Here is a 115,343-nt window from a genome sequence, read left to right on the forward strand (position 1 = left end):
GATAACGCGGTTGTTCTTTCCGGTGACGAAGTCATGAACGAGGAAGGCCTGCGTTACGAAGACGAATTCGTCCGCCACAAGATCCTTGATGCGCTGGGCGATCTTTATACCGCCGGCAACCAGTTGCAGGGCAAGGTCACCGCGTACAAATCTGGTCACCATGTCAACAATCTGCTGCTGCAGGCGTTGCTGGCCGACGAAGACGCTTATCGTGTTGTTCCGCTGACCAAGGCGGCCTTGCGCGGCGTTTCCGAGCCAATGCTTGCCACCGCCTGAAATCAGGCGTCACTGGTATCCAAATTATGAAAATGGCGGCCCGCGTGGTCGCCTTTTTTGTTTTCGGCGTTGGTTTTCAGTGTTCTGATCCGTGTCACAGCATTTAACATGGAATAAAAGTCGGCATTTGACGACACAACTACTTGCCCAAGCACGCCCTTCGCATGATATAGTCCGGCGGATTTTACGGTGAGTGCGTCAAAAATTTCGAGGATACGTCACAGTGCTAAGTACCGTTCGCGCCAAACACGTCATTGCAACTCTCGGCCTGTCGCTGATGCTTGCGGCATGTTCAAGCAATGATGCGCCGGAATATGTAGAACGTCCGGTTTCCGAACTGTATAACGGCGCGCAGGATCTGCTTGACGCCAAGGAATACCAACAGGCGGCCGAGGCATTTGACGAAGTCGAACGTCAGCACCCCTATTCGGTCTGGGCGACCAAGGCGACCCTGATGTCGGCTTATGCCTATTACCAGGACAACAAATACGATGATGCGATCAACGCACTGGATCGCTTTATCTCGTTGCATCCGGCCAACCCGGATGTGCCATATGCCTATTACCTCAAGGCGCTGTCCTATTACGAACAGATTTCCGACGTCGGCCGCGATCAGCAGATGACCCAGCACGCGATGGATGCGCTTGACGACGTCATTCGCCGCTTCCCTGACAGCAAATATGCTCGCGATGCCAAGCTGAAAAAGGACCTGACGGTCGATCACCTTGCGGGCAAGGAAATGGATGTCGGGCGCTATTATCAGGACCGCAGCGAATATCTGGCGGCAATCAACCGTTTCAAATCGGTGATCGAAAATTATCAGACCACCACCCACGTGCCAGAAGCCCTTGCACGCCTGACCGAATGCTATCTCGCGCTTGGTCTTGAAGGCGAAGCCAAACGGACCGCGGCCGTGCTTGGTCACAACTTCCCGGGCAGTGAATATTACAGCGAGTCCTATAGTCTCATGCTTGGTGAAGACGCACCGGAGCGCGAAGACAGCAGTTGGTGGGATGACACGACCAACGCCATATCCAGCCTGTTCTGATTTCAATCAAGCAAACCCTCGCAAGGCCAAGGGTTTGCTTGACAATCCGCCTTGCGACAAGATAGAACAAAAAAAGAACAACTTGCGGTTAATGTCTGATATCACTGCGTTTTGATCAAACGCCCTTGGGACGACATGATTGAATGTCGTTTCGCCTTCGCAAGGCTTGCAAGGCAGGGCGGGATTGGGCACTCTGCACATTCACAAACAAGTTTGGCTGTACCTGTCTGCTGCTCCGTTAACAACATCAGTACCCAGCAATGCTTCGACGCCTCAGCATTCGGAATGTAGTCCTTATCGACAAACTGGATCTCGATTTTCACGACGGGCTCAGCGTGCTCACAGGTGAAACGGGTGCCGGTAAATCGATCCTGCTTGACTCCCTTGGCCTCGCCCTGGGTGCGCGCGCCGATAGCGGCCTTGTCCGCCATGGCTGCGATAAGTGCAGTGTCACCGCAACCTTCAATCTGCCGCAGGGCCACCCGGTTTTCGGACTGCTGTCAGATCAGGATATTGATCTTGAGGGCGAAGACCTTGTTGTCCGACGGGTGGTAACGTCAGATGGCCGGTCGCGCGCCTATGTGAATGACCAGTCCGTCTCGGTCGGGCTGCTGCGTGATGTTGGTGATTACTGCGTCGAAATTCAGGGCCAGTTTGATCAGCACGGCCTTCTTGATCCCACCACCCACCGCGCGACACTTGATGCCCACGGCAATCTTGGCAACCTTGCCATGACCGTGCGCGACCATTGGCGCGCCTGGCGTGAAACCCAAAAGGAACTCAATGCCGCCCGCGCCCGAATTGACAAGGCGCGCGAGGAAGAGGAATGGCTGCGCCACGCCGTCGATGAGCTTGAAAAGCTCTCCCCCGAAGAAGGCGAAGAAGAACGCCTTGCCGAGGAACGCCAATTCCTGATGCATGGTGAAAAGCTGGTTGCCGCCCTGAATGATGCCGGCACGGAACTTTCGCGTGGCAAGGGTGCCGAAAGTGCCCTTCGCAGTGCACAGCGGTGCCTTGAACGTGAACTTGAAAAGGCCGATGGCCGGTTTGAACCGATTATCGAAGCCCTTGATCGTGCCGCGATCGAGCTTGAAGAAGCCAACAGGGCGATCTCGGCCACCTTGGCTGATCTTAATCTTGATACCGGTCATCAGGAAAATGTCGAGGAACGCCTGTTTGCCCTGCGCGCAGCCGCCCGCAAATACAATGTTCCGGTCGATGGGCTGAATGCGCTGATGAAGGATTTCCGGTCCCAGATCGATCAGCTTGAATTCGGCGAGAAGGAACTGAGCCGTCTGACCGCCGCCGTAAGCGAATATCGCAAAGCCTATATCGAAGCGGGCGAAAAGCTTCATGCGGCGCGCAAGGAAGCGGCCGCCAAGCTTGATGGCGCGATCAATGCCGAATTGCCGCCGCTTCGCATGGAAAAGGCGCGCTTTGTGACCGATATTGCCGAACTTGAAGAACCAGAATGGGGTCAGGACGGCATTGACCGGGTGCAGTTCACGGTCGCGACCAACCCCGGAAGCCCCCCGGGCGCGCTCAACAAAATCGCATCGGGGGGCGAGCTTTCGCGCTTCCTGCTGGCACTCAAGGTCGTGCTTGCGCGTGTCTCTGCCGTACCCAGTCTGGTCTTTGACGAGGTCGACAGTGGTGTCGGTGGCGCGACGGCAGCGGCCATTGGTCAGCGCCTGCATCTTCTGGCTCAGGAACGCCAGATCCTTGTGATCACCCATAGCCCACAGGTCGCCGCCCGTGGTCGCACGCATTTCTATATTGCCAAGCGCGAGGCAGAAGGCACCATGGTGACCCGCGTCGATGCCCTTGTCGATGGTGCGCGGCGCGAAGAAATCGCCCGTATGCTGGCCGGTCATTCCGTGACGGCAGAGGCGCGTGCCGCGGCCGACAGCCTGCTTGAACAACCCAATTGATCCCGGCGCCAACGCGTCGGCCCAACCTTGAATACGGAACAAAAAGAATATGAGCGCCGAACACGCGTCAAACATGTCCGAACTTCCCGAATTGCCGTCTTCGAGCACGGAGGCGCGCAAACAGCATGCCGAAATTTCTGAACGTATCCGGTCTTATAACGAGGCCTATCACGTCAATGACGACCCGCTGGTTTCGGATGCGACATATGATGCGCTGTTCAATCGCCTGATCGAACTGGAATCCCACTATCCGACGCTTAAGAAAAACAGCCCGACACAGGAAGTCGGTGCCGCTCCGGCCGAAGGCTTTGCCAAGGTCAAGCATGCCCGCCCGATGCTGTCACTTGGCAATGCATTTTCGCGCGAAGACATTGTCGATTTTCTTGCCCGTATTCGTCGCTTCCTGAACCTGACGGCGCACAGCCCGGTCGAAGTGGTTGGCGAACCCAAGATCGACGGCCTTTCCCTGTCACTGCGCTACGAAAACCGCCAACTGGTCACGGCTGCCACCCGTGGGGATGGATCGGAGGGCGAAGACGTTACCGCCAATGTCGCCCATATTAACGACATCCCCAAGACGCTTCCCGATGATGCGCCCGATGTCGTCGAAATCCGGGGCGAGGTTTATATGGCACGCTCTGCGTTTCAGAAACTGAACGCGACACAGGCCGAAACCGGCGGCAAGACCTTTGCCAATCCGCGCAACGCAGCGGCAGGATCGCTTCGCCAGCTTGATCCATCGATCAGTGCCAAACGCCCGCTTCGCTTCTTTGCCTATAGCTTTGGCGAACTGTCCGAAAGCCTGGCCCAGAACCAGTGGAATTTCCTGCAGAAGGTTGAAGGATGGGGCTTTGTCACCAATCCGCTGACCCGGTTGCTTCATAATGCCGATGACATCATGGCGTTCTATGACGAACTGGCAACCCAGCGCCCGGATCTTGATTACGACATTGATGGCATTGTTTATAAGGTCAATGACTTTGAACTGCAGCTGCGCCTTGGTTTTGTCAGCCGGTCACCACGCTGGGCGATTGCGCACAAATTCCCGGCCGAAAAAGCCCGCACCCGTGTAAATGCCATCGAAGTACAGGTTGGACGCACCGGCGCACTGACCCCGGTTGCACGATTGGAGCCGGTCACCGTTGGCGGTGTGGTGGTATCCAACGCCACCCTGCATAACCGTGACGAGATCGAACGTCTTGGCGTTCGGGTTGGCGACATGGTGGTCATTCAGCGTGCCGGCGATGTCATCCCGCAGGTGGTTGAAGTCATCCTTGATGAACGCCCGGAAGAGACCAGCGAATATCAGTTCCCTGACACCTGCCCGAAATGCGGCAGCCACGCCATGCGCGAAGAAGGCGAAGCCGTCACCCGGTGCACCGGCGGCTTGATCTGCCCGGCACAGGCGGTTGAACGCCTGAAACATTTCGTATCGCGCACAGCCTTTGATATCGATGGCCTGGGGGCGAAAAATGTCGAGGCGTTCTTTGAACTGGGTTGGCTGAAGTCGCCTGGCGATATTTTCCGCCTTGAAAGCGATCATGGCGATGCCATCCGCAAGCTTGAAGGTTGGGGCGAAAAATCCGCAACCAAGCTGTTCGACGGCATCAATGAACGGCGCACCATCGGGCTCGACAAGTTTATCTATGCACTTGGCATTCGCCAGATTGGACAGGCAACCGCAAAGCTTCTGGCACGCCATTATGGATCGCTTGCCGAATGGCGCAGTGCCATGGTTGCGGCCAATGAAGCCGACAGCGAAGCCCTTCGCGAACTGATCAACATTGATCAGATCGGCCCCGGTGTTGCCAAGGACCTGATCGAATTCATGGCCGAAGATCACAACCGCGAGGTTCTTGATGATCTGCAAGGGCTTTTGACCATCACCGATGTAGAAGCCCCACAAGTTAGCGACAATCCGGTCAATGGCAAAACCGTCGTCTTTACTGGCAAGCTCGAGTTGTTTTCACGCAACGAGGCCAAGGTCAAAGCCGAAAGTCTTGGTGCAAAGGTCGCCGGATCCGTATCGGCAAAAACCGATTATCTGGTTGCAGGACCGGGTGCGGGCTCCAAATTAAAGAAAGCAGAAGAATTAGGTGTTACAGTGCTTGATGAACAGGGATGGCTTGATCTGATTGCCACGGAATAAAAATGATCTAACCGGGGAGTGTGTGCTGATGGAAGACCTTGGAAGTTTTTTTCGCCGTTATGTCGACGCCCATCTGAAGCTTGAAGAAAACGCACTTGATGATTTCTTCCACTTCCCGTGCCTGATCAATGATCTGTCCGGCGTGCAGGCCATTGGCAGTTCAGACGATCTGCACAAATACCATCACTCATTCTTTGATGAACTGAAAAATGCTGATCTTGCCATGGCGAAATCCATGGTGATTGAACAACATTCCGCCCTTCCCGGTGGGGCGCGTGCAATTGTTTCGTTCCGCTTTGGCAATTCAGAAAACAACCTGATCTTTGATTGCGACTATGCGTTCGCGCTGCTCAAGCAGGATGAAAAGTGGAAAGTCATCTTTGCCCAGCTTGATGAAATCAGATACAGCGACCTGTATTGAGGCCCGCATGGTGCCCGCCCTTCCCCACCGCCTGATCACACTTGGTTTTGCCCTGATGCTGGGATGCTTTCCGGCAGTATCAAAGGCCGACCCTGACTTTGACACCCTGTCGGGCACGGCGCGTGCGGTTGATGCTGATACGCTTGAGTTCGGCTTCAAACGTGTTGATCTGTGGGGGGCGGATGCCATGAACCGTTTTCAGGAATGTCTGATCAACGGCCAAAGCACAGCCTGCGGTGCCGAAGCATGGCAGGTGACCACCAACCTTCTGGTCGCGACACCCATCACGTGCGAAGTCCGCGGGAAAAACCGGTACCATCGCAACATGGCCGTTTGCCGAAATGCCAACGGGGTTGATATTGGACAAAGCCTGATTATTCGGGGCATGGCGGTTGCCCGCCCCGATCAGATGCCGGAATACGAAGCCTATGAAAATCAGGCGCGACAGGCACGCACCGGCGTCTGGGCAGGAGAATTTATCGATCCGCTGAAATGGCGGCGCGGTGAACGTTTACCCGAACATGAAATTGAAGTTCGCCGCTGGCAGCGTGACGAATAACGTCAAACCCAATTAGCGTTGCGACGTCCCGCCCGATGCAAACGGCCGTGCCAGCAACCTGCCCAGCCCCGCCAGCGTAAAGCTGTTTTTAAGTGACGCCACACCAAGTGTAACCACCACAAACCCAACCAATTGCGGTACTGTCAGAACTTCGCCAAGGAACAGCCAGGCGGCGAAGAATGTCATGGCTGGCCCCGAAAGCGATATCAACGATGCCTGCGTCGCCCCGATCCTGCGAATGCCCTCGTACAGCAGGAAGAACGGAAGAACGGTGCAAAAGATCGAAATGCCTGCCGTCCACATGATACCGGCCACATTCAGGTTCAGCGGGTTTTGCACGATCAGTTGGTAACTCACCATGCAAATACCGGCCATGGTGTTGATCAGGGCTGCAAAATGCATCGACCCGATAACGGTAATCATCCGCTGTCCGAAATAGAGATAAATCGCATAGGTCACGGCAGAACCGAACGCCCAAGCCGCCCCGTACCAAAGTGCCTGCGACACTTCGCCAAACCCGCCCGGTGCCAGCACCAAAACAAGTCCGACATAGGTTATGACAAAGCAGACAATCTGGCGAAATGGCGGAAAGCGCCGTTTATGGAGCGCTTCAAGGATCATCACGACAGCCGGGAACGTAAACAGCACGATCCTTGAAACGGTGACCTCAATCAACGAAACGGCGGTAAAATCAAACAAGGCCGCAAGAAAAAACAGCCCGCCATAAAGCCCGCCCCATGCAAGATCGACCGGCTTCATCTTGCGGTCGCCCGGCCTGTTTTTACCAAACAAAACCACACCAAGCCAAAAGAGCGGCATCGCGATCAAAAACCGCAACAGCAATAGGCCATCCACTGTCATGCCTGTGGCATAAACAAATTTTGCCAGAAGGCCTTTCATGGCCAAGGCAGCTGTCGCAAGCAACACGATGGTCAGCGCGGAACCCGCAGGCGACACGACAGGCGTAACAACCTGTTGCCCGGGCTCAGAAGGTGACGGTGGTGGCGTCATGAGTTTCTCCGATCCTCTATCGGTTGCCATAGTTACCCGTGAACTGCCATTATTCAATTCGAATTAATTGCTATCAGATATCAGCTTTGGCTATATCTAGCAGGCACATGGATGCGCAAAGCTGCTCAGGATCACGCCCGATGGATATCAAACAACTTCGAAGCTTTGTACATATTGCCGAACTCGGAAGCCTGTCACGCGCGGCAGAGCGACTTAATTTGTCGCAGCCTGCACTCAGTCGGCAGCTGAACCTTCTCGAAGAGGCGCTTGACACCAAACTGTTGGAACGCACCGGACGCGGTGTCAAATTGACCGAAGCAGGCCAGATGCTTGCCGAACGGGCCCGCGTGATCCTGACCGATCTTGCCCGGCTTGAAGCGGATCTTTCGGCCCGCAGCAGTCAGGTGACAGGCCATGTGCATGTCGGCGTTCCGCCCAGCGCCGGGATCGTCATTACCGGGGCTTTGATTGAAACTCTGCGCGATCGGTACCCGGACCTTAACATCACGGTTGCCGAAGACCTGACGGGTGATGTGCAGGAAGGACTACTTTCGGGGCGACTTGATATCGGCATCCTACATGACGGCATGATTTCACGCAGCCTTCATGCCGAACAGCTATGGCGTGAAGACCTGTTTCTGATTTCCCACCCCTCACAGGTCGGCGAACAGGAAACCGAAATCGCCTATGAAGATGTTTTGTCCCTGCCACTCATCATGCCGACCAACAAGCACGGGCTGCGCGCCATGATGCAGGAAGCGGCCTTTCGCGCCGGACGGCCGTTGACCCCGGTGGTCGAGGCCGATGCCCTTCGCGTTTTGGTCGATCTGGTGACGCGCAATGTCGGGCATACCGTCTTGCCGCGCAGTTCGCTGGTTCAGGAACTTTCGACCGGGCGTCTCAAGGCACGGCGCATCACCAACCCTGAACTGTCGCGCAAGGTGATGCTGTCCTGGTTACAGGATCGCCCGCTGAGTGCCGGGGGCAAGGCGGTTGTCGATACATTGCGTGATCTTGCTGGCACTGTTCCGATGGCCAACCCAAAATAGGCCAACAAGGGCTCTGATAAACAAAACCCCGACCAAATCATCCTTCGGTCGGGGTTTTTATCATCGTATCAATCGTTGGGATCAGACGGGTGCCTGACTGTCCGACGATTTTTGCCAAAGATTGATACCGGCATCCCCGGCATATTTATCGATTTCGGCCAACTCGTCTGCGCTGAATTCAAGGTTATTGAGCGCATCAAGGCTGTTATCAAGCTGCTGAACATGACGTGCACCAATCAGGGCAGAGGTCACCTCGGGACGGCGCAGCACCCAGGCAATCGCCATCTGGGCCAAGCTTTGACCACGACGTTTGGCGATCTCGTTCAGTGCGCGAACGCGATTGATGTTTTCGTCGCTCAGCATGCCTTTCTGGAAGGATCCTTCAAGGGCGGCACGTGAATCCTCTGGCACGCCATTCAGGTACTTGTTGGTCAAAAGACCCTGTGCAAGCGGCGAAAAGGCGATGCAGCCCATGCCAAGCTCGGAAAGGGTATCAAGCAGACCATCCTCGACCCAGCGATTGACCATCGAATAGGACGGCTGATGAATGACGCACGGCGTTCCCATGTCCTTGAGGATCGCATGCGCTTCGCGGGTCATTTCCGGGGAATAGGACGAAATCCCGACATAAAGCGCCTTGCCCGAACGCACGATCTGATCAAGTGCGCCCATGGTTTCGGCAAGCGGGGTGTTGGGATCAACCCGGTGGGAATAGAAGATATCGACATAATCCAGCCCCATCCGCTTAAGGCTTTGATCAAGGCTGGAAATCAGGTACTTGCGCGACCCCCATTCCCCAAACGGTCCCGGCCACATGCGATAGCCAGCCTTGGTGGAAATGATCAACTCGTCACGGTGCTTTTTAAGATCCTGCGACAACACCTTGCCAAAGTTTTCTTCGGCCGAACCCGGCGGCGGGCCATAGTTGTTGGCAAGATCAAAGTGGAACACACCGCGATCAAACGCGCGGCGGACCATCGCCCGCTGGGTTTCATAAACATCGACGCCACCGAAATTCTGCCACAGACCAAGCGTGATTTTCGGCAGAAGCAATCCACTGCGCCCGCAACGGTCCCAGTTTTCATCGTTATAGCGATCAGGATTTGCCATCCACTGGGCTTCGACTTCAGCCATATATTCCTCCTGCTTTCAGAAGCGGTTTACCGCTTTTCTTGAATCGATCCAATGCAGTCTTAATAGGGCATTCGACCCTGTTTGTCAGTGCCTAGTACACAGCGAGAAATCAGTCTGATTTCTTTTTGATCGGCGCTGTTGCGTTTTGCAGCCATTCACGATGATCATCATCGAGATCATCGGCATACATCGCATAGACCTGTGCGTGGTAATCGTTAAGCCACTGCAGCTCGTCCCTGGTCATCAATTCCGGATCGATCAGTTTGCGGTCAATCGGCGAGAAAGTCAGCGTTTCAAAGCCAAGCATCTTGCGATCTGCCCCAATCGGCGCATCGATTTCAGTTACCGCAATCAGGTTTTCAATGCGAACGCCGTATTCGCCTTCCTTATAAAAGCCCGGCTCGTTCGAAAGGATCATGCCCGGTTTCAGGGCCACCGTGTTCGGCGCCTTGGAAATACGTTGCGGACCTTCATGCACACCAAGGTAGCTGCCAACGCCGTGGCCTGTGCCATGGTCAAAATCAAGCCCGGCTTCCCATAGCGGCATGCGTGCCAGCGTATCAAGCTGTTGGCCTGTCGTTCCAACCGGGAATACCGCGCGGGCAAGGGCAATATGCCCCTTCAGCACGCGGGTGAAGCGGTCGCGATGTTCCTGCGTCGGATTCCCGATCACGGTCGTGCGCGTGATATCGGTGGTGCCATCAAGATATTGCGCGCCGGAATCAATCAGGAAAATCTCGCCCGGGGTCAGATTGCGGTTGGTTTCCGGAGTATTGCGGTAATGGCAAAGCGCCCCGTTCGGGCCACTGCCCGGAATGGTTTCAAAGCTTGAATCACGGAACAACGGATCTTCGGCACGCATTGATAGCAACATGTCGGCTGCCGCGCGTTCGTCGATATCACCGTTGGCGGCCGTTTCATCAAGCCATTTGAAATAACGAATGATCTTTTCGCCGTCGCGTTTGTGGGCCTTGCGCGAACCTTCAAGTTCGACCTCGTTCTTGCAGGCCTTCGGAATGGCGACCGGATCACGCCCGACACGCACGGTGGCACCGGCGTCGGACAATTTCATGCGCAGCCAGTCGGCTGCAGTGGCTTCATCCAGACGCACAGCCTGATTGCCCATCGCCTTCAGGGCATCCCCGAGTTCGCCCGGTGCCCGCAAGGTTGCCTCACCCGACAGCCATTTGAGCGTTTCTGGCGCGATCTTGCGTTCGTCCATGAAAAGTTCGACCGAGGCATCGCCGTTGATGATCGCATAGCCAAGTGCAAGCGGTGTTTGCGGCACATCGGCACCACGGATATTCAAAAGCCACGCGATGCTGTCAGGTGCCGACAGAATGGCGCTGTCGCACGAAATGCGCGACAGGATTTCGGCAATCTGGGTGCGCTTTTCAAAACTGGATTTACCGGCATATTCCATCGGATGCGGGCGCACCGGGCCAAGCGGCAGGTGCGGCTGGGCATGCCAGATGGCGTCAATCGGGTTGGTATCAATCGCGATCAGTTCAGCTCCCACGGCTTCACAGGCAGACCGCAGATGGGTCGCCTGTTGCACGGTATGCAGCCACGGATCATAAGCCAGCTTCTCGCCCGATTTCAGATGATCATGCAACCAGCCGACAACTGGTTCTTCAACCAGGTGGCGGTATTCGAACAGATCACGGTTAACTTGCTGACGCACCTGAATGGTGTAACGGCCATCGACAAAAACAGCGGCCTTGTTGCGCAAGACAACGGCCGCGCCCGCAGATCCGGTAAAGCCGGTCAGCCACGCCAGACGTTCGGCCCGTGCTGGCACATTTTCACCCTGATGTTCATCCGCACGCGGCACAATAAAGCCGTCAACGCCCTTGGCCGTCAGATAGGTGCGCAAGGCATCCAGTCGATGGGCGGCGTCAAAATCATCCTTGGCCATTTTAAAAAGCGTTTTGCGCTCATCCCGCAGGGCCAGCAATTCTGCCCGCAGGGCATCATCCGGGGATTGGCAAATCAGATCAATCCAGTCTTCTCGCGTGCTGCCCTGGGCTGCGGCCAGAACACCGTCAATCAGGTCGATGACAGCGCTAACATCCTTGTCGACATTGGCAGCTTCAAGCAGTTTGGCAAGTTGAGCATCACCGGAATTGGCCATGAAGATCCTCTTTAAAACATGTGGGGCATTGGGCAGGTGGTAAGACCTATGTAAGGGTTTGTGCCGATGTCGCGCAAGCACCAAAGAACTTTCGGACATACTACGCCCTTTTCCCCGCCCGAAACACCGGTGCATGCATCCCGCGTATGAATGCGTTGCAACCTTCGCAATGCACATTAGCCAAAGGTTAACGTATGACAGTCCCGCGACAAAAAGATGGCCCGTCGGGACGTCAATTTGCTGGAGACCATGAACGGTGATCCGTTTTCCTATTACTGCCTTGAGCGTCATACAATCCCGTCGTCGCCAGACGGCCTATGACGGCCTTGAGCGCCTGGCCATTGGTCAGAAAACTGCGCTCGGTCTTGATACTGGCCCTGCCCATCCGGCAGACGACATTGCGGATCGAACTAAAAACGACCCGCAAGATGCCAAGGATACGGAATAACGGATCAATCCCGCCCGGGTTGGTCTGCATCAAAAGACGAAGCGCAGGATCACGGTTCATGATCCTTGCGGCATTTTTGTCTTTTCCCTCTGAAACGGCCCTGCTTCTCCACAGCAGGGCCGTTTCTTTTTGACCAGTCGCAGGCCAGCACGCCATAGTGCCCCAAACAGTAAATCATCATCACGATGCGGAGTGGAAATGACCAAGACAGTTCTGATCACCGGTGGGTCACGCGGTATCGGACGCGCAACTGCTGTTCTGTTTGCCGCCAAGGGCTGGAACGTTGCGCTAAGCTTTGTTGGCAATCAGGAAAGTGCTGATGAAACATGTGCGATGTGCGAGCGCGCCGGATTTACCGGCAATGTGATTGCCCGCAAATGCGATGTCCGCGATGAAGACAGCGTTATTGCCCTGTTTGAGGCCGCACGTGATCGGTTTGGCGCGATTGACGCCGTGGTCAATAATGCTGGCATTGTCGCCCGGCAAAGCACACTTGCGGATATGGATATTGATCGCATGAAAGCCGTGTTCGATACCAACGTGCTGGGTGCCTATCTGGTTGCACGCGAAGCCGCACGAACCCTTCGTTCCGGTACCGCTATCGTCAATGTTTCGTCCATTGCTGCAAAGCTTGGGTCACCTGGCGAATATATTGATTACGCCGGATCAAAAGCGGCAATCGACACGCTGACTATCGGCCTTGCCAAGGAACTCGGTCCGAAAGGGATTCGTGTCAATGCCGTGCGCCCGGGCATCATTGAAACCGATATTCATGCAAGTGGTGGCCGCCCGGAACGCGCCCATGAACTTGGCCCGAATTGCCCATTGGGACGTGCCGGCGACCCGCAGGAAGTCGCCCAAAGCATCTTTTGGCTTATCTCGGGCGACGCGTCCTATGTCACAGGCAGCATCATTGATGTATCAGGCGGCCGGTAGCGCGACCGATCAAGCCTGATACTCGACAACTTTCCGGATTTGGGTACTCTTAGGGCGTTTCAGGCTTTCCCGGCAAATCGGCAGATGCCATCGCCACGTCCTTTGTTTCGCCAAACACCGCGGCCAAGCCATCGTGCAATTCAATGATATCAAGTGGCTTGGCCAGTATCCGCGCAACCCCCAAAGCATTGAAGGCGTCGGTCACCTCGTCTGAGGCATACCCGGTCATCACGACAACCGGGATTTCATTGCCAGCCTCTCGCAGCTTTTCGATCAATTTCTGGCCGGTCATGCCCGGCATGGTCTGATCAGTCAGAAGCGCGTCAAAGTTTGCATCCGGTGCACTCAGCGCTTCGAGCGCCTTGGCGGCCTCGTTAAACGTATCGACGGAATATCCGATCCGCTCCAACATGCGCGCACAAAGCCTGAGGTTCTTTTCCTCGTCATCCACGACCGCAAGATGCCCGCCCGCACCTGCCGACAGACTGCGGGTTTCGCGCTTTTCATCCGTGGCTTCGCGATCATGTTCCGGCAACAGGATCGCGAACCGGGTTCCCTGCCCCAGACGGCTATAAACCGATATCTCGCCCTTGTGGCCAGTCACGATGCCATGCACCGTAGACAGACCAAGACCAGTACCCTTGCCCGGTTCCTTGGTGGTAAAGAACGGATCAAAGATCCTTTTGGCTGTTTCCGGCTCCATACCGACGCCGTTATCCACAACGCTAATCTGGATATAGCGCCCGACCGTCAATAACGGATGTATTTCCAGACTGTCTTCAGTGACTTCAAAGCGGCTTGCCTTCACGCGAATTTCACCCTGATCGCCAACCGCATGACAGGCATTGGTGATCAGGTTCATCAAACACTGATCAAGCTGTGTTGCGTTGCCCATCACGGTCATGGATTTCGCCCCCAGTTCGACCTTGATCGAGACACTTGATGGCATGGACCCACGGGCAAAACGAACCGTACCCGAAATCATCGACCCGACATCAATCGGAGAACGTTCTGTTTCTGAATTCCGGCTGAATGCCAGGATTTGACGGACAAGATCACGGGCCCGATCTGCGCCCTGGCGAATTTCCATAACATCTTCACGCAGCGGTGAATCTTCGGGCAAATCGGAATAAAGCAGTTCGGCATAACCACTGATTGGCTGCAGGATATTGTTGAAATCGTGTGCGATCCCGCCCGCAAGAACACCGATGGTTTCCATCCGCTGGGAATGACGCAGTTGCTGTTCAAGTTTTTCACGTTTGCGTTCGGACTGAAGCCGCTGAAGTTCGGCAGACGCCCGTGACGCGAACACTTCGACAATGGATTTCGCCAGTTCCGGATCACCAAGTGGTTTGTCCGATATGGTCACCAGAATACCGATCGGGCGTGCCTCACTATCGTAAAGCGCGGCCCCGACATATCCTACGACATCAACGTCAGTGACCTTTTGGACATCCTTCATCAAAACGGAAAAATTGTCTTTGCAGACAAACGTGCCTTCCTTGATAACGCGTTCCGCAGCAGACCCAGCCAAGGCAAAATCAAGGCCGCCGCGACTGCCATCCGGGGAATAGAACGCAACTGATTTCACCCGGTCACCGACAAGTTCGGCGATGTGGCAATAGGTCATATCAAGTGTTTCGCACAGAACCTTTGTCAGGTTTTCAAAGAACCCGGCACCGACCTGATAGCGGATACCACGATAAATGGATTCCAGTGTCTCCTGATGGCGTTCACGCTCCGTCACGTCCAGTGCGAAACTGGCGATACAATCCAGTTCGCCATTGGCATCAAATATCGGGCTTTCATACCATTCGCAGATGATGCGGCTGCCATCACGTTTGACATTCTCGAACCGGTTATTGACGCTGTTTTGCGTTTCCATGATCCGTTCGATCAGAGTGCCAAGACGCGCCCGGTCTTCCTCGGGCACCAGAAGCTCAAGCTTCTTGCCAACCATCTCATCGGCATTGTAGCCAAACAGCTGACAGGCCGTTTCGTTCACCTCGATGATGGTTCTGTCCGGCGTCCAGTAAAACACCCCGATTTTCGCGTTGTTGAAGTGCGCACGCAGGCGGCGCTGGTTGGCCTCCAGATCACTTTTGGCAACCTCAAGATCCTGGCGATAACGGATGCGTTCGGTGATATCGCGGCAACTGATCCTGATGCCGAGGTTCCCACCGTCGCTATCGGCGATCGGTTGCCATGACATGTCGATACCGACCTTACGGCCATCCTTGTGAACACCGGTGAATTCGCGGTCACTGCCTGACAGGCCATCAAGACCTTCGTCAATATAGTGGCGCACACGGTCGCGATCCTCGGGCGCAATAAATGACAGCGGATAATCACCACACGCCATGCATTCATCGACCGTGTAGCCAAGAACGCGTTCAATCCCCGGATTTACCCAGATCAGTTTGCCATCAGGTGCGATCCAGCTTTCCCAGCCGTAGGTGTAGTTGGCAACCGCCTCAAAGCGACGGCGCGAGAAGCTAAGCTCGTCATTGGCCTCCATGACATTTTTCATGCCTGCGGCGGCTGCCAACAACCCACCTGCCATATGGGCGAAAACGATTTCCTCAGGGCGCCATACTCTGGTCCGCCCGACAGACTCAAAACACAATATCCCCATTCGGCCCGCCGCCGAGATCAACGCAACATCAAGGATTGCCTTGATATTCATCGGGATCAGATAAGCGTCTTTAAGCTCGGAAGTACGTGGATCTTCAACGGCGTTGTCCGCATCGATAATCTGCCCGGTTTCCAGCGCGGCAAAATATCGCGGCAATACAACGCGTTTCAAAATCATGCCATCATGTTTTGCCGACGGATCATTGGCATCAAACAGCCCGACGCACTCAACGTCACCATCATCTTTTTCCAACCACAGACTTGCCCGTTCACAATTCATCAGGTTGGCAAAACGCTTCAATGTTGGGCGGAAAGACGCATTTTCGATGCGCTCAAGTGACGAGAAATGGTTGGCGACTTCGGACGCACTTTCGCGGATTTGTTCAAGAAACTTTTTGCCCGACATCAGTTCGTTCTGCGAACGCAACTGGTCCATGCTGGTTTGCAAAAGTGCCTGCCGCATCCAGACGATCCCGACAACAAGTGACGCGGTCATCCAGACATACCCAAACAGTGCCGATCCCCAAACCGGCAACGTATGGGGAACGGTGCCGCTATCGGTAATCAAGCCCCCGTCGAGGTTGAAAACACGCATCACGCCGACGCTTGCAATCGCGACAACGCAGAACACCGCGTATCGAATGGTCACGGAAAATCGCCAGAACAGCGCCACGATCACGGTCGATACAATCATCATCGCCATGCCGCTTGCGGGTGAAAATCTGACGATATAAAGCAACGACATGCTTGTCATTGCGGCGACAATCACAACCGACTTGGTAAAGGTCGATAAGCGCTTACGCAGTACAAGACCGGCAACAACGGCCAGAAAAACCAACAGATGGATGATCTCGACCGTGATCGAACGCTGACTTGCTTCGCGCAACATCGAGGAAACCAGTGCGGGCAAACCGCCAATCGACATCACAAACAGCATAAAGTCTGCGATGCGGTTTCTTGTCCGGTCCAGATTGGCGCTTAATCTTTTTGGCATGAGTTATCGGGCCCCATTCTCAGACCAACTGGTCGGGCATGCTGTTATAGATGCTTTCAAAGCGCAGATGATTGTCGGCAAACAGCCCCAAAAGTTTCGGATCGAACATCTCCGGGGAGGTTCGCTCGTCACCTTTGGTGATGATATTGACGGCTTCCGTGTGGCCATAGGCCGGTTTGTATCGGCGCGCACTGCGAAGGGCGTCATAAACGTCTGCCAATGAGACGATCCGCGCAATCATCGGGATATCCGCGCCCGACAGGCCCACACAATAGCCCGACCCTTCCCAATGTTCGTGATGATAGCGCGCAATGATTGCGGCCTGTCCCAGAACCGGGTTGTCTGATGAATTGAGCATCGCAAAGCCGATCTCGGTGTGGCGCTGCATGACCTTGAATTCGTCGTCGGTCAGCTTTCCGTTTTTCAGAAGCACCTCGTCGGGCACGCCGACTTTTCCGATGTCATGAAGGATGCCCGCCAGACGAATTGTTCTTTGAACATTCTGATCCAGACCGGCCATTTCTGCCAGCAATTGAGAATAAAGACCGACGCGAACACAATGCTCCGCTGTTTCGATGTCCCGATACTGGGAAATCAGGCTGAGCCGGTCGATCATTTCCTGTTCTGCACCGCCAAGTTTGCGGCTGATGTCATCAAGGGTTTTCGACTGACTGATATTTTCCAGTTCGAGTTTACGAACACGTTCGACTTCGCGGTCCCGTTCCTGCAGTCGCGCCTGCGCATCAAGTGCGGCGCGTTCAAGATCGGCGCGTTCAATCGGCTTATCAAGAAATTCCCGCACACCAAGACGCAGTGCCGTTACGGCATCGCTCTTGTCACCATCCCCGGTCAGCAGAATGAATTCGAAATCCCGTTTGTATTCGTTGATTGCCCGTTTGACGAAGTCCAGACCACTGCAATTTGGCATGCGCAAATCAGAAACAACCAGACGCAATGATGCGTCAGATTTTACTGTCTCAAGCGCTTCAAGTCCGTCAGATGCAACCACCACTTCAAAACCGGCACGCTCCAAGATACGTGCCAGCAATTTTCGGATCGGCGGTTCGTCATCTACAACCAAAATGCGACGTTCAAGCTCACTCAATCACTCTGCCCCATGCCAGATACAAAATACTACGAGCGAATAGATAAAACCTATCCGTTGGTATTGTATATTGCAACATACGCAAAAAGTGTGAGATCGGTTCTCAGGCTATTTTTTGCCCTGTTTCCAAGGGATTTCGCGGAAAAAGAATTGAAAACCTTTGATTGAAATTTGATGGAGAAGTTCTGGTATCTCAGGGATTTCTATTCCGAAGGCTCGATTGCAATGCGAATCGGAGAAAATCAGCATACGGAAAATCGATCAAAGCAACCGGATCGTGCACCTGGTCATCATGCAATAGCGACCGACAAGGCGGTTTTGGTGATGGGCGTTTCCGCGTCCCGGTGCGAACCTGTTAGGCATTGCCCGTTATCCGTGGGCACCTAATTGTCAAAAGTCTCGTGGCATTAATGCATAACGGCAATGCCACCCAAAAATCACAACGCAATATCGCATTGCCGCCAACTTGCTACACTTTGCAGCATCGTATCCATGCCTGGAGCTAGCGGCGAAGATGGATGAGTTTTTCTGGTGGATCGTTCTGATTGGATTTATCGCCCAATTGATTGATGGTGCCCTTGGTATGGCCTATGGCCTGACCTCAACTTCCCTTTTGATCACGCTTGGCTTACCACCTGCACAGGCAAGTGCGACTGTCCACGCCGCCGAGATTGCAACCACCGCTGTTTCCGGTACAGCCCACCATTTTGCACGCAATGTCGATTGGCGCATGGTCCGTCAACTGGCACTTGCCGGTGCAATAGGCGGCTGTGCCGGGGCCGCTCTTTTATCATCGGGGATCGGGGACTATTTGGCTCCGTTTGTCGCGCTGTATCTTAGTGCCCTTGGCGTTCTTGTAATTGCAAAGGCGCTTCGCAAAGTTCAGCCGCCTGCGGCAATCCGTGGGCTTACCCCGCTTGGCATGATCGGTGGATTTCTTGATGCAATCGGGGGTGGCGGCTGGGGACCTATTGTATCAAGCACGCTGGTCTATCGCGGCAATGAACCGCACCGCATGCTTGGAACGTCTGCTGCGGCCGAGTTTTTTGTAACCGTGACGATTACCGTTACATTTGCCGGATCATTCGGATTGGAAAGCTTCGGGATGGCGGCACTGGCACTTGTAATCGGCGGTGTGCCGGCCGCCCCATTGGCGGCCGTGCTTGTCAAAATCATCCCGCGAAAGCCGCTTATGATTGCGGTTGGCGTCCTTATCGTCGGCCTTGGTCTTCTGGGGATATATCGCTTTGTCTTCGCCCTTATGGCTTAGCCGACAACAAGTGTTGTCCAGTTTTCGACCTTGAAGCGATTGATCAGGGAAAGCCCGACGTCGCGGTAGGCCGACAGAACAAACTGTTCCTGATGCGCAAGAAGGCCTGAGAGGATGACAACACCGTTTTCCGAGAGCGTACTGGTCAGGTCATGCGCCATGCCACGCAGCGGGCGGGCAAGGATGTTGGCACAGACAATGTCATAATACCCGGCATCACGAATACGGGCATCCTGAAAACCGTTTGAATGAATGGCCGTGACAAGATCGGCGATCTTGTTGGTTTTGGCATTTTCGCGTGCAACCCGAACCGATGCGGCATCAATATCGGCCATCATCACCGGACACCGCCAGGTTTTGGCACAGGCCATGCCCAAAATGCCGGACCCACAGCCCATATCAAGCGCATTCTGACGCGGTCCGCGTTTGGCCAACCAGTCGATTGCAGCAAGACATCCCTTGGTAGTTTGATGTTCACCAGACCCGAATGCCAGACCGGCATCGACCTGAAGCGCTGTTCTGGATACCGGGATTTCCTCGTTCCAGTGCGAACCATGGACAAAGAAACGCCCGACCGAGATCGGCTTGAAGCTGCGCAGGTTTTCGCTGACCCAGTCCTTTGGCTCATAGGTGCCAAAGGTCACGGTTGGCGTATCAATGCCAACTGCGGATGCCATGATCGACAACGCGGTCTCAACCGCACCCTTGTCAAACATCTCACCGGCAAAGCCTTCGATACGCCAAGGTCCGTCAGGGTTGCCATCACGCTCGAAATGCGAAAGCGCATCGCAATAATCAAACAGCGCGTCGGCAAACATCTGCGCATAGGCGCCATCAACTTCGAACTTGAAGTTATAGCAAAGGACGGGTTCGGTCATATCGCTTCTCGCTCGTGTGGGCGGCAAATGTGCTCCGCCCGGTTAAATCGGTCATCCGAAAATGTTGTCCGGGGCTTACCCCGGCAGGATGAAGCTGTCGACCACTTTCTTGGTGCCGACACTTTCGAAATGGATTTCCAGTTTGTTGCCATCGACCGCACGGACGGTTCCCGACCCGAACTTGCGATGGCGCACCGTATCACCCACCTTGTATTTCGATGAGTTGGAACTGGTGGAATAACTGGTTTCACCGTCGGGCTTCACATCAATCACGTTCTTGCGCACGCGATCCTGCCAACCGCTTGAGGCGAATTTACGCTCCCCCGCACCCGATACCGGATTGCGCGACGGCGTGCTGCCACTGTCGCTTGCCCAGCTTGGCATTTTCATCCAGTCATCGGCACCCCACGCACCTGGTGAATGATTGCCACCATGCCCGCCAAGACCGGTATCGCTGCTGCGTTCGATATGTTCGTCCGGCAACTCATCAACAAAGCGCGATGGCAGGGCTGATTGCCACTGGTTATAGATGCGCCGATTGGCCGCATAACAGATGGTCGCACGTTTGCGCGCCCGGGTGATCCCGACATAGGCAAGACGACGCTCTTCCTCGAGGCCCTTGACCCCGCTTTCATCCATCGCGCGTTGATGCGGGAAGACGCCCTCTTCCCAACCGGGCAGGAAGACATAATCGAACTCCAGTCCCTTGGCGGCGTGCAGGGTCATGATGGTGACTTTTTCCTCATGATCGTTCTGCGCATTTTCCATCACCAACGAGACATGTTCGAGGAAGCTGGTCAGGTTCTCGAACTCGCCAATTGCGGATACCAGTTCTTTCAGGTTTTCCAGACGGCCGGGCGCATCAATTTCCTTCGAAGTCCGCCACATATCGGTATAGCCGCTTTCATCAAGAACGGTTTCAACGACTTCGACATGGCTGCTGTTGCCAAGCATTTCGCGCCAGCGTTTGAAATCCCCCAAAAGACCGCCGATGCTTTGGCGCATCTTGGGTTTGAGTTCTTCGGTATCCAACAAATCGCGCGCCGCCGCCGGAAGCGAGATCGCCTGATCACGGGAATATTGATGCAATGTCTGAAGCGTTGCCTTGCCAACCCCGCGCTTGGGTACATTGACGATGCGCTCAAATGCCAGACTGTCATCAGGCTGCGCAACAAGCCGGATATAGGCCAGCGCATCACGGATTTCCTGACGTTCATAGAAGCGCGGACCACCGACAACGCGGTACGGAATACCCAGCGTGATCAGGCGCTCCTCAAACTCGCGGGTCTGGAAACCGGCACGCACCAGAACGGCAATCTGCGATGCGCCAACGCCCTTGCGCTGCAGGGCTTCGATATCCTCACCGATCAGGCGGGCCTCTGCTTCACCGTCCCAGACACCTTTGACAAACACCTTGTCGCCAGTATCAATCTCGGTCCACAGCTCCTTGCCCAGACGGCCATCGTTAAACGTGATCAGTTTGGACGCGGCAGCCAGAATGTGCGGGGTGGAACGATAGTTCTGCTCAAGACGAACCACCTTGGCACCTGGGAAATCAGACTCAAAGCGCAGGATGTTGCCGACCTCGGCCCCGCGCCAGCTATAGATCGCCTGATCATCATCACCAACGCAGCAAATGTTACGATGGACCATCGCCATTGCACGCAGCCACAGATACTGGGCAACGTTGGTATCCTGATACTCGTCAACCAGAATATAGCGGAAGGTGTTCTGATACTGTTTCAGGACTTCCGGGTGCTGCTGGAACAGGGGCAGGCAATGCAGCAACAGGTCGCCGAAGTCACAGGCGTTCAGGACTTTGAGGCGTTCCTGATAAATCTTGTAAAGGTGCTTGGCCCCGCCGTTGGCGAACTCGACACTTTCATTGACCCGTTCAGGCGTCAGACCCTTGTCCTTCCAGCGCTGAATGATCCCCATCAGCTGCTTGGCTGGCCATTTTTTCGGATCGATCTGTTCGGCATCCATGATCTGCTTAAGCAGGCGCACCTGATCATCGCTATCAAGGATGGTGAAGTTTGACTTTAACCCGATCAGATCGGCATGACGGCGCAACAAGCGCGCTGAGAGCGAGTGGAAGGTTCCCAGCCACCAACCTTCAACCGGACGACCAAGCGCCTGTGCGACACGTTCCTGCATTTCCTTTGCCGCACGGTTGGTAAAGGTAACGGCAAGGATCTGCTGCGGATGCAGGCGTTCGGTTTGCGCCTTGGTTTCCAGAAGATGCGCCAGACGCGTGGTCAAAACACGCGTTTTCCCGGTTCCGGCACCTGCCAGAACAAGCAATGGCCCGTCGAGCGTTTCGACAGCATCGCGCTGCTCGGCATTCAGATTGTCGAGATATGCCGGGGTCGGTGTATCGGCCAGACGCATTTCGGGGCTGGCGGCGAATTCATCAATTTCGAAGGGATCATCCATCATGACCGCATATATATCACGCTGTGCGAAGGGGGCCAGTGTCGTTCCATATTGACCCGACGATTTTTACATTCTGCACCACATTGCGGGCGTCAACCAAGCCCTTCGCGGGAACGTTTGTATCAACCGGCTCTGCCCGGCAGAAAGGCTTCGAGTTCCCGAACAACACGCGACGCCGTCATACCATCCCACAGCGGGAGTTTGGCTGGCGTCCGCTTGCAACCGTCGGAAACACTTAGCGCGGACATCACCGCATGGCTCAACTGATCAAGTCCTACAAGCTGATTGGTTCCCTGCGTGATCGTGATTGGACGTTCGGTTGAATTGCGCAGCGTCAGGCATGGCACGCCAAGCAGGCTGGTTTCTTCCTGAACACCACCGGAATCTGTTACGACAACGCCCGCGTCCTGCATCAAACTGGTAAACCCGACATACCCCATCGGCGGCAGCAAGCGAACACCGGCATTATGCAGCGCCGCCATCAAATTTGATGTCCGAAGACGCTTCTCTGTCCGGGGATGAAGAACAAAACAGCTATCGGCTTTGGTGGCGAGCGCCATCAACGCATGGCTTATCTGATGGAGCCGTCCGAGATCATCGACATTGCTTTGCCGATGCAGGGTTACAAGGACATAGCGACCTTTAACGAGATTGAGCTTGCGGGCGCTTTCTTCCTGATCAATCGTTCCTTTCATGATTGCCAACGTATCAGCCATGATATTGCCTACACGCTTGATGCGGTCGGCCGTGATCCCTTCGGCCCGTAAATTTTCATCTGCATCCATCGACGGCGTCAGCAACAGATCTGCCTTGTGATCTATCTCGATACGGTTTTGCTCTTCGGGCATTTCAGGATCAAAGCATCTGAGACCTGCTTCCAGGTGAACAAGGGGCACGTTTATCTCAATTGCAACGATGGCTGCGGCACGGGATGAATTAACATCCCCGACAACCAGAACCATGTCGGGTCGGTCTTCATGACAAAGTGCCTCATATGCCTGCATCATTCCGACAATGGGATCGCCATTTTCGAATGGCTCACAGTTCAGGACATGATCAGGGTCCGGCAATCCAAGCTCTCGCCAGATAGTCGAAGACATCGCGTCGTCGAAATGCTGGGCCGTATGGACAAAAGACGGACGAATGACCGGATGGTTCGCCAATCCGCGCAACAGCGGCGCGATCTTCATGAAGTTGGGTCTGGCACCGGCAACGAGGTGAAGCTTCATCTTATATCGATACATCCTGCTTCTGGAAAAGTTTGGCCGTTTTCACGTAGCCTAATAGATAAGTCCGGCTTCCCATAACCCTCTTTGGTATCGGTATTTTTTGCCGTAGGTTGTCACAGCTGGGGGATCAGAAATACCAAATAACATCATCGGCCTACTTCATGGTCTCTGTATGTGACTTGCTCACCCGCGCTTTCAGCATCCATGGTCTGAAAATTGCTTTGATTTCCGGTGGTAAGCATGTCTGACGCCCCCGGAGGTCTTCTGGGAGTGCCAGCTGTGCTTTGTGCATCCCAGAAGAAAGGTATCTCGAAATGAGTGCTATTTTTGGATTGGGCAACGGGTTGCCGATATCAACCCGGGCCAGTTCTGCGGAACGGTCAGGTGCACACGAAAGTATCGAAAGTTTTAGCGCAGGTAGCGCTGCACCTGTTTCAGGCGTTGCGGCAATCGGATCTGAGGGTGGCTCCTCCAAAAGCCAACTTTCGGACGCGGTTCAAGCCGTCATGCTTGAATTCCAGAATATCGGAAGCGGGTCATCAAGCTTTGCTGCGGCCATGGACGCAGTCAAAGCCAATGACAGCGCAAACGGTATCAAGACCACTGAAGACCCGGTCTCGTCGAATTCCGATCCGGCAAAAGATGATCCTGCACTTGCAGAGCAGGATGCCGAGGAGGAGTTCAAGTCTGCCGCTCGTGACAGTTTCAATCTACCGACAAAAGACAAGGAACGTAACGAACAGGCTAGAATTGAGAAACGCAAAGAACGTCAGGAAATTGACGATGCAGCCGAGCAGGCTGCAACGGATATTCCAGAAAACGTTGCCGGTCTTGATAGCCGGGTTGCAGCCCAAGTCATATCTGGTTCGCCAGCACGACAGCAACCTGCATTGGCCGCCTGATTACATCGGCCTAAAAACCTTGAACGGAGCAGCGCAAAATAGCGCTGCTCTTTTTCATTGCGGATCGGATTAGAACAGCTTCGGCGGTGCATCACCGCGTTCTTCGCTTTGCAGTTCCAGCAAGGCGTTGTTATAGGCCATCATCGCATCCTTTTCATGGACGAAGCCGATGATATGGCGTTCTTCGGCGCTGTTAAGAACCGGCAGATGTTCTTCGCCGGTTTGCTCCATCAGTTTGATGGCCTTTTCGATATTGTCTGTCCGGTAAAGGACCGGCGGTTTTGAACGGGCCACCTCGCCGGCTGTGACTTCATCGCCAAGATTGGGGTCAAAGGCAGCGTGGCGCAAATCGGTCAGTGTGATCGTTCCGTGCAGTTTGCCCTGATCATCAATGACAAAAAGCTCCGAATAGGGTGCGTTGATCAGCTTTTCACGGACAGTTGTCAGCCCCTCGGTCAGCGGGACGGTTTCGTATTCGCGCTTCATGATCTCGTCCACCTTGATCGTGCGCAGCAAATTGACTTCCCTACCCCAGCGCGTCGACAAACCACGACATTTCAATTGCCACTGGAAAAAAGATCCGCCCTGGAACTGATCCATCACCACGGTCGCCAGGACAGATGCCACCATCACCGCAACCGTCAACGCATAGTCACCGGTCAATTCAAAGATGATCAGGGTCGTTGAAATCGGTGCACCAAGGATGGCCGCGGCAACAGCCCCCATGCCAACAAGAGTGTAGGCCGAATAGCCAGATGATAGCTCGGGAAAGGCACTCGTTGCGATCATCCCGAATGCCCCGCCCAGCATTGCACCAAGGAAAAGTGCTGGGCTGAACATGCCGCCCGCAAAACCAAGCCCCATGCAGATCGAAACGGCAAAGCCCTTGGCAAGCAACAAGCCGATCAGGAAAGTCAGGCTGTAGCTTTCATTAAGCGCATCGTTCATCGCCCCATAGCCGACACCGACAATCTGCGGAAAGACCAACGCAATCAGGCCAACAATCAGCCCGGCAACCGCCGGACGCAGCCAAAGCGGTGCATTGGTCCGATTTGCCGTTTTTTGCACGACCGGGATGGCGCGCACGACCAGAACCGCCGCCACACCGGCAATAATCCCCAAAAGCGCAAAAGCCGGGAACTCCCAAAAAGACTGGATTTCATGCCCCGGGATCAGGAAGGCGACCTCATCGCCGTAATAGATGCGCGTTATGACCGTACCGGTAACCGATGCCAGCACAATCGGCGCGAAAGCCGTCAGGGCATAATGACCCAGGGCAACTTCATGGGCAAAAAGGGCGCCCGCGAGCGGCGCGTTGAACGATGCCGCCACCGCTGATGCCACGCCACACCCCAAAAGTGTTCGGGATGCCGAACGGCGCAAATGAAGAATGCGCGCCAGCCACGCGCCAAATGATGCGCCCATATGGACAACCGGTCCTTCACGGCCAAGGGATGCCCCACTGCCAAGCGACACCGCACTGGCAATCGCACTTTTGATCCCGCAGCGGGTCGACATCCGCGCGTCATGGAACGATGCCGCGTCGATCACATCGGCAACCCCGTGCGGTCTTCTTTCCGGCAGGAACTTGTAGATGAAAATCCCGACAATCAGACCGCCCACCGCCGGGGCCAGGATAAGTTGCCAGACGGGAATTTCACTAAGATGCCGGTGAAGGGCTTCTTCGCCAGTCCCGAAAAACAACGACTGGACAAGCAACAAGCCATCTCGGAACAGGATGGCGCCGCCCCCGGCCAGTGCCCCGACAATCATTGCCAAAATCGACAGAACCAGCTGCTCGCTTTTGACGATGCGACGCATGCGGTTCAAAAAGATGTTCGATTTCAAAAGCTTTTCAGCCATGTCAGCAATACCGGGGTTGGCGAATTGATTGTGCGCATGATCTTAGGATCAGCTTTTCCTGCGAATAAAGGGTAAAGACAAGAACCACCATGTTTAATTTCGCATTCCTGACGCCCGTTGATTGATCCGGATAGATATGCCACAACAAGTGACCCGGATTCAGCGCATCCCCAGTGCCGCGATCCCGTTTCAGAAAACCGTCATTGCCAAAATCATACGAAATACAGCATTCTGCCCGTCTCGCGTGAAAGCAGGGCCAGAAACGCCACCAATCGTTCTCAACGGAACCAAAAACAATGAATGACCACCGACCAACGGGTACACAGGCGGCGCGGCCGCTGCCCGGTCTTGTTGAATTTATCTGTCTGATGGCAATCACCATCGGGCTAGTTGCCCTGTCGATTGACAATCTGCTGCCGGCCTTTGGCCCAATCGCGCAAGACTTTGGCATCGAAGACGGCAACCGCATGCAGATGCTGATTTATGTCTTCATGATCGCGTTTGGCCTGATGCAGATCGTTTATGGCCCGCTTGCCGATAGTTTTGGTCGCCGCCCCACCCTGATCGCAGGACTTGGCATTTATTGCATCGGCACCGTGATGGCGATCTTTGCCGACAGCTATGAGCACCTTCTTATTGCACGTTTCGTGCAGGGTCTTGGCGCGGCTGCACCGCGGGTTTTGACCATGGCGATCACGCGCGATTGTTTCGAAGGGCGCGAAATGGCCCGCGTCATGTCGTTTGTCATGATGGTGTTCATCATTCTGCCTGTGTTCGCCCCGGCATCAGGCAGCCTGATTTTAGCCCTGGCCAACTGGCATATGATTTTCGTCAGCACCTTGGTCCTCGCGATTGCGATTGTCTGCTGGTACCTGCTGCGTATGCCTGAAACCCTGCATCCGGAATATCGGCATAAATTGTCGATGCGACGGATCGCACGCGACATCAAAACCACCGTCACCAATCGTCAGACATTCGGCTATGCCACGGCGATGGGCGTCATGTTTGCCTGCCTGATGGCCTATATCGGATCGGCTCAGCAAATCTTTGAAACCGAGGTTTACGGGCTTGGTGTCTGGTTCCCGCTGGCATTTGGCATGATTGCCGCCTGCATGAGTTTCTCGTCATTTATCAATGCGCGCCTGGTACGCAAGATCGGCATGCACAAGATTTCTCATGTCGCGCTGTTCTTCTTGACCGCCAGCAGCCTGATCAATGTTCTCATTGCGCTCTGGTTTGACGGGCATCCGCCCTTGTTCGTCTTTGGCATCGGCCTCACAACAATCCTGTTCTGTTTTTCGCTGACCATGCCGAACTTCAACTCGCTTGCGATGGAGCCGGTCGGGGCGATTGCCGGCACTGCCTCCTCGATCACCGGTGTTTACAGCACGTTGATCGGCGTCATTGCCGGCGGGATTATCGGGCAGCAGTTCAATGGCACTGTCATCCCGCTTCTGGTCGGTTACTTCGTGCTTGGCCTGATTGGCATTGTGATTGTTGGCATCACTGAACGCGGCAAGTTCTGTCGGGCAAGCCACTAGGCACCGACATTCCTGGACACAAAAAAGCCCCGCAGAGTGCAGTCTGCGGGGCTTTTCCTTGCGACCGGACAGGCGTTTATTTCGCCTGACGCGGATCGTAATTCAGGTTCGGTGCCAACCAACGTTCTGCCTCTGCCAGGGTCATGCCCTTGCGCTCGGCATAGCTTTCCACCTGATCGCGTTCGATTTTACCAAGGCCAAAATACTTGGCTTCCGGGTTGGCAAAGTAAAAACCGCTCACTGAAGAGGTTGGTGTCATGGCATAGCTTTCAGTCAGCGACACACCAACATTCTTCTCTGCGTCCAAAAGATCCCAAAGAATGCCCTTTTCAGTGTGTTCCGGGCAGGCCGGATAACCCGGTGCCGGACGGATACCGCGATATTTTTCGGCAATCAGATCATCATTGCCAAGCGCCTCGTCCGGTGCATAGCCCCAAAGCTCCTTACGAACTTTCTCGTGCATATGCTCGGCGAAGGCTTCGGCAAAACGGTCGCCCAGCGCCTTGACCAGGATGGCATTGTAATCATCATGCTCTGCTTCAAGCTTGGCAGAGATTTCTTCGACTTCTGGCCCGGCGGTAACAACGAAGGCACCGATATAGTCGGTCTTGCCGCTGTCTTTTGGCGCGATATAGTCGGCCAACGCGCGGTTCGGACGCTTGTTGTTCTCGCGATACATCTGCTGACGCAGGGTATGGAGCATCACCGCCTCATTCTTCTCTGGCGCCGGGGTAACTTCGATATCATCGCCTATCGAGTTGGCTGGCCACAGACCGACAACCGCCTTGGGTTTGAACCATTTTTCGGCAACGATTTTTTTAAGCATTTCCTGCGCGTCCGCATAAAGGCTCCGCGCCGTTTCGCCGACCTTTTCATCCTTCAGGATGTCGGGGAAACGGCCATGAAGTTCCCAGGTCTCGAAGAACGGCTTCCAGTCAAAGCGCGACACCAGTTCTTCAAGATCAAAATCTTCAAACAGGGTGATACCGGGTTTAAGCGGAACCGGTGCTTCAAAGTTGTCCCAATCGAGCTGAACCTTGTTGGCACGTGCGTCGACAATCGAGAAACGCTTTTTCTGCAGTTGCTGTGCTGCATGCTTTTCAGCCATCGCGATATACTCGTTGCGAATTTCCTCAGCAAAGCGTTCGCCATTGGTTTTTGAAAGCAAATTGCTGGCAACACCAACGGCACGCGATGCGTCGATGACGTACACCACAGACGATTTCAGATAGTTCGGCGCGATTTTAACCGCGGTATGGACCTTCGACGTTGTCGCCCCGCCAATCAGAAGCGGAATATCCAGCCCTTCGCGTTCCATTTCGGCCGCGACATAGGTCATTTCTTCAAGCGACGGGGTAATCAGGCCCGACAAACCGATCATGTCGACCTTTTCGGCCTTGGCGGTTTCAATGATTTTCTGGGTCGGCACCATCACGCCAAGGTCGATGACCTCGAAGTTGTTACATTGCAGCACCACACCAACGATGTTCTTGCCGATGTCATGCACGTCGCCCTTAACGGTCGCTAGCAAGATCTTGCCGTTGGTTTCGTGCTTGCCATCTTTTTCCTCTTCGATGAAGGGAATCAGATAGGCCACCGCCTTTTTCATCACACGCGCGGATTTCACCACCTGCGGCAGGAACATCTTGCCGTCACCGAACAGGTCACCAACGATGTTCATGCCGTCCATCAACGGACCTTCAATCACATGCAGCGGCTTGTCTGCCTGTTGACGGGCTTCCTCGGTGTCTTCTTCGACGAACTCGGCAATACCGTTGATCAGGGCATGCGCCAGACGTTCCTTGACCGGCTTTTTACGCCATTCAAGGTCGGCCTTTTTCTCAGGCCCGCCTGTGCCTTTGTATTTCTCGGCAACTTCGAGCAAACGGTCGGTCGCATCCGAACGACGGTTCAGGATGACGTCTTCGACGCGTTCACGCAGTTCTGCCGGGATTTCTTCATACACAACCAGCTGGCCGGCATTGACGATCCCCATATCCAGTCCCGCCTTGATGGCGTGATACAGGAAGACCGAGTGCATCGCTTCGCGGACCGGGTTGTTGCCCCGGAACGAGAAGGAAACGTTGGAAACACCACCGGAAATCTTGGCGTATGGCAGGTGTTTTTTGATCAGCTTGCAGGCTTCGATGAAGTCGACAGCATAATTGTCGTGCTCTTCGATACCGGTCGCGACGGCAAAGATGTTCGGATCGAAAATGATGTCTTCAGGCGGGAAGCCAACCTTATCGACCAGCACGTCATAGCTGCGTTTGCAGATTTCGAACTTGCGATCAACCGTATCGGCCTGACCTTTTTCATCAAAGGCCATGACGACAACTGCCGCGCCATAGCGGCGCAGTTTTTTGGCCTGTTCGATGAAGGGTTCTTCGCCTTCCTTCAGGCTGATCGAGTTAACAATACCCTTGCCTTGTAAGCATTTCAGACCCGCTTCGATCACGTTCCATTTGGAACTGTCGACCATGATCGGAACGCGGGCAATGTCTGGCTCGGCCGCAATCAGGTTGATGAACTTGACCATCGCCGTTTCGGCGTCAAGCATCGCATCATCCATGTTGATGTCGATTATCTGCGCACCGTTTTCGACCTGCTGACGGGCAATCTCAAGGGCTGCATCGTAATCTTCTTCGACGATCAGCTTCTTGAATTTCAGCGATCCGGCGACGTTGGTCCGCTCACCAATATTGATAAATCTGGAAATGTCGGTCATGGGTCTTTTCGATCTCTTTTCAGCTATCAATATCAGATTTACGCAGCATCAAACGGCTCAAGGCCGGACAGACGCATTCTTGGCTCAAACTTCGGCACAACGCGCGGCTTGGCATTTGCCACTGCATCGGCAATCGCCTTGATGTGCGGCGGTGTCGTACCACAGCAGCCCCCCAGCAGATTGACCATGCCAGTATCGGCCCATTCCTTGACCAGTTCGGCCATTTCAGCATCGGTCTGGTCATATTCACCAAACTCGTTGGGAAGGCCCGCATTGGGGTAAACCGAAACGCGGCATTCGGCAATGCGCGACAGTTCCTGAACATAGGGGCGCAGCTGTGCGGCACCCAATGCGCAGTTCAGACCAATCGAGAACGGCTTGGTATGACGCACGGAGTTATAAAACGCCTCTGTCGTCTGCCCCGAAAGTGTCCGGCCGGATGCATCGGTGATCGTGCCGGAAATCAGCACCGGAACATCTTCACCGCGTTCGTCGAGAACCTCGTCAATGGCAAACAAAGCTGCCTTGGCATTGAGCGTATCAAAGATGGTTTCCACCAGCAGCGTATCCGCCCCGCCATCCAGCAAACCGGTCGTGGCTTCCTTATATGCCTCTTTGAGCTGATCAAAGGTGATGGCGCGGAAGCCGGGATTGTTCACATCCGGCGAAATCGATGCCGTACGGTTGGTCGGGCCGATGGCACCATTTACAAAGCGCACATCCCCCGGATGGGCGGCTTCCCATTCATCACAGGCGGCACGCGCGATCTTGGCACTTTCGAAATTGATCTCATAGGCCAAGTCTTCCATGCCGTAATCGGCCTGGGCAATGGTTGTCGCGCTAAAGGTGTTGGTCCCGTTCAGGTCCGCACCTGCCGCGATGTACTGCAGATGGATGTCCTTGATGATGTCCGGCTGGGTCAGTGACAAAAGGTCGTTGTTACCTTTGACGTCCTGCTTCCAGTCGGCAAAGCGTTCGCCGCGATAGTCTTCCTCGGTCAGCTTGTGCTTCTGGATCATCGTGCCCATTGCGCCATCAAGGATCAGTATCTTTTCCTCGGCCCGTTTGCGCAGCAGGGCAATGCGTTCCTTGCGATCATTCATCTTTTTCATCCAATCAATTCTTCATGCGTCCGGGTTACAGGGCAAAACCAGTTTCAGGCTGCAACCTGTTCGGTTCCGCGAATGCCCAGCGCATGGCAGATGGCATATGTCAGTTCGGCACGGTTAAGCGTATAGAAGTGGAAGTCGGTCACCCCTTCGCTGATCAAACCCTCTACCTGCGAAATGGCTTCGTGGAATGCGACCATGCGACGGGTATCGGGATCTTCATCAAGCCCTTCGAAACGCCAATGCAAACGCTGCGGCACAGAAGCACCACACATATCGGCAAATTTCAAGAGCGACGCAAAGTTTGTCACCGGCAAAATGCCCGGAACGATGGGCGCCTCGATGCCCGCACCCACACATTTGTCACGGAACCGCAGATAGGTCTCGTTATCAAAGAAGAACTGGGTAATTGCCCGGTTGGCGCCCGCATCGATCTTGCGTTTGAGATAATCAATCTCGAAATCTGAACTCGGCGCATCCGGGTGCGTTTCCGGGTAGGCAGAAACCGAAATATCAAAATCGGCAATTTCCTTAAGGCCGGCAACCAGATCAACCGCATAGGCGTAGCCACCCGGGGTCGGTTCATACTTGTCGCCCGCATCCGGCAGATCCCCGCGAAGGGCAACGATGGATCGGATGCCCTCGTTCCAGTAGCTGCGCGCGATCTGATCGATCTCTTCCTTGGTATGACCGACACAGGTCAAATGCGCCGCAGCCGGAATGCCGGTTTCACCCTGAATACGGGTGACACTGCCATGGGTGCGATCACGTGTGGTGCCGCCGGCCCCATAGGTCACCGAAACAAAAGACGGATTGAGCGGCGCAAGCCGATGGATCGACCGCCACATGGTTTCTTCCATCTTCTCGGTTTTCGGCGGGAAGAATTCGAACGAAACCTTGAGGTGTTTGCGTACTGCGTTGATTTCTGGAACCGTCATCATATCGATATCTCAATCCTGTCTTCGCTTTCCCGTAGGCTGAGCCCTTGGGTCGGTCTTTCTATCTGGTTATTTTCGATACATGCTGCGCGTTATTCCGCAGCCTTTTCAGAATTTCTTTGAACTTTGTCCGCGGCATGTGCCGATGTCGGGCGAGCCATCCAGATCCGAACCGTCAGTGGTTTGCCCGGCAAACTGACAACGTTGCCAGGCTCAAGACCGCTGGCGCGGAACCAGTCATTGATGGACGCATCATCAAAACCAAGACGTCGATGCGCATGTTCTTCGCGGAGCTCTTCCTGTTCGTGCTGGGCAAAGTCGACAATGACAAGCTTGCCCCCGGGCGCGAGAACGCGTGCTGCCTCGGCAAGGGCCGCCTCGGGCTTTTCAGCGAAATGCAGCACCTGATGCAGGGTCACCACGTCAAACATGCCGCCGGGATAAGGCAACTGGTACATGTCGGCTTGCCGAACAAGGCAGTTGGACAGGTCTGCGCGCTGCAGGCGTGCACGGGCAACAGCCAACATTTCGCGCGACATATCAACCCCAACGCCCTCTTCGGCGTTGCGCCCGAGAAGCTCAAGAATACGCCCGGTACCTGTTCCGACATCGAGAATCCGGCCACCAGTCAGGTCGCCCACCGCCTCAAGCAATGCTTTTTCAACAACCGCCTCGTCGACGTGGAGTGAGCGAATCCGATCCCAGTCTTCGGCATTGGCGCGGAAATATTCAGTCGCGATCTTTTCGCGTTCTGCCTTCACCTGATCGAGACGGGCACGGTCAAGTGCAAGCGTCTCGTCATCTTTTGGCAGCAGATCCAGCACAGGCTGCACAAGGTCGGCACCCGGCCCGGAATGCGGCGTGCGATAGAAAACCCAAGTCCCTTCGCGGAACCGGACAAGCAGGCCTGCCTCGCACAATAATTTAAGGTGTCGGGAGACGCGCGGCTGGCTCTGGCCGATGATCTGGGTGATCTCGCTGACGGTCAATTCGCACTCGGCACAGATCGCAAGCAAGCGAAGCCGCGTCGCTTCAGCAGCTGCGCGCAATCTTGCCAGAACCTGTTCCATACCAATGCCCTCCACGTTGACAAGAAAGATATAAAGATATGTTTATATTTGTTCAAGCGCTATTTTCGCGTGAAAACTTGTTGCCTAAATGCCACACCTGAAAACTGCTTGATCCTGATCAACTTTTTGTATGCTGGTGTTTAATTTCACCCTATGCTAACCAAATGGATATCTGAGGCGTGCGCGTTACATGATCGCCCTTCGAGCAGGGGATTGATCGGTAACGTTTTTTGGTGTCCCGCATCAAAGGCGTTTCGGGTCGGGGAAGTCTGTGTATCGAACATCGGTTGGCTAAAAATAATGAAGTTTCGAACTTTGCTTTCGCTTTGTGCCGCAGGATCGCTGTCTTTGCTGACCGCGTGCGCATCGACAGAACCCGCTCAGGACACGAGTGATTATGATCCGCTTGAGCCGGTGAACCGCGTGGTTCACGGTGTTAATGGTGCGGTCGATTTCATGGTCCTGTATCCTGCTGCAATGTGGTACCGCGACATTGCCCCGGAACCTGTTAAAACCTCCGTCGCGAGCTTCGTGCGCAACATCAACGAACCGTTGAACTCGTTCAACGCGTTGCTGCAGGGTGACCCGGACCAGGCCGCTGCCTCGTTCCAGCGTTTCATCATGAACTCGACCATCGGCCTTTTGGGCTTCAACGATGTCGCATCTGATTTCGGCATTCCGTACCGCCGTGAAGATTTTGGTCAGACCCTTGCCCATTACGGTATTGGCGGCGGCCCTTACATTGTGCTTCCGCTGCTTGGCCCGTCCAACCTGCGTGATACAGCCGGCATCGGGGTTGACTATTTTGCCAACCCGCTAACATGGGGCGCACAGAACAGTGATACCGTCGAAGCCCTTTATCTTGGCTCGGTCGGTCTTACAGCCCTGCATTATCGTTACGCGACGATCAATCAGCTGAACGAACTGCAAAAGTCATCTATCGACTATTACGCAGCCCTGCGCAGCCTCTATCGTCAGCAACGCAATCAGATGATTCGCAATGGTGGCCCGTCACCAGAATTCGCTGTAGAAGACGAAAGCGCATCTTTTGACTTCGACGATGCTGTCGAAGCGGCAAGCCAGTAAGAGCCGGTCATGGTAAACAGCAAAATCGCCATATCAACCGCCGCGATGATCGCCATCGCAGCCGCTTGGTCTGGTCCGGCGTCGGCAACGGGTTTGTCTTCAAACGTTGTTGCCGAAGTCGCTGTCGAAACCAGCGCAGCAAATGTCATTCAGAGCATGGCTGACCAGGCCATGAATGAACTGACCGATCAAAGCCTTGCTGACGACGTTCGCCGCAAAAAGTTCGTGTCCCTGATGGACCGCTATTTTGCAATGGATGTCGTTTCGCGCTTCGTTCTGGGGCGTTACTGGCGTTCGATTTCCGAAGCGGAGATCGAGGAGTTTTCAGTCCTGCTGCAAAACTACCTGGCGCTCAACTACGCAAACCAGTTCAAGGAATTCAACGGCGAACAGTTTGTCGTTGGTGATGAGACCCAGAAGAACAAGGACACCTTTGTCGATTCGCAGTTCGTCCGCCCGGACGGCCCGCCGGTAAACATTGTTTGGCGGATGCGGGTATTTGATGACAGCTACAAGATCATCGATGTTTCCATCGAAGGTCTGAGCATGGGCATCACCCAACGCGATGAGTTCACATCGGTCATCCAACAGAACAACGACGATGTGGGCGCCCTGACCGCTGCACTCAAGGCAAAAACAGGTCTTTGATCAAAGCCTGCCTTATTAATATCCGAATATAAAAGCCACCATCCTTGCGACGGTGGCTTTTTTGCATCTGGCATCCGAGCATCAAAAAAAAGGCCACCCAAGGGTGGCCTTTAATCTCAAAGCGATTGACCGCCTTAGCGGGTCAGCGGCTTGTATTTGATACGGTGCGGGCGGCTTGCCTCTTCACCATAGCGACGTTTGTAGTCGGCTTCATATTCCTGATAGTTCCCTTCGAACCACTCGACATGCGAGTTGCCCTCATAGGCCAGAATATGGGTGGCAATTCGGTCAAGGAAGAAGCGATCGTGCGAGATGACCACAGCGCAACCGGCAAACTCGAGAAGACCTTCCTCAAGCGCACGCAGGGTATCGACATCAAGATCGTTGGTCGGTTCGTCAAGCAGCAGAACGTTCGCACCAGACTTCAGCATCTTGGCGAGATGAACGCGGTTACGTTCACCACCGGACAACTGACCAACTTTTTTCTGCTGATCTGCGCCCTTGAAGGCGAACTGTGACACATAGGCGCGCGACGACATCGGACGTTTGCCCAGAAGAATCTCGTCGAGGCCGTCGGAGACTTCCTGCCAAACGGTTTTGTTCGGATCAAGCGAGTCACGCGACTGATCGACATAGCCCATCTTGACGGTATCACCGATCTTGAGCGTTCCGGCATCCGGAGTATCAGCACCCGTCAGCATCTTGAACAGAGTGGTTTTACCCGCACCGTTCGGACCGATCACACCAACGATACCACCCGGCGGCAGGCGGAAATCAAGGTTTTCAAACAGAAGCTTGTCACCATAAGCCTTGGTCAGGCCTTCGGCGGTGATGACTTCGTTACCAAGGCGCTCGGCAATCGGAATAACGATCTTGGTGGAATCCGGCACCGCTTTTGCGGCCTCGGCGACAAGATCGTCATAGGCACGGACACGGGCCTTGGATTTTGCCTGACGGCCTTTCGGGTTCTGACGGATCCACTCAAGTTCGGTGGCAAGCTGTTTCTGGCGGCTGCCTTCCTGACGGGATTCCTGTTCCAGACGCTTTTGCTTCTGCTCAAGCCAGGAGGAATAGTTGCCTTCGAACGGAATGCCCTGACCGCGGTCAAGTTCCAGAATCCAGCCCGTAACGTTATCAAGGAAGTAACGATCGTGGGTGACCAGAATGACGGTACCCTGATAATCTTCAAGGTGACGTTCAAGCCACGCAACCGATTCAGCGTCAAGGTGGTTGGTCGGTTCGTCAAGCAGCAGAATGTCAGGCTTTGCAAGCAAAAGGCGGCAAAGGGCGACACGACGGCGCTCACCACCGGAAAGCTTGGTTACATCCGCATCCTTGGGCGGGCAACGCAAGGCGTCCATCGCGATCTCAAGGGTGCGTTCCAAATCCCAGCCATTGGCCGCATCGATGCGTTCCTGAAGTTCACCCTGCTCTGCAAGGAGGTCATTCATTTCGTCATCGGTCATCGGCTCGGCAAACTTGCCGCTGATTTCGTTGAAGCGTGCAAGATCGTCAACAATCGAGCCGCACCCTTCCATGACGTTGCCAAGAACGTCTTTCTCCGGGTTAAGCTGAGGTTCCTGCTCAAGATAGCCGACATTGACACCTTCGGCAGGCCAGGCTTCACCGGCGTAATCCTTTTCGATGCCGGCCATGATTTTCAGCAGGGTCGATTTACCTGCGCCGTTGTTGCCCAGAACACCGATTTTTACGCCTGGCAGGAAGGACAGTGTGATGCCCTTGAAAAGTTCGCGACCGCCCGGAAGGATCTTGGTCAGGTCCTTCATGACGTAAATATACTGGTAGGATGCCATTAAATTCCCCATCCAAAAGTCGTTGGGTCCGCCCTGTTGGGCTGAAACACTTCGGCATACTCATACGCATGCCTGAAATACTGTGCCCGTTTGTAACCGACAGGCAGGCTCTTAACAACTTCAAACCGCAGACAGCTCACATGCTATCAAAACATGCCAAGTGGCGAGCTGAAACAAGGTGCATCAAGTGATCTCGCGTCGGCGACATCATTCCGGTTGGGCAAACGAAATTTGCGTCGATTTCAGTCAAAAAATAGCCGCGTCGGACCGTGATGGGTCCCTTAAGTTATAAAAACGTCACTTTTTAGGCACTTAGACGCAATGTTTTTCAACCTTATAATGCTGCAATGCACACAGTGAAAACCGCCCGGATTCTGTCACTATTTTTATTCGACGTTGGGCCAGAACACCTTCTAACACCCTGTTCTATACGACTAATGATTAGCTTATGGCGACTCTCGAAAACTGATATCGAGCTTTACAGGCAATGAGTGTGTCTTGATGCATTCAACGCCACGCATTCATGCGGCCGACAAACACAGCATAAAAATATGTCGGCAGGGAAAGTTATCATTTCTAGGAAGGAGACGCGCGATGGATGAACAAAGCGCAGCCTACTGGAAGAGAAACGTGAAGCTGGTCTCGGTCCTTATCGCGATCTGGTTCATCGTTTCCTACGGTTTCGGCATCTTGTTTGTCGATGCCCTCAACTCTATCGAAATCGCGGGCTTCCAGCTTGGTTTCTGGTTTGCTCAACAGGGGTCCATTTACGTCTTTGTCGCACTGATTTTCGTCTATGTGGCCAAGATGAACAAACTGGATCGCGAATTCGGCGTTCGTGAAGACGACTGACGCAGGATCAGGGAGACAGACAAGATGGATCTTACCACCCTTACATATATTGCCGTCGGCTTGAGCTTCGCGCTGTATATCGGCATCGCGATCTGGGCCAAGGCAAGCACCACCGGCGAATTCTATGTCGCTGGCAAAGGTGTTAACCCGGTCGTCAACGGCATGGCGACCGCAGCAGACTGGATGTCGGCTGCTTCCTTTATCTCTATGGCCGGCCTCATTGCCTTCCTTGGCTATGGCGGCTCGGTTTACCTCATGGGCTGGACAGGTGGTTACTGCCTGCTGGCGATGCTTCTGGCACCGTACCTTCGCAAGTACGGCAAATTCACCGTGCCGGAATTCATCGGGGATCGTTATTATTCCAGAACTGCCCGTATCGTTGCTGTTATCTGCCTGATCTTTATTTCGTTCACCTATGTGGCAGGTCAGATGCGCGGCGTTGGTATCGTGTTCTCGCGCTTCCTTGAAGTTGAACTCCTCACCGGCCTGATCGTCGGCATGGGCATCGTCTTCATCTATGCTGTTCTTGGCGGCATGAAGGGCATTACCTATACCCAGGTTGCACAATATTGCGTTCTTATAATTGCCTACACCATTCCGGCAATCTTCATTGCCTTCCAGCTGACCGGCAATCCGCTGCCGCAGCTGGCATTTGGCTCGACCGTGAATGGCACCGGCGAATACATGCTTGATCGCCTTAACCAGGTTGTGACGGAACTCGGCTTCCTTGAATACACCACCACCAACAAGTCAACGATTGATATCTTTGCAATCACGCTTGCACTGATGGTTGGTACTGCCGGTCTTCCGCACGTTATCGTTCGCTTCTTCACCGTTCCGAAAGTCCGTGATGCACGTTCTTCGGCCGGTTGGGCGCTGGTCTTCATCGCGCTGCTGTACACCACTGCTCCGGCAGTTGGTGCAATGGCTCGCCTGAACCTGACCGACACCATCCAGACCGGTGAAGTGGGCGCAGAAGACGGTAACCTCGTCTATGAAGAACGTCCGGACTGGATGAAGCGCTGGGAAGCAACCGGCCTTCTGAAGTTCGAAGACAAGAACGGTGACGGCCGCATCCAGTATTACAACGATGCGAACGCAGAGTTTGCGACCAAAGCAGCCGAATATGGCTGGGCTGGTAACGAACTGAGCGTTGACCGTGACATCATGGTTCTTGCCAACCCGGAAATCGCACAGCTTCCGAACTGGGTCATTGCCCTGGTCGCAGCGGGTGGTATCGCCGCAGCACTCTCGACAGCTGCTGGTCTGCTGCTTGTGATTTCGTCGGGTGTTTCACATGACCTTCTCAAAGGCACGTTCACACCGAACATGACAGAAGGACAGGAACTGATGGCCGGGCGTGTTGCGGCTGCGGTCGCGATCGTGATCGCCGGTTATCTGGGCTACAATCCTCCGGGCTTTGTGGCACAGGTGGTGGCCTTCGCCTTCGGTCTTGCCGCATCCTCGCTATTCCCGGTTATCATCATGGGTATCTTCTCCAAGAAGGTTAACCGTGAAGGTGCTATTGCCGGGATGCTGGTCGGTCTGATCTTCACCATGGGTTATATCATGTCCTACAAGGGCATCTTTATCCCGGTATTGATCGAAAACGTCGAAGCAAACTGGCTGTTCGGCATCTCGCCGGAAGGCATTGGCGTCGTTGGTATGCTCCTGAACTTCATCGTTGCTTTCGCTGTGTCGAAAGTTACCGCTGAACCGCCAGAGCATATCCAGCACATGATTGAAGACATCCGCGTTCCGAAAGGAGCCGGTGGCGCAGTTGACCACTAATCGGTCAACTGGTTTGCCAGGAACTGTTGCAGGCCCCCGGATCATTGATCCGGGGGCTTTTCTTTTCGGCCTTAGTCAGGCAACAATGCACTCAGGGCATGCCCTTGCGGAGGAAAACAGTCATGAGCATCGAACTCGAAGAAATTGCCGAGTTTCTAAAACAGCACCACCCGTTCGATCTGTTACCTGACGAAGAAATCAACGCCCTGCCGAAGCGCCTCTCGGCCCGCTATTTCCGCGCAGGGACCAAGGTCCTCTCGCCCGAGGAACAATGCCTTCATCTTTACATCATCCGTACCGGCGGGACCGAAACCCGTGACCCGAACGGGCAGTTGCTTGCCCGCCTGTCAGAGGGTGAATGCTTTGGTGTGCGCGCGATGTATCAGAATGGACGGGCCGCCAACAACATTACAACTCTCGAAGACAGCCTGTGTTATTTGCTGCCCGAAAAGGATTTTCATGCACTGACCGGCAAGTATCCGCAGTTTAGCTATTTCTTCGCCCAGATGGGTGGCGAACGCCTGCGAAGTGGCATGCAGTTGCTCGAAAGTCGCGATGACGATCAGCTCAAACTGATGAGTGTGAAGGTCAGTGACCTGATTGCCCGCGAACTGGTCAGCATCGACAAATCCGCTTCCATCCTCGAAGCTGGCCAGTTGATGAGCAAGGAACGCGTATCCTGTCTGCTGATCACCGAAGGCGGTGACGGCGTTGCCGGGATCATGACCGACCGTGACCTGCGCAATCGTGTCATCGCCAAGGGCCGCAGTTATGATGAGCCAGTGACCGCCATCATGACCGAAAAGCCGATCTCGATTGATCCCGATCAGTACGCCTTTGATGCGCTTCTGACCATGACGCGCAACAATATCCGCCATCTGCCGGTGATGAAGGACGGCAAGGCGGTTGGCATGATCACCACCAACAACTTGCTGGCACGCCAGTCGCTGTCGGCTGTTTACATGGCAGGCCGCATCGGCAAACTGACCGAACCCGAAGAAATGGCAAAGGTCATCGCCCAGGTCCCCGAACTTCTTAGCCACCTGATTGAAGCGGGCGCGACATCGCAAAATGCCGGACATATCGTAACGACCCTGTCGGATGCGGCGACCGCCCGGCTGCTGCAACTGGCAGAGGAAGAATTCGGCCCACCGCCCGTTCCCTATGTCTGGATGGCAGGCGGATCACAAGGCCGTCAGGAACAAACGGCACTTTCGGATCAGGACAATTGCCTGATTATGGATGACGCCTATGACGCGGATCAGCACGGGGACTATTTCAAAAAGCTTGCCGACTTTGTCTGTGATGGCCTGAACAAGGTTGGCTACGTCTATTGCCCCGGTGAAATGATGGCCAGAACAGATGAGTGGCGGCAACCTGTGCGCACTTGGCAGCACTATTTCAACAAATGGATCGAACAACCCGAACCAAAATCTTTGATGCTATGTTCGGTCTGGTTTGACCTGCGCCCGGTCCACGGCACCAAAAGCCTGTTTGAAGACCTGCATCGCATGATCATCTCAAAGGCCAAGGACAACCGTATTTTCCAGGCCTATATGGTGGGCAATGCGCTGAGCCATCACGTCCCGCTTGGTTTCTTCAAGAATTTCGTCATGATCCGTGGTGGCGAACATGACAAGACCCTTGATCTGAAACATAACGGCGTGGTGCCAATCGTTGATGTTGCCCGAATTCACGCCCTTGCCAACGGTGTCGAGGCCGTAAATACCTATGAGCGGCTCAATGCCGTAAAGGCATTCCCATCCATCAGCAATCAGGGGGCGTCGGACCTTCTTGATGCCTTTGAATTCATCAGCATCACCCGCCTGAAACATCAGGTCCGTCAGATCCGGCGCGGCGAAAAACCAGATAACTTCCTGCAACCTGAAAGCCTGTCGGACTTTGAGCGCAGCCATCTCAAAGATGCGTTCTCGGTGATCAAGAACCTTCAGGGCGCGCTTGAGCACGCCTTTGGCAAAAGCGGGACGTAAGCCATATGGGATTGCGCCAGAAAATCCTCGACAGTCGGCTGTATCGTGACTTCATCCAGCGCAAGGCAACCGGGCCTTTGCGGACCTATTACGATGTGCCGCCTGCCGATCCTGAAAGATCCGTGATGGAAACCGAATTCATCGCTCTTGATCTGGAAACCACCGGCCTTGATCCCAAAAAGGACGAAATCGTCAGCCTCGGCTGGGTGATTATCCGTCAGCTTTCGGTCGATTTTTCAAGTTGCGAACATATTCTGGTGCGGCCAACCAAGGAGCTTAGCGAAAGCTCGGTCGTGGTCCACCGGATCTTTGACAGCGATGTCGCCGATGCCCCAAGCATTGAGGCGGCCCTTGAGCATCTTTTGCCCCAGATGGCTGGCCGGGTTCTGTTATCCCACCATGCGCCGATTGAACTGGGCTTCCTTGGCCAGGCCTGCAAACAGTTCTTTGGCGCGCCGCTGCAAATCCCGACGGTGGATACCCTGGTTTTGGCTCTGCGTGACATCCGGCGCAGTGGTGAAACCATGAAATCCGGGGCGCTCCGGCTTGATACATTGCGCCGAAATCATAACCTGCCCCCCTTCCGGGCCCATAACGCATTGTCTGACGCGATTGCTGCGTCGGGCCTGTTTCTGGCCCAGATCGCCAAACGTGATCCGAAAGGCGAACTTGAGCTCGACCGGATACTGCGCTAATCGGTTATCAGGGCTCAAAAAATGCCCCACCAATAATAACAGCAGATCGGGAGCCACCAGCCTATGTACGTCTTTATCTTCTCAACCGTTGTTGTCGGGTTTGCGTCGGCTGGCGTGGTCATGTTGCTGTTCCGGCTTTGGGGCCGCAAGGCACCGAAATATGTCATTCCGCTCGTCGCAGCGATTGCGATGTTTGGCTACATGATCTGGGATGAATACACATGGTTTGATCGCTACGAGGCCCGCCTGCCCCAGACCATCAGCGTCATTCAGACCTTTACTGACGAAAACATTTTCGCGCCCTGGACACTGGTTTCCGCGCCGACCAACCGCTTTACGGCGATTGATCGCGAAAAACTGGTATCCAATCCCCAAAACCCCGATGAAAAGCGCGTCATGACCCTGCTGCTGCGCAAGGGCGGCGAAACCCTTGCCCTGACCCATCTTGTTGATTGTGCGCAAGGACGGCGTAGCTATATCACGCCCGATACATCACTCGACAGCAACGGTTTCCCGACCGCGATGAATGAATGGTTTGATATGGATGCCGACGACCCACTGCGCGCCGCGGTCTGTTCCTGAACGCTGTTTCCATCGCGAAATCGGACACCCTTTGGCCCGCCCTGTGGCGGGCCTTGTCATGTGTGGCAACAAAACTGATTTCGTCTATAGTGATGCAAACGCGCCCTTTTTCTTAAGTTACGGGTCCCTATGCCCCATTTTCGATCCCCATTGCCATCTGCAGTCGCCTTCTTTGTGATCGCGGTCGTATTTGTCGGCAGCATCTCACCAGCGGCCCGTGCGCGCGATATCACTGTCTTTGCCGCTGCGAGCCTGACCAATGCTATTGAAACTGCGGCCGCCACCTATGAAAAGGACACCGGTGATACAATACGCCTGTCACTGGCAAGTTCCTCGATACTGGCGCGACAGATTGCCGCAGGCGCGCCGTCCGACATCTTTATCTCTGCCAACGAAAAATGGATGACGTGGTTAAATGATCAGGGCTTGCTTGTCCCCGGCAGCCGTCATGACCTGCTGACAAACCGTCTGGTTATTGTCGCGCCCAAAGATAGCAATCTTAGCCCGATTAAAATTAGCGATACTTCAGACCTGACAGCATTGATCGGACCCAGTGATCGCATTGCAGTCGGCGACCCGGACCACGTACCTGCCGGGATTTATGCCAAACAGGCACTGACATCTTTGGGGCAATGGGAAACGGTCGCACCAAGGCTTGCGCGTACTGACAATGTTCGTGCGGCCCTGGCGCTGGTTGAACGGGGCGAAGCACCGATTGGCATCGTTTATCAAACTGACGCCGGCATTTCAGATAACGTCAAAATCATCGGCACCTTCCCCGAAAACAGTCACCCGGTCATTACCTATCCTGTTGCCCTGACAGGTGATCCGTCCGAATCCAAAGCCATGAAATTCCTGCTATGGCTTTTGGGGGATGACGCGGGCCGCATTTTTGCCGACTATGGCTTTGAACCCGTTGCAACAACGCAAGCCAACGTGCCCGGAAAATGATCAGTTTGACCCCCGCCGAAATAGAGGCACTTCTGCTAAGCTTGCGCATCTCAGGCGTTGCTGTTGCTTGTGCCCTGCCCTTTGCGATTATTGTCGCAACTGCTCTTGCCCTTGGTCGTTTCCCCGGGCGTTTTATTCTTGACGCGATTGTGCATCTACCGCTGATCCTGCCACCGGTTGTTATGGGCTATTTATTATTGATCGCGATGGGCACCCGGGCCCCCTTGGGTGCTTGGCTTCACGAAACCTTTGAACTGCGTTTTGTCTTTAGCTGGACGGGCGCGGCACTGGCATCGGCGATCGTAAGCTTCCCGTTTCAGGTCCGCGCCATTCGGCTGAGCCTGGAAAACGTCAATCCGGGTCTTTATCAGGCTGCCGAAACCCTTGGCGCCGGGCCGATTGACCGGTTCTTTTCGCTGACATTGCCCTTGGCACTTCCCGGTATCATTGCCGGTGCCATCACGGCCTTTGCCGCAAGCCTTGGCGAATTTGGTGCGATCATCACGTTCGTCTCGAACATCCCCGGTGAAACCCGCACCCTGCCACTGGCGATTTATACGGCGATCCAGACACCGGGCGGCGAACTGGCCGCGGCGCGCTTGGCTGCCCTTTCAATCGGCTTGGCCTTTGCCGGGTTGCTTCTGTCTGAATTGGCGCTCCGTCGTATTCGCAAGAGGGCCGCGTCATGAGCATCGGTGTCAATGTTGAACGCAGTCTCAAGACTTTCAGGCTTTCCGCCGAATTCAATATTCCTGAACCGGGGATAACAGCCCTGTTTGGCCCATCAGGCAGTGGCAAGACGACGCTTGTTAACATGATTGCCGGTTTGGTCCGCCCGGATCGCGGCCATATTCAAATCAACGATCATGTACTGTTTGAACATTCGCGTGGCATCAACCTTGCGGTTCGCAAGCGTCGGGTTGGCTGCGTGTTTCAGGATAATCGCCTGTTCCCGCATAAATCGGTCCGCGACAACCTGTTTTACGGTGCACGCCGCAATCCCCACAAACTGCCACAGGATGAACAACAGGCTATCCTCGAGATGCTTGATATCTGGGATCTGATGGATCGCCGACCCAACCTTCTGTCTGGCGGGGAAAAGCAACGGGTCGCACTGGGGCGTGCACTTTTGTCCAATCCGGATGTATTGCTGCTTGATGAGCCGCTTTCGGCCCTTGATCACGCCCGCAAACAGGAAATCCTGCCGTATCTCGAATGGTTGCGTGACCACAGGAAGATACCGATCCTTTATGTCACCCACGCGATTGACGAGGTCGCGCGCCTTGCTGACCACATGGTAATCATTGATCAGGGCAAAACACTTGCGACCGGGTCGGTTTTTGACATGCTGGGCCGCACGGACTTGGCGCCGCTTGCCGGGCGCTTTGATGCCGGAACGGTTCTGGCCGCCCGGATTGTCAGTCGTGACCCCAAGGCCGAGGTCAGCTTCCTTGAATGTGGCGGTCAAAGACTTGTCGTGCCCTATCTGGGCCGTCCGAAAAGTGATCGTGTCCGACTGCATATTCGTGCCCGTGATGTGATGATTGCCCGCACCCCGCCCCACGATATCAGTGCAAACAACATCATTCCCGTCACCATCACCAAAATCAGTGACGAGCCCGGTGACACCATTGATGTGACCATGTGCTTTGGTCAGGATGCGGACGCCACCCTTCTGGCGGAAACCAGTGGTCGCCCCAAAATTCATGCCCGCATTACGAAATGGTCGGGATCACGCTTAAAACTGCAGCCCCATCAAAAGGTCTTTGCCGTGATCAAATCGGTCACGGTCAATGGGCAGTTGCGCGATCGCTAAAACTGACACATCAAGAAACGACAAAACCCCCGTCGGCATCTTCGACGGGGGTGTGTTTTAAGGCTTAAGGGTGCTGATAGGCACTGGGTGCTGGCCAATCCCATTTGTCCTGCAAGGCTGGATCGGTTTCATAAATCTCGACCTTAAGTGGATAACAGGCGGCCTCATCACTTGAATGGCCGGTGCTGCAATCCCCACCCGGACAGGTCGACAGATTGCCCAGCAAATAAATCTCGGCAAACATTTCAAGATAGTCCCCCGGACGTACCGGACTTGCCTTCATGAAATACTGATGGGTGTCCTTGGTAAAGCCGGTGCACATGAAGACGTTCAACACATCATGCACATAGTGATCGGCTTCCTGCATCGACATGCCGGTCTCATCACTAAAAGCCCGGCACAGATTGGAATGGCAGCAATGATGATAATCATTGCCTGACAACAACCGGTTGGTAAACGGATCGCAGCGAGTGCCAATCACGTCATGCACACTGCCGCCATCCTCATCAAAGCCATACCAATCAAGGGTATCTTCGCTGATCAACGCCATCGAACGCAGATAGGGCATGTTGGACCACAAACGATCGCCTGTGGTCAGGTGGGTCCGATGCAGGGCACGGGTCTTGCCGCTGAAAAACCGTTCCTTCAGGTCATTTGCATTCCAAAGATTTAAATCACCGACCTGCGGCCCATCGACACTGACAATGCGGAAAAAGTATCCCTTGGGCACATGAAACGTGCGCGCATCGCGCGGCGGAACGATAACCTCGTTCACTTTCTTCATTGACGCCTTGAATTCGGCGAGCGTCGCAAAGTCGGGCTCGGGCAAAGTTCCGTTGGGATAAACAACGACCGGCTTTATTGCGCGACGCTCGGCGGCGTCTGTTGGGGTTTTATGCTGGGGCTTGAAAGTCATGGGGTGGCCTCGATAACAGGAAAATAGATGGGCGACAGAATGGCACAGTGACCTGTTGACACAAGCCTGTTTCAACAGGGCTGACTGGCAGATCATACGAACAACTAAACAAGCGGTGTGATCAATTCTTGGCGTTCGTCCCACGCTTCAAGATTATCGACAACCAGTTGGCCCATGGCATCGCGGGTTTCCATTGTCCCACTCGCCAGATGCGGATAGAGCACAACGTTATCAAGATTGGCAAATGCCGGATCGATATCAGGTTCATTTTCAAAAACATCAAGTCCCGCGCCGGCAATCAACCCATGCTGCAACGCCCGGATCAAAGCCGGTTCATCCATCACCGATCCCCGTGCAATATTGATCAAAACACCATCTTTGCCAAGGGCATCAAGCACCGCTTCATTGACGATCCCGTTGGTCGCGGCCCCACCGGGACAGGACAACACCAAAATATCCGACCATGTCGCGAGTGCCATCAGATCATCAAAGAACCGGTACGCGACATCTTTCTTGTTGCGTCCAAAATAGCCGACCTCGACCCCGCTTGGCACTGCGCGTGATGCAATTGCCTTTCCGATCCGGCCCAACCCGACAATGCCAAGCTTCTTGCCGCGCACACTTCTGGTCAGTGCCATCGGGCCGTTTGCGGCCCATTTTCCACTGCGTACCCAGTCATCGCCCAAAACAAGCTGCCGCAAGGTGGCATGCATCAACATGATCGCCGTGTCAGCAACATCATCGGTCAGAACGTCAGGTGTGGTTGTAAGACGAATACCGCGGTCACGCAGTGCCTTAAGATCAAAGACATCATGCCCAACGCCAAAGCTTGTAATCACTTCAAGGTTCGGCAGTTGCGCCAGCAAGTCTTCCGGAACACCAAAGCGCGCGGATGTCACAACTGCTCTGATCTGATCGCCCATTTCATCAAGAAATTTCTGCTTGTTCTCAATCAGGTCATAACGATGCAGATCGTGGCGTTCTGCCAACATGGCCGTATAGACGGGGCGGATATCAAGAAGGGCAAGGACGGAACGTATCATTGGGGCGTCTTTCGGTGGCTGCGTGTGCCCCAAAGACTAGCCGCCTCAATCACCTGAGACAAGTTGATGCGCAGTTTCATACCGCCAGGAAACCACATTCAACCCAATACATTTGCCTGGACACAATAAGGGCGGGAATGGCAATCGCCAAATCCCCGCCCCAATGCAGATTATTCTGCCGCGAACTCCTTGCAGCCGGTGCACAGCAGATCAATGATGTGCAGGGCAAAAGAACGCCAGATATCCATGCGGAAGCTTTGCTCGGCATCCCGCCACAGAACAACCGTCACACCATCAATCACCGTACGGCAGCCACCGCCAACCGGGATGCTGTCGATATCGCGCGGGCAACCGATTGTCAGAAGCTCGGCAGCACGTTCGCCTTCGATGCGGACCGTGACTTCGCGGGCCGACACCTCGGTCAGGCTGTGGGTTGCCGATGCATAGACATCCGCGCACGCCTTGGTCACTGTGTCGGCATCATCCGGCTTGGCAATGATCAGCCATTCATCCGGGCCAAGACAGATGGACTCAGTCGTGCCTTTGGCCGCACGTGCACCAACCGTGGCTGCCAGATCAACACCAATCGCCTTGGATACGGCCGGAATGTTGGCCGCCCGCAAACGTAGCGAGAAACGGGCAACTGGTGCCATCAGGGTCAGTTTAACCGGTCCGGAAGCAACGATCGGACCCGGCGTAAATGCGTGTGTAAGTACCGTCATTTTTCTGTTCCCCGCCTAAAGTTTCAACCGTTCGCCTTCGGGATCGTAAAACACGGTCCCGGTGACGGTCGCCTTGATCACACGATCAGGCATCGGAATGTAAATGGTTTCACCCATACGATTGAAACCGTCTTCAAGCAGCGCCATGGCAATCGGGCGACCTGCCGCATCGCTGTGGTAGCTTGATGTCACATGACCGACCATTCTCATCGGCTTGGGCTGGTTCGGATCAAGAACGATCTGTGCCCCTTCCTCAAGCTTGGTTTTGCCATCTTCGGTCAGAAGACCGATCAACTGCTTGCGGCCCTCGGCAACCAGATCCGGACGCGCCAGACCGCGCTTGCCAACGAAATCAGGTTTCATTTTACCGATTGCCCAGCCGAGCCCCGCATCATGCGGGGTGACCGTGCCATCGGTGTCCTGACCGACAATGATATAGCCCTTCTCGGCACGCAGCACGTGCATGGTTTCAGTCCCATAGGGGCAGATATCGTATTTCTTGCCTGCTTCGAACAGCATTTCCCAAAGTGCCCGACCGGCATGGGCCGGAACGTTGACCTCAAAGCCGACTTCACCGGTAAAGCTGATGCGGAACAGGCGCGCCGGGAAGCCGCCAACGCGGCATTCGGCAACTGACATGTGCGGGAAGACTTCATCAGACATATCAAGACCTTCGACAAACGGCTCAAGCACCTTTCGGGCATTCGGGCCGTTCAGCGCAATGGTCGCCCACTGCTCGGTCGTTGAGGTCAACCAGACATCAAGGTCAGGCCATTCGGTCTGAAGGTAGTCTTCCATCATGTTCAGAACACGTGCCGCACCACCGGTCGTGGTGGTGACATGGAAGCGATCATCGGCCAGACGGCCAATCACGCCGTCATCACGAATAAACCCGTCATCACCCAAAAGCAGGCCATAACGTGCCCGGCCCGGTGCCAGCTTGGTCCAGGGGTTGGTGTACATGCGGTTCATGAATTCCACCGCATCCGGGCCAACCACCTCGATCTTGCCAAGGGTCGATGCATCAAAGATGCCGACACTTGCACGCGTCGCACGGCATTCGCGCGACACGGCGGCATGCATGTCTTCGCCGTCTTTCGGGAAGTACCAGGCACGGCGCCACAGGCTAACCGGCTCATAAACCGCATCGTTTTCTTCGGCCCAGCTGTCAATCGGGGTTTTACGCGTCACTTCGAAGTGACTGCCCTTGTGATAACCACAGAAGGCGCCAAAGGTCGTCGCGGTGTAAGGCGGACGGAAAGTCGTCAGACCAACTTTCGGCTGCGGCACACCCAATGCGTCAGAGGCAATGTTCAGGCCGTTGATGTTCGACATCTTGCCCTGATCGGTTGCCATGCCGTTGGTGGTGTAGCGTTTGACATGTTCGATCGAACGCATGCCTTCGCGTACCGCCAGACGAAGGTCCTTGGCGGTCACGTCGTTCTGGTAATCGACAAAGGCACGTGCCTTGCCAGCATCCAGATCGGTCGGCAGTTCCTTGTGGCTGACACCGGTTCCCGGACGGTCATTGGCAACGCCGTAGCTTGCCGCCTTGGCCTTTTTGCCAAGGCTTTTGGCCACAGCCGCGCCCATTTCAGCCCCGTCATTCAGGACCGCTTCAATGCCCCACAAGCCACGGCCTGCACCGGCGATTTCGCATTCCTCTGCCTTGTGATCGGGCAAGAAGGTCTGGCGTTCGTCGTCCCACTTAAGCGTTCCCTTGGTGTGGGAAAACAGATGCAGCGACGGCGTCCAGCCCCCCGACATCAGAAGGCAATCACAACCGATCATTTCGGCTGCACCAACGGATGATCCGGTCACAGGATTGACCCGAACCGATTTGACACGCAGGCGGCCTTCGGTCCCGGTAACGGTATGACCGGCCATGATGCGAATGCCACGCTTGGTGGCCTCGGCAATCAGATCGGCATTCGGTTCGGAACGGGTATCGACGATGGCAGCAATGGTGGTACCGGCATCGGCCAAATCAAAGGCGGCGTACCACGCGCTGTCATGGCTGGTAACGATGACGGCCTTGTTGCCAACCCGCACGCCATAACGGTTGAGGTACGTCTGGGCCGAGCCAGCCAGCATCACGCCCGGGCGGTCATTGCCATCAAACACCAGTGGCTTTTCCAGCGCGCCTTGCGCCAGAACAACCTGCTTGGCGCGGACACGCCACATGCGTTCACGCGGCGTTTCCGCATCCGGGCTAGCAAGATGGTCGGTCAGTTTTTCACACAGACCAACCATGTTCTGATGGTAATAGCCAATCGCGGTCGTGCGAGTCATGACCTTGACGCCAAGCTCTTTGAGCTCCGCCACAGTTTTGTCAACCCAATCCCATGCCGGCATGTCTTCAATCATCACTGATGGCTCAGACAGAAGCGACCCACCCGCTTCGGGGTTTTCATCAACAAGGGTCACTTGCGATCCGGCACGCGCCGCCGTTAGGGCAGCAGCAAGACCGGCAGGACCGGCACCAATGATCAGAACATCGGTATGCAGATAACGCGATGCATAGTGATCCGGATCCGGTTCGGTCGGCGAAACGCCAAGACCGGCCGCCGCACGAATAAACGGCTCATAAACCTTGTCCCAGAAGGATTTCGGCCACATGAAGGTCTTGTAATAGAACCCGGCCGAAAACAGCATATAGGCCTTGTCGTTGATCGCACCAACGTCGAATGACAGGCTGGGATAGCGGTTCTGGCTGTTGACCTGAAGACCGTCCCAGATTTCCTGAACGGTTGCACGGGTGTTCGGCTCAAACCGGCCCGGACCACGGCGCGTGCCGACCAGTGCGTTCGGTTCTTCGGAACCGGCGGTCACGGCACCACGCGGGCGGTGATATTTAAACGAACGACCCATCAGGTGAATACCATTGGCGAGCAATGCCGATGCAATGGTATCGCCTTTGAAACCTTTGATCTTCTTGCCGTCAAAGGTGAACTGGATGGGTTGGGTGTGATCGATGCGACCACGCCCGGAAACGCGGAAGCTGCTCATTTCGATTTCTCCAACAATTTGGACAGTTCAGGACGAGGATCATCGGTTTTATAGGTGATCAGGAACCGGTCACTAACCGTGTCACGTACAGCGTTGAAATATCGACCGCAGCCATGGAAATGGCGCCAGCGTTCATAATGCGGGCCCTTCACGTTGGTCCGGATGAACAGGAAATCACGCCATTCTTCGTCACTGACCGACGACGGATCGGCCGGGCGTGCAATATGCGCTTCACCGGCATAGGTAAATTCCAGTTCCGGCAGGGTCTGATTGCAATAGGGGCAATGGATCAGAAGCATGTCCGGTCTCCTTAGTGCGCAACAGCGGCAGCAGCGGCTTCGTCAATCAGACGGCCGGTGCTGAAACGTTCAAGGGTGAAGGGCGCGTTGGCCGGATGGGGATCATCCTTGGCGACGGTCCATGCCAGTGTGTGCGCGGCACCCGGGGTCGCCTTGAACCCGCCGGTACCCCAGCCACAGTTGACATAAAGACCCGGTACCGGCGTCTTGCCAAGGATGGCTGAACGGTCCGGGGTCACATCGACGATACCACCCCACTTACGCAGCATGCGCATGCGGTTGAAGATCGGGAAAATCTCGCAGATCGCGGCAACCGTATGTTCGATCAGCGGCAACCCGCCACGCTGGGAATAACTGGTGTACTGGTCGGTTCCCGACCCGATCACGAGCTCGCCCTTGTCAGACTGGCTGATATAGGCATGCACGCTGTTGGACATGACAACACAGGGGAAGATCGGCTTAATCGGCTCGGACACCAGCGCCTGCAGCGGATAGCTTTCAAGCGGCATGCGAACACCGGCCGTATCCATCACGACCGAGGTATGACCGGCAGCCGAAACAGCAACCTTTTTCGCTCCGATAAAGCCCTTGGCAGTCTCAACACCGGTGACACGGCCGTCCGGGCCACGGCGAATGGCGGTTACCGGGCAGTTCTGAATGATATCGACACCACGTGCCGCCGCCCCACGGGCATAACCCCATGCCACCGCATCATGGCGTGCAGTACCCGCGCGACGCTGAAGCGCCGCGCCAACGACGGGATAGCGCGCAGTGGGCGAAATATCGAGCGGCGGGCAGAATTCCTTGGCTTCCTCGGCCGACAGCCAGACGTTATCGACACCGTTAAGGCGGTTGGCATGCACATGGCGCTGGAAGCTTTGAACGTCATGGACATTGTGCGCGAGCATCAGAACGCCGCGCTGCGAATACATGACGTTGTAGTTCAGCTCCTGGCTCAGGCCATCCCACAGATCAAGCGCGTGGTCATAAAGCTTGGCACTTTCGTCATAGAGGTAGTTCGACCGAATAATCGTCGTGTTACGGCCGGTGTTCCCACCGCCAAGCCAGCCCTTGTCGATCACGGCAACATTGGTGATGCCGTGTTCCTTGGCCAGATAATAAGCCGCACCAAGACCATGACCACCCGCGCCGACGATGATGACATCGTATTCGGCCTTCGGCTCACTGTCGGGCCATTGCGGCTCCCAGTTTTTTTGGCCGCTAAGGGCATTTTTGATAAGCGATAGCGCAGAAAAATGGGTCATGATTATACGATCCCCCGATTTACCATTGCCGGAACTCTATCAATGTCCATGCTCTGCGGACTGGATAATTGCGACAATTTCATTGTATATTTTTGCCATGAACTCTTTTTCGAGCCCGGGATCAAACCCCGGCAAACCCAATGCAAAAAAGCGCCTTCGCGTCGCCTTTCTGCTGGCAGACAATTTCACGCTGACAGCGTTTGCCAGTTTTGTCGATGTCTTGCGTCTTTCGGCCGATGAAGCCGACCGTTCGCGGCCCATTCATTGCGACTGGACGGTGCTGTCTGATACCATGAATCCGGTGCGTTCAAGTTGCGGGGTCAAGGTGCAGCCTGACACGCGTCTGCGCAATGCCGGTGACTACGACTATATCGTGGTTGTCGGCGGCCTTATTCAAGAACAAGGCGGGTTTTCATCTGATTGCATTGCCTATCTCAAGGCGGCTGCCGCCAAGGGCAAAAATCTGATCGGGTTGTGTACCGGGGTGTTCGCGCTGTATGAAGCGGGGTTGCTTGAAGGATACCGATGCTGTGTTAGCTGGTTTCACCATGACGAATTTGTCGCAAGGTTCGAAGCCGCCCAACCGGTTTCCGATCAAATCTTTGTCGTGGATCGGGATCGCCTGACCTGTTCGGGTGGGCATGGGGCCGCGCATTTGGCGGCCTGGGTGGTGGAAAAGCACATCGGGCGCACGGCGGCGACCAAGAGTCTCAGCATCATGATCATCAACGAGGCCATGACCGGCGAAAACCCGCAGCCGGGCTTTCAGACCGATCTGGTTGCCAGAGACGCACTGGTCAAAAAGGCGCTTTTGCGCATGCGCCAGAATATTGAATCGCCCGAAACCGTCGCCAAAATGGCCGAAAAACTTGGCGTCACACGCCGTAAGCTCGAACGGGCGTTTAATGCCGACATCGGCATTTCACCATCACGAGCGGCCCTGCGCATCCGGCTTGATGCCGCCAAAAAGCTGCTGGGCGAAACGGGAAAAACAACCACCCAGATCGCGCTAAGCACTGGTTTTTGTGACGCATCGCATTTCATTCACGCCTTCAAGGCCGAAATCGGCATGAACCCGTCAGAATACCGAAACACGGTCCCGACGGCCCAGCCGTAATCAGGCATCAATGGTGACCTGCCCGATCGGGTTCGAGCAGCAGGCAAGGATATAGCCCTCTTCGATATCGTCGTCCGTGATCCCGCCATTATGAACCATATGAACCTGCCCTTCGGTCTTGCGCACCTTGCACGTCCCGCAAATCCCCATCGAACAGCCTGACGGGATCACAAGGCCTGCCGTGCGCGCCGCGGCAAGGACGGTATCGGTTTGGGTGCAATTTGCCGTGATGCCAGATGCGGTGAATGCGATGACAGCCTTGCTGTCCTCATCAGGCACGACATCATCTGGTACGTCTTCTGCTTCCAACGTCGGCGCGTGGAAGCTTTCCTGATGGTAGCGATCCATATCATAACCAAGCCCTACAAGAACTTCGCGCACCGCCTGCATGAACGGTTCCGGACCGCAACAGAACACTTCACGTTCAAGATAATCCTGCGCCATCAGACCCAGCATCAGCTGATTGAATGTCCCCAAATACCCGGTCCACGGCTTGTAGGGATCGGCTTCCTCCACCACCCATTTCAGGGCAATGCCATTGATCCGCGACGCGCTGTGTTCCAAACGTTCGCGAAAGATGATCTCGGACGGGCGTTTCGCACAATTAACGAAGACAATGTCGGGATCACGCCCGGCGTCATAAAGATAGGTCGTCATCGACATCATCGGGGTGATGCCCGAGCCCGCCGAAATGAACAGATATTTATCCGCCGGATGATTAACCAGTGAAAAGCTGCCAGACGGTCCCTTGGCCCGAATGCGCATGCCCGGACGCAAATTATCCAGCATCCAGCGCGTACCGACCGAGCCTGCCTGCGCCTTGACCGTGACGGTCAAGGATGTCGGCCGCGATGGCGAGGACGAGATGGTATAGGTCCGATAAAGCGGCCCACCCGGCACCGGCAGCTCCAGGGTCAAAAACTGCCCCGGGTCATAGCTGAACAACGCGCCCGATACCGACTGGAAGCAAAATGTCATGACATTGGGGGCTTCTGGCAGGAACGAAACACATTCCAGTTCCTCAGCGTCCGACCAGAAGGCAAGCTTTGGTTTTTCAATCACAGACATCGCCCTACTCCGCCGCGATCAATCTGGTTTCGGCCAGCCTGTCAGACAGGGTTTTCGCATACCAGTTGCCAAACTGGGCAACACCGGCTTCGTGGATTTCGGAATACGGACCGACCTTGTAGGCTGGTGTCGCAATGCCACGCTGATTGTTTTCGACCACTTCCTTGTCTTCGGCATTGGTCGCAAGCCAGACTTCGGTCAGACGTTTCAGATCATAGTCACGGCCTTCAACCGCGTCCTTGTGCACAAGCCACTTGGTGACGACTTCCGTTTCCATCGGGCTGATCGGCGTCACACGGAAAACAAGCGCATGGTCCGACAGGAAATGGTTCCAGGTTGACGGATAATGAAACTTCAAAAGCGATCCGGCATTTTTAAACGGGATGTTGGAGTTCGGCAGACTGACAGCCGCCTTGGTATCAAGCGTGTAGCTTTCTGCTTCCCCCAAAAGCGGCACACGCACCAGACGCCATTCACCACTATCGGCCATCTGATAGGCAGATGGCGCGCCGACCGCCTCGCAGCGGGCCACATGATCATCAAGCACACCGGCCACAACACCATCGGACGTGCTGCCAATCGCGCGCGCATCTTCCGGGAAGGTCCGGCACAGCGATGGGTGATTCCCCCCGCAGTGATAGCATTCCCGATTATTCTCCCAGACCAGCTTCCAGTTGGCCTTTTCGATAATCTTGCTTTCAAACGCGACCTTGGAATTTTCCAGATCGTGTGGCGCAAGATAGCGTTCGGCGGCCTTGGCAAACGGTTCGATATCCGGCGCATTTTCAGCCAGGTAGATATAGACCAAGCCGTGGATCACCTGGCAATGAACCGGGCTTAACCCGAATTTTGAGTTATCAAAATCCGGCCCCATGTCACGCGCCCAAAGCAACTTGCCATCAAGGTCATAGGTCCACTGATGATACGGGCAAACCAGCCTTGGATTTCGGCCCTTTTTGGTTTTGCACAGAACCGAGCCGCGATGACGGCATGAATTGTGAAAGGCACGCACCACCTGATCATTGCCGCGCACGATCACGACGGAATAAGCACCGACTTCATAAATAACGTAATCGCCCGCCTTGGGTATTTCACATGCCGGGACCGCAAACAGCCATTCCTTGTAATGAATGTTTTCAAGGTCGAGTTCAAAGATCGACTGATCCGTATAGAACGGCTGTTCCAGGGAATATCCGGGAACACGACGCGCCAAAAGCTCTTGGACTGAATGCGGCATAACGGGCATGGCGGAAATCCGTTTCTTGATGGTTGGAAGCAACCAAAAGTGTGAACCTCACGCCACGATTTACAACGGCATTAATTTTCATCTTGGTTTAGTTGAACTAATCTGAAAAACTCACACAAGTTACCCTGTATTGTTTTCAGGAGAGGCCGTTGGCCCGCCCATATGATCTGTCTTCAATAAACGCCCTGATCTGCTTTGAGGCGGCGGGACGCAATATGAGCTTCAAGGATGCGGCAGCAGAACTTAATGTCACGCCCGCGGCTGTAAGCCACCAGATCAAGGCACTTGAGGCCGATATTGGCAGCGCCCTTTTCATTCGCCGCAACCGCGGGGTGGAGCTGACCGAGAAAGGCGCGTTCCTTCTCGTCGCCCTGCAACGGGGCTTTGAAACCATTTCCGATACGGTCATCCAATTGCGCGATCAACCCGAAACGGTTGATGTCACAATCCGCACGACAACAGCCGTCAGTTCACTTTGGCTTACGCCAAAAATTGCCGCCTTTTGGAAAATTCATCCCAATATCACGGTGTCGCAAATTGTCTCGGATGTGCCCGGCATGACCGGGTATTGTGATCTTAGCATCCATTACAGCAACCCTGATGATGGGGCGGAGGGATACTACAAACTGTTTCAGGATCGCGTGGCCGCCATCGGCACACCGGCGTTTAAGGCAGAACAAAACATCGAAACGATTGATGATCTTTTGCGTGCGCCCCTGATCCACCTGCATAACGAGGAAACCGACTGGACAACATGGACCGACTGGTTCCGTGCATTGGGACGTCCGGCCCCAAAGGGCCGCAGCTTCAAGCTCAACAATTACACGATTGCATTACAGGCCGCACAGGATGACGTCGGTGCGGTGCTTGGCTGGGACGAACTGGTTGGGCCGCTGCTGGAAGACGGGCGCCTGATCAAACTTGTGCCTGACGAAATCCCCTCGCCGATGGGGTTTTATTTACGCGTCCATCCGCGCGCATCCGAAAAGGCCCGCATATTTGTCGACTGGCTGATCGACGCCGCCTGAGATAACGGGAAACGGCAAGCGCAGCACATCGCCACACTTGCCGCACAGATCAGACGTCTTTTAACAGACGCAACGCATCATAGATCGCCGCGTGCGTATTGCGTGCCGATACCGCATCCCCGATCCGGAACAGCTGATAGGCACCGTCGGGGTTGCGCACGACCGATTGCGGTTTTCCGGCCAAAAGGTCGTCATGCGACATTTCACCATGGTTCGATGAGCCCGGCTTGAGATCAAAATAGATGTCATCAAGCGGAATGGTGCCGTGGTTGACCACGATCTGATCAACGATGCGTTGCTTGGCAACCCCGCCATAATCACTGCCAACATACGCGATGAGTTGGTTGCCCTGTTTTTCCACCGCCTCAAGGCGATAGGTCACCGTAAAGGTGGTATCAAGCTTCTGCATGCTGCGCATATAGGGCACAAGATTCATCGCCATGACTTCGGGCGCGAATGACCGATCCGGGGTCATGATTTCGACTTTGGCCCCTGATTTGGCAATCAGTTCGGCTGCCTGTAAACCGGCATGATCCCCGGCATCGTCATAAACCAGAACATTGGTGCCCGGTTTGACGTCACCCGAAATGATATCCCAGGTCGACACGACCAGATCATTGCCCTTTGACAGGACTTCGGTATCGGGCATGCCGCCGGTGGCGATGATCACCACGTCAGGATTTTCGGCCGTAATCGTGTCGGCCTCGGCCCATGTATTGAAATGAAAACTCACGCCAAGTCGGGTGCACTCGGCCATGCGCCATTCAATGATGCTGATCATTTCGCGGCGGCGTTCGTTCTGTGCGGTCAGGCGGATCTGCCCTCCCGGATTTGGGGCGGCTTCATAGACAACAACTTCATGACCACGTTCGCCAGCAACACGGGCGGCCTCCATGCCCGCCGGACCAGATCCGACGATCACGACCTTCTTGCGGGTTTCTGCCGCCTCGATGATTTGGGGCATCGAAAGTTCGCGCCCGGTGGCAGCGTTATGGATGCAATAGGCCGACCCGCCCTGATAAATGCGATCAAGGCAATAGTTCGCCCCGACGCACGGGCGGATTTCGTCTTCGCGCTTTTCAATGATCTTGCGGACAATATGCGGATCGGTGATGTGCGCGCGCGTCATGCCAACCATATCAACCTTGCCCGATGCAATCGCATGGCGTGCGGTTGCAACGTCCGGGATTTTGGCAGCATGGAATGTCGGGAAATCTGTGGCGGCACGAATTTCACCGGCAAAATCCAGATGCGGCGAGTTCGCCATGCCCTGGATCGGGATCACATCGGTCAGACCGGCATCCGTATCGATATGCCCGCGAATGACATTGAGGAAATCGACCATGCCACTGTCTTTTAGACGCTTGGAAATCGACAGGCCGTCTTCCTTGGTCAAGCCACCCTCAAGGTCTTCATCACCGGTATAACGCACACCAACAATAAAGTCGGGCCCAACCCGCTTGCGAATTTCAGTCAGCACATCAAAGGTGAACCGCAGGCGATTATCGATGCTGCCACCATAAGGACCATCAAGTTCGTTGGTCAGCGGCGACCAGAACTGATCCATCAAATGGCCATAGGCCTGAAGCTCTATCCCGTCCATACCGCCCGCCTTCATGCGTTCGGCCGCATCGGCATAATCCTTGATGATGCGTTCGATATCCCAGTCTTCCATCTTTTTCGGGAAGGCCCGGTGGGCGGCTTCACGCTTGTGCGATGGGGATACCACTGGCAACCAGTTTGCCTTGTCCCAACGCGTGCGACGGCCAAGATGGGTCAGCTGGATCATAACCGCGGCACCCTGTTCATGCACCGCGTCGGTCAGGTCCTTCATCCACGGAACGACTTCATCCTTCCAGACCAGAAGGTTGTTGAAAACCGGCGGGCTGTCCTTTGATACCGCAGCCGACCCCGCCGTCATCGTCATGGCAACACCGCCCTTGGCGCGTTCGACATGATAGGCGCGATAACGGTCCTTTGGCATGCCGTCCTCGGGATAGGCCGGTTCGTGCGACGTCATCATGATGCGGTTACGCAGCGTCAGATGTTTAAGCTGATAAGGCTGAAGAAGCGGGTCGTTGGACATGTGCGGGGCTCCGGGTTTGGACTCTCTGCCCATGACGATATTCAGAAATGTACAGTTATGTCAATTTTAAGTTCACTGATGTATATTTTGAATTCATTCATGTACACTCTGCTTGTCGCGATCCGGGCAGTTTGCTAAGGAAACGTCCATGGAAGAACAGATTGAAGATATCGCCGAGCAAAACAGCGTCGGACAAAATAGCGGCTGGCGCGGGTCGGCCGAGATTTGGCTGAACGCGGCCTATGACGCCCTGCTAGAAACCGGTGTCGATGGCGTCAAGATCCAGCCACTGGCAAAACGCCTGAACCTGTCACGCACCAGCTTCTATTGGTTTTTCAAGGACCGGAAGGAGTTGCTGGGTGCCCTGCTTGATCTGTGGCGCGAAAAGAACACCGGCAATCTGATCAAACAGACAGAGGCCTATGCCGAAACCGTCTCGGAGGCGATGCTGAACATCATCGATTGCTGGCTGATGCCCGACCTGTTTGACTCGCGCCTTGAATTTGCCGTGCGCAGTTGGTCAATGCAGTCCGACGATGTCAGGGCCGAAATTGAAAAGGCCGATCAGCAACGCCTTGATGCGCTTGCCAAACTGTTCATCCATTTCGGACAGGATGAACGCATGGCCGATGTCCGTGCCCGTGCGATCTATCTGGTACAGATCGGCTATATCTCGATGAAAGCAAACGAAGATCTGGCCGTGCGCATGGCACGCATTCCGGGCTATGTCGAAACATTCTGCGGCCAGGCCCCGACGCAAAGCGAACTCAACCGGTTCTACGCACGGCACAATTTTGCACCCTGAACAGATCAGCGGCATTCATAAGATTTTCAGGGCAAACAAACCCACCTTTGGACTCAGAACTCTGCCTTGAAAATCGTATCATCAAGGAATTGATCCATACCGACAAGTGATCGATCCGGTGCATCTGCGGCACCTTCGACGCGCCAATCATCCTGCGGAACCAGAACATCCAACCCGGCAACCGCAATTCGATAAAGGTCCGGTCGGAAAACATCGGGAATGACGGCTTTAAGATCCGTGTCTTGGGGAATTTGTCGCCAACGCTTCATTTGTTCACCAATCCAGCAGCCCTGCGACAACCACGGGAAAGTTGCGGTGTAGCGGTAAAAAACGTGACGGTCAGGAAGATCAATGGGTGGTTCCCCCGGACGTAATACCGGTTTACCGCTCAGCGATGCCTTCAGCACTTCGAATGGCGCGCCGACATTGGCCTCCTCAGACAGTATGTGGGCCAGCTCCACACGGTTCCCCGGCTGGTCTGCCCATTCAGCAGCCCGGACAAGTGCACGCACAAGCGCAGAAACAAGTTCCGGATTGCTTTGCGCCCAGTCTTCCCGCAGACCAAGAACCTTCTCCGGGCTTCGTGACCAGATATCGTCCTTAAGCGCAACAATTACACCATCACCGTGAAACACCGCGCGCTGATTCCATGGTTCGCCAACGCAATAACCATCCACCCAGCCATTACGCAGACTGTCAAACATCCGCGGCGGCGCGATCACGCCGATATTCACATCCATATCCGGATCAATCCCGGCTGCCGCCATCCAGTAGCGAAGCTCATAGTTATGGCTTGAGAACGGAAACACGGTGGCAAAAGACAGGATCGGCCGCCCTTCGGCCTTGTCTTCATCAATGACCTTTTTAAGCGCCCTGGCCGACCGACCGCGCGGACCAAGCATCGCATTCGGGTCGGCCTCCAACATACGTTGATAAAGCTGGGTCGAGACCGTAATCGCATTACCACCACGCCCCAACGCCATCGGCACAACGATATTTTGAACCGGCAGTCCGCCAAGCCCAAGCCGTGCCGCAATCGGAATTCCTGCCAAAAGGTGGGCTGCCTCAAACATGCCAAAGGAAAGCTTGTCACGAATGGCTGCCCACGACATTTCACGGACCAGTTCCAGATCGATATCTTCCTGCTGGGCAAAGCCCATAGCACGCGCCACCACCGGAATGGCACAATCGACCAGTGGAACAAAACCAAGACGAACCTTGTTAGCCATCCATCAAAACTCCAACTGAAACGCCGTGATGACGCTTTGCGCGATTTCGTAAATCTTGCGATTTTGCTTCATGGCGTTTTTGCGCAGCAGCGCATAAGAATCTTCTTCGGACAGACCTTTTTCTTTCATCAGGATGCCCTTGGCCCGTTCAATCAGTTTGCGTTCATTGAGCTTCGCCTGCGCTTCATCACGTTCGCGGCGCAGTTGATCAAAGACGTTGAACCGTGAAATCGCCATTTCGACAATCGGGCGAATGCGGTCCTGACGCAGGCCATCAACCACGTAGGCACTGACGCCTGCCGACACCGCCTCGTGGATCATGGATGCATCACTTTGATCAACGAACATCGCAATCGGGCGCGCAATGGCGCGTGACACCTGAAACATCTGTTCAAGCGTATCGCGGTCGGGGTTTTCAAGATCGATGATGATGATGTCTGGTGCCAACGCCTGAATACGTTCGACCAGATTGTGGGACGTGCCAATACGGGCCACGCGGGTATAGCCGCTTTCAACCAGACCACGTTCGACAATCGCCGCACGGTCCGGATTTTCGTCAATCACCAGAATATTGAATTCTTCCAGCTTCACCAACTAACCCTAACTCCCTGACAGCCTGAAATGGCTGCGCCTCTCTGACGTATCTTTTTATATGCTCCGCCCCGTTTGCGGGTCCGGATTACTGGTTTCGGGATGCGGTCGGAACCGCATCCCGAAAAGATCATATCAAACAGCGTATCTTATTCAGCCGGAACCGGCTGCGCTGCACCCGAAGTCCCGAAACGTTCTGACTGTGCCGCATCGAAACGCGCCTTTTCTTCGGCCTGGGTTTCCGCCGAGAAACGCACCGCCAAAGCTGCGAACGAGCAGATGATCACGGCCAGACCGAGATACAGAAGACCTTCCTGATAGGTAAGTGCTTCGGACTTGAACAGGAAGCCCGCTGCGACCGCGCCAGCATTACCGCCCGCACCGACAATACCGGCAACAGAGCCAAGCGCCTTGCGGTTGACAAACGGCACAATCCCGAAGGTTGCACCTTCTGACATCTGAACAAACAGCGAAAAGACGATCATCACCGAAACGGCCACAACCAGTGCTTCCATCTGCGAGAAGGCAACAAGTGCGACGCCTTCGATGAACAGTGCCATGAACAGGAATTTCACACGACCCGAAAGGCCGCCCTTGGCAGCAAATTTGTCAGAGAACACACCGCCCAGCGTACGGGCAAAGATGTTCATCAAACCAAACAGACCGGCAATCATGCCAGCGGTTGCCAATGAAAGCTCGAACTTGTCGAAGAAATAGATCGCAGCAATGTTGTTGATCGTCAGTTCGACACCAAAGCAGGCGGCATACACCAGGAACAATGCCCAGACACGGTAATCGGAAACGGCTGCCATCATGCCCTTGGCGGCACCGGCAGTATCGTCTTCCGGCTTAAGCGCGCCACTTTTGCGCATGTCGGCATAGTTGCCTTCCGGGCAATCGGTGGTGAAGACCCAGTACAGCACGGCAACAACCAGCATGATCGCACCCGGGAACACCATCGCCAGACGCCAGCCCATGGTTTCAGCCACGCCAAAACCAAGAACCATCGCAAGGATTGCTGGCATTACCATCTGGGTCACGCCACCGCCAAGGTTACCCCAACCCGCCGTCGTGGCATTGGCCGTACCGACAACGTTTGGCGCAAACATCATGGAGGTATGATACTGCGTGATGACAAAGGATGCGCCGATTGAGCCAATGGCCAAACGGGCAAGCAGGAAGGTTTCATAACTGTCAGCAAGGCCGATCAGCATGACCGGAAGCGACCCAAGCACCAGAAGACCGGTATAGGTCTTGCGCGGGCCGATCTTGTCGCAGAGCGGTCCGATCAAAAGTCGGACCAGAACCGTAATCGCGACAGAGGCAATGATGGTACTGCCGATTTCGCTTTTGCTAAGACCCAGATCATCGCGCACCAGCGGCATCAGCGGTGCGATCCCGAACCAGCCAAAGAAGCACAGGAAAAATGAAAGCCAGGTGAGGTGAAAAGTACGCATCTGGACAGTCTTGAGACTGAATAGATTTATGCGTGTAGCCTTGTTCTTGATTTCCATAACATTGAAGCCCTTCGTTTAGGTCGCGCAGAGCTTGATGTTTGCTTTGTACGACCGACGGTTTTTCCCCATGGGCCTCATGCTTCATCTGGAAGATGTCCGCAGGCGGCCCGTCATTCGTATCGGAAAGGCTGCGCGCTCATCGCGCTGCTGTTCCAAACGTCTGATCGTCCGCCGTTGGACGAAGAACTGTGAGCCACCCGTCATTGGGCATGCTTTCGTCAAAGCTGCTCACACGAAACCGGTATTGCAAACACCGCGCCAGTTCTTCCGCGATGCGGGACAATTCCATCAAATGGTTGAAAATAATCATAATTTGACTACCGCATCTGCACAGGATGTTTTTCAGCCTGCCAAAATGACTATTTTTTGCACAAATTTAAATCACTCACTTTTCTTGATGGTTATTTTTTAATCATTTCGGCAAGCCCAGCCAAATTCAACAATCTGCCGTACAAGTCTTTTCATCAATATTTTCAGTTTGTTAAAAGATAATTTTCTCAATTTTCAATTCTGGCACGGCACTTGAATATATTGAAGCAAGAGCGCGGGCAGTGCCGCCTGCGGCTCCGGCGGAAAAGCCGATTGTATATATAAAGAATCCAAAGACGGGTTCACCGGATAACGACGTCCGTTGCGAAATGCCTCTTTTGAGGACAGGCCGCATCGGGCGTTTTTTTGTGCCAATTCGCATCCCGCGACGAGGAGCCAGAGACAAATGAACCACGTCACTGCTGCATTACGAACCGCCAAAGCCCGCCTGGTTGTCATCGGCAACGGCATGGCCGGCATGCGGACCGTTGAAGAAATCCTGAACCGCGCACCAGACAAATATGACATCACCGTTTTCGGTGCCGAGCCGCGCGTGAACTATAACCGCATCATGCTGTCGCCACTGCTGTCTGGCGAAAAGGATTTCGACGAAATCGTGATCAACACCCCGGAATGGTACACCGAAAACAACATCCATCTTTATTCCGGCGACCCGGTGGTCAAGATCGACCGCGACCGCAAAGTGGTGATTTCCAAAAGCGGAACCGAAACCGAGTATGACCAGCTTTTGCTGGCAACCGGTTCTGATCCGATCATCATTCCGGTTCCCGGTCACAAGCTTGACGGCGTTGTCACCTTCCGCGATGTCGATGATGTCGACACCATGCTGGGTGCTGCTGCCAAGGGCGGCCCGGCAGTCGTCATCGGCGGCGGCCTTCTGGGCCTTGAAGGGGCCGTTGGCCTGCAATCGCGCGGCATGGATGTCACGGTTTTGCATTTGGCAGGCCATGTTATGGAACGCCAGCTTGACCCGTCGGCAGGTTATCTTCTGGCGCAAGAACTGGAACGTCGCGGCATCACGGTGATTACCGAGGCAGATACCGCCGAAATCGTTGGCAGTGAAAAAGTTACCGGCGTTCGCCTTAAAGACGGACGCATGATCCCGGCTGATCTGGTGGTTATGGCTGTTGGCATTCGCCCAAATGGGCGCCTTGCCGCAGACGCGGGTGTTGCAGTCGAACGCGGCATCGTTGTTGACGATGTCATGACCACCAGTGATCCGGCGATCTTTGCCGTTGGCGAATGCGTTCAGCACCGTGGTCAATGCTATGGCCTTGTCGCCCCGTTGTTTGAAATGGCCAAATCACTGGCCGATCACATGGCCGAAATAGACACTGATGGTTATACCGGCTCAGTCACCTCGACCAAGCTTAAGGTGACAGGCGTCGATGTCTTTTCCGCAGGTGATTTTTCCGGCGGCGGCGAGACAGAGGAAATCGTTTTCCGCGATGCCGGTCGCGGCGTTTACAAGCGCATCGTACTTGAAGAAGGCAAGATCAAGGGTGCGGTCCTGTATGGCGACACATCCGATGGCGGCTGGTATTTCCAGCTGATGAAAGACGGCGAAGACGTCACCGAACTGCGTGACACACTTGCCTTTGGTCAGGCATTTGCGGGGGGATCTTCTGGAAACCCTCTTGATGCCGTTGCAGCCCTGCCAGACGATGCAGAAATTTGTGGCTGTAACGGCGTTTGCAAAGGATCGATCGTTGCCGCGATCAATGAAAAGAGCCTGACCACCCTTGATGAGGTCAAAGGCCACACCAAGGCATCGGCATCCTGCGGATCCTGCTCTGGCCTTGTCGAAAACCTGTTGGCCGCAACCCTTGGCGGCGATTATCAGGCCGCGACGGTCAAGCCGATCTGCACCTGTACCGATCATGATCATGACAGTGTCCGTCGCCTGATCATTGCCAAAAACCTGAAATCCATGCCAGCTGTCATGCAGGAACTGGAATGGAAGTCATCCGATGGCTGCCATGTTTGCCGCCCGGCATTGAACTATTATTTGCTGGCGACGTGGCCGGGTGAATATGTCGATCACGGTGCATCACGCTTTATCAACGAACGCGTTCACGCCAACATCCAGAAAGACGGCACCTATTCGGTTATTCCGCGCATGTGGGGAGGCTTGACCAACCCGCGTGAACTGCGTGCGATTGCCGATGTTGCCGACAAGTTCGAAATCCCCACCGTCAAGGTTACCGGCGGTCAGCGCATTGACCTTTTGGGGGTCAAAAAAGAAGACCTGCCGGCCGTCTGGGCCGACCTGAATGCCGCGGGAATGGTATCGGGTCATGCCTATGGCAAATCGCTTAGAACGGTCAAAAGCTGCGTCGGGCAGGAATGGTGTCGCTTTGGCACCCAGATGTCGATGGGCATGGCCGTCGAACTGGAAAAAATGACCTGGGGGTCATGGATGCCCCACAAATTCAAAATGGCCGTATCGGGTTGCCCGCGTAACTGCGCCGAAGCAACCATCAAGGATTTCGGCGTTGTGGCCACCGATGGGGGCTGGGACCTGCATGTTGGTGGCAATGGCGGCATTCATGTTCGTGCGACCGATCTTCTGTGCAAGGTCACCTCTGACGACGAGGTCAAGGAATATTGCGGCGCCTTCATTCAGCTTTACCGGGAAGAGGCGCGCTATCTTGAACGCACGGCCCCCTGGATCGAACGGGTTGGCCTGAAACATGTTCAGGAACGGGTCGTCGATGACGAAGCCAACCGCAAGGCACTGTTTGAACGCTTCATGATCAGTCAGAAAACAGCGCAGATTGATCCATGGGCAGAACGCGCATCCGAAGGCGTTGACGCGCACGAATTCACCCCCCTTTCGATGGTCGCAGCGGAGTAAGACAGATGAGCAACAATCTGACATGGGTAGAAGTCGGACCCGCTGCCAACATCCCGCAGCAAGGGGCACGCACCCTTCAAACCGAAACGGATCGCATTGCGATTTTCAGAACACTTGATGATCAGATCTTTGCACTGCTAGACCGCTGCCCGCACAAACAAGGGCCGCTGGCACAAGGCATCGTCCATGGCCATTTCGTGACCTGTCCGTTGCATAACATGGTGTTCTCGCTTGAAACCGGCGAGGCACAGGGACCGGATGACGGCTGTGCTGCCAAGGTGGAATGCAAGGTCGTTGATGGGATTGTCCGTGTTGGCCTGACCGAACTGCAAGCTGGATTGCGCCATGCAGGATGAGGTCAAAACAACCTGCCCCTATTGCGGTGTTGGCTGTGGCCTGATCATTTCGCCAACCCGTGACGGATGGGCTGTGGGCGGTGATCCGGATCATCCGGCCAATTTCGGGCGGATATGCTCCAAGGGTGCTGCGCTGATCGATACTATCATGGCCGAGGAACAGCGCGATATTCGCCTGCTGGAACCCGAAGTCGATGGCAAGCCGGTCGCATGGAATGATGCCATTGGCGAAACGGCAAAGCGCCTGCGCGATACCATCGAACAGCATGGTCCGAAATCGGTGGCGTTTTATGTCTCGGGTCAGCTTCTGACCGAGGACTACTATGTCGCCAACAAGCTGATCAAGGGCTTCATCGGATCGCCGCATATCGATACCAATTCCCGGCTATGCATGGCCTCGACCGTGGTGGGACATAAACGGGCGTTTGGCGCGGACGTTGTGCCGGGCTGTTACGAGGATCTTGAAATCGCCGATCTGGTCATTCTGACCGGATCAAATCTGGCATGGTGTCACCCGGTGCTGAACCAGCGCCTGCGTGCGGCCAAGGAGAAGCGCGGCACAAAGATCGTCGTGATTGATCCCAGGCGGACGGCAAGTTGCGATATTGCCGATCTGCACCTGCCGATCAAACCGGGCAGCGACGTTGCCCTGTTTAACGGGTTGCTGGCCTGGCTTGATCAAACCCGCAATACCGATCTTCGTTACGTAGCCCGTCATGTGACCGGCTACGAACACGCCGTGGCAGAAGCACGTGCTGACTGCCCCGATATCGAGACAACCGCAGAAAAATGCGGGCTCGACACCCATAAAAGCGCTGATGAACTCGGCTCGGGTCTGGGAAAACTGGAAACGTTCTTTAATTGGTTTGCCGCCTTTGAACGCACCGTCACGGTGTTCTCGCAAGGGGTAAACCAGTCCTCAAGCGGATCGGACAAGGTCAATTCGATCCTGAATTGCCATCTGGCAACGGGGCGCGTCGGAAAGCCGGGTTCAAGCCCGTTTTCCGTCACCGGCCAGCCCAATGCCATGGGCGGACGCGAAGTTGGCGGGCTTGCCAATCAGTTGGCCGCCCACATGAGCCCCAAAGACCCGATTGATGTTGATCGCGTGCGTCGGTTCTGGAAATCCGATGTTCTTGAACAGGGCGAAGGATACAAGGCGGTTGATATGTTCCGCGCCATTGAGCGTGGGGAAATCAAGGCTGTGTGGATCATGGCGACCAATCCGGCAGTCAGTCTTCCGGATGCCGATCGCGTCCGGCTTGCGCTTTCGCGCTGCCCTTTGGTGATTGTTTCAGATGTGGTGAACGATACCGATACATTGCGCCATGCCGACATCAAACTCCCCGCGGCTGGTTGGGCCGAAAAATCGGGCACGGTCACCAATTCCGAACGCCGGATTTCGCGCCAACGCCCCTTCCGAGAGGCCCTTGGCAATGCCAAGCCGGACTGGTGGATCATGTCCGAAGTCGCCAAGGCCATGGGCTATGCCAAGGCTTTCAAATACAAGGACCCAAGCGACATCTTTACCGAGCACGCCGCCCTGTCAGAATTCGAAAATGATGGCACACGTGCCTTTGATATCGGTGCATGGCACAAGGCCAGAAAATCGGCCTATGACAGCATGGCACCGTTTCAATGGCCGGCTTCGCGCAAATCTCAGCCTGCGAATGGCGCAACCCGCCTTTATGGCGATGGCATCTTCACCACATCAAGTGGTCGCGCCAAGATGCTTGGCCTTACCCACAGCGGCCCGCAATCTCAAACCAGCCGGGAATACCCGCTGATTGCCAATAGCGGTCGTTACCGCGATCAGTGGCACACCATGACGCGCACGGGCACTGCCGCCCGGCTCAGCGCGCATCGCCCTGAACCGTTGCTTGAAATTCACCCAAAGGATGCTGCGCTTTACGGCCTTGCTGATGACGGGATCGCCCGGATCACAAGCCCGCATGGCACTGCGTTGATGCGGGTGGCAATTACGGATGCACAAACACCAGGACAGGTTTTCGTTCCGATGCACTGGAACGATGTCTTCTCGGCCGCGGGTGGGATTGGTCGACTACAGCCCCCCAATGTTGACCCCCACTCCGGCCAACCCGAAAGCAAACATATTCCTGTCGCCCTTGAGCCATTTAACGCCAAATGGCAGGGACTGCTGTTTTCAAGCACACCGGTCGATCTTTCCAAACTGCCCTACTGGGTCGGTGCGACCGGACCGGGCAGCATGGTTTACGAAATCGCCGGTGATGCCCCGATCCTGTTTAAATCCCTTTTGCCTATCACAGCAGGCAAGGACGTTGAGCAGATCATTGAATACTCGGATGCCAACAAGGGTGTCCATCGGTTCGCCCGCCTCGAGGGGGATCGCATTACCGGGGCGCTATTTGTCGGCCCGGATCGCCCGGCACTTGGTCGTGACTGGGTTTCAAACCTGTTTGGTGCGGATGCCATCGCGCCGGTTGAACGCAACGCGCTTTTGGCCGGGCGGATGCCCGATGCCGGGGCGATCAATGATCGTCTGATTTGTTCATGCTTCTCGGTTGGCTTGGCCGCAATCAGCAAAGCCATCTCTGAACAGAATGCCGTGACGGCGACCGACATCGGCCGCCTGCTTCAGGCCGGAACAGGATGCGGATCCTGCGTGCCGGAGATAAAGGAGATTCTCGATGACGTATTACCGCGCGCCGCAGAATAGCACTCTGAACGCCACGGCACCTCGGGCAACCACCGATCAGCCGGACGAAAAATTCGCCTACTTCCCGGCATTTGTGAAAGTGCAGGACAAGAAGGTTGTTGTGCTTGGGGGCGGCGAAGTTGCCGCGGGCAAGCTCCGCCTTCTGCTGCGCAGTCATGCCGACATCACGGTAATCGCGCCTGAAGTCTGCGATGATGTTGCAAAGATGCACAATAACGGTCAGATCACTTGGGAACGTGCCCCGTTTGTCGATACCATGATTAATGGCGCGATCATGGTGTTTGACGCGACGGACAATCCCCACCTGACCAAGCGGGTCGAGGCGGCAACCAAACGACGCAACATCTTGCTTAATGTCGTCGACAAGACCGCGCATTGCGATTTCATTGTGCCCGCCATTCTTGATCGCGCGCCAATCATGATCACGATCTCGACGGGTGCCTGTGCACCGGCACTGGCACGCATGCTACGCCAGCGGCTTGAAACCGTGTTCCCGGCAACCTTGTCAAACCTCGCCAAGATCGCCCGCGATGCCCGCGAAACGGTCGCCGCACATTTAAGCGACAGCCTGTCACGACAGCGCTTCTGGACCCGTTTTTTCCAAAACGCCTTGCGCGCGGACAACACCGGCAAAGTCACGCCCGATGACCTCGCACATGAACTCCGCACCTTTGTCCCGCAAGGCAGCAGCGCAACCGTGCCATCCGGCCAATCCTTGCAAGTCACGATCAGCGCCGATAACGCCTATGACATCCCGCACGGTGTTGCCGGCAACATTGAAACAGCCGATATCATTTTCCACGACATGGACGTGGCACCCGACATCCTTGCCCTGGCCCGCCGGGATGCCACCCTCATCAGCATGAGTCCGTCTAGCGACAAACACGTCGAAATACCCGACGCCGGATTTGCGATCAGCAAACAGATACAGTTCTTCACACAACAGGGCATGAACGTCCTGCGCCTTTGCCGAAATTGACGGCCAAAGCAAGCAGTTGAAGGTTATTCACCCCCGCGACGACCAAGACCACTGGTGGCTTTTGGTGTGTAAAGCGAGGTGACATCAAACCTCACCCGAAATCAAAATCCGGCTTTAATACGACCACCCGCATGGCGTTGAAGAACGCGCGTTTGCAGGGCTTCCGCGTTCAGGTTGTTTGGAATCTGGCAGGCCCTTAAAGAGCCAGGTTCGACAGGCCATGCCCGTAATAGGGGAAACTTCGGTCGCCTCGTTCCGAATATCGGAGCTGAGCAACGGCGACGAAGAGAAAGCCGCACTAACCCAGAATACCACAAGCACGCTAAGCACAGCCATTACAACATGCACCGCAAGGCGTGTCACGACGTTGCAATTGTGCGCCTTGTTGGGTCCTGGATCAAACAAGGGCATCACTTGCTATCGCGCTGGAAGATCCAGTCATGGTCCGGGTGGTTCTGGAACCGCCATTTGCGCACCGGCCCTGCCATGACATTGAGGTAATACATCTCATAGCCATATGGGCTGCCACATGGATGATGGCCTTTGGGCACCAGTACAACATCACCGTCTGAAACCGCCATGGTTTCATCAAGTTCGCCATCTTCGGTAAAGACCCGCTGGAATCCAAATCCCTGTCTGGGATTGAGGCGATGGTAATAGGTTTCCTCAAGATAGGTCATGTCGGGATAGTTATCCTCGTCATGACGGTGCGGCGGATAGCTTGACCAGTTGCCTTGCGGGGTAAAGACCTCGGTCACCAGAAGACTATCGGCGATGTCTTTTTCCTCCATCGCAATCGGGTGGATATATCGGGTATTCGCCCCTTTGCCACGCTCTACGAGCTCGATATTTTCGATTACGCGTGCAGGGTAATTTCCCTTCCCGGGTGCGGTACAGACGGCAAGCGTGCAATCGGTGGTCGCAACAGCTTTCCAGTTGGCATCATTGGGCGCATAGACACAGGCTGGCGGGATACGCTCAAACACGCTCATGCGTTTGCCGAGTTCACCGAAATCCTGATCATCGACAGAAATCTTTGCCTTGCCTTCAACCAAAACCAGAATGACCTCACGGTCGCCAGTTGCTTCCCGGGCAGTTTCGCCGGGTTTCAGGTGATACAACCCAAACCCGACATAACCCCAATTGGCACTATCCGTCGTGATATCGTGGACCTTCCCGGTCGTTCCATTCGGCTTTCTGAGCAGATCAGCCATCAGGCGTCTCCTTTATCCAGTCCGGTTTTCCGTGCCATGTCGCGCAGCGATTTCAGTCCCAATGACTGATATTCAAACGGATTACGAACGTTCGGATCCTGTTCTGCCTCGATCACCAGCCAGCCGGAATATCCATGGTCGGCTGCGATTTTCAGGACCGGTTCAAATGCAGCGCCCCCCTCGATATCGCCCGGGACGGTAAAGACCCCGCGCCGCACACCTTCAAGGAAGCTAAGCCCTTCTTCACGGACCTGTTTGCTAATTGTCGGGCGCACGTTTTTGCAATGGATATGGCCAACACGATCCATGTAACGCGCAGCCAGTTCTTCGGGGTCGGCACCCCCGAACCATGCATGACCGGTATCAAGCAGAAGCTTGGTTTTCGGCCCGGTATTTTTCATGAAGGCATGAATTTCATCAGCCGTTTCGACAATCGTGCCCATGTGATGGTGATAAACCAGATCAATGCCCTGATCGGCACAATAGGCGGCGATTTTTTCGACATCCGCACCGAACTTGGCCCAATGATCGGCATGGAGAACCGGGCTGTTATTAAGGGCTGCGTTATCATTGCCGTGAATGGCGTTGGACGTTTCACAGACGATGCAAACCTTGCATCCCATCGCCTTCAGAAGATCCAGATGCGGTTGAATGGCCTTTTTCTCGTCCTCGACCGAATGGGTCAGAAGATTAAGCGAATGCCAACCTGAAACGAATTTAAGGCCATGTGGCGCAAGGGCAGCTTTCAGTGCCGCTGGCTCGGTCGGCATCTTGTGGCCTTTTTCAATGCCGTCAAAGCCAATCTTTCCCGCCTCGGACAAACAGGTTTCAAGGCTGATGTCTGCGCCAAGGGTCTGGTCATCATCATTGGACCAGGCGATCGGATTGGTACCGTAAAGGATCATTATTTTAATCTCCCGGGCGCTGCTTTTTCAGCGCGGCTTCGTAATTTTTTCTGGCTTCGTTGACGCTTGGGCGAACCGATACTTCCGGCACGGCGACATCCCACCAATGACCACCGGCTTCCGTGCTTGGCAACGGATCGGTATCAATCACAATGACATAGGATCGATCAGCCTCTTTGGCGCGCACCATGGCGTCTTCAAGCTCGGTGATCGAGGATACCTTTTCGGCAATCGCCCCCATCGCACCGGCATGCGCGGCAAAATCAATTGCTGAGGGCACGACATGGCGCGCGGTATCAAGAAGGTTGTTAAAACTTTCCCCGCCGGTTGCCATCTGCAAACGGTTGATACAGCCAAAGCCCCGATTATCAAGGATCACAGTGATGATCTTGTGCCCCAGCATCACACTGGTCGCGAGCTCGGAATTCATCATCATGTAGGATCCATCCCCCACCATGACGACGACTTCGCGATCCGGGCAGGCCATCTTGACCCCTAGCCCCCCGGCGATCTCGTATCCCATGCACGAGAAACCATACTCAACGTGATAGCCATTGGGCCGGGTTGCTTTCCAAAGCTTGTGAAGTTCACCAGGAAGCCCACCGGCTGCACAAACAACAATCGCATTTTCGTCTGTGCTGCGCTGAACCGCACCAATCACCTGCGCATCAGTCGGGAGCGCATTTCCTGTTGGCGTCGCAGTGACACTATCAACCACATCCATCCAGCTTTGCTTGAGTGCCGGGTCCACCGCAACTGCGCGATAGTCAGCCAACGCATTTGTGAGCTCCGCCAACGTAATCTTGGCATCGCCAACGACGGAAATCGCGTCATGTTTGCGCGCATCATAGGCCGCCACATTGATCGAAAGAATACGACGATCAGGGTTCTTGAACAGCGCCCAGCTGCCCGTCGTGAAATCTTGAAGACGTGTGCCAACCGCAATGATCAGATCGGCGTCCTCGGCAATGGCATTGGCGCTAGTTGCCCCGGTAACGCCAATTGATCCCATATTGAGATCATCGTCCCACGGCAAGGCAGATTTCCCTGCCTGCGTTTCGGCCACCGGGATGTTGTGACGATGGGCAAAATCACGCAGATCATCACAGGCTTGGGCATAATGCACGCCACCACCGGCAATAATCAGCGGTTTTTTCGCCGATCTGATCGCGCCAATCGCGTCTTCAATCTGTTGAAGGTCCGCACGGGGACGCAGGTGTTTCCATGTCTTTGGCACAAAGAAGCTTTCTGGCCAGTCATAGGCTTCTGCCTGCACATCCTGACAAAATGCCAGGGTCACCGGCCCACAATCGGCCGGGTCTGTCAGAACCGCCATTGCGCGCGGCAATGCTGTCAGAAGCTGTTCCGGGCGGGTAATACGATCAAAGTACCGACTGACCGGTTTGAAGCAGTCATTGGCCGAAATCGTACCGTCCCCGAAATCTTCGATCTGTTGCAAAACCGGGTCCGGTGCACGATTGGCAAATACATCGCCGGGGATAAACAGAACGGGCAAGCGATTGACATGGGCCAGTGCTGCGGCCGTCACCATATTGGTCGCACCTGGCCCGATTGATGTCGTGACCGCCATGGCCCGTTTGCGATTGGATGCCTTGGCATAGGCGATCGCCGCGTGGGCCATGCTTTGTTCATTATGACCACGCCATGTTGGAAAACTGTCGCCTGCGCCATGAAGCGCCTCGCCCATTCCGGCGACGTTGCCATGACCGAAAATGGCCCAGCAGCCACCGAAAAAGCCTTCGCCGTCGTGATTGCGCTGTACGCTCAGATACCGCACCATCGCTTGGGCGGCGGTTAATCGAACGGTTTTCATGCCGCTCCTCCCGATTTTTTGCGTGCCGCGTCCCAGGTATCACAAAGGGCGCGATATTTTTGGGCCATTGCAGTAACGGCCTGATCATCGGCAATCGTACCTTGCAACCAGTCACGCGCAACATCGATAAAGATCGTGCGCCCGACAGCAAAGCCTTTGACCATGTTAAAGCGCGCCGCAACCTCGAAGCTTTCCACAAGCTCTGCTTCTGGTGCATCAAGACCAAGCACGACGATACCCCGGCAATAGGGATCATTTTGGGCAATCGCATCGCAGGCATTGCGCCATGCCGCATCCGATTTCATCGGTTCAAGCTTCCACCAATCGGGATAAACACCGATTTCATAGAAACGTCTGATCACCTTGGCCGTTGTTTTATCATCACAATCGCGAACCTTTGACGGAATAACTTCCAGAAGGAATTCCAAGCCATTGCCGCGCGCTGCATTGGCAAGCCGAATGATGGTGACTTCCTGATCGGCCTTGGTCACATCATCATCATCGGGATGATAGAAACACAAAACCTTGACCACATGCTCCACCGGCCATTCGGCCAGTTGCGTGCCAAGATCGGGACCAATTTCCAGTTCAAGCGGACGCGACCCCGGAAGTTCAACCGGTCGCCCGATCCAAAGCCCGGTGCCGGCCGCCGCATAAAGGGCATCACGCCCCAGTCGGCGGTCGCACAGGATGCCGTATCCATCCTTGCCGCCCGAAACATTCTGGACCGCGCGCAGGCACAGTTCCTTGAACGGACCAATGCGGTCATGCGAAACGCCAACATCATCGGCTAGATCTTCAAGCTGCATCCGGTGATCAAATGCAAAAACCCGCATTTCCGGCCAACTGCCGGTACGGTTGGTTGACCAGTGGATTTGCTCCAACTCTGCATCGTTGCGCAGTTCCGGGGTTTTGATACCGCGATCAAAGAAGAACTGCAGTTCATCCCAACTCGGATAAGCCGGTGTACAGCCATGGCGCGACACCGCAAATGCGCCACAGGCATTGGCGTATTTCAGGGACGTTTCCCAGTCCGCATCGCTCAGCCAGCCTTTCAACAGGCCCGACATGAACCCGTCACCCGCCCCCAGGACATTAAACACATCAACCGTAAATCCCGGCCCTGAAATTCCGTCATCAAGGCTTTTGCCAATTTTGTCAGCAAACGCCACAGCCCCCATTGGGCCTCGTTTGCAAACCAGTGTCGCATTCGAAATCACCCGAACATTTTCAAGCGCTTCGAGCGTATCGGTCACACCACCGGCAATATGGAATTCTTCCTCAGTGCCGACGATCAGATCAAACAGATGCAGGGTTGCCTGCAATTCCTTGGTAACAGCGTCCGATGCAATGAAACGGTTTTCACCATCCCCATGCCCCGACAGCCCCCAAAGATTGGGACGGTAATCGATATCGAGTGCGGTTTTGGCGCCGGTATCACGGGCCAGTCGAACGGCCTTCAGAACAGCCGCACGGGTTTTGGGATGCGAAAGGTGCGTCCCGGTAACCGTCACACAGCGTGCACTTGCAATGAAGTCGGGATCGATATCATCCTCACACAACGCCATATCGGCACAGTTTTCCCGATAGAAAATCAACGGAAACTGCTCCTGATCGCGCACGCCCAAAAGCACAAGTGCCGTCAGGCGCTCAGGGTCGGTTATGACACCCTGAACATCAACGCCTTCGGCAACCAGCTTTTCGCGGATGAACCGCCCCATATGCTCGTCGCCAACCCGCGTGATAAGCGCAGATTTCAATCCCAGTCGCGCAGTCCCGCACGCCATATTGGTCGGGGAACCCCCGATATACTTCTTGAACGACGCCATGTCCTCAAGGCGCCCGCCAATCTGGGTGCCATAAAGGTCAACGGATGATCGTCCAATCGTAATGACATCAAGCCGCTTCATTAAATCGTCCCTCCAAGGGACCCTTCGAGTTCAGCCAGCTCCTGACCGCCCGCCATAAGGTCTTGAAGCTCTTCGGGTTTGATTTCACCACGCTTTGCCGTGCCGTGGGTCTGGCCGCGGTTCAAAACCGTAAACCTGTCGCCAACTGCCATCGCGTGGCGCACGTTGTGGGTAATGAAGATGACGCCAATTCCGGCTTTACGCACCCGATCAATGGTCGCCAGGACGTTTGACGTCTGGCGCACACCAAGTGCCGATGTCGGTTCATCAAGGATCAGGACCTTGGCACCGAAATAAACGGCACGCGCAATCGCAACTGTTTGCCGCTCCCCGCCCGACAGCGTACCAACCGCTTGTTCGGGTTCGCGCAGATTGATGCCCATGGATGCCATTTCATCCAAGGTGACCTTGTTGGCATGTTTGAAGTCGATCCATTTGAATGGACCAAAGCTTTTGCGCGGTTCGCGCCCCATCCAGAAATTGCGCGTCACAGACATCAGCGGGATCATCGCCAGATCCTGATAAACAGTCGCGATCCCGGCTTCCATCGCGTCACGCGGACTGTCGAAAACGGTCTCCTGACCACTAACCCGCATGACACCCTTGGTCGGCTTGTGTACGCCTGACATGGTCTTGATGAAGGTCGACTTGCCCGCCCCGTTATCACCCAGAAGACAGTGGCACTCGCCTTCCATCACATTAAACGAAACGCCGCCCAACGCGATTACCGGTCCGAAATGCTTTTCGATATTGTCCATTTCAATCAGTGGCGTACTCATTACCGTTCTCCCGTAATCATGCGGCGGATATAGGTATTCATGATCACAGCAAAGATCAGGATACCGCCCAGGAACACCCGGAAAAGTGAACTTTCCGCACCAGCAAAGAACAAGCCTTGCTGAACCACACCAAAGATCAAAGCCCCCAGCGCAGCACCAATGACTGAACCATAACCACCCGTCAGAAGTGCGCCGCCAATCACCACACAAATGATGGCTTCAAATTCCTTGAGCAAACCACGATCGGCTGCAGCCGATCCGAATTCCATGACCTGGCAGGTCGCGAAGACGGTTGCGCAGAATGCGGTGAACATGAACATCAGGATTTTAACGCGATTGACTGGAACGCCGACATAACGTGCGGCCTGCGCATCCCCGCCAGATGCGAAAATCCAGTTACCGAAACGTGTTTTGGTCAAAAGCCAATGACCAAAAATGATCAATGCCAGCGCCCAGATGACCAGCATCGGCAGACCTTCCACAACTGGCTGCCCGATACGGGAACCACGGGTAAAGGTCTCAATGACACCGATATCGCCAAGCCACTGGAAAAAGCCCTTGAAGATCACACCGCCAAACAGCCAGGCAAGCGGATCACCCTCGGCAACTTCCTTGACCCCGCCAATAATGGTCTGTCGGGTTGTCAGGATGGAAAGCCAGATCGTCAGACCACGCAGAATATATAAGAATGCCAGGGTAACAATGAAGCTCGGCAGGCCGGTTTTGATCACCAGAAAACCGTTCAGTGCGCCCAGTGCCGTGCATACGATGAAGGCCGCAATAATAGACAGCCAAACCGGCAGGCCCCATTGAACAGACAGAATGGCGATCACCACACCTGCAAAGCCGATCATTGAGCCGACCGAAAGATCGAATTCACCGGCAATCATCAACAGGCAGGCACCGACTGCGATGATGGCAAACTGGGCCGATACAACGCCCCAGTTCTGAATGCCTTCCGGGGAAAACATGCCGCTATCACCGGCAATCATGAAGAAGAAAACAAAGACCAGGATCGTACCGCAGATCGCGCCGAGTTCGGGCCTGATCATGGCACGGCGAATGGCTGAGACTTGCTTGAGCCGCTCGTCCGACATGGCATCACTCTTTTAACTATCAGGTGGGTACCAAGGGCGGCCTTGGGCGCGCCCTTGGCGGGAGGAAATCTTAACGGTATTCGCCGGCGTATTTTTCGACCTGCGCGATGTTGTCCTTGGTAATGAAACCAGGGCCCGAGTTGATATGCCCGGACGGCAGAACGCTATAGCGCGCATAGTTGGTCAGAATGACGACCGGAAGATAACCCTGAAGGTAAGGCTGCTGATCGATGGCAAAGTTGATTTCACCAGCCTTGATGGCCTCGGCAATCTCGGATGACAGATCAAACGTGCCAAACATCATTTCGCCAGCAAGACCCGCGTCACGCAGGGCTGCAAGGGTCGGATGGGCAGAGTTCGGGCCCAGTGTCAGCACAGCATCAACATCCCGATTGGTATTGAGATACGCGCTAACCTTGTTCTTTACTTCCGACGGGTCCTGACCGCTATCGATCATCTGGCTGCCAAGCTCGACACCAAGTGCGTCGGCAAAGCCACGGCAACGCTCAACAGATGCCGGGTTGGTGATGTAGTGGTTTACACAAACAAAGCTTTTCGCGCCAGCGGCGGCGGCGCGTTTACCGGCACCAAATCCGGCATCATATTCCGGCTGGCCGACATGCATCAGCGCACCAAGTTCTTCGGATTGTTCCTGCGTGCCGGAGTTGATCGTGATGACCGGGATACCCTTATCCACGGCATCGGTGATCGGCCCCTTAAGGACGTTGAAGTCAGCAATGGTCACGATGATGCCATCCGGATTGGTCGCAGCAGCCTGTTCGACAATACGCGCCATATCGGCAAGGTCACCGGTCGGCGGGTTACGATATTCGACTTCCGCACCCATCTGATCACCCGCGACCTTGATCGCGTTTTTAATCACGTTCCACCAGCTATCAGAATCTGGTGCGTGGCTGATGAGAACGAATTTTTCATTTTCTGCGGATGCGGTTGCGGACAAACCGGCAAATGCAAATGCTGCTGCCGCGATGGCAGTAAGCGCCTTTTTCATCTGTTGCCTCCCTAGTCGGCTGAAATATTGGGATTTTCCCATTGAATTTATGTGTTCTTCTGGCAGTCAGTCGTCTTTCTGCAACCTTTCTGCTTCTGGCGGCGTGGGTTGATATGACCCGTTGAAACCGTTGAATAGAATTTTTGTTCTATTTTGTGACGAAATCAACATTTTTTTTCTATTGCACTGCAAGATAACCCTCTGTCGCTACCACAAGGCCTTGCCAAACCAGCTGAAACCGCCGCTCATCCCACCCCGAACCAAGTGCGAAAGGCGACAACATCCTTGCAAATAAAGGTATTCGCCATCGGCCGTTTTAAGTTTTCGGGGCGACTCGCATGGCACAGATCCCTGATCGCCAAAAGAAAACCGGCGCAGCTGATGGGCCACGCCGGTTAATATCCAAGCCCTGATCTGGACGCGTTTAATCAGGGCAGAATTTCTTTTGCGACATCAACACTCCGTCCCTCGCGCGCGGAAAGCGCGGCGGCCTCGGCGACGACCAGGGCATTGATCCCATCCTTCAGGGTAACTGGAAGGGGCGATGCCCCCTGCACGCCCTCAATGAAACTGTTCCATTCAATTTGATAGGCCCTGGCATAGCGTTCGAGGAAGAAATGCTCCGGCTTGGCCTTGGTTGCACCGTGCACGGTGATTTTCTCAATCGTGTTTTCCAGAACGTTATGTGCGGCAAGCAACCCGTCCGAGCCCAGAAACTCGATGCGCTGGTCATAGCCATATGCCGCACGACGGCTGTTTTTAATCACGGCGATACGTCCACCCGAAAACTCAAGCGTGGTAACGGCAGTATCAAAGTCACCTGCCTTTCCGATCTCCGGATCGACAATGCTTGATCCGATGGCGGTGACTTTGTCGGGCAGCGCACCATACATCCAGCAAGCCATATCAAAATCATGGATCGCCATATCGCGGAAAATCCCGCCAGAGACCTTCACATAGCTTACCGGCGGTGGTGCCGGATCAAAGGAAGAGATCGAAAGCAGCTCCCCCTTACCGATTTCGCCTTGATCAAAGGCCGCTTTCAGATGGGCAAAGTTCGGATCAAAGCGGCGGTTAAATCCAACCATGATGGGCTTGCCGTGCGGCTCACATCGCGCAAGACAATCCAGGGCACGCTTAAGATCAAGATCAACCGGCTTCTCACACAGAACCGCCTTCCCTGCTGCTGTCGCTGCCTCCAGCAGATCCGCATGGGTATCGGTCGGTGTTGCGACCAACACGGCATCAATCGCCGGATCGGCAATGATGTCCTCGCTGCTGCGCACAGCAGCCCCATGCATCTGCGCGAGCTTCTCGGCAGGTTCATCAAATTTGTCCGACACCGCGACCAGTTCACTTTGCGGGTGCACGACAATATTCACCGCATGGACCTGCCCGATACGTCCAGCGCCCAGCAAACCTATTTTAAGCATTCCGATGTTCCTTCCCTTCGGCGTTCCCGCCCTGACTTACGTTGACCGTCCCGAACTGCCTGCGACACGCCAGCAAGAACCTGGCAGACCAAATGGCAGATCGATGATTTCGGGATGATCACGCGGATGTCTCTCGCACCCGTTTATGCTGATACGCATATTCTGCTTGGAATACACTATGGAATTTTTATTCCATTATTTTTGTTTTTCAATAATTATTTTCCATCGATCATTTTCTCGCGCTTTGCCCCGACAGAGACGGCTAAGGCAATCGCCAACGAGATTGTCGCCGAAAGTGCCCTGAACGCCCCGACATCGACTTCCGATACAGATAACATCAAGGCTTCTGTTTTGCGCATCGGCCCGCTCAGCGAATCACTGATCGCCACAACCTTGTTTCCAAGGTCATGCGCATAGGCTGCAAGATCAATTGTTTCCTGTGAATAGGGCGCAAAGGTGATCGCAATCACCACATCGCCCTCGCGGATCGCGTGGCGTGGATTGAGGTTACCCACACCGTCATGCAGAACGGCGGCAATGTTCATCTTTTCAAAGGCATAGGAAAGATAACTCGCGACCGGAAAGGCACGCCTGAAACCAACCACATGGATCATCGGGGCTTCAGCCAAGACATCGACCGCCTTTTCCAGCGTTTCCAGATCGACCGTTGACGCCAGATTTTCCAACGACAACCGCCCGGCTTCGACAAACTCGGCCAGCAGGGCACTGGGGCTGTCATCCCCTGTTGCGCGCAGGTTCTCAAGCCGTGTGGCGTAGTCCGGCCATTTTTGCGCATAGGTTTCCCGAAACATTTTCTGCATTTCAGAAAATCCGGAAAATCCCATCAACTGACAAAACCGCATGAAGGCCGAGGGTTGCACACCTGCACCGACCGATAGTTCGGCAACTGTGGAAACAGCAATGCGATCGGTATTTTGCGCAACAAACTCGGCACATTGGCGCAGCCTTTTGGGCATGGTTTCCGATATTTCGGCCAGACGGTGATTGAATTCCTCAAGCGAAACAGGTGCGGTCTGATCACTCATGGCGTTTATTCTTCCTTGTTTTGTTTCTGCTTGACGCGTGGCACGTTCCATGACCATCCATTAAATAGAACAAAAATTCTATTTTGACTAGGTGAGGAGTTCCGGCAAATGAAATCTCTTGGTATTGGCCTGATTGGCACTGGTTTCATGGGAAAGGCGCATGCGCTGGCATTTGGCGCAGCACGGGCTGTTATGGGCGATGTGCCGGAGTCTCATCTTGCGGTTTTATGTGATACGCCGGTCGAAAAAGCCAAACAGATGGCCGACCAGTTTGGCTTTGCAAAAAGTACTGCCGACTGGACATCGCTGATTTCAGATCCGGATGTCGATATCGTCTCGATCACCACGCCGAATGCGCTTCACTTCGAAATGGCTATTGCCGCCATCAAGGCGGGCAAACATGTTTATTGCGAGAAACCCTTGGCTCTGACGCTGGATCAGGCGCGCGAAATGCGTGATGCCGCCCGCATAGCAGGCATCAAAACCATGGTCGGCTATAACTACATCAAAAACCCGGCATTCACACATGCCTGTCGGCTGATCCAGGGCGGTGAAATTGGTGAGATCGTTCATTTCCGCGGCTGGGTAGACGAGGATTATCAGGCTGACCCGGCACTCCCCTGGACATGGCGGGCCAAGCTTGCCGATGCCGGTCTTGGGGCGCTGGGGGATATGGGATGTCATCTGGTATCAATGGCATATGGCCTTGCCGGACCAATCGAAAGCTTGATTGCCGATATGCAAACTGTTCACACCACCCGACCTCTCCCTGATGGAACCGGGCGGGCCAAGGTCGAAAACGAGGATACGGCATCTGCCTTGGTGCGGTTCGCCAACGGCGCTCAGGGCAGCCTTTCGACATCGCGCTCCGCCTGGGGGCGAAAAAACCGGCTGGCTTGGGAAGTTCATGGCACCAACGGCATGATCTGCTTTGATCAGGAGCGCATGAACGAGTTGCAGCTTTATCGCAATTCAGGCGACAAGGCGCAGCAGGGTTTCACCACCATCCTGACCGGCCCGGCACATCCGCCCTACGGTGAATTCTGCCCAGCACCGGGACATCAGCTTGGCTTTAACGATCTCAAGGTCATCGAAGCTGCTGCACTGCTTTGTGCGATCCGCGATGACAGTCCGGCCTACCCCGATTTCGAACACGCTTACGAATTCGAAAAAGTCATCCACGCAATTGCCAAGTCCGCAACTGACGGCACAAGAGTCTCGTTATCCGAGGTATAGCCCCGAGTTATGAGAACGTCCGAGGCAATAAAGTACGACAATCGGAAGATCGGGAGAGGTTATGACGTAAAATAGTCATATAATATTACTATTTATCCCAAAATGAACTTAGTCGACGCTACTTCCGGCAACTTCGACTTCCCTTCGCGTGACCGACATTCCCTCATTCTCACCGCGTTCAATTGCAAAGCGATCGAACTTAGAAACCCTCAAAACACTCTCTTCAGTGTGAAGATCTCTTAAAACCCTCACGCCATCTTGCAAGGCTGCACGATCAAAATCTTCAGGATCAATGCCGATGCCTCCGACCTCAATGCGCACACCTGAGTTAGGGGTATGATACAGGCGGGACTTAACCTGCCTGAAATCAAGCGGCTCGCTTCCTGACGATAACTCTTCTTCTATTTCTATGCTGTAACGCCCGGGCAAAAAGCTTTGCACGCGACCGTCAAGGCTGAATTGGTAGGCAAAGTCGTAGGTTTTATGCGTTGTTTTCATCGCATTCATGACTGCCAACTTCCCTGATGCAAAACGTATGTGACGCATGAATATGCGCCCCAAAGTGATCAATTCTAAACAGTCACGAACATCTCACAAAATAAAACTCAAATACACATCACAGGTTAGTTTGCGCTTTTAAAACACGTCCATAATGAATTTTCCAAAATGAGAAAAAATCAAAAATCACCCAAAGGAAAATTACATGTTTGGATTTATAGGTGGCGAGACGCCCGAAACGCTTAAACGCAAAAAAGGCTACCTTGCCGACGCAAAAAACAATTGGAACTTCCTGACCCACTATGACCTGTCAACGATCAAGACCAAGGGGCAGCTGTGTAACATGATCAAAGTGCGCCGCGCCATTTCCGAGGAAGAAGCCGTTGCTGACGTAGAAAAGTGGATGATTGGCAAAGATTTCTCGTAAGCATCACGATTGGTCAGGATGACTTACGATACAAGTACCGGGCCAACCTGATCGAGATATCCCATTTCAAACTCAGCAAGTTCGGTCAGTTTTTTCAAATCGTTGAACTGGACAACTCCCTTTTGGAAAGTGACCAAATTCTGTTCGCGCAGTTGGCGCAAAACGCGATTGATGTGGATCGCGCTAAGGCCAAGCGTATCGGCCAGTTGGTATTGCGATAAAGGACACGGATAACCGTGCGCATCACCGACACCGATTGATCTGAGCCGCGCACCTAGTTCCAGAAGGAAGTGTGCAGTTCTCTCAATCGCCGAGCGCCTGCCGATATTGACGAGATGCTCCACAACCATCGCCTCGTCGCAGGACACTGACCACAATATCGACATCGCCAAACGCGGTGCTGATGAGAAAGCCGATAGCATGTCTTGCGCTTTGACTTCGCCAACCAGAACATCCGTTACCGCCTCAAAGCTATGGTCCGACGTTCGAAGCAACAAACTTCGCAACCCGAGGAAGTCACCGGGCACCTGAAAGTCAATAATCTGGCGCGCACCTTCGGGAAGCAACTTGTAGGACATCACCCAACCGTCCTGCAAAATGAAGGCACGATGCCCGCTTTGCCCCTCGTGAACGATTTCTCCACCGGCAAAAATCATCCGCGACGGACCAATCATTCTTGAAAGGGTATCGAGCTCCTGCTCTGTCAGGTCGATATAGTTTTTCAGTCGTTTTGAAACAGCCGCCGTCGAGGAAACCATCAAACCTGTCCTCATCATTGAATATCGGCACCCCTCATTGTCGCACGGATGTCAGCAACCCCTGTTAAGGCCAACCTGCCGATGCTGCGCCAGACCGAGGGGCGATAGGAAAAGCTGAACCTAAACCACGGCTTTGGGTGCCAAAGCGCACAGAAAAAGGGCGAACCATGAATTATTCTATGGATATCCAGGGATCTGCAGCGCTGTCGATTTGCGAGTCTACTCTAATATGCCTGGGCGATCTTGGAATTCTCAGCACGGAGGATATCGCCGGTATTCTTGAGGATGCGAGAGACGCACATAATCCTGAAACCGCAGGCACTTCATCCCAGACAGACCATCAGGCTGTCCACCGCCTGATCGACAGGATCATCAAGGGCGGGAATGCGCTGAAACTCAAATAGATCACGTTCGCTGGGTAGATTAGCAAAAACAAGTTTACTGAACTGGCGCGGGATTTAAGTGATGGATACGGCAACGTTCATGTCGATAAGTGCGCCCCTGCCCCCCGTGAACTCACCGGCAACCGGAACTGCCTGCGTCATTTCACGAACCACCGCCACCGAAATAAGATTGCCCGATCCCACACTGCGGTTTGTCGGATCAAAGGCAACCCAACCGGCACCAGGAAGAAAGACCTCCGCCCAGGCATGCGTTGAACCTGAGCCATCTGATCCTCTTAAGCTGCTATCTGTATTTACCAGATACCCGGACACAATTCTTGCCCCGAAACCAAGGCAACGCGCCGCTGCAACGAACAAAACAGCAAAATCGCGACACGATCCTTCTTGATTGTCCAGAGTTTCGAGCGGTGTTTGTGTGCCTTCGCTCTCCCGCCTTCGGTAGGTCGTGCGTTGCGATATCCCGAAGCTAATGTCCTTTAACAAAGACAGCGTGTCTGTCGGGCTACTGAAAATAAAACCATTCACCCAGTCTGATAACCGCCCGGTCGGGTCCGGGTAATGCTGTGCTGTCAAAGCACCGAGATCAATCCACTCATCATCTGAATATGAGAACGGAAAGGTGCATGCCGCAGCCGAGATTGTAAAAACCGGCCATTGTGATGCGGCCATCTCGATTTTGGACCGGCTTTCAATTTTGAGATAGTCGGTCTTGTCCTTGAAATTTGCTGTTGCGATCGCGTTGCCAGCAACATCATGAGTCCAGACCAACTCTGTCTCCGGGTCCATTGTGACCTCAAAGGACACCAAACGGGTATCGCGCGCCTCTCGTGGGCGGAGCATCAATCGATGCGGCCCAAGTAAAACCGGCCAGTGATAGCGGTAGATCGTTGAATGGACCAGATCAACAGACAGCATAAGGCGGCCCCGCTATCTCTTGAGCGGTTTTTTGGAACCCATCATGAAAAAGCATCACAATTCTTCCGTCCAAACGCGGAAGTCTCGCAAAATGCTTTCGCCAAAGGTTTGCAGCAATGGCACATCGGCCGCATCCCGTCCTCTGGCGATCAATACACGACCGACCCGCGGGGAATTGTTTCTGGGATCGAACACCCACCATCGGCCAGAGAGGTAAACCTCCATCCATGCGGCAAAATCGCCGCTCGGATGGGGCAAAGGTTCCCCGATATCACTGAGATATCCGGTGCAGTAACGCGCCGGAATATTCATGCAGCGACACAGTGCGATGGCAAGATGCGTGAAATCCCGGCAAACGCCGCGTCGCTCCTTAAGCGCCTCTGATGCTGTCCGCGTCGCACGTGCATCAAGATATCCAAACGTAATGTGATCGTAGACGAAATCACAAATCGCCTGGACTCTCTCCGAACCCGGCGGTGTGCGTTCAAAAAGTCGCCACGCTTCGTTTGACAGCAGGTCCGTATCGCAATAGCGGCTGCCAAGAAGGTAAATGATCGTATCAGACGGCAAATCCTCAACCGCATGCTGTTTGGCATCCCGGCATGGCTCATCCTCGGTCCCGTCGTCAAAGATAACGCCGTCTGATTGCAAGACGAATTTACCGACCGGCGCAGTCCAACGCGTACAGATGTTGCCAAACCCGTCGACATAACGTGTTTGCGCCAATTCCGGTACTGTCTGCAGGCGGTCGTCGCCCTCAAGATCATGAACGCGGGAGTGATGAACATTTAGCAGCGCGATCATTGGTGTGATTTGCTGCAATTGATACTGGAAATAATATCCGATGCTTAAACGCATTTAAGGTGTCCTGACCGAGTTGAGTGGGCCAAGGCAACAGCCGTGCAACGCACACTCATGACAATGAAAGCTTCGCAAGGGCCTCGGCTGCAAGGGCATGCTCGCGGTCGTGATAGTGCCCGCGAAAAACGCCATCCACACTGATTTCCCAGATGTTGTTCTTTTTGATCAATTGCACACGATCAACCCGACCGCCGCGCTCGATACGCTGTGCATAGGGTGCATGGACAAAGTCGACACCGCCCTGTTGCCTGACCGACGTGTTCTTGCTCAGCGCGGATTTGTCACGGGCTGTCAGGCCTTTCGCCTCAAGCAACATCACAGCGCGAATGAAATCTTCGGCATATTCGTCTGTTTCTTTGTGGTCATGCTCATGAGGCGCCCGCGACATCGGCACAACGAACCTGTCTTGCAGATGCTCAACAAATCGCGGATCACTTCGCGACATGTAGGCGATAAGCGATTGCAAAATCCGCTCATGGGCAAGAACCCGCCGCTCCAAGGATGTCGCCTCAGGCGGCAAAGGAGAAGTCTTCCTCTCGTCTGACACTATTTTTGTCTCCTTGGGTCTCGCAATTATGACAACTCCGGCTCAAGCGCTTTGACGCATGCCTGTGCAAGATCGCGGTTTGGAATTTCAGTGCCTGGCATCGTTGCCCAGCCGGCTTCCATCAGGGCTTCTCTTTGCTGATAACTTGACACCCCCCGGATCGTTTCGAGTTTTGCCGCACGATTTAAATCTGCGCTCGCCTTGGCAACACAAACAGGCACCAACGCGGCGATCACTTTGTCATCGGACATTGTCTCTGACATCTGACGCGCGTCACCGCCCGTCACCCAGCCGCCCCAGGTAAAGCCGACAACCGTTGCCAAAGCCGCACCGGAAACCGCACCAAGAACATAAGGCTTCAACCAATCGGGATAGTTCATAATCTTGTCCTCCAAAAGGTCAGATAAAGGGCTCAAATGTCTGGATTGTTTCGCGCAAAGAGGGCTTGATAAAACACCGCTCTTTGCTTTTCGAAGTACGCATAACGACGCGAACGAACATGTGTCGCGATTTTTCAAATGATTGGAAAATTGCGGATTGATACAGCGATCAAATCGGCGCCTGCCAGCAACCCGCAGGCAGAGACCGGCCTTGATGTTAATCCAAGCCGACCGGTTACGAGATGCGATCCAACATCACAGAACATTTAATGAAGACTACTCTTTTACACCGATTGTGTGCCTGCGGAGCTAACCTCGGTTAGTTTTGGCAAAATGGTCCGTCTGCAATTGGAAGAAACCAGTTCAGATGCGAGATCGATTTTGGCAAAGGTGAGCAGCCCCTCTATCTGCGCGCCAAATAGCGTCATGAAGGCTCAACTAATCCACATTAGCTCCGCTCCGCACAACTTGATCCATAATGTCAACCACATGGCATTTCACCAGGGCGGTTAAATCAGGCTCCTTGCCAAAGATCTAACACCGACATTTGCATGGATTGGTCTATCATGATGGAAAACTATCCAAACGGCCTCGACACACGATACGACAGGTTTCTGCAAACAAAAATCGGTGCAGGTTTGAACGGAACGCCTGTTACGACACTTTCGATGTTGGCCAGACTTGGACTGGATCCATGGCAAGTCGCGCGCGACGTCAGCGCAATGTCAAAAGAAACCGCTTGGGCAACACTTGAAAAGGTAATGATCAGTTTCGCAGACCTGACGCATTCACCGAAAAATCGTCAGAACATTGTGACAGGCTTGATCGCGTCCTTGCACTAAACGACATGAGCCGGTCCTACGGCACAAATTCTGTGACCGGCATGTTTTTCGAAGGCTGCGATATCAGACTGATTTTTGCGCGAAGATTGAGAGCGATGGAGCAGTGGTTACGTTTTGCAACCACTGCTCCACTGTTACATGCCACAAAAGCTAACATTTCTCTCAGAGTACTTTTGCAGGTCTATGACTTTCTCTGCCTGAAACGGTCAAACGCTACGGCAATTACTATGAACGACCCAACAAACGTTCCCTGCCAAAATGTACTTATACCAAGCAAAATAAGGCTGTTGCGGATCACTTCAATCAACAATGCACCGACCACGGCACCAAATGCAGTGCCTCCGCCACCTGCAAGATTGGCACCGCCAATGACAGCAGCGGCAATGACGGTCAACTCCATGGCCTGACCAAGATTGGTCGTAACCCCACCGAGCCAACCTACTTCCAGGACCCCGGTAATACCTGCCATCAGGGCTGAAAACATATAAACGCTGACTTTGATGCGCGCGACGGGAATGCCGGTCAGAACCGCTGCGTTTTCGTTACCGCCAATCGCGAATAAGTGCTGGCCCCAACGTAAATGCTTGAACGCGAACGCCGTCAGGCAAGCCAGAATCACCATGATGATCAACGGATGCGGAAGACCGAGGGTTGAGCCGCCCCCAAGCCAAAGCAAAAAGTCGTGATCCGGCCCGAACTCATAGATCATTTTGTTATCAGAAAGCACCATTGCCAGACTGCGCGCGACCGACAACATGCCAAGCGTCACCACGAATGGTGGCATTTTCGCATAGGCAATCAGCACGCCATTAACCGCGCCCACAAGCAGCGAGATGCCAAGTGCGGCAATACAGCCGAGCCAAAACGGCATTCCTGCGGACATGATGACGCTGACCGTCATCGCAGAGATCACCAGCGTAGAGCCAACAGAAAGGTCAATCCCGCCGGATGCAATAACCGCCGTCATGCCAAGCGCAATGATCCCGACAAACGCAAAATTGCGGGTGACATTGAACAGGTTGCGCTCTGTTGCGAAACTGTCGGTAAGGATCGTCAATGCGAGGCAGGCAAAAACAGCCGCCATAAACACCCAAAAAATCTGCTGGCTTGTGATCCGCGCGATCAGCCCATGATGCTGAGAACGATTGATGACTTCAGCAAGAGTCGGCGTTGCCATATTCATTGTTCCTTTTTTAGGTCCACTCATGCGTGCTCAATCGCGCCGGTAATCAGGCCCGTAATTTCTTCTGGCGAAGACTGCGATGCTTTTTTGTCTGCAACAAGCTCGCCCCGCCTTAGGACAACAACCTTGTCTGCGACCTCAAAGACATCGGGCATTCGGTGGCTGATCAGAACGACGGCGATACCCTGATCACTAAGCTGCCGGATAAGGTTGAGGACTTCCGCCACCTGCCGAACAGAGATCGCAGCGGTTGGCTCGTCCATCAAAACGATCTTGGCATCACTCAAAAGGGTTCGTGCGATTGCAACAGCCTGGCGCTGCCCGCCGGACATTTTGTGCACCAGATCACGGGGACGGGTTTCCGATTTCAATCGCGCAAACAGTTCGGCGGATTTGCTGCGCATGAAGGCATAATCCACAACCTTGATCGGCCCTATCCTGCGGGTCGGTTCACGCCCCAAGAACACGTTCGACGCTGCACTCAGATTGTTACAAATCGCCAGATCCTGATAAACGACCTCAATACCGGCTTTCTGTGCATCCAGCGGTTTGTTAAACGCCACTTTCTTATCGGAAATAAGGATATCGCCCGACGTCGGGGCAAAGTTCCCCGCAATCACCTTGACCAAGGTGGATTTCCCCGCACCGTTATCGCCCATAAGTCCGACAACTTCGCCCGGCGCAATGGCAAGTGACACGCTATCAAGCGCCTGTATGGCACCATAACGTTTGGATATGTTTTTAAGTTCAAGCACATTCATGAACACCCCCCATATCTGCTGATCAACCTAACGTGGCTAAAAGCAGACGGTTTTCTTTTGTAATTTATGGTTTTTGCAGCAAGCCCAGCGCCCTTTCGGTATTTTTTCTGGTGCGATACGCGGCAAATTGTTGATCTGCCAGAACACCCAGCAAAATCACAGCGCCCATCACTGCGAAATTCAGCGAAGATGGAATGCCCAGCAAATTCACCAGGTTCTGCAATTCCTGTAGCAACACGGCCCCAAGAACGATCCCGATGACGGAACCTTCGCCCCCGCGCAAAGAACATCCACCCAAAACAGCCGCCGCAATTGCATACAGCTCGTAAAAGTTACCGTGCGAAGACGGTTGGACTGACTTGGTGAACATTGCGAAATATATCGCCGCAATCGATGCGAGCACGGCACAGATCACATATGCCATCACCGTGACGAAACGGGTGTTTATCCCCGAAAAGCGTGCGGCTTCCTCGTTCTTGCCGACCGCGCAAAGGTGACGACCAAAAACTGTGTGATGCAAAACAACCCACATCACCGCCGCTACAATCAGCATCGCGACGAACGAGTGCGGGACGCCGAAGCTCCGCCCGATTGTAAGCCATTCAAGCTGAGGATAACTGGAACCAAAAGGAAAGCCTGCCGTAGATTCCGCTGTGTATCCACGTGCAATGCCGCGATAAATCAAAAGCCCGCACAAGGTAACGACAAATGGTTGCAGCCTAAATCGTGTAATCAGGATACCGTGCGCCAGCCCGATCAGAACACCAAGGCCAATGATGATCGCCACGGCCAATGGCCAGGGAACACCGAACTTACCGACCATGTCGACAAACAACACACCAAGCAGCGCGATCACCGATCCGACGGAAAGATCAATACCGCCGGTCATGATGACAAACCCTTGCCCAATGGCAAACAGGCCAAACAGGCCGATCAGATTTGCGGTATTGCCAAGGTTGATGGGCGACAGAAAAAGCGGGTTGCGCATATAAACAATTGCGCCAACCACGATAATCAGAATGCCAAGACCAATATCTTTTTTTTGCATTTCTCAGGCCTCTTCCAGCACTTTACCGACGGCAAGATTGAGTACATTGCTCTCGGAAAAGCGAAAGCGCGGCAATTCCCCAGTAATCAGCCCGTCTTTCATCACGACAATCCTGTCTGAAACCCCGATTACCTCTTCCATATCGCTCGATATCATCATCACCCCTACTCCGCGATCAGCCAGCGATCGCATCAATCCATAAATCTCGGCTTTTGCACCGACATCGATCCCCCGGGTCGGCTCATCGAAAATGATGACTTTGGGATCCATGGACAGCCACTTTGCCAGAACGACTTTTTGCTGGTTTCCACCAGACATTTCATTTGCAGCCCGGCGAACATCATGTGTCTTGATCGCCAACGCACTGCGCTGGGATTCCGCCACAGCGATCTGACGTTTCTGTGAAACAAGCCCGCGTGATGTGTATGCCGGCAAGTTGGCCATCGTGACATTTTCCAATGTCGGAAATTCAAGGATCAACCCGGCCCGCTTGCGGTCTTCCGGCACAAGATAAAGCCCTGCTGCGATGGCATCGGCCGGGCTATTGATCTCGGTCTGCCTGCCATCAATCAGAATTTTGCCGCCAAGCTTGTCACCAACACCAAAGATCGCCTCGGCCAGGTCTGTGCGCCCTGCCCCGATCAAGCCCGCAACGCCAAGGATCTCGCCTGCCATCACATCAAAGCTTGCCGTGCGATCAGGTTTGCTTTTGATCGCAAAGTTTTTGACGGAAAGAACGGGTTTGGTCGCAGGCACCGAAGGTGGCGTGTAAAGCGCCTTGAGCTCTCGTCCGATCATCATGCGGATCATCGCGTCATGCGTAACTGCCTGACGCTCAAGCACCCCGACATTATGGCCGTCGCGCAGGACAACCGCACGGTCGACACATTCCTCCACCTCGCTCAGGCGATGTGAAATATAGATGACGGCAATCCCTTGCGCCTTAAGGTCGGCAATGACCTTAAGCAGCAAATTGGTCTCAGAAAGTGTGAGACTTGATGTCGGCTCATCCATGATGACCAACCGCGCATTCATCGACAACGCCTTGGCGATTTCCAGCAACTGGCACTCCGCCAAGGACAATGTGGAAACCGGTGTTTCTGGCTTGAACGGCGCGCCAACCCGCTCGATCAGCGGCGCCGCCATTTTATTCATGGCTTTGCGATCCGTCAGCCGCAAAGGCCCACGCACCAGTTCCCGGCCAAGGAAGATGTTTGCGGAAACATCCATGTTATCGAAAACATTCAGTTCCTGATGGACGAACGCGATCCCTGCTTGTTGGGACTGTTTGACGTCAAAGGCGTCATACTGCTGTCCATCGAGAATAATTTTCCCGGATGTCGGGGCTATCAGCCCGCCGAGAATCTTCATCAGGGTCGATTTTCCGGCCCCGTTTTCACCAAGAAGTCCAACAACTTCGCCAGCTTTGATCTGCAATGAAACATCATTAAGGGCCACCACACCGGGATAAACCTTGGTGACACCTTCAAGTCGCAGATCAAGCCCATGCACTGCACTCATATATTCGGCTCCCCAATGTCCATTCGACATCGTTGGAAAGGTGCGAGCAGGCGCACTCGCAGATTTCACACGCCCGCTCGCTAGGCAGGGGGAAGAAAATTACCCGCCTATTCTTTCCTTAACGACCGCCTCGAACTCATCAACATTGGATTTGTCGATCACCTGGGTCGGCACGATGATCAAGCCATCTGCGGGCACCTTCGACATATCGCCCTCAAGATAATCCGCCATCAGGTGCATGCCCTGATAACCCCACTGGTACGGGTCCTGAACAACTGTGCCAGCAAAGCTGCCCTCGCGGACGGCGCCAAGCGTTACAGGGTCTTCATCAAAGGCAACAACCGTCACCTGCCCCAATTTGCCCGCAGCCTGCAATGCTTCGTAAATTTTCGGCGGGTTGTAGGAATAGAACCCGACCATGCAATCAATGTCGGGATTTGCCGCAAGCACGTCATCGACGTTTGATCGCGCACGCGCAAAATCAACATCATCACCACGCACATCGACAAGCTCGATACCGCTGCCTTCAACCGCCTGACGGAAACCGGCGATACGCTCAATCGCGTTGTCGGCGCCAAGGAACCCGACAAAGCCCATGCACTTTCCGCCGTTTGGCAGTGCTTTCACGGCAATCTCACCAGCTTGAACGCCAGCGGCAACGTTGGATGATCCAAGATAGGCGATGCGATCACTTTGCGGGGCATCACTGTCGGTGGTAAAGAGCGGCACCTGGGCCGCAATGCGATTGAACGCATCAATAGAGTTCTTTGGATCGGCCGACGAAATCATGATCGCATCCGTTCCCCCGGCGACCAAATCATCCATCAGCGCATTCTGAAGTGCTGCCGTTCCCTGTGCAGGATACCGGAACTGCAGCTCATATTCGGGGAGTTCTGCCTGTGCGGCTTCGACCCCTGCTTCTGCCAGTTTCCAAAAGTCCGAAGCAGCATTCACCACGAATGCAAGCTGCTGCTTTTCTTGTGCGAACGCCCCGCCGACCAGAACCATTGACAGGCCGAGGGTTGCGAATGTTGTTGCAAATTTCATGCGTTTAATCCTCCCGATTAACAATCCGCACGACTGTATTTATAAATTATCTGTGCGGCTCATAATTAATAATATCATTAATAATTTTGGATCAAGCGTTTTTCACCCCCGGTTGTGTAAGTTGATGGTTTTAATCACAGATTGGCCCAGGTTTTTTGCTCTTCGCTCGCAAAAACCGCGTCAAGAACACGCATGGAGGCAATCGAATCCTCGATGCCGTATGGCAAACCTCTTCCTGACAGAATGGCCTGCGCAAACATTTCCGCCTGTTCGGTATACTGATCACACGCAGGCACGATCTCGCAGCCAGCCAGACTGCCATCCAGGCTCTCGCCTGCATCGACAATCAGGGCGGTTTCTTTATCTGCCGGCGCATTGTAGGGGATCATGATTTCGGCCCGTGCCTTCGTGCCAAACACATTCAAGGTCTGATACGGACACAGTTGCGTCGAAACCATGAATGACAATTGCCGGCCGCCGCCAAAGTCCGCAACCACACTCGCCATCCGATCGGTTTTGAATGCGGGATCTCGATCGATCAGGGCCATGACGCGCACCGGCTCGTCTTCGAACAAAAACCGGCCCGCCGTGATCGGGTAGCATCCGATATCCATGATGGCACCACCGCCGGCCTCTGGCCTGTTGCGGATATTCTGGCCATCATCGTTAAAGTAACTGAATGCCGCCTGGATCGCCCTGACCTCACCAAGCTCGCCGCTTCTGACCATCTCGCGCACACGTATCCATTGCGGGTGGTAGCGCACCATAAAGGCCTCTGCGACCGACACATTTTTCGGACACGCACGTAGCCGTTCTGCATCGCGCGCATTCAACCCGATAGGCTTTTCACACAGCACATGCTTACCCGCCTGTGCCGCAGCCAGCGTCCAGTCGACATGCATGTGGTTTGGCAACGGGTTGTAAATCGCGTCGATTTCCGGATCAGCAATCAACGCCTCGTAGGACGCGTAAGACTTCTGAATTCCAAGGTCATTGGCCACCCTCGCCGATCGCCCTGCATTGCGCGATGCAATCCCCAGCACATTCGACGAGGGTGATTTTTTGATTGCCGGAATAACTTTCTCCACGCCGATATTGGCCGTCGAAAGAATGCCCCAGTTGATTTTTGTTTTTGTCACGTTGTCTTCCGCCCTGTGTAAGTCCGGATAAAAATCGAGCCGGATCTGATCAACAAATCCGGCCCAGTTCATCAAGGATTGGTATTAGTTATCCGCGCAAAAACCCGGATCCGATTGATTGCAAACATCCAGCCCCGTATAGAGTGGATCATCTACCTTTTTGCCATTGATAAGTTCGATCATCACATCAGGTGCCCGATACCCCATTTCAAACGGACGCTGACCGACCTGCGCATGACTACGTCCGTCGCGGAATGCCTGGGTTTGCGGAGGAAGTGTATCGCCCGCAATCAGGATCAGCTCCTTGGATTTCAGCCGGTCCATGACCTGATCTGTAACCTGGGCATAGGCTTGCGGTGCGAACTGTGCCCAGCCGCCAATCAGAATAAAGGCATCAAGATCGGGATTTGCCGTGAAGGTGTCGGCCATCTGCTGGTTGGCAAGATCGACCTGATCATTGGTAAAGAGTGGACACCCTTCAATTTCCGTCCAGCCATTGCTGTTCGCAAGGCGCTCCGTGCCCTTAGCCCCTGAAATCGTGTCGCGGAAGCCAGAAGCACGCGCGTTGATATTGTCCGCCGCAACGTTCCCCAACTGCAAACATACCGCTCCCCCATCCGGCTTAAGCATCATGGCTTCTTCGGCCATTTTGACACCCATCAGATAGTTGTCAGTCCCCAGATAGGTCGCACGCAAGTCGCGATCTTTTTCAAGGAAATCGGCATCAATCGTCATCACCGGAACATTCGGGTTGATCTGACGAATTCGGTTTGCCATCGCCGGCGCATTTGACGGCGAAATTGCGATTGCGGCAACACCGCGGGTCAACAGATCATCGACGATCTGAACTTCACCAGCCTCATCAGCACTGGATGCAGGCCCAGTGTACAAACACTCATATTCAGAGTCCATGTTCTCCGACATCCACTTCTGACAACCCAGATTGATTTGCTCGAAGAACGGGTTATCCAAGCCTTTCACCACAATGGCCAATGTCTTTTTCCCATCGGCATTTGCAGCGCCAACACCTGTCGCAAGAATGAGCGCAGATGTGAGAGTTAGTAACATTTTATGTTTCACGTTTAGCTCTCCCTAGTTGGTCTGGCCCGGAATTGATTACCCCGGATACCAGATTTTCCGAGGATCGCTCGGGCTTCTTTCATATGCCCAGGCCCGCTCGATCATCTCCTCGAAATCTACTTGCGGCCGCCAACCTAGTGCGTGCCGTGCCTTGGTGTTATCAAGCCAGTTGCTGTGAAACGGTGTGGGGATTTCCACGGGTTCCATATCGCGCGTTCGCACCAGGTAATCTGCGACCTGCGCGTAATCGACCGGCTCATCCATAGAGATATTGAAAAGCTCCTGCAGCGCAGCAGGGTGATCGAGGGCCGCCATCAACGCAGCGACCAGATCATCGACATGCACAAAGTTACGCTTAAGAGCTGCGCCCTTTTTATCACGCATCAACGGCACAAAACTGCCCTCGGCAAGGCGCGCAGCCTTTTCCGCGCTTATCAAGTCGCCCCAGACCGGACCACCAAACTGGTCCGGACCAAACGAAAGCGCATATTTGAAATCATCTTTTTCCATGATCCAGGGCGCACGCAAAACGGTACCATTCAGGCCATACTGGATCTGATATTGTTCGATCATCACCTCTTCAAGCACCTTGGTCAGCGCATAACAGCCGCTATAAGCCTGCCGCGGGGAGGTTTCTGTGATTGGTGCCGGATAATCCTTGAAAATGTGCCCAACAGAGCAATCGCCACCTATCAGAATGAACTGCTTAAGCGTCGATGACTGGCGCGCGGCTTCCAGAAGCAGGAACATCCCCTTGATTGCAACATCAATGACCAGATCGGGGCTTTCTTTCACCGCCGCCATATGAAGAACGTGGGTGACCCCCTCCATCGCGTACGCAACAGCTTCAGGGTCGGACAGAGACCCCGTAATGACCTCTACCCGTTCACCAGCTTCGATCTTGCGGTTATGACACAGCGCCACGACCTTGGCCGGTGCATACCTAGGGTTATCAAGAAATGCCGCCAAAAATGCCTTACCGACCTTACCGGTTGCACCGGTAATCAAAATTTTCATTAATTATCCTCCCTATTGAATTAATAATATTAATTAATAATATGGAGTCAAGTGACCTCAGGATAGAATGCCGATATAAATTCAACTGGAAGAATGATTACTAATTATGCCGCAGGCGCGGCAGACGGCTTGTCTTGATCGTCTTGAATAAGGTATTACCAATATCGGCTTGGTGGTTCAGACGTGCGCCAACCTGTTCAACTCCAAGGGCGAAAACGCTGTCTATCGGTCGTTTTTGCACCATCTGACGCAATCACTGCGAAATATCGGTTGGCTAAAAGACCAGAGGCAAAACGAGTTCAATGTCGCAAAAGAAACATTACGGTGGCAAAAATCGCCCGACGATGATGGATGTTGCCTCGATGGCGGGCGTATCGCAGGCAACAGTGTCACTGGTCCTGAACGGGAGCCCGGCCAAACTGACTGAATCAACGCGTCAGCGCGTGATCGATTCTGCGAACAAACTTGGCTATCAGCTTGTTCGACGTGAAAACCAGGTTGCGCCAAGCAACAAGTCACGATCCGTCATTATCTTCATCGCAGATGAAATCAGCACCGATCCATGGATGGCACTGGCCTTTGAAGGGGCGCACAACAAGGCCCTCGAATACGGGATCAATGTTTGCCTCGCAGTCAGCCACGGCAATGCGAACATCGAAGCCAGCATCGTCAATCAGCTGGCAGACTCGAACGTCATCGGGATCATTTACGGTACAATTCTTACCCGACTGGTGGAATTGCCTCCGATCCTTTCAAAAAAGCCCACTGTGCTTGTCAATTGCTACGACAGCACCCGCACCCTCCCGTCTGTTTTGCCAGGCGACCTTTTGGGGGGACGGGCGGCAACTGAACGCCTGATACAAGCCGGTCGCAAGCGCATTGCGATCATTAACGGGCAAAAAGGTGTCGACGCCTCGCGCGACCGTCTCAAGGGATACCGTCAGGCACTTTCAAGCAACGATATACCGTTTGATCCGGCGCTTGTCAGGCCAGGCAACTGGGAGCCCTCAACCGGTTATTCGATGACCCATGAGCTCATGGCACTCGATAATCCACCGGACGCGATTTTCTGTGCCAATGACCTGATGGCGCTTGGTTGTTTTGACGCGCTGCGCGAACTGGGGAGAAGTATACCGGACGATGTGGCTGTGATCGGCTTTGACGACCGCGAAATCGCCCAACACACACACCCTGCCCTCACGACGCTTATTCTACCTCACTACGAAATGGGCGAAATCAGTGCCGAACTGCTAATCGACAGCGTTGGCGGCCTTTTGGCAACGCCAAACCAGATCAAGGTCGAATGCGTTATGGTAGAACGCGATTCTGTCGAGAAATCCGAAGAAAATGCTTGAATACCCCGAATTATGACAATTCAGGCGAGTAAGTACTTCTGACTGATTTTGGAGGGGAAGATGAAGAACGATGGAGCAGTGATGACATTCTGTAAACACTGCTGTCACGTACCATAAAGTCTGGCACCTTTCCTCCAGCCTGGAGCCGTTTCGCGCTTCGGGAAGAGATATTAGGCTTACGCCAATGACTAAGTGCCCCGCAGCCAACCGAAATCAATTTTTGTCTGTGCCGGAAACGTCATCGCCAACCATGCTTTGTCAATTGCCATAACTTGGGTCTGGTATTGCGTGAAGGTCTTGTAGCTCAATTTGAACCCTGCCTCCACTTCCGATACTGACGTCGGCTCATACAGTTTTAGCGGCACAGTCATACCCGTTGTTAGTACCTTTCCCAAGCTTTCCCGTCCGACCCAAAGTATGGATGCAGCCTCATACTCATTCAGAGACAGTTTGAAGAACTGCTGCCTTAAGCGCGCGTTAACATCACTCAACACGGACACAACATCGGCCTCAGCCAGGTTTTCAACATCAACGCCGATCGGGTGGCCTTTATGGTGAATAACGGCAACACAAATCTGGTCCGAATGAGAAATCGAAACACCAAGTTCACAACATCTGACAGATGCGCCCATAATAATAGGCTGGCGAAAGACACCACTGCCTATGGCGACATCATTTGGTAACACATCATCCAGATGACATTCCAAAGCAAGCTTCGCAGCCAACCGTCCTATCGTGAAACTGTCGCGTCGTTGAGGAAACTCGAAGCCCAGCCGTACTTTCTGTTCCTGTGTGTGCAGATATCTGTTCGCCAGACTTTCGGTTTCCTCCTGACCAAGGCGTTGCCTGTATATTATCGCAATGGTTGCTTTCAAAATGTCCGTGGCTGCAAAGCTTCCGAAAGATCCATCCCGGGTTAATACCAGTTTTCGCACGACGCAACTTTCCGGAAACATGGTGTTTAACCTCATACTTTTCAGACTGCTTCTGTATGGCCCGACGCAAACGGTTGCTTTCCCAAGCTTCATTCAGGGAACCACACACATTCTCTGTACACAGGTGCAGGATGCAAACTTCATATACCCAGCACAACTAATTAATTGCGAATGAGTATTATTTTTGATAACCCCTTAAAAACCCATCACCTTAGTCAGGTATGTGACTTGGCAATAACTGACCTCAAAAAACTCTTCCAGTCTCACCAAAGGGAATTGCAGATTTATCTGACGCGTCTTTTGCGTGATGCGGATACAGCAATGGATCTGACACAGGAGACATTTTTGCGTATGTCGGAACATGCCAGCCCCGATAAGGCAAACAAAGTCACCTATGCCCGTTCCTACCTGTACCGCGTTGCCCATAATCTTGCGATTGATCATGTCCGGGCGCAAAAGCGAAACCCAATCGCAGGCGCCAAAGACATTCCCCTTGATGTCATTCCCAATAATTCACCCTCACCAGAACAGATCGTTGGGGGGCAATCGGAACTTGAATATGTACGTCGCGCGCTTGATGAGCTACCTGACAAAACGCGCGAAATTTTTACTCTTGTACGCATTGAAGGGCTGACCTATCGCGAAGCGGCCGAACAACTAGGTATTTCTGACAGTTCTGTTCAGAAACATGTCGCGCGCGCAATTGCCCATGTGATGAAGCGCATGCGGGAAAGCCGGTCATGAAACTGCACAAAGTTTTTACGCATTTCTTGCAGTTTTATCGTCCAACAGATAAGGACGCTTTGTCCGAATTGTCGGCAAGTGCAGGTTGGTAACGTGAGCCAAATGCGAAAAACACAGAAAAACATTGATCTGACCGCGGCCAATTGGGTTGCGAAAATGGTCAATGGTGACCTCAGCGCATTTGAGCATGAAGAGCTCAATGTTTGGTTGGATGCAGCGCCGGAAAACCAGCAAGCTTTCATAGAGGCCAATAACGCGCTTGCTGTAATGGATGATGCGATCAAATCGACAGATCGCACAACCGAGAGTCCTTCATCAGAGGTTGTTGAGCTTAAGCATCTGGCAAAACCGCCATCCAAAGCCTCGCTGGCAAAGAAACGTCGCTGGGGCTATGTCGCACTTGCCGCAAGCTTTCTGCTGGCGATTGCTTCAACCCGCGTTATGGTTGGTGATCCGATCGTTTTCCTAAGTGCTGATTACCACACTGCTGTTGGGGAAGTTCGGGCCATTACACTTGAGGATGGTAGCATCGTCACCCTGGGACCCGATAGTGCAATAGCGGTTCAGTTTACCGATCAAACCCGAAATATCGCATTGATTAGCGGACTTGCAGACTTTCAAGCGGCCCCGATGGAACATGCGGACAAGCGTGTTTTCACCGTCACCTCGCCGCATGGCCAGGTGCAGGCTTTGGGCACGCGGTTTATCGTTAACAGTTTTGATGGCCACACCAATGTGGCCGTGCTGGAACATCAGGTTGAAGTCAAACCGAACTCGGCAACATCAAAACAAATAGCGATTTTGGCGGAAAATCAGGCCGCTCGTTATAACCGCCATTCAATCAGCCCAATTTCGACAATCAATCCTGAAAGGGCGCTTAGTTGGCAAAAAGGCAAGCTGATATTTGATCGCGTTACTCTGCGCGAAGTTGTCTCGGAGTTCTCACGGTATCAGCGCGGCAAAATCATGATTGCGAACGAGACTGCGGCACGCAAGCTTGTCAGTGGTGTCTTTGATATGACCGATCCTCAGGCTGGACTTGAACTGATTTCACGGGAACTTGGTGTCCAAAATATCTCGATTACCCCCCTAATGACCGTTATTTACTGAGCATAGCAGCGATCTGAAAAGCCCGGATTTCTCCGGTTTCCGGTCCTTACCGACACAAAAATCAAAAAAACTGAAATTAATCTTACTGAGTCTGACCGCAAATCCCGTCTCACCCAACACAAGCAAATGACAATCATTTGCGTTTTGGAAAAAACTTTCGAGAATGGGGGTCTGCGTAATGCAGGTAATAAAAACCGGCAAAGCTGGATTGGTAAACGTGTTTGGCCATCGTCTGGCACATAGTGTCAGCTTGGTCGCATTGGCTGCGGGTATTGTTGTTGCTGGAGTATCCACGCCTGCAGCCGCACAGCAAAATACAGAAACACAAAGTGACGCAGCATCCGCAATCGATTTTTCCATCCCGGCACAGGACCTTAACCAGGCGCTTTTGACCTTTGCCAATCAAACCAATCTGCAACTCTTTTATGATGTCGATCGGGTTGCCGGATTGCAGAGCACTGCCCTTATCGGCACGCATTCCCCTGCTGAGGCATTGAGTATCCTGCTTTCCGGCAGTGGCGTCAGCTATCGCTTTACAGGCAAGAACACGGTTTCCCTCACCAAACTAGAAATATCAGACAGCAGTGGAGCAACCGTCATTGACCCGCTCTATGTCGAGGCAAACGCCCAGGACTCAGAGGATCTCGCACATGGCTATGTCGCTACGCGAAGCAGTGCTGGTACAAAAACCAGCAAAGCTCTGATTGAAACGGCCAAAAGCATTTCCGTCGTATCCGGCCAGGAAATCGAGGACCGCGCCGTTGCGAGCATCGAAGATGCAGTTGCTTATACCGCAGGGGTAGCAACCAACAATTACGGATATGATCCGCGCTTTGATCAGGTTTATGTGCGGGGCTATCCGGTACATATCTACGGCGACTACCGAGATGGCTTACGCCAGATGACAGGCGTCTATGCAACGTTTCGCACCGAACCCTACAGCCTTGAACAGCTTGAAATCGTAAAGGGCCCCACAGCGGCACTTTACGGGCAATCAACACCAGGCGGCTTACTCAACAGCGTTACCAAACGCCCTCATCTTGGTGCAAAGAACAATGTCTATGGCCGTTTCACCAACACGGACTCATACGAAGGCGGGTTTGATTACAATCTCGGCCTGACAGAAAACGGGACCTGGGCATCACGCATTGTTGGCATGACCCGCTTTGGCGAAACCAGCAACGAAATTCAGGATGATCGGCAAATGTTCGCGCCAACAATTCGTTGGCAACCCAATGCAGATACAGATCTGACTATCTATACCTTGTTCCAGCATGACGAAACGGATGCCTCGGCAACCCTTCTGAACCTGAATGGCGAAATCCTTGATTACCGCACCAGCGACGCGGATTACGACTATCAGAAACAGGATCAGTTTCAGGTCGGCTATGATCTGACCCATGATCTAAGCAACCTGCCTGTTACCTTGGCCCAGAAGGCGCGGTTTGGATACTTCGATCTTGAAGCGCGGTACCTGACTGGCGGCGTGACCGGCGGCGGCTGGAAGAACTCAAACACGGAATATCACCGCGCAGCACAAGCTGTTGAGGAAACCCTCTGGAGCGCGCAGGTCGACAACCAAGTCATCACGACTTTCGAGACCGCTGACGCCAAACACGAAGTAATGACCGGTCTTGATCTGATGTATTCAAAGTCGGATTACCGTTTTGGCTCAAGCGGTGTACTCAGTGATTACATCTTCTATCTCAATGACCCAAATCGGTCGATTTCGGGCACGACACCAGCTTACACAACATTTGATGACGTAACCTACAATCAGTCCGGTATCTATGTTCAGGACCAGATTGAACTTGGCAACTGGCATCTTAATGGCGGTGTGCGCTTTGATTATGCAGAACGCAAACGTATCAGCCGACTAACCAATACGGGTTCAACCGACTACAATACCGCAACGACCTTTAACGTTAGCGCCCTTTATGCCTTTGACAATGGCATCTCGCCTTATGTCAGTTGGGGCACATCCTTCTTGCCTAGCACTAGTCAGGACTCTGAAGGCAAAATGCTCAACCCGACCGAGGGTGAGCAGTATGAAGCCGGCATCAAGTTCGAACCGGTCGGGTTTGATGGCTTCTTCACGGTTTCCGCCTATCGCCTGACCGAGGACAACGTCGCACGCTATGCTGGCTACAGTGGCTCTATCGGTTCGTATTATGACTCAATTGGCAAAGTTGAATCGCGCGGACTTGAGATTGAAGGCAGTGCCAATGTAACTGAAAATCTTAGCCTGGTTGGCAACCTTGCCTACAACAATGCCAAAATCGTCAAAGGTTCCTATCGCGGTAATACCCCACTTGTGACACCGGAAAAGGCTGCATCCTCTTGGGCAAACTACAACTTCAATCAAGGCCCTCTTGATGGATGGGGATTTGGCGTTGGTGTTCGCTACACCGACTCAAGCTATGCCAATTACACCAATACGAGCAAGAACAAGCCCTATACGGTGCTTGATGCTGCGATCCGCTATGACTTCGCAGCACTTAATAACAAGCTGGATGGTCTGACCCTTGCGATTAATGGCACTAACCTTGCCGATAACGATGCCGCTATCTGTAACAACGGTTACTGCTACCAGATCGAAGGACAGACCATAGCTGCAACTCTGAAATACGACTGGTAATCGATTAATCCGGGGCGCACGGTTGCGCCCCGGACCCATTCTCGCAATCCGCGTTCACCGCGGATTTTCTGCGTTTATCGAGAGCGAATTATGGCCATGGATTTATCTGATCGTCCTGCTGTCCTTGGAATGCAAAAAGCCCGCTTTGAAACGGCTAGAGGCGTGACACTCCTTGACAACATATCCGTTACTTTCCGCGCTGGCTGCCTGACAGCAATTGTCGGCCATAATGGGTCTGGGAAATCCACTGCGCTTAAAATGCTGGCCGGACTGAACAAGCCAACCAGTGGAGCTGTCACACTTGACGGGAATGACGTGGGGCGGTTTAGCGCACGTGAGTTTGCCAAAAGCGTTGCCTATCTTGCACAGGACCCGGGGCACGGGGCGGACTATACCGTCGAAGAACTGATTGCGCTTGGTCGTTATCCATGGCACGGGCCATTTGGTCGCCTGCGCGAGCGCGACAAACAATCGATTGAACGTGCGATCCTTTTGACGGGCCTCGAAGCCCTTCGCAAACGCGCAGTCAGTACGCTTTCAGGTGGTGAACGCCAAAGAGCCTGGATCGCAGTTACACTTGCGCAACAAGCCTCCTGCCTATTGCTTGATGAGCCGATTTCTGCGCTGGATCTATCACATCAATACGAAATCCTGCTTTTACTCGAACAGCTCTGCAAACAGGACGGTCTATGCATTGTTGCCGTCTTGCATGACATCAATCTGGCCGCGCGCTTTGCCGATCATATTGTCGCGCTTAAGGGCGGCAAACTGATCGCGGATGCGCCACCGGCGACCATCATGCAGTCAGACATGCTTCGCGATATTTTTGGCATGGATATGCTGGTGCAGCCTCACCCCACCAATGGGCATCCTTTTGCCCTTGCCAATGTGTGATTGGGGGCGATTCAATGCATCAACAACATCAGACATGTTCCAGACGACATTTTCTTAAGGGTCTTGCTGGTCTATCTGCCATTGCAACGCTCACACCTGTGCTGCCAGAAAGCTTTACACGCTCCGCTAAGGCTGATGTTCCCAAGCGTGTAGTCATCGCAGATGGCGCACTTGCTGAAACAGCACTTGCGATGGGGATCGTTCCGCTTGCCATGGCGGATGTGCCAGGATACCGCGTCTGGGTTCAGGAACCAAAAGTTCCTGAACAGGTCATCAATCTTGGCGCACGTTTTCAACCAAGTCTGGAAAGATTGGCGCAACTTGATCCCGATCTGATACTGACCAGCAGTTTCTATGCAAACCAGTATTCCCGCCTTTCCGACCTGGCCCCGATTGAAAAAATCGACATTTATAGCAGTAGCAAGACGCCCTTCCTGAATGCGATGGCCGCGGCACAAAAGATTGCCGAAGTTACCGGGCATCGGGGCACTGCCGAGATACTGATCTCGGACACCCTAAGCCGCATAGATCAAGCCTCTCGCGAACTTACTTCATCGCAGGCCAGTTCGGTACTTGTCACCAGCATGCTCTCGCCGCGCCACATGCGGGTCTATGGGCAAAACAGTCTGATGCAGGATGTGATTGATCGCCTTCCCGTCAAAAACGCCTGGACAGGCCCCACCAATCATTGGGGGTTTGCGACCGTGACGATCGATCAGATCGCGCAATACTCAAACGCAGCCCTCATCGCGATCAAACCCGTTCCAGACAATGTCGACCGCGCAATTGTACATAGCCCGATCCTTTCGGAACTACCGTCCATCAAACGCTTTGGGCTGATCACGATGCCACCAGTAGCAACATTTGGCGGGCTTTTTGCCGCCGGTCGCTTTTCTGATCTGCTTGCCAATGCCCTGACATCGCAAGGTGCTGCTCATGGGGAATTCGCGTCATGACAAGTCAAGCCATGCGCAGACATGCGATCCAATTCCATGCGGTTCCCGTTTCGCTTTGCATCCTTGCCGTTTTGCTAAGCCTGCTGTCTCTGGACATTGAGGCCGGTAGCCTGTCCCCGGCGGCAATATTCGACCTTGCGGCTGGATCGGACACGCGGTCGTTGTTGCTCACCCAAGGCTGGATACCAAGGTTTTTGATTGCACTTGTCGCTGGTGCGGGTCTTGCCGTTGCCGGTGCTTTGTTTCAACACACGTTAAAAAACCCGTTGGCATCGCCGTCCACACTTGGCCTTGCAGGCGGCGCTAAACTGGCGCTGACACTGGTGACGCTCTATGTGCCGGGTGCGCTTGCCATCGGTCAGGAAACGATTGCACTGTTGGGTGCACTTGTTGTCGGTTTTCTGGTATTTGCCTTGGCGCGCCGCAGTGGCTTCTCGCCACTGATCGTCATCCTGACAGGTATGATAATCGCGCTCTATTGTGGGGCAGTAACAACTGCCTTGGCAATAATTCACCATGAATGGCTAAAAAGCCTGTTTATCTGGGGAAGCGGCGACCTTACCCAAGACGGTTGGTATATCCTTGAACCATTGGCAGCGAAAGTATGCATGGGTGCGGCACTGGCTGTCGCCTTGGCTCGACCGCTTGAAATGCTTAATCTCAGCGATCATCAGGCGACCGTCCTTGGCGCATCGCCAGCACGAATGCGACTACTTTGCCTTTTGATCGGCTGTTGGCTTACGGCAACCATTGTTGCAGCGGTAGGTATTATCGGGTTTGTCGGACTGGCTGGACCAGCCATTACGCGAATGCTGGGCTTCAGACGGTTGCGATCAAAACTTCTGATGTCTGCTGTTTTCGGCGCCGTACTATTGTGTGCTGCGGATCAAGGTGTTCAGGTTTTATCGGGATATATTGGGACATTAGTGCCTGCTGGCGCGCTGACCGGGATTCTCGGTGGACCGCTTTTAATCATTATGATCCGGCAACTGCGCAGCAATTCTCAACCATCGCAAAACACGTCGCCCGCCCCAGAACCTGATCAGCGCAACATTAGAAATCACTTGCGCGTTCTGGCTGGTGTGCTTCTGGTGATTATAGGGGCGATTTTGGTCGGTCGAGATATTCACGGTGACTGGCAACTTCAATTGGGTAATGCACTGAATACCGTCTGGCCGTGGCGCGGTCCGCGTATTCTCGGTGCAATGGCTGCTGGAACCATGCTGGCAATTGCAGGCACCATATTGCAACGCATGACGGCAAACCCGATGGCAAGTCCCGAAAGTCTGGGTGTCAGTGCAGGTGCTGCAATCGGTATGATTGCGATTGTCTTCCTGATCGATGCACCAACGGCATGGTTGCAGATTTCTGGCGCAGCAATTGGTGCATTCATTACCCTGGGGGCGATCTTTGCGCTTACCCGAAAATCTGGATACGCACCGGAACGTATTTTGATTGCCGGTATTGCGATTGGTGCTTTGTTTGATGGCTTCATCGCATTTCTGATGGCCGGTGGTGATCCCCGCGCAACACGCTTGTTGGCCTGGAGTTCGGGATCAACATACGGCCTTGGCTTCGACCGCGCGAGTGTTCTGGCAATCATTGCTGTGAGCGCCTTACCCATTCTTCCAGCATTTGCCCGATGGCTTAATCTGTTTCCGCTGGGGCCTGTGACAACCAAGTCGCTCGGTGTCGATCTGTCGATCTCGCGCGGGGTTATGCTGATGTTTGCTTCTATCCTGACAGCGGCAGCTACTTTGTTGGTTGGCCCACTAAGCTTCGCCGGTCTGATTTCACCGCATCTGGCAAAACTGGCCGGATTGCGACATGCATTACCGCATACGGTCGGGGCCGCGCTGATCGGAGCTGCTTTAATGGTTGCCGCTGACTGGCTTGGGAGAATGTTATTCTTTCCTTGGGAAATTCCGGCCGGACTGATGGCCGCTATCATTGCCGGGCCTATCATGGTCTGGCTGCTTATGCGCGTCGGGCGGGGTGCCTCATGATGAATGCCCTTCAAAACGGCTCTGAAAAGAACGCTTCTCCCGCCATCGGCAATTCCCCTACCACCCGATCACTGTCTGAGATCAAAACCGATCTCTTTCAAGGACCCTATCAAGGGCTTGGTGACCGGCATCAGATCCTGACGACGCACAGTGGCGGAATAGATTGCTTTGCGCTCCACGATCCTGATTGTTTGGCACCTCTTCTTGATCACTATTGCCAGGCAAAATATCCGCAAGATGATCGGCGTGCCGCCATCTCGATGTGGTCACAATGGTATTTCGGAATTCTGTTATCCCCTGTGCTGGTTTTGGCCGCAGCAGGCGAAGCAGTCCTTACGTTTCAGCCCAACTTTATCAGTCTGACAACGGACGATAATCAATGTCCGGCCGGGTTCGATATTCATGACCGGCAGGTGCATGAGTTGAAAGAAAAATCGATCCCGCCTGATCCTTGGGCTCATCTGGAATGCCTGATTGACGGACATCTCGAACCTATGGTTGCTTCACTGGCTGCATCGTCAAAAGTTTCGCCAAAGGTGTTTTGGTCCAATATTGGCGTTGTCGTTGCTTACGTTGAGAAACACGTCCTGAAAAACACCAGGGTATCGCTTGCACCACTGATCAACGACGTCAAGCGTCCCGACGGCAATCGAAACCCGATGGTAAACCCGTACAGCACCAAACAATCCGACGATGGCAACCCCTCAAGACGTGTCTGTTGCCTTCGCTATTTACTGACGTCCGTCGACATTTGCCCAACCTGTCCGCTGGCGAAACTTTAGATTTCACGCAGGTAGTCTGCTTTCCTGCGGCATGAAATCCGCTCTGCAGAATTCCTTACTGAAGCTCATTGAAAATCCCGTCTTATGAACAACGGACGGATCTGATTTGCCATCAGATCTGTCCGAATGACAAAAGATGATCGACCCAGTGGAGAGTGCAAACCGCGTCCCAAATTTGCAAGTGACTATTATTTTCACTAATGAGCAAACTAACGGAGACATTCGGAAATGCACCAAGCAAGCCAAACTGCCCCAATTCCAAAAGACCAATTTCAGCGACAAGCTTTGCTAACTATCGCCAAAAGCCAAGAGGGGAAATTGCGACGCGTTGCCCAGTCTATCGTAAAATGTCCCCATCTGGCGGATGACATTGTTCAGGATACCTATGCCAAACTGCTCACCGCACAAATAGACACAGAAGTCACCACACCAAGTGCCTTCATAACGCGCATTGCTAGAAACATGGCAATCGACAAGGTCCGCCAAATTACGTTCGAACGCACTCTTTTCGCGGACAGCGATCCAACTGATCTTTGTCCTGCGGGAAACGCAGACTGCCCCGAAGCGCGTCTCAGTGGTTGCCAGGCCCTTCGGGTCATTGAGAATGCATTAAAAGAGCTGCCACCACACGTGCGCACCGCTTTTTACCGGCATCGCGTGGACGGGTTCGCGCAAAACGTCATTGCAAAGGATATCGGTGTCTCCAAAGCATCTGTTTGCGCATACATCCATCAGGCCGATCAGCGATGCCGTCAGGCACTCCATAATGTAGAACTGACTCGTCCAGCATAAGGCTTCCGGATCTGCAGCCTGTTCACTAAGTCGAACAGGCAGCAGATTTCAGTTTGCCGTCCCTAGCCCCAGGCCTGCACGACAGCACCACCTGCCCGGTCCCCAGTACCGGCAACCCAGTCAACAATCGGTGGATTTTGATCAAGATTGAAGACATTCTTGCCTGTCAGAGCATTTACAATCTTAGCACTTCGCCAAGCCATCAGGCTTAGTTGAGGCTCAAAGATCCCCAAATCGATCCTGCCGGCATTTTGAACAAAGATGTTTCGGTCAGATGGTCCATCCCATTGGGCACGGAATTCCGCATCCAAGCGGTAGGCACCTGATGCCCCCACTTCCAGAAGTGAACGCAGTGGCGCCATGAATTCCGGCAATGTCGTTTCATAACCGGTTGCCAGAATCAGCGCATCCGCATCGAAGAACTCGACATCCTGATTAAGCCCGTTTCTGGCAGCAATCCTCATTGTTTCACCATCTTGCTGAACCTGAAAGACTTCACGTTGCGGCAGGAGCCGACCGGCAACATGGCCCTCCTGCAGGTAACGCTGCCGGTATAGCAGCTGATAAATCGACTTGAGCGTTGAAAGCGATGCACCATCACTGGCAAGCTTTTGTCGAGACATCAAATCCTGTTTATAGGCATCCGGCAGACCTGCGAAGACATCTGCATATCCGGGCGTGAAATACTCATTCACAAATGGAGTATCATCAAGGGGTTCGAAATTGTCGCGCCGCGATAACCAGAGAACTTCTTCAACACCTTTGACGTTTCCACCAAGCAGATACTCAACAAGTTCAGCACCACTCTGTCCCCCGCCAATAACGGCAATTCTCTTGCCGCGCAGCTTTGGCAAATTCGACTTCGCTTGGCTTGTGTGAAAGCATTTATGCTTGGGCAACTGGCGCGCCCAGGCGGGAATAAATGCAGGCTTGCCGACACCAATGGCAAGATTGCTCGTGACATAACTTGTATGATCCGTACGAACCTTAAAGTCTTGACCATCGAATGCGACTTCGCGCACCACATTGTCAAATGCCAAGCCTTCCAAATGGTCTGCAACCCATTTCAGATAAGCGGCGAATTCCCGTCTTGGCACCGCGGCAAAATCCGCGTTCATGAAATCAAGCATGCGTTTCTGGCCGACCATGTAAGACAGGAAAGACCATTTGCTCGTCGGATTGGTTAGGGTCACCAAATCTTTCAGAAACGAAGTCTGAAGCTCAACACCGGGCAGCATCATGTCCGGATGCCAGGCAAATTCAGAACGTTGCTCAAGAAAGATTGAAAACACATCAGCAACCCCGTCCAGCTGCGCAGCAAGACTAAGATTGAAAGGACCAATTCCAATCCCGACAAGATCCAATTTATCCATCGTTCAAGTCCTTCTATTTGCTTGAAAATTTCATATCGGCTGGTTGTTCGAAAGCGTTCGTCAAACGTTTGCCAAACCGCGTGTGGAATGCCGGATCACCGATGATCGTCAAATGATCCGTTCCTGGAATATGCTCAGGGGCCTCGGCAAGGCGTGAAAGTGACTGCCAATCAATCAGATCAAGTTTTCGACTGACCGTATCGCCTGCAAGCCATGAAGCAATCGGCACGTCATAGGGCAGAAGTTCATGACGGCGGAAAACAAGGGCATTGTCGATTAGCACCCAGAACGTATGTTCGCGCGTACCGATCCCCGGCCCGTCTGTGGGCAGCCCGAATTCGCTTTTTCCCACAAAATGGACAAACTGCGCATAAGCAAGGTCATCCATCAGCGCCAAAAGGCGTTCCCATTCTTCACGCATCTTGGTTTTCTGCAGCCAGACCCGAATGCGTGCTTCAATCTCGGCCCACTGCCCCTGCTGGAATTTTGGCCGTGCGTTCAGATCAAAATCCTCGTCCATGTCACAGACATCAACCATTCCGACAACTCGCAAATCGATGTCATTCCCCAGCATTCGCGCAGCTTCGTATGCAAGCAAACCACCCCAGGACCAGCCCAGAAAGGCGCAGGTACGTCCCTTCGCTTCCCGATAAACCAGCTCTGCATATCGCGAACTGATATCGGTGACCGAAACATCAAGTTCCTGATTTTCTGTAAGCGAGTGGCACATGAAGCCCACGGCGGATTGATCCTCGCCCAGACTTTTCACCAGCTTCATATATTCGCGCGTGCTGACAAGCAGCCCCGGAAAGCAATAAAGGACAGGCTGATCGGGCTTGCCTTGCTGCAAATGCACGATATCCGCCCCCGGCTTGCATTCGGGTTCAGACAGCGCCAACAACAAGCTTCGGATGGTCGGAAAGTTGAAAAGATCCGTAATTTCCGCATTGCGTTCAGGAAACTGATCGCGAACTTTTGCCAGTACACGCAGGGCTGTTATCGAATTCCCGCCGATCTCGAAGAAATTATCGGTCACTCCGACTTCATCGAGACCCAGTGCGGATTTCCAAATGGTCAACAGAGCGGCCTCGTCGTCATTAGCTGGCTTGATTATGACCCCCTCGCGACGCGGTAGCGGCAACTGTGATTTATCGACCTTGTGATTGGCATTAAGTGGCAACATCGTCATTTCAATGATGTAGCCAGGCACCATTGCGCTTGGCAGCAGGTCCTGCAACCGCACACGAACTGAACGGGTATCAACCGATGCTCCGGAACGCGGTACGACATAGGCAATCAGTTCCAACCGTGAGGCAACTTCAGCTGCGACGACGACACAGTTGGCAACATCATCAAACCCACGCAAAACTGTTTCAATTTCTGCCGGCTCGATACGGTGCCCACGAATTTTAACCTGATCATCGACCCGTCCAGCAAACTGGATCATGCCATCCGGAAGGAATCGGCCCAAATCACCGGTGCGATACATTCGTGCATGATCATTCAGCGCAAAATTATCGTGAATGAACAGATCGGCGGTCTTTTCAGGCAAGTTGTTATATCCACGGGCAACACAATAGCCGCCAAGATGTATCTCACCGATTTCGCCGGGTGCGACCGCGTTGCCATCCGCATCAAGGATATAGGCCCAACGATCTCCGACCGGTCTTCCGATCGGGGCTGTAACGGTCTCACAAAGCCGGTCCTGAGCGACACGCCACAACATGGGTGTCATCACGGTTTCCGTCGGACCATAACCGTTGATCAGATAACGAGAATTGATGGCCCGCGCGATCCGGTTGAAAGTTTCCTTTGGCATTGCCTCACCGCCGAAGGAACAAAGTATCAGATCAAGAGTCTGGCCCTTCTCGCGAAGCCACCCTGCCAACTCATGTACATAGCTGGTCGGAAATGAAGCATGGGTCACGCCATGTTTGCGAATGGCGTTAACTGTGTCTTCCGGCGTCCAGAGTAATTGGTCAGGCAATAAAATACTGCCACCTGCCATCAACGGCACGATCCAGCGTTCATGACCACCATCAGATGAAAATGGAAGAAACGGTAATTCTCGCGAATCTTCATCCATCAGATAGATTGGCCCGGTAGCATTCAAATGGTCAATCAACGGGCCTTGATCCACCATGACCCCTTTAGGTTGACCAGTCGAACCGGACGTGTAGATAATATAGGCAAGCTGATCGGCAAGCGGGGCGACGGCGAGGAAGTCGGCTTCCGACGTGTCGAGCTCATCGACAAGAACAACCTCAAGCTCCTGCTGACCAAGAACCGTCAAATCCCTGCCGGTGGTAACAGCGTAACGTGCATAACAATCAGTCAATACGTGCTGATTTCTGGTCTCGGGGTGCTGCGGGTCCACGGGAACAAAAGCCCCACCAGCTTTCCAGACACCAAGAATGGCTGCAATCGCCATCGCAGATTTCGGAAGCGCAACAACAACAACATCACCACGCTCGACCCCATTGGCAATCAGAGCGCAGGCAATCGCATCTGACGTTTGTTTCAGGCGCTTTCGCGACCAAACCTCATCTGTTGTCAGGATGGCCGGGCGGTCGGGATCATCGTCGCAAAAACGGTCAATGACTTGGTGCGGATATCCTCTCATCCGCCAGGGTTCCACCGCCCATGGCAAACCAACAACATCTTCTGAAATTGAATGAAAACCGGGTTGCGAACTCGGTTCGTTTGATGGGTTTAAGGACGCGGCATTTACCGCCTGAGAACCATTCATGGTCGTCTCCACATTGGCAAAGCAAGTTTCAAGCATTTGCACCAAAGACGAACCGTCACCTGCCAAGTTCAGAAGTTTCTGCATCTCGAATCGAAAAAATGCACCTGAACTTCCAATCCTCTCATCCGTCCGGACTACAGAGACTTAACGAACCCAACCGGGTTGGAAACTTAGACATCAGGAGATCTGAATATGAATGTCATTGCATTAGAAGCACCAACTCAAAACTCATCCCAGAAACTGGAAGTTCCTCACTTTCAGAACGCCGGAAACTGGCACTCGTCCATCGAGGACGGACATATTCAGCTTTGTGGGGAAAGTGAAAATCATGACTTCTATTTCACCCTCTCACCGGACCAGATCGTCCTTGATGATGTTGCAAGCCTGACGCTTAACGTTCTAGATGCCAAAGGTTTGGCTGCGCTGGGCGAAGCACTTCTGATTGCGCATCCTTCTCGGTCTGAAATCAAACTTCCCCCGCAGTTGGATCCGGAATGGACAGCGAACATGATTCGCAACGGTCTGATTTCTCATTCAGGTGATAGCATTGTTGTCAGTTCCCGCAATCTCTATCAACTAACGCTGAACTGGTTGGCACATCCCGAACGCGACCCATTCCCTTTGAGTTACACGTCAACCAACGGACGCCGTCATCCAGTCCGTCGCCCAAGTGCCTCGCACACACTTTATGCGCGTTACATCCCCTGGATCTACAAAACTATCCGGTTTGAACGCGCGGATATTCGTCGTCATCTCGGGTGCTTCCATAAATGGATGAACGACCCGCGCGTCGACGTCTTCTGGGAAGAGTCCGGCTCAGAGGAAAAGCATAAAGCCTTCATCCAAAGCCGACTGGATGATCCCAGAACCGAGCCGCTGATCGGGTATTTCAACGACACCCCATTCGGGTATTTCGAGCTCTACTGGGCACAAGA

At 54.1% G+C, this 115,343-nt stretch carries 96 protein-coding genes (2 of these 96 running past the window's edge); 43 read left to right on the forward strand and 53 right to left on the reverse strand.

Translation table 11 applies throughout. The features are described from left to right. The 6 genes from lpxC to IT893_RS14600 form a co-directional block, all read left to right on the forward strand. Nucleotides 1–276: the end of a UDP-3-O-acyl-N-acetylglucosamine deacetylase gene (gene lpxC, locus IT893_RS14575; protein WP_083996922.1), read on the forward strand. 693 nt of this gene lie to the left of the window's left edge; 276 of the gene's 969 nt are visible here — the last part of the coding sequence; its start codon lies off the left edge, out of view; it ends in the stop codon at nucleotides 274–276. Nucleotides 277–499: 223 nt separating this feature from the next. Beyond that, a complete protein-coding gene (locus IT893_RS14580) occupies nucleotides 500–1,324 on the forward strand; it encodes an outer membrane protein assembly factor BamD (RefSeq protein WP_197145609.1) in 825 nt (274 codons plus the stop codon). A gap of 260 nt (nucleotides 1,325–1,584) precedes the next feature. Continuing rightward, complete coding sequence (gene recN, locus IT893_RS14585; RefSeq protein WP_197145610.1) at nucleotides 1,585–3,255, forward strand: DNA repair protein RecN; 1,671 nt, start codon at nucleotides 1,585–1,587, stop codon at nucleotides 3,253–3,255. A 49-nt stretch (nucleotides 3,256–3,304) separates the two neighbouring features. Further along, complete coding sequence (gene ligA / locus IT893_RS14590; protein WP_197145611.1) at nucleotides 3,305–5,404, forward strand: NAD-dependent DNA ligase LigA; 2,100 nt, start codon at nucleotides 3,305–3,307, stop codon at nucleotides 5,402–5,404. 28 nt (nucleotides 5,405–5,432) lie between these two features. Then, the gene (locus tag IT893_RS14595) at nucleotides 5,433–5,825 is read left to right on the forward strand and encodes a hypothetical protein (protein ID WP_063088828.1); all 393 of its coding nucleotides are present in this window, start codon (nucleotides 5,433–5,435) and stop codon (nucleotides 5,823–5,825) included. After that, entirely contained in the window at nucleotides 5,785–6,384 is a 600-nt protein-coding gene (locus IT893_RS14600) for a thermonuclease family protein (protein ID WP_252723967.1), read from the forward strand. The genes IT893_RS14595 and IT893_RS14600 overlap by 41 nt, the downstream gene beginning before the upstream one ends. A 12-nt stretch (nucleotides 6,385–6,396) precedes the next feature. Here IT893_RS14600 and IT893_RS14605 read toward each other — a convergent pair whose 3' ends face one another. After that, entirely contained in the window at nucleotides 6,397–7,395 is a 999-nt protein-coding gene (locus IT893_RS14605; protein WP_197145612.1) for a DMT family transporter, read from the reverse strand. A 140-nt stretch (nucleotides 7,396–7,535) separates the two neighbouring features. Between IT893_RS14605 and IT893_RS14610 the strand changes: the two genes are divergently transcribed. Beyond that, nucleotides 7,536–8,444: a LysR family transcriptional regulator gene (locus IT893_RS14610; RefSeq protein WP_197145613.1), complete on the forward strand. Its 909-nt coding sequence runs from the start codon at nucleotides 7,536–7,538 to the stop codon at nucleotides 8,442–8,444. Nucleotides 8,445–8,525: 81 nt separating this feature from the next. On the opposite strand, the gene mgrA is transcribed toward IT893_RS14610, so the two are convergent. The 3 genes from mgrA to IT893_RS14625 form a co-directional block, all read right to left on the reverse strand. Then, on the reverse strand, nucleotides 8,526–9,578 hold the full coding sequence (mgrA, locus tag IT893_RS14615) for an L-glyceraldehyde 3-phosphate reductase (protein WP_197145614.1): 1,053 nt from the start codon (nucleotides 9,576–9,578) through the stop codon (nucleotides 8,526–8,528). Between the two features lie 109 nt (nucleotides 9,579–9,687). Then, a complete protein-coding gene (locus IT893_RS14620) occupies nucleotides 9,688–11,712 on the reverse strand; it encodes an aminopeptidase P family protein (protein WP_197145615.1) in 2,025 nt (674 codons plus the stop codon). 232 nt (nucleotides 11,713–11,944) lie between these two features. Continuing rightward, nucleotides 11,945–12,220 carry a hypothetical protein gene (locus IT893_RS14625; protein WP_197145616.1) on the reverse strand — a complete coding sequence of 92 codons (276 nt, stop codon included), beginning with the start codon at nucleotides 12,218–12,220 and terminating at the stop codon, nucleotides 11,945–11,947. Between the two features lie 138 nt (nucleotides 12,221–12,358). Between IT893_RS14625 and IT893_RS14630 the strand changes: the two genes are divergently transcribed. After that, on the forward strand, nucleotides 12,359–13,096 hold the full coding sequence (locus IT893_RS14630; protein ID WP_197145617.1) for an SDR family oxidoreductase: 738 nt from the start codon (nucleotides 12,359–12,361) through the stop codon (nucleotides 13,094–13,096). Nucleotides 13,097–13,145: 49 nt separating this feature from the next. On the opposite strand, the gene IT893_RS14635 is transcribed toward IT893_RS14630, so the two are convergent. After that, on the reverse strand, nucleotides 13,146–16,724 hold the full coding sequence (locus tag IT893_RS14635) for a PAS domain S-box protein (RefSeq protein ID WP_197145618.1): 3,579 nt from the start codon (nucleotides 16,722–16,724) through the stop codon (nucleotides 13,146–13,148). Between the two features lie 19 nt (nucleotides 16,725–16,743). Then, entirely contained in the window at nucleotides 16,744–17,829 is a 1,086-nt protein-coding gene (locus IT893_RS14640) for an HD domain-containing phosphohydrolase (protein ID WP_197145619.1), read from the reverse strand. Nucleotides 17,830–18,343: 514 nt separating this feature from the next. On the opposite strand from IT893_RS14640, the gene IT893_RS14645 reads away from it, so the two are divergent. Next, a complete protein-coding gene (locus tag IT893_RS14645) occupies nucleotides 18,344–19,099 on the forward strand; it encodes a sulfite exporter TauE/SafE family protein (protein ID WP_197145620.1) in 756 nt (251 codons plus the stop codon). On the opposite strand, the gene IT893_RS14650 is transcribed toward IT893_RS14645, so the two are convergent. The 3 genes from IT893_RS14650 to wecB all read right to left on the reverse strand — a co-directional run bounded on the left by IT893_RS14650 (nucleotide 19,096) and on the right by wecB (nucleotide 23,642). Further along, complete coding sequence (locus IT893_RS14650) at nucleotides 19,096–19,977, reverse strand: 50S ribosomal protein L11 methyltransferase (protein ID WP_197145621.1); 882 nt, start codon at nucleotides 19,975–19,977, stop codon at nucleotides 19,096–19,098. The two genes, IT893_RS14645 and IT893_RS14650, sit on opposite strands and share 4 nt — an antisense overlap. A gap of 75 nt (nucleotides 19,978–20,052) precedes the next feature. After that, nucleotides 20,053–22,413: an ATP-dependent helicase gene (locus tag IT893_RS14655; protein ID WP_197147721.1), complete on the reverse strand. Its 2,361-nt coding sequence runs from the start codon at nucleotides 22,411–22,413 to the stop codon at nucleotides 20,053–20,055. A 122-nt stretch (nucleotides 22,414–22,535) separates the two neighbouring features. Then, nucleotides 22,536–23,642, reverse strand: a complete 1,107-nt coding sequence (gene wecB, locus IT893_RS14660; RefSeq protein WP_197145622.1) for a non-hydrolyzing UDP-N-acetylglucosamine 2-epimerase — start codon at nucleotides 23,640–23,642, stop codon at nucleotides 22,536–22,538. 314 nt (nucleotides 23,643–23,956) lie between these two features. Between wecB and IT893_RS14665 the strand changes: the two genes are divergently transcribed. Next, nucleotides 23,957–24,544 carry a hypothetical protein gene (locus IT893_RS14665; RefSeq protein ID WP_197145623.1) on the forward strand — a complete coding sequence of 196 codons (588 nt, stop codon included), beginning with the start codon at nucleotides 23,957–23,959 and terminating at the stop codon, nucleotides 24,542–24,544. Between the two features lie 69 nt (nucleotides 24,545–24,613). Here IT893_RS14665 and IT893_RS14670 read toward each other — a convergent pair whose 3' ends face one another. Beyond that, nucleotides 24,614–26,407, reverse strand: a complete 1,794-nt coding sequence (locus IT893_RS14670; protein WP_064779615.1) for a chloride channel protein — start codon at nucleotides 26,405–26,407, stop codon at nucleotides 24,614–24,616. A gap of 296 nt (nucleotides 26,408–26,703) precedes the next feature. Between IT893_RS14670 and IT893_RS14675 the strand changes: the two genes are divergently transcribed. Then, nucleotides 26,704–27,948 (forward strand): multidrug effflux MFS transporter, encoded by a 1,245-nt coding sequence (locus tag IT893_RS14675; RefSeq protein WP_197145624.1) that lies wholly within the window; start codon nucleotides 26,704–26,706, stop codon nucleotides 27,946–27,948. Nucleotides 27,949–28,024: 76 nt separating this feature from the next. Here IT893_RS14675 and metH read toward each other — a convergent pair whose 3' ends face one another. The 4 genes from metH to IT893_RS14695 form a co-directional block, all read right to left on the reverse strand. Next, nucleotides 28,025–30,676 (reverse strand): methionine synthase, encoded by a 2,652-nt coding sequence (gene metH, locus IT893_RS14680; protein ID WP_197145625.1) that lies wholly within the window; start codon nucleotides 30,674–30,676, stop codon nucleotides 28,025–28,027. A gap of 38 nt (nucleotides 30,677–30,714) precedes the next feature. Continuing rightward, the gene (locus tag IT893_RS14685; RefSeq protein ID WP_040822979.1) at nucleotides 30,715–31,779 is read right to left on the reverse strand and encodes a homocysteine S-methyltransferase family protein; all 1,065 of its coding nucleotides are present in this window, start codon (nucleotides 31,777–31,779) and stop codon (nucleotides 30,715–30,717) included. Nucleotides 31,780–31,832: 53 nt separating this feature from the next. Beyond that, the gene (gene metF / locus IT893_RS14690) at nucleotides 31,833–32,726 is read right to left on the reverse strand and encodes a methylenetetrahydrofolate reductase (protein WP_197145626.1); all 894 of its coding nucleotides are present in this window, start codon (nucleotides 32,724–32,726) and stop codon (nucleotides 31,833–31,835) included. An 89-nt stretch (nucleotides 32,727–32,815) separates the two neighbouring features. Next, nucleotides 32,816–33,793, reverse strand: a complete 978-nt coding sequence (locus IT893_RS14695; RefSeq protein WP_197145627.1) for a metalloregulator ArsR/SmtB family transcription factor — start codon at nucleotides 33,791–33,793, stop codon at nucleotides 32,816–32,818. A 300-nt stretch (nucleotides 33,794–34,093) separates the two neighbouring features. Here IT893_RS14695 and IT893_RS14700 point away from each other — a divergent pair, with 300 nt between their 5' ends. Beyond that, a complete protein-coding gene (locus IT893_RS14700; protein WP_252723968.1) occupies nucleotides 34,094–34,879 on the forward strand; it encodes a VacJ family lipoprotein in 786 nt (261 codons plus the stop codon). Nucleotides 34,880–34,888: 9 nt separating this feature from the next. Further along, nucleotides 34,889–35,527, forward strand: coding sequence for a phospholipid-binding protein MlaC (locus tag IT893_RS14705; protein ID WP_120224459.1), 639 nt, complete (start codon nucleotides 34,889–34,891; stop codon nucleotides 35,525–35,527). 134 nt (nucleotides 35,528–35,661) lie between these two features. On the opposite strand, the gene ettA is transcribed toward IT893_RS14705, so the two are convergent. Then, nucleotides 35,662–37,341 carry an energy-dependent translational throttle protein EttA gene (gene ettA / locus IT893_RS14710; protein WP_008889560.1) on the reverse strand — a complete coding sequence of 560 codons (1,680 nt, stop codon included), beginning with the start codon at nucleotides 37,339–37,341 and terminating at the stop codon, nucleotides 35,662–35,664. Nucleotides 37,342–37,935: 594 nt separating this feature from the next. Here ettA and IT893_RS14715 point away from each other — a divergent pair. From IT893_RS14715 to modC, 8 genes are all read left to right on the forward strand, one after another. Continuing rightward, nucleotides 37,936–38,193: a DUF4212 domain-containing protein gene (locus IT893_RS14715; RefSeq protein ID WP_008889559.1), complete on the forward strand. Its 258-nt coding sequence runs from the start codon at nucleotides 37,936–37,938 to the stop codon at nucleotides 38,191–38,193. A gap of 24 nt (nucleotides 38,194–38,217) precedes the next feature. Beyond that, nucleotides 38,218–39,984 carry a sodium:solute symporter family protein gene (locus tag IT893_RS14720; RefSeq protein ID WP_064779619.1) on the forward strand — a complete coding sequence of 589 codons (1,767 nt, stop codon included), beginning with the start codon at nucleotides 38,218–38,220 and terminating at the stop codon, nucleotides 39,982–39,984. Nucleotides 39,985–40,106: 122 nt separating this feature from the next. Next, nucleotides 40,107–41,975, forward strand: coding sequence for a DUF294 nucleotidyltransferase-like domain-containing protein (locus IT893_RS14725; protein ID WP_197145628.1), 1,869 nt, complete (start codon nucleotides 40,107–40,109; stop codon nucleotides 41,973–41,975). Between the two features lie 5 nt (nucleotides 41,976–41,980). Further along, the gene (locus IT893_RS14730) at nucleotides 41,981–42,670 is read left to right on the forward strand and encodes an exonuclease domain-containing protein (protein WP_063088810.1); all 690 of its coding nucleotides are present in this window, start codon (nucleotides 41,981–41,983) and stop codon (nucleotides 42,668–42,670) included. 63 nt (nucleotides 42,671–42,733) lie between these two features. Continuing rightward, the gene (locus tag IT893_RS14735; RefSeq protein ID WP_197145629.1) at nucleotides 42,734–43,252 is read left to right on the forward strand and encodes a hypothetical protein; all 519 of its coding nucleotides are present in this window, start codon (nucleotides 42,734–42,736) and stop codon (nucleotides 43,250–43,252) included. A 150-nt stretch (nucleotides 43,253–43,402) separates the two neighbouring features. Next, nucleotides 43,403–44,203 carry a molybdate ABC transporter substrate-binding protein gene (gene modA / locus IT893_RS14740; protein ID WP_252723969.1) on the forward strand — a complete coding sequence of 267 codons (801 nt, stop codon included), beginning with the start codon at nucleotides 43,403–43,405 and terminating at the stop codon, nucleotides 44,201–44,203. Next, on the forward strand, nucleotides 44,200–44,892 hold the full coding sequence (gene modB, locus IT893_RS14745) for a molybdate ABC transporter permease subunit (RefSeq protein WP_197145631.1): 693 nt from the start codon (nucleotides 44,200–44,202) through the stop codon (nucleotides 44,890–44,892). Before modA ends, modB begins: the two co-directional genes overlap by 4 nt. After that, on the forward strand, nucleotides 44,889–46,019 hold the full coding sequence (gene modC, locus IT893_RS14750) for a molybdenum ABC transporter ATP-binding protein (RefSeq protein ID WP_197145632.1): 1,131 nt from the start codon (nucleotides 44,889–44,891) through the stop codon (nucleotides 46,017–46,019). Before modB ends, modC begins: the two co-directional genes overlap by 4 nt. A gap of 64 nt (nucleotides 46,020–46,083) precedes the next feature. Here the strand turns inward: modC and IT893_RS14755 are convergent, their stop codons facing one another. The 6 genes from IT893_RS14755 to IT893_RS14780 form a co-directional block, all read right to left on the reverse strand. After that, nucleotides 46,084–46,935, reverse strand: coding sequence for a DUF1989 domain-containing protein (locus IT893_RS14755; RefSeq protein WP_197145633.1), 852 nt, complete (start codon nucleotides 46,933–46,935; stop codon nucleotides 46,084–46,086). Between the two features lie 104 nt (nucleotides 46,936–47,039). After that, on the reverse strand, nucleotides 47,040–47,978 hold the full coding sequence (locus IT893_RS14760; protein WP_197145634.1) for a 2-hydroxyacid dehydrogenase: 939 nt from the start codon (nucleotides 47,976–47,978) through the stop codon (nucleotides 47,040–47,042). A gap of 170 nt (nucleotides 47,979–48,148) precedes the next feature. Next, a complete protein-coding gene (locus tag IT893_RS14765) occupies nucleotides 48,149–48,700 on the reverse strand; it encodes a sarcosine oxidase subunit gamma (RefSeq protein ID WP_197145635.1) in 552 nt (183 codons plus the stop codon). A gap of 15 nt (nucleotides 48,701–48,715) precedes the next feature. Further along, nucleotides 48,716–51,709: a sarcosine oxidase subunit alpha gene (locus tag IT893_RS14770; protein WP_197145636.1), complete on the reverse strand. Its 2,994-nt coding sequence runs from the start codon at nucleotides 51,707–51,709 to the stop codon at nucleotides 48,716–48,718. Then, on the reverse strand, nucleotides 51,706–52,008 hold the full coding sequence (locus IT893_RS14775) for a sarcosine oxidase subunit delta (RefSeq protein ID WP_008889547.1): 303 nt from the start codon (nucleotides 52,006–52,008) through the stop codon (nucleotides 51,706–51,708). The genes IT893_RS14770 and IT893_RS14775 overlap by 4 nt, the downstream gene beginning before the upstream one ends. A gap of 11 nt (nucleotides 52,009–52,019) precedes the next feature. Then, nucleotides 52,020–53,273 carry a sarcosine oxidase subunit beta family protein gene (locus tag IT893_RS14780; RefSeq protein ID WP_008889546.1) on the reverse strand — a complete coding sequence of 418 codons (1,254 nt, stop codon included), beginning with the start codon at nucleotides 53,271–53,273 and terminating at the stop codon, nucleotides 52,020–52,022. 97 nt (nucleotides 53,274–53,370) lie between these two features. On the opposite strand from IT893_RS14780, the gene IT893_RS14785 reads away from it, so the two are divergent. After that, on the forward strand, nucleotides 53,371–54,390 hold the full coding sequence (locus IT893_RS14785; protein ID WP_252723970.1) for a GlxA family transcriptional regulator: 1,020 nt from the start codon (nucleotides 53,371–53,373) through the stop codon (nucleotides 54,388–54,390). On the opposite strand, the gene IT893_RS14790 is transcribed toward IT893_RS14785, so the two are convergent. Then, nucleotides 54,391–55,458, reverse strand: a complete 1,068-nt coding sequence (locus IT893_RS14790) for a hybrid-cluster NAD(P)-dependent oxidoreductase (protein WP_286791966.1) — start codon at nucleotides 55,456–55,458, stop codon at nucleotides 54,391–54,393. A gap of 4 nt (nucleotides 55,459–55,462) precedes the next feature. Next, nucleotides 55,463–56,704 (reverse strand): aromatic ring-hydroxylating dioxygenase subunit alpha, encoded by a 1,242-nt coding sequence (locus IT893_RS14795; RefSeq protein ID WP_197145638.1) that lies wholly within the window; start codon nucleotides 56,702–56,704, stop codon nucleotides 55,463–55,465. Nucleotides 56,705–56,853: 149 nt separating this feature from the next. On the opposite strand from IT893_RS14795, the gene IT893_RS14800 reads away from it, so the two are divergent. Next, nucleotides 56,854–57,732: a LysR substrate-binding domain-containing protein gene (locus IT893_RS14800; RefSeq protein WP_197145639.1), complete on the forward strand. Its 879-nt coding sequence runs from the start codon at nucleotides 56,854–56,856 to the stop codon at nucleotides 57,730–57,732. Between the two features lie 49 nt (nucleotides 57,733–57,781). Here the strand turns inward: IT893_RS14800 and IT893_RS14805 are convergent, their stop codons facing one another. Continuing rightward, the gene (locus IT893_RS14805) at nucleotides 57,782–59,818 is read right to left on the reverse strand and encodes an NADH:flavin oxidoreductase (RefSeq protein ID WP_197145640.1); all 2,037 of its coding nucleotides are present in this window, start codon (nucleotides 59,816–59,818) and stop codon (nucleotides 57,782–57,784) included. Between the two features lie 148 nt (nucleotides 59,819–59,966). Between IT893_RS14805 and IT893_RS14810 the strand changes: the two genes are divergently transcribed. Then, the gene (locus tag IT893_RS14810) at nucleotides 59,967–60,623 is read left to right on the forward strand and encodes a TetR/AcrR family transcriptional regulator (protein WP_197145641.1); all 657 of its coding nucleotides are present in this window, start codon (nucleotides 59,967–59,969) and stop codon (nucleotides 60,621–60,623) included. A gap of 53 nt (nucleotides 60,624–60,676) precedes the next feature. On the opposite strand, the gene IT893_RS14815 is transcribed toward IT893_RS14810, so the two are convergent. From IT893_RS14815 to IT893_RS14825, 3 genes are all read right to left on the reverse strand, one after another. Continuing rightward, nucleotides 60,677–61,852: a CmpA/NrtA family ABC transporter substrate-binding protein gene (locus IT893_RS14815; protein WP_197145642.1), complete on the reverse strand. Its 1,176-nt coding sequence runs from the start codon at nucleotides 61,850–61,852 to the stop codon at nucleotides 60,677–60,679. 3 nt (nucleotides 61,853–61,855) lie between these two features. Next, complete coding sequence (locus IT893_RS14820; protein WP_008889538.1) at nucleotides 61,856–62,443, reverse strand: ANTAR domain-containing response regulator; 588 nt, start codon at nucleotides 62,441–62,443, stop codon at nucleotides 61,856–61,858. Nucleotides 62,444–62,592: 149 nt separating this feature from the next. Then, entirely contained in the window at nucleotides 62,593–63,900 is a 1,308-nt protein-coding gene (locus IT893_RS14825; protein ID WP_252723971.1) for an MFS transporter, read from the reverse strand. Between the two features lie 94 nt (nucleotides 63,901–63,994). Between IT893_RS14825 and IT893_RS14830 the strand changes: the two genes are divergently transcribed. The 5 genes from IT893_RS14830 (at nucleotide 63,995) to IT893_RS14850 (ending at nucleotide 71,180) form a co-directional block, all read left to right on the forward strand. Next, entirely contained in the window at nucleotides 63,995–64,372 is a 378-nt protein-coding gene (locus IT893_RS14830) for a hypothetical protein (RefSeq protein ID WP_197145644.1), read from the forward strand. 303 nt (nucleotides 64,373–64,675) lie between these two features. Continuing rightward, nucleotides 64,676–67,147 (forward strand): nitrite reductase large subunit NirB, encoded by a 2,472-nt coding sequence (gene nirB / locus IT893_RS14835; RefSeq protein ID WP_197145645.1) that lies wholly within the window; start codon nucleotides 64,676–64,678, stop codon nucleotides 67,145–67,147. 5 nt (nucleotides 67,148–67,152) lie between these two features. Continuing rightward, nucleotides 67,153–67,503 (forward strand): nitrite reductase small subunit NirD, encoded by a 351-nt coding sequence (nirD, locus tag IT893_RS14840; RefSeq protein ID WP_197145647.1) that lies wholly within the window; start codon nucleotides 67,153–67,155, stop codon nucleotides 67,501–67,503. Beyond that, nucleotides 67,493–70,201, forward strand: a complete 2,709-nt coding sequence (locus tag IT893_RS14845) for a nitrate reductase (protein WP_197145649.1) — start codon at nucleotides 67,493–67,495, stop codon at nucleotides 70,199–70,201. The genes nirD and IT893_RS14845 overlap by 11 nt, the downstream gene beginning before the upstream one ends. Beyond that, on the forward strand, nucleotides 70,173–71,180 hold the full coding sequence (locus IT893_RS14850; protein ID WP_197145651.1) for a siroheme synthase: 1,008 nt from the start codon (nucleotides 70,173–70,175) through the stop codon (nucleotides 71,178–71,180). The genes IT893_RS14845 and IT893_RS14850 overlap by 29 nt, the downstream gene beginning before the upstream one ends. Before the next feature lie 410 nt (nucleotides 71,181–71,590). Here the strand turns inward: IT893_RS14850 and iolB are convergent, their stop codons facing one another. From iolB to IT893_RS14895, 9 genes are all read right to left on the reverse strand, one after another. Further along, the gene (gene iolB / locus IT893_RS14855; protein ID WP_197145653.1) at nucleotides 71,591–72,394 is read right to left on the reverse strand and encodes a 5-deoxy-glucuronate isomerase; all 804 of its coding nucleotides are present in this window, start codon (nucleotides 72,392–72,394) and stop codon (nucleotides 71,591–71,593) included. After that, complete coding sequence (gene iolE / locus IT893_RS14860) at nucleotides 72,394–73,299, reverse strand: myo-inosose-2 dehydratase (RefSeq protein WP_197145655.1); 906 nt, start codon at nucleotides 73,297–73,299, stop codon at nucleotides 72,394–72,396. Before iolE ends, iolB begins: the two co-directional genes overlap by 1 nt. 4 nt (nucleotides 73,300–73,303) lie before the next feature. After that, nucleotides 73,304–75,133, reverse strand: a complete 1,830-nt coding sequence (gene iolD, locus IT893_RS14865; RefSeq protein ID WP_197145657.1) for a 3D-(3,5/4)-trihydroxycyclohexane-1,2-dione acylhydrolase (decyclizing) — start codon at nucleotides 75,131–75,133, stop codon at nucleotides 73,304–73,306. Continuing rightward, a complete protein-coding gene (gene iolC, locus IT893_RS14870; protein WP_197145659.1) occupies nucleotides 75,130–77,043 on the reverse strand; it encodes a 5-dehydro-2-deoxygluconokinase in 1,914 nt (637 codons plus the stop codon). Before iolC ends, iolD begins: the two co-directional genes overlap by 4 nt. Beyond that, complete coding sequence (locus tag IT893_RS14875; protein WP_063088785.1) at nucleotides 77,043–77,822, reverse strand: ATP-binding cassette domain-containing protein; 780 nt, start codon at nucleotides 77,820–77,822, stop codon at nucleotides 77,043–77,045. Before IT893_RS14875 ends, iolC begins: the two co-directional genes overlap by 1 nt. Next, nucleotides 77,822–78,919 carry an ABC transporter permease gene (locus tag IT893_RS14880; protein WP_197145661.1) on the reverse strand — a complete coding sequence of 366 codons (1,098 nt, stop codon included), beginning with the start codon at nucleotides 78,917–78,919 and terminating at the stop codon, nucleotides 77,822–77,824. Before IT893_RS14880 ends, IT893_RS14875 begins: the two co-directional genes overlap by 1 nt. 70 nt (nucleotides 78,920–78,989) lie before the next feature. Further along, on the reverse strand, nucleotides 78,990–79,931 hold the full coding sequence (locus IT893_RS14885; protein ID WP_197145663.1) for a sugar ABC transporter substrate-binding protein: 942 nt from the start codon (nucleotides 79,929–79,931) through the stop codon (nucleotides 78,990–78,992). Nucleotides 79,932–80,359: 428 nt separating this feature from the next. After that, nucleotides 80,360–81,364 carry an inositol 2-dehydrogenase gene (iolG, locus tag IT893_RS14890; RefSeq protein WP_197145665.1) on the reverse strand — a complete coding sequence of 335 codons (1,005 nt, stop codon included), beginning with the start codon at nucleotides 81,362–81,364 and terminating at the stop codon, nucleotides 80,360–80,362. A gap of 215 nt (nucleotides 81,365–81,579) precedes the next feature. Beyond that, entirely contained in the window at nucleotides 81,580–82,410 is an 831-nt protein-coding gene (locus IT893_RS14895; RefSeq protein WP_197145667.1) for a MurR/RpiR family transcriptional regulator, read from the reverse strand. A gap of 108 nt (nucleotides 82,411–82,518) precedes the next feature. Here IT893_RS14895 and IT893_RS14900 point away from each other — a divergent pair, with 108 nt between their 5' ends. Continuing rightward, nucleotides 82,519–83,646, forward strand: a complete 1,128-nt coding sequence (locus IT893_RS14900; RefSeq protein ID WP_197145668.1) for a Gfo/Idh/MocA family protein — start codon at nucleotides 82,519–82,521, stop codon at nucleotides 83,644–83,646. Between the two features lie 108 nt (nucleotides 83,647–83,754). On the opposite strand, the gene IT893_RS14905 is transcribed toward IT893_RS14900, so the two are convergent. Further along, the gene (locus tag IT893_RS14905; RefSeq protein WP_197145670.1) at nucleotides 83,755–84,153 is read right to left on the reverse strand and encodes a hypothetical protein; all 399 of its coding nucleotides are present in this window, start codon (nucleotides 84,151–84,153) and stop codon (nucleotides 83,755–83,757) included. A 196-nt stretch (nucleotides 84,154–84,349) separates the two neighbouring features. Here IT893_RS14905 and IT893_RS14910 point away from each other — a divergent pair, with 196 nt between their 5' ends. Next, on the forward strand, nucleotides 84,350–84,571 hold the full coding sequence (locus tag IT893_RS14910; protein WP_197145672.1) for a hypothetical protein: 222 nt from the start codon (nucleotides 84,350–84,352) through the stop codon (nucleotides 84,569–84,571). Nucleotides 84,572–84,594: 23 nt separating this feature from the next. Here IT893_RS14910 and IT893_RS14915 read toward each other — a convergent pair whose 3' ends face one another. Then, nucleotides 84,595–85,329, reverse strand: a complete 735-nt coding sequence (locus IT893_RS14915; RefSeq protein ID WP_197145674.1) for a Crp/Fnr family transcriptional regulator — start codon at nucleotides 85,327–85,329, stop codon at nucleotides 84,595–84,597. A gap of 167 nt (nucleotides 85,330–85,496) precedes the next feature. Here IT893_RS14915 and IT893_RS14920 point away from each other — a divergent pair, with 167 nt between their 5' ends. After that, nucleotides 85,497–85,733: a hypothetical protein gene (locus tag IT893_RS14920; protein ID WP_197145676.1), complete on the forward strand. Its 237-nt coding sequence runs from the start codon at nucleotides 85,497–85,499 to the stop codon at nucleotides 85,731–85,733. Nucleotides 85,734–85,787: 54 nt separating this feature from the next. Here the strand turns inward: IT893_RS14920 and IT893_RS14925 are convergent, their stop codons facing one another. The 4 genes from IT893_RS14925 to IT893_RS14940 all read right to left on the reverse strand — a co-directional run bounded on the left by IT893_RS14925 (nucleotide 85,788) and on the right by IT893_RS14940 (nucleotide 88,574). After that, on the reverse strand, nucleotides 85,788–86,648 hold the full coding sequence (locus IT893_RS14925) for a transglutaminase family protein (protein WP_197145678.1): 861 nt from the start codon (nucleotides 86,646–86,648) through the stop codon (nucleotides 85,788–85,790). A gap of 54 nt (nucleotides 86,649–86,702) precedes the next feature. Further along, a complete protein-coding gene (locus IT893_RS14930) occupies nucleotides 86,703–87,506 on the reverse strand; it encodes a transglutaminase family protein (protein WP_197145680.1) in 804 nt (267 codons plus the stop codon). A 55-nt stretch (nucleotides 87,507–87,561) separates the two neighbouring features. Continuing rightward, nucleotides 87,562–87,897: a hypothetical protein gene (locus IT893_RS14935; RefSeq protein WP_197145682.1), complete on the reverse strand. Its 336-nt coding sequence runs from the start codon at nucleotides 87,895–87,897 to the stop codon at nucleotides 87,562–87,564. Between the two features lie 185 nt (nucleotides 87,898–88,082). Beyond that, nucleotides 88,083–88,574: a hypothetical protein gene (locus tag IT893_RS14940; protein ID WP_252723972.1), complete on the reverse strand. Its 492-nt coding sequence runs from the start codon at nucleotides 88,572–88,574 to the stop codon at nucleotides 88,083–88,085. Between the two features lie 428 nt (nucleotides 88,575–89,002). On the opposite strand from IT893_RS14940, the gene IT893_RS14945 reads away from it, so the two are divergent. Further along, entirely contained in the window at nucleotides 89,003–89,278 is a 276-nt protein-coding gene (locus IT893_RS14945) for a hypothetical protein (protein WP_197145684.1), read from the forward strand. A 181-nt stretch (nucleotides 89,279–89,459) separates the two neighbouring features. Here IT893_RS14945 and IT893_RS14950 read toward each other — a convergent pair whose 3' ends face one another. The 8 genes from IT893_RS14950 to IT893_RS14985 form a co-directional block, all read right to left on the reverse strand. Next, the gene (locus IT893_RS14950) at nucleotides 89,460–90,455 is read right to left on the reverse strand and encodes an ABC transporter permease (protein WP_197145686.1); all 996 of its coding nucleotides are present in this window, start codon (nucleotides 90,453–90,455) and stop codon (nucleotides 89,460–89,462) included. Between the two features lie 26 nt (nucleotides 90,456–90,481). Beyond that, entirely contained in the window at nucleotides 90,482–91,222 is a 741-nt protein-coding gene (locus tag IT893_RS14955) for an ATP-binding cassette domain-containing protein (RefSeq protein ID WP_064779987.1), read from the reverse strand. Nucleotides 91,223–91,286: 64 nt separating this feature from the next. Next, nucleotides 91,287–92,270 (reverse strand): ABC transporter permease, encoded by a 984-nt coding sequence (locus IT893_RS14960; protein ID WP_064779640.1) that lies wholly within the window; start codon nucleotides 92,268–92,270, stop codon nucleotides 91,287–91,289. 3 nt (nucleotides 92,271–92,273) lie between these two features. Next, nucleotides 92,274–93,791: a sugar ABC transporter ATP-binding protein gene (locus tag IT893_RS14965; protein WP_120224421.1), complete on the reverse strand. Its 1,518-nt coding sequence runs from the start codon at nucleotides 93,789–93,791 to the stop codon at nucleotides 92,274–92,276. A gap of 99 nt (nucleotides 93,792–93,890) precedes the next feature. Then, the gene (locus IT893_RS14970; RefSeq protein ID WP_197145688.1) at nucleotides 93,891–94,838 is read right to left on the reverse strand and encodes a sugar-binding protein; all 948 of its coding nucleotides are present in this window, start codon (nucleotides 94,836–94,838) and stop codon (nucleotides 93,891–93,893) included. A 134-nt stretch (nucleotides 94,839–94,972) separates the two neighbouring features. Next, on the reverse strand, nucleotides 94,973–95,977 hold the full coding sequence (locus tag IT893_RS14975; protein WP_252723973.1) for a Gfo/Idh/MocA family protein: 1,005 nt from the start codon (nucleotides 95,975–95,977) through the stop codon (nucleotides 94,973–94,975). Nucleotides 95,978–96,061: 84 nt separating this feature from the next. Beyond that, on the reverse strand, nucleotides 96,062–97,045 hold the full coding sequence (locus IT893_RS14980) for a substrate-binding domain-containing protein (protein ID WP_197145690.1): 984 nt from the start codon (nucleotides 97,043–97,045) through the stop codon (nucleotides 96,062–96,064). Between the two features lie 48 nt (nucleotides 97,046–97,093). Further along, the gene (locus IT893_RS14985) at nucleotides 97,094–98,074 is read right to left on the reverse strand and encodes an NAD(P)-dependent oxidoreductase (RefSeq protein WP_197145692.1); all 981 of its coding nucleotides are present in this window, start codon (nucleotides 98,072–98,074) and stop codon (nucleotides 97,094–97,096) included. A gap of 302 nt (nucleotides 98,075–98,376) precedes the next feature. Here IT893_RS14985 and IT893_RS14990 point away from each other — a divergent pair, with 302 nt between their 5' ends. Further along, a complete protein-coding gene (locus IT893_RS14990; RefSeq protein WP_197145694.1) occupies nucleotides 98,377–99,429 on the forward strand; it encodes a LacI family DNA-binding transcriptional regulator in 1,053 nt (350 codons plus the stop codon). Nucleotides 99,430–99,617: 188 nt separating this feature from the next. On the opposite strand, the gene IT893_RS14995 is transcribed toward IT893_RS14990, so the two are convergent. Further along, nucleotides 99,618–100,385 carry a 4'-phosphopantetheinyl transferase superfamily protein gene (locus tag IT893_RS14995; protein ID WP_197145695.1) on the reverse strand — a complete coding sequence of 256 codons (768 nt, stop codon included), beginning with the start codon at nucleotides 100,383–100,385 and terminating at the stop codon, nucleotides 99,618–99,620. Between the two features lie 150 nt (nucleotides 100,386–100,535). Here IT893_RS14995 and IT893_RS15000 point away from each other — a divergent pair, with 150 nt between their 5' ends. The 8 genes from IT893_RS15000 (at nucleotide 100,536) to IT893_RS15035 (ending at nucleotide 110,286) form a co-directional block, all read left to right on the forward strand. Then, on the forward strand, nucleotides 100,536–101,108 hold the full coding sequence (locus IT893_RS15000) for an RNA polymerase sigma factor (protein ID WP_197145697.1): 573 nt from the start codon (nucleotides 100,536–100,538) through the stop codon (nucleotides 101,106–101,108). A gap of 78 nt (nucleotides 101,109–101,186) precedes the next feature. After that, complete coding sequence (locus tag IT893_RS15005) at nucleotides 101,187–102,218, forward strand: FecR domain-containing protein (protein ID WP_197145699.1); 1,032 nt, start codon at nucleotides 101,187–101,189, stop codon at nucleotides 102,216–102,218. Between the two features lie 178 nt (nucleotides 102,219–102,396). Further along, a complete protein-coding gene (locus IT893_RS15010) occupies nucleotides 102,397–104,856 on the forward strand; it encodes a TonB-dependent siderophore receptor (RefSeq protein ID WP_197145701.1) in 2,460 nt (819 codons plus the stop codon). A 162-nt stretch (nucleotides 104,857–105,018) separates the two neighbouring features. Then, entirely contained in the window at nucleotides 105,019–105,750 is a 732-nt protein-coding gene (locus IT893_RS15015) for an ABC transporter ATP-binding protein (RefSeq protein ID WP_245227669.1), read from the forward strand. A 14-nt stretch (nucleotides 105,751–105,764) separates the two neighbouring features. Next, on the forward strand, nucleotides 105,765–106,706 hold the full coding sequence (locus IT893_RS15020) for an ABC transporter substrate-binding protein (RefSeq protein ID WP_197145703.1): 942 nt from the start codon (nucleotides 105,765–105,767) through the stop codon (nucleotides 106,704–106,706). Further along, nucleotides 106,703–108,712, forward strand: coding sequence for a Fe(3+)-hydroxamate ABC transporter permease FhuB (fhuB, locus tag IT893_RS15025; RefSeq protein WP_197145705.1), 2,010 nt, complete (start codon nucleotides 106,703–106,705; stop codon nucleotides 108,710–108,712). The genes IT893_RS15020 and fhuB overlap by 4 nt, the downstream gene beginning before the upstream one ends. Further along, nucleotides 108,709–109,494 carry a siderophore-iron reductase FhuF gene (gene fhuF, locus IT893_RS15030; protein ID WP_197145707.1) on the forward strand — a complete coding sequence of 262 codons (786 nt, stop codon included), beginning with the start codon at nucleotides 108,709–108,711 and terminating at the stop codon, nucleotides 109,492–109,494. The genes fhuB and fhuF overlap by 4 nt, the downstream gene beginning before the upstream one ends. Nucleotides 109,495–109,722: 228 nt before the next feature. Continuing rightward, a complete protein-coding gene (locus tag IT893_RS15035; RefSeq protein WP_197145709.1) occupies nucleotides 109,723–110,286 on the forward strand; it encodes a sigma-70 family RNA polymerase sigma factor in 564 nt (187 codons plus the stop codon). Between the two features lie 62 nt (nucleotides 110,287–110,348). On the opposite strand, the gene IT893_RS15040 is transcribed toward IT893_RS15035, so the two are convergent. Further along, nucleotides 110,349–111,659 (reverse strand): lysine N(6)-hydroxylase/L-ornithine N(5)-oxygenase family protein, encoded by a 1,311-nt coding sequence (locus IT893_RS15040; protein WP_064779650.1) that lies wholly within the window; start codon nucleotides 111,657–111,659, stop codon nucleotides 110,349–110,351. Nucleotides 111,660–111,672: 13 nt separating this feature from the next. Further along, complete coding sequence (locus IT893_RS15045) at nucleotides 111,673–114,282, reverse strand: amino acid adenylation domain-containing protein (RefSeq protein WP_197145711.1); 2,610 nt, start codon at nucleotides 114,280–114,282, stop codon at nucleotides 111,673–111,675. A 318-nt stretch (nucleotides 114,283–114,600) separates the two neighbouring features. Between IT893_RS15045 and IT893_RS15050 the strand changes: the two genes are divergently transcribed. Continuing rightward, nucleotides 114,601–115,343 carry the 5' portion of a GNAT family N-acetyltransferase gene (locus tag IT893_RS15050; RefSeq protein ID WP_197145713.1) on the forward strand. 340 nt of this gene lie beyond the right edge of the window, so only the first 743 of its 1,083 coding nucleotides appear in the window; the start codon lies at nucleotides 114,601–114,603; its stop codon lies beyond the right edge, outside the window.

It is taken from the genome of Thalassospira sp. A40-3, from assembly GCF_015871485.1.
In the GTDB taxonomy this organism is placed as follows: Bacteria; Pseudomonadota; Alphaproteobacteria; order Rhodospirillales; family Thalassospiraceae; genus Thalassospira; species Thalassospira tepidiphila.

Excerpts from the sequence above, each read along its gene's own strand:
- recN (WP_197145610.1), top strand. The coding sequence starts at position 1,585 with ATGCTTCGACGCCTCAGCATTCGGAATGTAGTCCTTATCGACAAACTG.
- ligA (WP_197145611.1), top strand. The coding sequence starts at position 3,305 with ATGAGCGCCGAACACGCGTCAAACATGTCCGAACTTCCCGAATTGCCG.
- IT893_RS14595 (WP_063088828.1), top strand. The coding sequence starts at position 5,433 with ATGGAAGACCTTGGAAGTTTTTTTCGCCGTTATGTCGACGCCCATCTG.
- IT893_RS14605 (WP_197145612.1), bottom strand. The coding sequence starts at position 7,395 with ATGACGCCACCACCGTCACCTTCTGAGCCCGGGCAACAGGTTGTTACG.
- IT893_RS14610 (WP_197145613.1), top strand. The coding sequence starts at position 7,536 with ATGGATATCAAACAACTTCGAAGCTTTGTACATATTGCCGAACTCGGA.
- mgrA (WP_197145614.1), bottom strand. The coding sequence starts at position 9,578 with ATGGCTGAAGTCGAAGCCCAGTGGATGGCAAATCCTGATCGCTATAAC.
- IT893_RS14620 (WP_197145615.1), bottom strand. The coding sequence starts at position 11,712 with ATGGCCAATTCCGGTGATGCTCAACTTGCCAAACTGCTTGAAGCTGCC.
- IT893_RS14625 (WP_197145616.1), bottom strand. The coding sequence starts at position 12,220 with ATGAACCGTGATCCTGCGCTTCGTCTTTTGATGCAGACCAACCCGGGC.
- IT893_RS14630 (WP_197145617.1), top strand. The coding sequence starts at position 12,359 with ATGACCAAGACAGTTCTGATCACCGGTGGGTCACGCGGTATCGGACGC.
- IT893_RS14635 (WP_197145618.1), bottom strand. The coding sequence starts at position 16,724 with ATGCCAAAAAGATTAAGCGCCAATCTGGACCGGACAAGAAACCGCATC.
- IT893_RS14645 (WP_197145620.1), top strand. The coding sequence starts at position 18,344 with ATGGATGAGTTTTTCTGGTGGATCGTTCTGATTGGATTTATCGCCCAA.
- IT893_RS14650 (WP_197145621.1), bottom strand. The coding sequence starts at position 19,977 with ATGACCGAACCCGTCCTTTGCTATAACTTCAAGTTCGAAGTTGATGGC.
- IT893_RS14655 (WP_197147721.1), bottom strand. The coding sequence starts at position 22,413 with ATGGATGATCCCTTCGAAATTGATGAATTCGCCGCCAGCCCCGAAATG.
- wecB (WP_197145622.1), bottom strand. The coding sequence starts at position 23,642 with ATGAAGCTTCACCTCGTTGCCGGTGCCAGACCCAACTTCATGAAGATC.
- IT893_RS14665 (WP_197145623.1), top strand. The coding sequence starts at position 23,957 with ATGAGTGCTATTTTTGGATTGGGCAACGGGTTGCCGATATCAACCCGG.
- IT893_RS14670 (WP_064779615.1), bottom strand. The coding sequence starts at position 26,407 with ATGGCTGAAAAGCTTTTGAAATCGAACATCTTTTTGAACCGCATGCGT.
- IT893_RS14675 (WP_197145624.1), top strand. The coding sequence starts at position 26,704 with ATGAATGACCACCGACCAACGGGTACACAGGCGGCGCGGCCGCTGCCC.
- metH (WP_197145625.1), bottom strand. The coding sequence starts at position 30,676 with ATGACCGACATTTCCAGATTTATCAATATTGGTGAGCGGACCAACGTC.
- IT893_RS14685 (WP_040822979.1), bottom strand. The coding sequence starts at position 31,779 with ATGAATGATCGCAAGGAACGCATTGCCCTGCTGCGCAAACGGGCCGAG.
- metF (WP_197145626.1), bottom strand. The coding sequence starts at position 32,726 with ATGATGACGGTTCCAGAAATCAACGCAGTACGCAAACACCTCAAGGTT.
- IT893_RS14695 (WP_197145627.1), bottom strand. The coding sequence starts at position 33,793 with ATGGAACAGGTTCTGGCAAGATTGCGCGCAGCTGCTGAAGCGACGCGG.
- IT893_RS14700 (WP_252723968.1), top strand. The coding sequence starts at position 34,094 with ATGAAGTTTCGAACTTTGCTTTCGCTTTGTGCCGCAGGATCGCTGTCT.
- IT893_RS14705 (WP_120224459.1), top strand. The coding sequence starts at position 34,889 with ATGGTAAACAGCAAAATCGCCATATCAACCGCCGCGATGATCGCCATC.
- ettA (WP_008889560.1), bottom strand. The coding sequence starts at position 37,341 with ATGGCATCCTACCAGTATATTTACGTCATGAAGGACCTGACCAAGATC.
- IT893_RS14715 (WP_008889559.1), top strand. The coding sequence starts at position 37,936 with ATGGATGAACAAAGCGCAGCCTACTGGAAGAGAAACGTGAAGCTGGTC.
- IT893_RS14720 (WP_064779619.1), top strand. The coding sequence starts at position 38,218 with ATGGATCTTACCACCCTTACATATATTGCCGTCGGCTTGAGCTTCGCG.
- IT893_RS14725 (WP_197145628.1), top strand. The coding sequence starts at position 40,107 with ATGAGCATCGAACTCGAAGAAATTGCCGAGTTTCTAAAACAGCACCAC.
- IT893_RS14730 (WP_063088810.1), top strand. The coding sequence starts at position 41,981 with ATGGGATTGCGCCAGAAAATCCTCGACAGTCGGCTGTATCGTGACTTC.
- IT893_RS14735 (WP_197145629.1), top strand. The coding sequence starts at position 42,734 with ATGTACGTCTTTATCTTCTCAACCGTTGTTGTCGGGTTTGCGTCGGCT.
- modB (WP_197145631.1), top strand. The coding sequence starts at position 44,200 with ATGATCAGTTTGACCCCCGCCGAAATAGAGGCACTTCTGCTAAGCTTG.
- modC (WP_197145632.1), top strand. The coding sequence starts at position 44,889 with ATGAGCATCGGTGTCAATGTTGAACGCAGTCTCAAGACTTTCAGGCTT.
- IT893_RS14755 (WP_197145633.1), bottom strand. The coding sequence starts at position 46,935 with ATGACTTTCAAGCCCCAGCATAAAACCCCAACAGACGCCGCCGAGCGT.
- IT893_RS14760 (WP_197145634.1), bottom strand. The coding sequence starts at position 47,978 with ATGATACGTTCCGTCCTTGCCCTTCTTGATATCCGCCCCGTCTATACG.
- IT893_RS14765 (WP_197145635.1), bottom strand. The coding sequence starts at position 48,700 with ATGACGGTACTTACACACGCATTTACGCCGGGTCCGATCGTTGCTTCC.
- IT893_RS14770 (WP_197145636.1), bottom strand. The coding sequence starts at position 51,709 with ATGAGCAGCTTCCGCGTTTCCGGGCGTGGTCGCATCGATCACACCCAA.
- IT893_RS14775 (WP_008889547.1), bottom strand. The coding sequence starts at position 52,008 with ATGCTTCTGATCCATTGCCCCTATTGCAATCAGACCCTGCCGGAACTG.
- IT893_RS14780 (WP_008889546.1), bottom strand. The coding sequence starts at position 53,273 with ATGACCCATTTTTCTGCGCTATCGCTTATCAAAAATGCCCTTAGCGGC.
- IT893_RS14785 (WP_252723970.1), top strand. The coding sequence starts at position 53,371 with ATGAACTCTTTTTCGAGCCCGGGATCAAACCCCGGCAAACCCAATGCA.
- IT893_RS14790 (WP_286791966.1), bottom strand. The coding sequence starts at position 55,458 with ATGTCTGTGATTGAAAAACCAAAGCTTGCCTTCTGGTCGGACGCTGAG.
- IT893_RS14795 (WP_197145638.1), bottom strand. The coding sequence starts at position 56,704 with ATGCCCGTTATGCCGCATTCAGTCCAAGAGCTTTTGGCGCGTCGTGTT.
- IT893_RS14805 (WP_197145640.1), bottom strand. The coding sequence starts at position 59,818 with ATGTCCAACGACCCGCTTCTTCAGCCTTATCAGCTTAAACATCTGACG.
- IT893_RS14810 (WP_197145641.1), top strand. The coding sequence starts at position 59,967 with ATGGAAGAACAGATTGAAGATATCGCCGAGCAAAACAGCGTCGGACAA.
- IT893_RS14815 (WP_197145642.1), bottom strand. The coding sequence starts at position 61,852 with ATGGCTAACAAGGTTCGTCTTGGTTTTGTTCCACTGGTCGATTGTGCC.
- IT893_RS14825 (WP_252723971.1), bottom strand. The coding sequence starts at position 63,900 with ATGCGTACTTTTCACCTCACCTGGCTTTCATTTTTCCTGTGCTTCTTT.
- IT893_RS14830 (WP_197145644.1), top strand. The coding sequence starts at position 63,995 with ATGTTTGCTTTGTACGACCGACGGTTTTTCCCCATGGGCCTCATGCTT.
- nirB (WP_197145645.1), top strand. The coding sequence starts at position 64,676 with ATGAACCACGTCACTGCTGCATTACGAACCGCCAAAGCCCGCCTGGTT.
- nirD (WP_197145647.1), top strand. The coding sequence starts at position 67,153 with ATGAGCAACAATCTGACATGGGTAGAAGTCGGACCCGCTGCCAACATC.
- IT893_RS14845 (WP_197145649.1), top strand. The coding sequence starts at position 67,493 with ATGCAGGATGAGGTCAAAACAACCTGCCCCTATTGCGGTGTTGGCTGT.
- IT893_RS14850 (WP_197145651.1), top strand. The coding sequence starts at position 70,173 with ATGACGTATTACCGCGCGCCGCAGAATAGCACTCTGAACGCCACGGCA.
- iolB (WP_197145653.1), bottom strand. The coding sequence starts at position 72,394 with ATGGCTGATCTGCTCAGAAAGCCGAATGGAACGACCGGGAAGGTCCAC.
- iolE (WP_197145655.1), bottom strand. The coding sequence starts at position 73,299 with ATGATCCTTTACGGTACCAATCCGATCGCCTGGTCCAATGATGATGAC.
- iolD (WP_197145657.1), bottom strand. The coding sequence starts at position 75,133 with ATGAAAACCGTTCGATTAACCGCCGCCCAAGCGATGGTGCGGTATCTG.
- iolC (WP_197145659.1), bottom strand. The coding sequence starts at position 77,043 with ATGAAGCGGCTTGATGTCATTACGATTGGACGATCATCCGTTGACCTT.
- IT893_RS14875 (WP_063088785.1), bottom strand. The coding sequence starts at position 77,822 with ATGAGTACGCCACTGATTGAAATGGACAATATCGAAAAGCATTTCGGA.
- IT893_RS14880 (WP_197145661.1), bottom strand. The coding sequence starts at position 78,919 with ATGTCGGACGAGCGGCTCAAGCAAGTCTCAGCCATTCGCCGTGCCATG.
- IT893_RS14885 (WP_197145663.1), bottom strand. The coding sequence starts at position 79,931 with ATGAAAAAGGCGCTTACTGCCATCGCGGCAGCAGCATTTGCATTTGCC.
- iolG (WP_197145665.1), bottom strand. The coding sequence starts at position 81,364 with ATGCTTAAAATAGGTTTGCTGGGCGCTGGACGTATCGGGCAGGTCCAT.
- IT893_RS14895 (WP_197145667.1), bottom strand. The coding sequence starts at position 82,410 with ATGAGTGATCAGACCGCACCTGTTTCGCTTGAGGAATTCAATCACCGT.
- IT893_RS14900 (WP_197145668.1), top strand. The coding sequence starts at position 82,519 with ATGAAATCTCTTGGTATTGGCCTGATTGGCACTGGTTTCATGGGAAAG.
- IT893_RS14905 (WP_197145670.1), bottom strand. The coding sequence starts at position 84,153 with ATGAATGCGATGAAAACAACGCATAAAACCTACGACTTTGCCTACCAA.
- IT893_RS14910 (WP_197145672.1), top strand. The coding sequence starts at position 84,350 with ATGTTTGGATTTATAGGTGGCGAGACGCCCGAAACGCTTAAACGCAAA.
- IT893_RS14915 (WP_197145674.1), bottom strand. The coding sequence starts at position 85,329 with ATGGTTTCCTCGACGGCGGCTGTTTCAAAACGACTGAAAAACTATATC.
- IT893_RS14920 (WP_197145676.1), top strand. The coding sequence starts at position 85,497 with ATGAATTATTCTATGGATATCCAGGGATCTGCAGCGCTGTCGATTTGC.
- IT893_RS14925 (WP_197145678.1), bottom strand. The coding sequence starts at position 86,648 with ATGCTGTCTGTTGATCTGGTCCATTCAACGATCTACCGCTATCACTGG.
- IT893_RS14930 (WP_197145680.1), bottom strand. The coding sequence starts at position 87,506 with ATGCGTTTAAGCATCGGATATTATTTCCAGTATCAATTGCAGCAAATC.
- IT893_RS14935 (WP_197145682.1), bottom strand. The coding sequence starts at position 87,897 with ATGTCGCGGGCGCCTCATGAGCATGACCACAAAGAAACAGACGAATAT.
- IT893_RS14945 (WP_197145684.1), top strand. The coding sequence starts at position 89,003 with ATGATGGAAAACTATCCAAACGGCCTCGACACACGATACGACAGGTTT.
- IT893_RS14950 (WP_197145686.1), bottom strand. The coding sequence starts at position 90,455 with ATGGCAACGCCGACTCTTGCTGAAGTCATCAATCGTTCTCAGCATCAT.
- IT893_RS14955 (WP_064779987.1), bottom strand. The coding sequence starts at position 91,222 with ATGAATGTGCTTGAACTTAAAAACATATCCAAACGTTATGGTGCCATA.
- IT893_RS14960 (WP_064779640.1), bottom strand. The coding sequence starts at position 92,270 with ATGCAAAAAAAAGATATTGGTCTTGGCATTCTGATTATCGTGGTTGGC.
- IT893_RS14965 (WP_120224421.1), bottom strand. The coding sequence starts at position 93,791 with ATGAGTGCAGTGCATGGGCTTGATCTGCGACTTGAAGGTGTCACCAAG.
- IT893_RS14970 (WP_197145688.1), bottom strand. The coding sequence starts at position 94,838 with ATGAAATTTGCAACAACATTCGCAACCCTCGGCCTGTCAATGGTTCTG.
- IT893_RS14980 (WP_197145690.1), bottom strand. The coding sequence starts at position 97,045 with ATGTTACTAACTCTCACATCTGCGCTCATTCTTGCGACAGGTGTTGGC.
- IT893_RS14985 (WP_197145692.1), bottom strand. The coding sequence starts at position 98,074 with ATGAAAATTTTGATTACCGGTGCAACCGGTAAGGTCGGTAAGGCATTT.
- IT893_RS14990 (WP_197145694.1), top strand. The coding sequence starts at position 98,377 with ATGTCGCAAAAGAAACATTACGGTGGCAAAAATCGCCCGACGATGATG.
- IT893_RS14995 (WP_197145695.1), bottom strand. The coding sequence starts at position 100,385 with ATGTTTCCGGAAAGTTGCGTCGTGCGAAAACTGGTATTAACCCGGGAT.
- IT893_RS15000 (WP_197145697.1), top strand. The coding sequence starts at position 100,536 with ATGAGTATTATTTTTGATAACCCCTTAAAAACCCATCACCTTAGTCAG.
- IT893_RS15010 (WP_197145701.1), top strand. The coding sequence starts at position 102,397 with ATGCAGGTAATAAAAACCGGCAAAGCTGGATTGGTAAACGTGTTTGGC.
- IT893_RS15020 (WP_197145703.1), top strand. The coding sequence starts at position 105,765 with ATGCATCAACAACATCAGACATGTTCCAGACGACATTTTCTTAAGGGT.
- fhuB (WP_197145705.1), top strand. The coding sequence starts at position 106,703 with ATGACAAGTCAAGCCATGCGCAGACATGCGATCCAATTCCATGCGGTT.
- fhuF (WP_197145707.1), top strand. The coding sequence starts at position 108,709 with ATGATGAATGCCCTTCAAAACGGCTCTGAAAAGAACGCTTCTCCCGCC.
- IT893_RS15035 (WP_197145709.1), top strand. The coding sequence starts at position 109,723 with ATGCACCAAGCAAGCCAAACTGCCCCAATTCCAAAAGACCAATTTCAG.
- IT893_RS15040 (WP_064779650.1), bottom strand. The coding sequence starts at position 111,659 with ATGGATAAATTGGATCTTGTCGGGATTGGAATTGGTCCTTTCAATCTT.
- IT893_RS15045 (WP_197145711.1), bottom strand. The coding sequence starts at position 114,282 with ATGAGAGGATATCCGCACCAAGTCATTGACCGTTTTTGCGACGATGAT.